The organism is Micromonospora sp. NPDC051300 (assembly GCF_044455315.1).
Classification (GTDB): Bacteria; Actinomycetota; Actinomycetes; order Mycobacteriales; family Micromonosporaceae; genus Micromonospora; species Micromonospora robiginosa.
In genome coordinates this window covers 1-112606 of the sequence record NZ_JBITEP010000003.1, presented here as the reverse complement: position 1 = coordinate 112606, position 112606 = coordinate 1, and the positions used below count along the sequence as shown (strand labels likewise).

At 73.3% G+C, this 112606-nt stretch carries 105 protein-coding genes and 2 pseudogenes (1 of these 107 cut by a window edge); 46 read left to right on the top strand and 61 right to left on the bottom strand.

Translation table 11 applies throughout. The features are described from left to right. A protein-coding gene (locus ACIA5A_RS05445; protein WP_396756711.1) for a fumarylacetoacetate hydrolase family protein crosses the window boundary here: on the bottom strand, positions 1 to 451 show its 5' portion. Its footprint begins 353 nt before the window's first position; the window shows 451 of its 804 coding nt (coding positions 1-451); the start codon lies at positions 449 to 451; its stop codon lies off the left edge, out of view. Positions 452 to 621: 170 nt separating this feature from the next. On the opposite strand from ACIA5A_RS05445, the gene ACIA5A_RS05440 reads away from it, so the two are divergent. Next, entirely contained in the window at positions 622 to 2067 is a 1446-nt protein-coding gene (locus tag ACIA5A_RS05440) for a hypothetical protein (RefSeq protein WP_396756709.1), read from the top strand. A gap of 34 nt (positions 2068 to 2101) precedes the next feature. Continuing rightward, positions 2102 to 2983 (top strand): 3-methyladenine DNA glycosylase, encoded by an 882-nt coding sequence (locus ACIA5A_RS05435; protein ID WP_396756707.1) that lies wholly within the window; start codon positions 2102 to 2104, stop codon positions 2981 to 2983. Between the two features lie 260 nt (positions 2984 to 3243). Here the strand turns inward: ACIA5A_RS05435 and ACIA5A_RS05430 are convergent, their stop codons facing one another. The 9 genes from ACIA5A_RS05430 to ACIA5A_RS05390 form a co-directional block, all read right to left on the bottom strand. Further along, entirely contained in the window at positions 3244 to 4404 is a 1161-nt protein-coding gene (locus ACIA5A_RS05430; RefSeq protein WP_396756705.1) for a cellulose binding domain-containing protein, read from the bottom strand. An 85-nt stretch (positions 4405 to 4489) separates the two neighbouring features. Beyond that, positions 4490 to 5065, bottom strand: a complete 576-nt coding sequence (locus ACIA5A_RS05425) for a GNAT family N-acetyltransferase (RefSeq protein WP_396756703.1) — start codon at positions 5063 to 5065, stop codon at positions 4490 to 4492. A gap of 49 nt (positions 5066 to 5114) precedes the next feature. Then, positions 5115 to 5540, bottom strand: coding sequence for an alternative ribosome rescue aminoacyl-tRNA hydrolase ArfB (gene arfB, locus ACIA5A_RS05420; RefSeq protein WP_396756701.1), 426 nt, complete (start codon positions 5538 to 5540; stop codon positions 5115 to 5117). 9 nt (positions 5541 to 5549) lie between these two features. After that, the gene (locus ACIA5A_RS05415; RefSeq protein WP_396756699.1) at positions 5550 to 5846 is read right to left on the bottom strand and encodes a hypothetical protein; all 297 of its coding nucleotides are present in this window, start codon (positions 5844 to 5846) and stop codon (positions 5550 to 5552) included. A gap of 88 nt (positions 5847 to 5934) precedes the next feature. Next, the gene (locus ACIA5A_RS05410; protein ID WP_396756697.1) at positions 5935 to 6795 is read right to left on the bottom strand and encodes a S1C family serine protease; all 861 of its coding nucleotides are present in this window, start codon (positions 6793 to 6795) and stop codon (positions 5935 to 5937) included. Between the two features lie 46 nt (positions 6796 to 6841). Continuing rightward, positions 6842 to 7801, bottom strand: coding sequence for a VWA domain-containing protein (locus ACIA5A_RS05405; RefSeq protein WP_396756695.1), 960 nt, complete (start codon positions 7799 to 7801; stop codon positions 6842 to 6844). Then, positions 7798 to 8808, bottom strand: coding sequence for a DUF58 domain-containing protein (locus ACIA5A_RS05400; RefSeq protein ID WP_396757072.1), 1011 nt, complete (start codon positions 8806 to 8808; stop codon positions 7798 to 7800). Before ACIA5A_RS05400 ends, ACIA5A_RS05405 begins: the two co-directional genes overlap by 4 nt. 65 nt (positions 8809 to 8873) lie before the next feature. Beyond that, complete coding sequence (locus tag ACIA5A_RS05395) at positions 8874 to 9923, bottom strand: MoxR family ATPase (RefSeq protein WP_181572105.1); 1050 nt, start codon at positions 9921 to 9923, stop codon at positions 8874 to 8876. Positions 9924 to 10115: 192 nt separating this feature from the next. Then, entirely contained in the window at positions 10116 to 10640 is a 525-nt protein-coding gene (locus ACIA5A_RS05390; protein ID WP_396756693.1) for a hypothetical protein, read from the bottom strand. A gap of 278 nt (positions 10641 to 10918) precedes the next feature. On the opposite strand from ACIA5A_RS05390, the gene ACIA5A_RS05385 reads away from it, so the two are divergent. Further along, positions 10919 to 11902 (top strand): endonuclease/exonuclease/phosphatase family protein, encoded by a 984-nt coding sequence (locus ACIA5A_RS05385; RefSeq protein ID WP_396757070.1) that lies wholly within the window; start codon positions 10919 to 10921, stop codon positions 11900 to 11902. 7 nt (positions 11903 to 11909) lie between these two features. Here ACIA5A_RS05385 and cimA read toward each other — a convergent pair whose 3' ends face one another. Beyond that, positions 11910 to 13511 (bottom strand): citramalate synthase, encoded by a 1602-nt coding sequence (gene cimA / locus ACIA5A_RS05380; RefSeq protein WP_396756691.1) that lies wholly within the window; start codon positions 13509 to 13511, stop codon positions 11910 to 11912. A 285-nt stretch (positions 13512 to 13796) separates the two neighbouring features. Between cimA and ACIA5A_RS05375 the strand changes: the two genes are divergently transcribed. Together ACIA5A_RS05375 and ACIA5A_RS05370 are read left to right on the top strand one after the other, a co-directional pair. Continuing rightward, positions 13797 to 14261, top strand: coding sequence for a PRC-barrel domain-containing protein (locus ACIA5A_RS05375; protein ID WP_396756689.1), 465 nt, complete (start codon positions 13797 to 13799; stop codon positions 14259 to 14261). 56 nt (positions 14262 to 14317) lie between these two features. After that, complete coding sequence (locus ACIA5A_RS05370; protein WP_396756687.1) at positions 14318 to 15058, top strand: tyrosine-protein phosphatase; 741 nt, start codon at positions 14318 to 14320, stop codon at positions 15056 to 15058. A gap of 47 nt (positions 15059 to 15105) precedes the next feature. Here ACIA5A_RS05370 and ACIA5A_RS05365 read toward each other — a convergent pair whose 3' ends face one another. Next, positions 15106 to 16203, bottom strand: a complete 1098-nt coding sequence (locus ACIA5A_RS05365; RefSeq protein ID WP_396756685.1) for a branched-chain amino acid aminotransferase — start codon at positions 16201 to 16203, stop codon at positions 15106 to 15108. Positions 16204 to 16376: 173 nt separating this feature from the next. Continuing rightward, complete coding sequence (locus ACIA5A_RS05360) at positions 16377 to 17408, bottom strand: 3-isopropylmalate dehydrogenase (RefSeq protein WP_396756683.1); 1032 nt, start codon at positions 17406 to 17408, stop codon at positions 16377 to 16379. Positions 17409 to 17627: 219 nt separating this feature from the next. Between ACIA5A_RS05360 and ACIA5A_RS05355 the strand changes: the two genes are divergently transcribed. Continuing rightward, on the top strand, positions 17628 to 18500 hold the full coding sequence (locus ACIA5A_RS05355; RefSeq protein ID WP_396756681.1) for an FAD:protein FMN transferase: 873 nt from the start codon (positions 17628 to 17630) through the stop codon (positions 18498 to 18500). Positions 18501 to 18831: 331 nt separating this feature from the next. Continuing rightward, a complete protein-coding gene (locus ACIA5A_RS05350; protein ID WP_396756679.1) occupies positions 18832 to 19188 on the top strand; it encodes a hypothetical protein in 357 nt (118 codons plus the stop codon). 58 nt (positions 19189 to 19246) lie between these two features. On the opposite strand, the gene serA is transcribed toward ACIA5A_RS05350, so the two are convergent. From serA to ACIA5A_RS05325, 5 genes are all read right to left on the bottom strand, one after another. Continuing rightward, positions 19247 to 20845 (bottom strand): phosphoglycerate dehydrogenase, encoded by a 1599-nt coding sequence (gene serA / locus ACIA5A_RS05345; protein WP_396756677.1) that lies wholly within the window; start codon positions 20843 to 20845, stop codon positions 19247 to 19249. 268 nt (positions 20846 to 21113) lie between these two features. After that, positions 21114 to 22127, bottom strand: coding sequence for a ketol-acid reductoisomerase (ilvC, locus tag ACIA5A_RS05340; RefSeq protein WP_396756675.1), 1014 nt, complete (start codon positions 22125 to 22127; stop codon positions 21114 to 21116). A gap of 58 nt (positions 22128 to 22185) precedes the next feature. Continuing rightward, positions 22186 to 22701 (bottom strand): acetolactate synthase small subunit, encoded by a 516-nt coding sequence (ilvN, locus tag ACIA5A_RS05335; protein ID WP_099162192.1) that lies wholly within the window; start codon positions 22699 to 22701, stop codon positions 22186 to 22188. After that, positions 22702 to 24615, bottom strand: a complete 1914-nt coding sequence (locus ACIA5A_RS05330; protein ID WP_396756673.1) for an acetolactate synthase large subunit — start codon at positions 24613 to 24615, stop codon at positions 22702 to 22704. Between the two features lie 145 nt (positions 24616 to 24760). Continuing rightward, on the bottom strand, positions 24761 to 27178 hold the full coding sequence (locus ACIA5A_RS05325; RefSeq protein WP_396757068.1) for a putative bifunctional diguanylate cyclase/phosphodiesterase: 2418 nt from the start codon (positions 27176 to 27178) through the stop codon (positions 24761 to 24763). Between the two features lie 128 nt (positions 27179 to 27306). Between ACIA5A_RS05325 and ilvD the strand changes: the two genes are divergently transcribed. Continuing rightward, entirely contained in the window at positions 27307 to 29154 is a 1848-nt protein-coding gene (gene ilvD, locus ACIA5A_RS05320; protein WP_396756671.1) for a dihydroxy-acid dehydratase, read from the top strand. 75 nt (positions 29155 to 29229) lie between these two features. Next, the gene (locus ACIA5A_RS05315; protein WP_396756669.1) at positions 29230 to 29952 is read left to right on the top strand and encodes a hypothetical protein; all 723 of its coding nucleotides are present in this window, start codon (positions 29230 to 29232) and stop codon (positions 29950 to 29952) included. Here the strand turns inward: ACIA5A_RS05315 and ACIA5A_RS05310 are convergent. From ACIA5A_RS05310 to ACIA5A_RS05290, 5 genes are all read right to left on the bottom strand, one after another. Next, complete coding sequence (locus ACIA5A_RS05310) at positions 29949 to 30092, bottom strand: hypothetical protein (RefSeq protein ID WP_396756667.1); 144 nt, start codon at positions 30090 to 30092, stop codon at positions 29949 to 29951. The genes ACIA5A_RS05315 and ACIA5A_RS05310 overlap by 4 nt on opposite strands. 90 nt (positions 30093 to 30182) lie before the next feature. After that, the gene (locus ACIA5A_RS05305) at positions 30183 to 32627 is read right to left on the bottom strand and encodes a glycoside hydrolase family 2 protein (RefSeq protein ID WP_396756665.1); all 2445 of its coding nucleotides are present in this window, start codon (positions 32625 to 32627) and stop codon (positions 30183 to 30185) included. Further along, complete coding sequence (locus ACIA5A_RS05300) at positions 32624 to 33466, bottom strand: carbohydrate ABC transporter permease (protein WP_220138775.1); 843 nt, start codon at positions 33464 to 33466, stop codon at positions 32624 to 32626. The genes ACIA5A_RS05305 and ACIA5A_RS05300 overlap by 4 nt, the downstream gene beginning before the upstream one ends. A gap of 41 nt (positions 33467 to 33507) precedes the next feature. Next, a complete protein-coding gene (locus ACIA5A_RS05295; protein WP_396756663.1) occupies positions 33508 to 34521 on the bottom strand; it encodes a carbohydrate ABC transporter permease in 1014 nt (337 codons plus the stop codon). Between the two features lie 82 nt (positions 34522 to 34603). Continuing rightward, positions 34604 to 35887 (bottom strand): extracellular solute-binding protein, encoded by a 1284-nt coding sequence (locus ACIA5A_RS05290; protein WP_396756661.1) that lies wholly within the window; start codon positions 35885 to 35887, stop codon positions 34604 to 34606. Positions 35888 to 36258: 371 nt separating this feature from the next. Here ACIA5A_RS05290 and ACIA5A_RS05285 point away from each other — a divergent pair, with 371 nt between their 5' ends. Next, positions 36259 to 37278 (top strand): LacI family DNA-binding transcriptional regulator, encoded by a 1020-nt coding sequence (locus ACIA5A_RS05285; RefSeq protein WP_396756659.1) that lies wholly within the window; start codon positions 36259 to 36261, stop codon positions 37276 to 37278. Between the two features lie 18 nt (positions 37279 to 37296). On the opposite strand, the gene ACIA5A_RS05280 is transcribed toward ACIA5A_RS05285, so the two are convergent. Further along, the gene (locus tag ACIA5A_RS05280; protein WP_396756657.1) at positions 37297 to 39684 is read right to left on the bottom strand and encodes a putative bifunctional diguanylate cyclase/phosphodiesterase; all 2388 of its coding nucleotides are present in this window, start codon (positions 39682 to 39684) and stop codon (positions 37297 to 37299) included. A gap of 213 nt (positions 39685 to 39897) precedes the next feature. On the opposite strand from ACIA5A_RS05280, the gene ACIA5A_RS05275 reads away from it, so the two are divergent. Next, a complete protein-coding gene (locus tag ACIA5A_RS05275) occupies positions 39898 to 40302 on the top strand; it encodes a PH domain-containing protein (protein ID WP_396756655.1) in 405 nt (134 codons plus the stop codon). Here the strand turns inward: ACIA5A_RS05275 and ACIA5A_RS05270 are convergent. After that, positions 40296 to 41222, bottom strand: coding sequence for a 2-hydroxyacid dehydrogenase (locus ACIA5A_RS05270; RefSeq protein ID WP_396756653.1), 927 nt, complete (start codon positions 41220 to 41222; stop codon positions 40296 to 40298). The genes ACIA5A_RS05275 and ACIA5A_RS05270 overlap by 7 nt on opposite strands. A gap of 140 nt (positions 41223 to 41362) precedes the next feature. On the opposite strand from ACIA5A_RS05270, the gene ACIA5A_RS05265 reads away from it, so the two are divergent. The 3 genes from ACIA5A_RS05265 (at position 41363) to ACIA5A_RS05255 (ending at position 46092) form a co-directional block, all read left to right on the top strand. Further along, positions 41363 to 43171 (top strand): SpoIIE family protein phosphatase, encoded by a 1809-nt coding sequence (locus ACIA5A_RS05265; protein WP_396756651.1) that lies wholly within the window; start codon positions 41363 to 41365, stop codon positions 43169 to 43171. Positions 43172 to 43242: 71 nt separating this feature from the next. Continuing rightward, complete coding sequence (locus ACIA5A_RS05260) at positions 43243 to 44418, top strand: PQQ-dependent sugar dehydrogenase (protein ID WP_396756649.1); 1176 nt, start codon at positions 43243 to 43245, stop codon at positions 44416 to 44418. A gap of 54 nt (positions 44419 to 44472) precedes the next feature. After that, a complete protein-coding gene (locus ACIA5A_RS05255; RefSeq protein ID WP_396756647.1) occupies positions 44473 to 46092 on the top strand; it encodes a metallophosphoesterase in 1620 nt (539 codons plus the stop codon). 40 nt (positions 46093 to 46132) lie between these two features. On the opposite strand, the gene ACIA5A_RS05250 is transcribed toward ACIA5A_RS05255, so the two are convergent. After that, positions 46133 to 48481 carry a transketolase-like TK C-terminal-containing protein gene (locus tag ACIA5A_RS05250; protein WP_396756645.1) on the bottom strand — a complete coding sequence of 783 codons (2349 nt, stop codon included), beginning with the start codon at positions 48479 to 48481 and terminating at the stop codon, positions 46133 to 46135. A 108-nt stretch (positions 48482 to 48589) separates the two neighbouring features. Continuing rightward, positions 48590 to 50086, bottom strand: coding sequence for an Asp-tRNA(Asn)/Glu-tRNA(Gln) amidotransferase subunit GatB (gene gatB / locus ACIA5A_RS05245; RefSeq protein ID WP_396756643.1), 1497 nt, complete (start codon positions 50084 to 50086; stop codon positions 48590 to 48592). A gap of 209 nt (positions 50087 to 50295) precedes the next feature. Between gatB and ACIA5A_RS05240 the strand changes: the two genes are divergently transcribed. Next, a complete protein-coding gene (locus ACIA5A_RS05240; RefSeq protein WP_396756641.1) occupies positions 50296 to 50514 on the top strand; it encodes a hypothetical protein in 219 nt (72 codons plus the stop codon). 11 nt (positions 50515 to 50525) lie between these two features. Next, complete coding sequence (locus ACIA5A_RS05235) at positions 50526 to 51092, top strand: hypothetical protein (protein WP_396756639.1); 567 nt, start codon at positions 50526 to 50528, stop codon at positions 51090 to 51092. Here the strand turns inward: ACIA5A_RS05235 and gatA are convergent. From gatA to ligA, 4 genes are all read right to left on the bottom strand, one after another. Continuing rightward, the gene (gatA, locus tag ACIA5A_RS05230) at positions 51073 to 52548 is read right to left on the bottom strand and encodes an Asp-tRNA(Asn)/Glu-tRNA(Gln) amidotransferase subunit GatA (RefSeq protein ID WP_396756637.1); all 1476 of its coding nucleotides are present in this window, start codon (positions 52546 to 52548) and stop codon (positions 51073 to 51075) included. The genes ACIA5A_RS05235 and gatA overlap by 20 nt on opposite strands. After that, positions 52545 to 52850, bottom strand: coding sequence for an Asp-tRNA(Asn)/Glu-tRNA(Gln) amidotransferase subunit GatC (gene gatC / locus ACIA5A_RS05225; protein WP_091580658.1), 306 nt, complete (start codon positions 52848 to 52850; stop codon positions 52545 to 52547). Before gatC ends, gatA begins: the two co-directional genes overlap by 4 nt. Positions 52851 to 52954: 104 nt before the next feature. Further along, positions 52955 to 55615, bottom strand: a complete 2661-nt coding sequence (locus tag ACIA5A_RS05220) for a putative bifunctional diguanylate cyclase/phosphodiesterase (RefSeq protein WP_396756635.1) — start codon at positions 55613 to 55615, stop codon at positions 52955 to 52957. 139 nt (positions 55616 to 55754) lie between these two features. Next, a complete protein-coding gene (ligA, locus tag ACIA5A_RS05215; RefSeq protein WP_396756633.1) occupies positions 55755 to 57890 on the bottom strand; it encodes an NAD-dependent DNA ligase LigA in 2136 nt (711 codons plus the stop codon). Positions 57891 to 58098: 208 nt separating this feature from the next. On the opposite strand from ligA, the gene ACIA5A_RS05210 reads away from it, so the two are divergent. After that, on the top strand, positions 58099 to 58647 hold the full coding sequence (locus ACIA5A_RS05210; protein ID WP_396756631.1) for a type II toxin-antitoxin system PemK/MazF family toxin: 549 nt from the start codon (positions 58099 to 58101) through the stop codon (positions 58645 to 58647). A 12-nt stretch (positions 58648 to 58659) separates the two neighbouring features. Here ACIA5A_RS05210 and ACIA5A_RS05205 read toward each other — a convergent pair whose 3' ends face one another. The 8 genes from ACIA5A_RS05205 to ACIA5A_RS05170 form a co-directional block, all read right to left on the bottom strand. After that, positions 58660 to 59673 carry an ADP-ribosylglycohydrolase family protein gene (locus tag ACIA5A_RS05205; RefSeq protein ID WP_396756629.1) on the bottom strand — a complete coding sequence of 338 codons (1014 nt, stop codon included), beginning with the start codon at positions 59671 to 59673 and terminating at the stop codon, positions 58660 to 58662. Positions 59674 to 59699: 26 nt separating this feature from the next. Further along, positions 59700 to 60068 carry a VOC family protein gene (locus ACIA5A_RS05200; protein WP_396756627.1) on the bottom strand — a complete coding sequence of 123 codons (369 nt, stop codon included), beginning with the start codon at positions 60066 to 60068 and terminating at the stop codon, positions 59700 to 59702. 37 nt (positions 60069 to 60105) lie between these two features. Then, positions 60106 to 61110: a methionine synthase gene (locus ACIA5A_RS05195; protein WP_396756625.1), complete on the bottom strand. Its 1005-nt coding sequence runs from the start codon at positions 61108 to 61110 to the stop codon at positions 60106 to 60108. Then, on the bottom strand, positions 61103 to 61342 hold the full coding sequence (locus tag ACIA5A_RS05190; RefSeq protein WP_396756623.1) for a hypothetical protein: 240 nt from the start codon (positions 61340 to 61342) through the stop codon (positions 61103 to 61105). Before ACIA5A_RS05190 ends, ACIA5A_RS05195 begins: the two co-directional genes overlap by 8 nt. 185 nt (positions 61343 to 61527) lie before the next feature. Next, complete coding sequence (mnmA, locus tag ACIA5A_RS05185; RefSeq protein ID WP_396756621.1) at positions 61528 to 62601, bottom strand: tRNA 2-thiouridine(34) synthase MnmA; 1074 nt, start codon at positions 62599 to 62601, stop codon at positions 61528 to 61530. Positions 62602 to 62641: 40 nt separating this feature from the next. Continuing rightward, a complete protein-coding gene (locus ACIA5A_RS05180; protein ID WP_396756620.1) occupies positions 62642 to 63817 on the bottom strand; it encodes a cysteine desulfurase family protein in 1176 nt (391 codons plus the stop codon). Between the two features lie 86 nt (positions 63818 to 63903). Continuing rightward, positions 63904 to 64575 (bottom strand): class F sortase, encoded by a 672-nt coding sequence (locus ACIA5A_RS05175; RefSeq protein WP_396756618.1) that lies wholly within the window; start codon positions 64573 to 64575, stop codon positions 63904 to 63906. After that, positions 64572 to 65402 carry a DUF4397 domain-containing protein gene (locus ACIA5A_RS05170; RefSeq protein WP_396756616.1) on the bottom strand — a complete coding sequence of 277 codons (831 nt, stop codon included), beginning with the start codon at positions 65400 to 65402 and terminating at the stop codon, positions 64572 to 64574. The genes ACIA5A_RS05175 and ACIA5A_RS05170 overlap by 4 nt, the downstream gene beginning before the upstream one ends. A 240-nt stretch (positions 65403 to 65642) precedes the next feature. On the opposite strand from ACIA5A_RS05170, the gene ACIA5A_RS05165 reads away from it, so the two are divergent. Together ACIA5A_RS05165 and ACIA5A_RS05160 are read left to right on the top strand one after the other, a co-directional pair. Beyond that, complete coding sequence (locus ACIA5A_RS05165; protein ID WP_396756614.1) at positions 65643 to 66248, top strand: RNA polymerase sigma factor; 606 nt, start codon at positions 65643 to 65645, stop codon at positions 66246 to 66248. Continuing rightward, positions 66202 to 66975, top strand: a complete 774-nt coding sequence (locus tag ACIA5A_RS05160) for an anti-sigma factor (protein ID WP_396756612.1) — start codon at positions 66202 to 66204, stop codon at positions 66973 to 66975. The genes ACIA5A_RS05165 and ACIA5A_RS05160 overlap by 47 nt, the downstream gene beginning before the upstream one ends. Before the next feature lie 100 nt (positions 66976 to 67075). Here the strand turns inward: ACIA5A_RS05160 and ACIA5A_RS05155 are convergent, their stop codons facing one another. From ACIA5A_RS05155 to ACIA5A_RS05140, 4 genes are all read right to left on the bottom strand, one after another. Next, positions 67076 to 68035, bottom strand: coding sequence for an electron transfer flavoprotein subunit alpha/FixB family protein (locus tag ACIA5A_RS05155; RefSeq protein ID WP_396756610.1), 960 nt, complete (start codon positions 68033 to 68035; stop codon positions 67076 to 67078). 11 nt (positions 68036 to 68046) lie between these two features. Next, positions 68047 to 68826 (bottom strand): electron transfer flavoprotein subunit beta/FixA family protein, encoded by a 780-nt coding sequence (locus tag ACIA5A_RS05150; RefSeq protein ID WP_396756609.1) that lies wholly within the window; start codon positions 68824 to 68826, stop codon positions 68047 to 68049. Between the two features lie 188 nt (positions 68827 to 69014). Beyond that, the gene (locus tag ACIA5A_RS05145; RefSeq protein WP_396756607.1) at positions 69015 to 69419 is read right to left on the bottom strand and encodes a hypothetical protein; all 405 of its coding nucleotides are present in this window, start codon (positions 69417 to 69419) and stop codon (positions 69015 to 69017) included. A gap of 2 nt (positions 69420 to 69421) precedes the next feature. After that, positions 69422 to 70219 carry a GNAT family N-acetyltransferase gene (locus ACIA5A_RS05140; protein WP_396756605.1) on the bottom strand — a complete coding sequence of 266 codons (798 nt, stop codon included), beginning with the start codon at positions 70217 to 70219 and terminating at the stop codon, positions 69422 to 69424. Between the two features lie 41 nt (positions 70220 to 70260). On the opposite strand from ACIA5A_RS05140, the gene ACIA5A_RS05135 reads away from it, so the two are divergent. From ACIA5A_RS05135 to ACIA5A_RS05125, 3 genes are read left to right on the top strand one after another with little or no spacing between them, the layout of a single operon-like run. Continuing rightward, the gene (locus ACIA5A_RS05135) at positions 70261 to 70647 is read left to right on the top strand and encodes a YidH family protein (protein ID WP_396756603.1); all 387 of its coding nucleotides are present in this window, start codon (positions 70261 to 70263) and stop codon (positions 70645 to 70647) included. Between the two features lie 25 nt (positions 70648 to 70672). Then, positions 70673 to 70972, top strand: coding sequence for a DUF202 domain-containing protein (locus tag ACIA5A_RS05130; RefSeq protein WP_396756601.1), 300 nt, complete (start codon positions 70673 to 70675; stop codon positions 70970 to 70972). A gap of 26 nt (positions 70973 to 70998) precedes the next feature. Further along, positions 70999 to 71397 carry a PLD nuclease N-terminal domain-containing protein gene (locus ACIA5A_RS05125; RefSeq protein ID WP_396756599.1) on the top strand — a complete coding sequence of 133 codons (399 nt, stop codon included), beginning with the start codon at positions 70999 to 71001 and terminating at the stop codon, positions 71395 to 71397. Positions 71398 to 71440: 43 nt separating this feature from the next. Here the strand turns inward: ACIA5A_RS05125 and ACIA5A_RS05120 are convergent, their stop codons facing one another. Together ACIA5A_RS05120 and ACIA5A_RS05115 are read right to left on the bottom strand one after the other, a co-directional pair. Next, on the bottom strand, positions 71441 to 73063 hold the full coding sequence (locus ACIA5A_RS05120) for an acetolactate synthase (protein WP_396756597.1): 1623 nt from the start codon (positions 73061 to 73063) through the stop codon (positions 71441 to 71443). Between the two features lie 72 nt (positions 73064 to 73135). Beyond that, on the bottom strand, positions 73136 to 73909 hold the full coding sequence (locus tag ACIA5A_RS05115; protein WP_396756595.1) for an enoyl-CoA hydratase-related protein: 774 nt from the start codon (positions 73907 to 73909) through the stop codon (positions 73136 to 73138). 97 nt (positions 73910 to 74006) lie between these two features. Between ACIA5A_RS05115 and ACIA5A_RS05110 the strand changes: the two genes are divergently transcribed. After that, a complete protein-coding gene (locus ACIA5A_RS05110; RefSeq protein ID WP_396756593.1) occupies positions 74007 to 74528 on the top strand; it encodes a DUF6232 family protein in 522 nt (173 codons plus the stop codon). Here ACIA5A_RS05110 and ACIA5A_RS05105 read toward each other — a convergent pair. After that, complete coding sequence (locus ACIA5A_RS05105; protein ID WP_396757102.1) at positions 74474 to 74599, bottom strand: hypothetical protein; 126 nt, start codon at positions 74597 to 74599, stop codon at positions 74474 to 74476. The two genes, ACIA5A_RS05110 and ACIA5A_RS05105, sit on opposite strands and share 55 nt — an antisense overlap. A 59-nt stretch (positions 74600 to 74658) precedes the next feature. Then, positions 74659 to 74883 (bottom strand): annotated as a pseudogene (locus ACIA5A_RS05100) (nuclear transport factor 2 family protein); the annotation flags it as partial. A gap of 56 nt (positions 74884 to 74939) precedes the next feature. On the opposite strand from ACIA5A_RS05100, the gene ACIA5A_RS05095 reads away from it, so the two are divergent. Beyond that, a complete protein-coding gene (locus tag ACIA5A_RS05095; protein ID WP_396756591.1) occupies positions 74940 to 75422 on the top strand; it encodes a DUF6232 family protein in 483 nt (160 codons plus the stop codon). After that, positions 75419 to 75790, top strand: a complete 372-nt coding sequence (locus tag ACIA5A_RS05090; protein ID WP_396756589.1) for a hypothetical protein — start codon at positions 75419 to 75421, stop codon at positions 75788 to 75790. The genes ACIA5A_RS05095 and ACIA5A_RS05090 overlap by 4 nt, the downstream gene beginning before the upstream one ends. An 8-nt stretch (positions 75791 to 75798) precedes the next feature. Here ACIA5A_RS05090 and ACIA5A_RS05085 read toward each other — a convergent pair whose 3' ends face one another. Then, positions 75799 to 77289 carry a dienelactone hydrolase family protein gene (locus tag ACIA5A_RS05085; protein WP_396756588.1) on the bottom strand — a complete coding sequence of 497 codons (1491 nt, stop codon included), beginning with the start codon at positions 77287 to 77289 and terminating at the stop codon, positions 75799 to 75801. A gap of 105 nt (positions 77290 to 77394) precedes the next feature. Here ACIA5A_RS05085 and ACIA5A_RS05080 point away from each other — a divergent pair, with 105 nt between their 5' ends. Then, on the top strand, positions 77395 to 78153 hold the full coding sequence (locus ACIA5A_RS05080) for a hypothetical protein (protein ID WP_396756587.1): 759 nt from the start codon (positions 77395 to 77397) through the stop codon (positions 78151 to 78153). A gap of 68 nt (positions 78154 to 78221) precedes the next feature. Here the strand turns inward: ACIA5A_RS05080 and ACIA5A_RS05075 are convergent, their stop codons facing one another. Both ACIA5A_RS05075 and ACIA5A_RS05070 read right to left on the bottom strand, forming a co-directional pair. Beyond that, entirely contained in the window at positions 78222 to 79118 is an 897-nt protein-coding gene (locus ACIA5A_RS05075; protein WP_396756585.1) for a ribokinase, read from the bottom strand. A gap of 17 nt (positions 79119 to 79135) precedes the next feature. Then, complete coding sequence (locus tag ACIA5A_RS05070) at positions 79136 to 79975, bottom strand: ABC transporter ATP-binding protein (RefSeq protein WP_396756583.1); 840 nt, start codon at positions 79973 to 79975, stop codon at positions 79136 to 79138. A gap of 131 nt (positions 79976 to 80106) precedes the next feature. On the opposite strand from ACIA5A_RS05070, the gene ACIA5A_RS05065 reads away from it, so the two are divergent. Both ACIA5A_RS05065 and ACIA5A_RS05060 read left to right on the top strand, forming a co-directional pair. Next, on the top strand, positions 80107 to 81111 hold the full coding sequence (locus ACIA5A_RS05065; RefSeq protein ID WP_396756581.1) for an ABC transporter ATP-binding protein: 1005 nt from the start codon (positions 80107 to 80109) through the stop codon (positions 81109 to 81111). Further along, a complete protein-coding gene (locus tag ACIA5A_RS05060) occupies positions 81108 to 82118 on the top strand; it encodes an ABC transporter permease subunit (RefSeq protein ID WP_396756579.1) in 1011 nt (336 codons plus the stop codon). The genes ACIA5A_RS05065 and ACIA5A_RS05060 overlap by 4 nt, the downstream gene beginning before the upstream one ends. A 103-nt stretch (positions 82119 to 82221) precedes the next feature. Here ACIA5A_RS05060 and ACIA5A_RS05055 read toward each other — a convergent pair whose 3' ends face one another. Beyond that, entirely contained in the window at positions 82222 to 83427 is a 1206-nt protein-coding gene (locus ACIA5A_RS05055; RefSeq protein ID WP_396756577.1) for an ROK family protein, read from the bottom strand. A 123-nt stretch (positions 83428 to 83550) separates the two neighbouring features. Between ACIA5A_RS05055 and ACIA5A_RS05050 the strand changes: the two genes are divergently transcribed. The 4 genes from ACIA5A_RS05050 to ACIA5A_RS05035 all read left to right on the top strand — a co-directional run bounded on the left by ACIA5A_RS05050 (position 83551) and on the right by ACIA5A_RS05035 (position 86747). Beyond that, a complete protein-coding gene (locus tag ACIA5A_RS05050; protein ID WP_396756575.1) occupies positions 83551 to 85005 on the top strand; it encodes a glycoside hydrolase family 3 N-terminal domain-containing protein in 1455 nt (484 codons plus the stop codon). A gap of 140 nt (positions 85006 to 85145) precedes the next feature. After that, positions 85146 to 85622, top strand: coding sequence for a hypothetical protein (locus ACIA5A_RS05045; protein ID WP_396756573.1), 477 nt, complete (start codon positions 85146 to 85148; stop codon positions 85620 to 85622). After that, on the top strand, positions 85619 to 86107 hold the full coding sequence (locus ACIA5A_RS05040) for a thiol-disulfide oxidoreductase DCC family protein (protein ID WP_396756571.1): 489 nt from the start codon (positions 85619 to 85621) through the stop codon (positions 86105 to 86107). The genes ACIA5A_RS05045 and ACIA5A_RS05040 overlap by 4 nt, the downstream gene beginning before the upstream one ends. After that, positions 86040 to 86747, top strand: coding sequence for a TetR family transcriptional regulator (locus tag ACIA5A_RS05035; protein ID WP_396756569.1), 708 nt, complete (start codon positions 86040 to 86042; stop codon positions 86745 to 86747). Before ACIA5A_RS05040 ends, ACIA5A_RS05035 begins: the two co-directional genes overlap by 68 nt. A 171-nt stretch (positions 86748 to 86918) precedes the next feature. Here ACIA5A_RS05035 and ACIA5A_RS05030 read toward each other — a convergent pair whose 3' ends face one another. After that, positions 86919 to 87581: a GNAT family N-acetyltransferase gene (locus ACIA5A_RS05030; protein ID WP_396756567.1), complete on the bottom strand. Its 663-nt coding sequence runs from the start codon at positions 87579 to 87581 to the stop codon at positions 86919 to 86921. A gap of 106 nt (positions 87582 to 87687) precedes the next feature. Here ACIA5A_RS05030 and ACIA5A_RS05025 point away from each other — a divergent pair, with 106 nt between their 5' ends. The 4 genes from ACIA5A_RS05025 to ACIA5A_RS05010 all read left to right on the top strand — a co-directional run bounded on the left by ACIA5A_RS05025 (position 87688) and on the right by ACIA5A_RS05010 (position 90289). Next, positions 87688 to 88383, top strand: a complete 696-nt coding sequence (locus ACIA5A_RS05025; protein ID WP_396756565.1) for a response regulator transcription factor — start codon at positions 87688 to 87690, stop codon at positions 88381 to 88383. Beyond that, positions 88376 to 89398, top strand: a complete 1023-nt coding sequence (locus ACIA5A_RS05020) for a sensor histidine kinase (RefSeq protein ID WP_396756563.1) — start codon at positions 88376 to 88378, stop codon at positions 89396 to 89398. Before ACIA5A_RS05025 ends, ACIA5A_RS05020 begins: the two co-directional genes overlap by 8 nt. A gap of 82 nt (positions 89399 to 89480) precedes the next feature. After that, positions 89481 to 89666, top strand: a complete 186-nt coding sequence (locus ACIA5A_RS05015; protein ID WP_396756561.1) for a DNA repair protein — start codon at positions 89481 to 89483, stop codon at positions 89664 to 89666. A gap of 104 nt (positions 89667 to 89770) precedes the next feature. Then, positions 89771 to 90289: a hypothetical protein gene (locus tag ACIA5A_RS05010; RefSeq protein ID WP_396756559.1), complete on the top strand. Its 519-nt coding sequence runs from the start codon at positions 89771 to 89773 to the stop codon at positions 90287 to 90289. A gap of 49 nt (positions 90290 to 90338) precedes the next feature. Here ACIA5A_RS05010 and ACIA5A_RS05005 read toward each other — a convergent pair whose 3' ends face one another. From ACIA5A_RS05005 to ACIA5A_RS04990, 4 genes are all read right to left on the bottom strand, one after another. Further along, positions 90339 to 91076: a Clp protease N-terminal domain-containing protein gene (locus tag ACIA5A_RS05005; RefSeq protein WP_396756557.1), complete on the bottom strand. Its 738-nt coding sequence runs from the start codon at positions 91074 to 91076 to the stop codon at positions 90339 to 90341. Between the two features lie 70 nt (positions 91077 to 91146). Then, positions 91147 to 91746: a hypothetical protein gene (locus ACIA5A_RS05000; RefSeq protein ID WP_396756555.1), complete on the bottom strand. Its 600-nt coding sequence runs from the start codon at positions 91744 to 91746 to the stop codon at positions 91147 to 91149. Positions 91747 to 91828: 82 nt separating this feature from the next. After that, positions 91829 to 94234: a ricin-type beta-trefoil lectin domain protein gene (locus ACIA5A_RS04995; protein WP_396756553.1), complete on the bottom strand. Its 2406-nt coding sequence runs from the start codon at positions 94232 to 94234 to the stop codon at positions 91829 to 91831. A gap of 80 nt (positions 94235 to 94314) precedes the next feature. Then, a complete protein-coding gene (locus ACIA5A_RS04990) occupies positions 94315 to 95658 on the bottom strand; it encodes a ricin-type beta-trefoil lectin domain protein (RefSeq protein WP_396756551.1) in 1344 nt (447 codons plus the stop codon). Positions 95659 to 95975: 317 nt separating this feature from the next. On the opposite strand from ACIA5A_RS04990, the gene ACIA5A_RS04985 reads away from it, so the two are divergent. After that, entirely contained in the window at positions 95976 to 98153 is a 2178-nt protein-coding gene (locus ACIA5A_RS04985; protein ID WP_396756550.1) for a HelD family protein, read from the top strand. Here the strand turns inward: ACIA5A_RS04985 and ACIA5A_RS04980 are convergent. The 3 genes from ACIA5A_RS04980 to ACIA5A_RS04970 all read right to left on the bottom strand — a co-directional run bounded on the left by ACIA5A_RS04980 (position 98125) and on the right by ACIA5A_RS04970 (position 100092). Beyond that, the gene (locus tag ACIA5A_RS04980; protein ID WP_396756548.1) at positions 98125 to 98532 is read right to left on the bottom strand and encodes a hypothetical protein; all 408 of its coding nucleotides are present in this window, start codon (positions 98530 to 98532) and stop codon (positions 98125 to 98127) included. The genes ACIA5A_RS04985 and ACIA5A_RS04980 overlap by 29 nt on opposite strands. Positions 98533 to 98546: 14 nt before the next feature. Continuing rightward, on the bottom strand, positions 98547 to 99449 hold the full coding sequence (locus ACIA5A_RS04975) for a ParA family protein (protein WP_396756546.1): 903 nt from the start codon (positions 99447 to 99449) through the stop codon (positions 98547 to 98549). A gap of 79 nt (positions 99450 to 99528) precedes the next feature. Then, the gene (locus tag ACIA5A_RS04970) at positions 99529 to 100092 is read right to left on the bottom strand and encodes a TetR/AcrR family transcriptional regulator (protein WP_396756544.1); all 564 of its coding nucleotides are present in this window, start codon (positions 100090 to 100092) and stop codon (positions 99529 to 99531) included. A gap of 57 nt (positions 100093 to 100149) precedes the next feature. Between ACIA5A_RS04970 and ACIA5A_RS04965 the strand changes: the two genes are divergently transcribed. Genes ACIA5A_RS04965 through ACIA5A_RS04955 form a run of 3 tightly spaced genes read left to right on the top strand, consistent with a single transcriptional unit; the run spans position 100150 to position 101745 of the window. Further along, complete coding sequence (locus tag ACIA5A_RS04965) at positions 100150 to 100890, top strand: SDR family oxidoreductase (RefSeq protein WP_396756542.1); 741 nt, start codon at positions 100150 to 100152, stop codon at positions 100888 to 100890. Positions 100891 to 100915: 25 nt separating this feature from the next. Beyond that, positions 100916 to 101353 carry a VOC family protein gene (locus ACIA5A_RS04960; RefSeq protein ID WP_396756540.1) on the top strand — a complete coding sequence of 146 codons (438 nt, stop codon included), beginning with the start codon at positions 100916 to 100918 and terminating at the stop codon, positions 101351 to 101353. A gap of 29 nt (positions 101354 to 101382) precedes the next feature. Then, positions 101383 to 101745, top strand: coding sequence for a VOC family protein (locus tag ACIA5A_RS04955; protein WP_396756538.1), 363 nt, complete (start codon positions 101383 to 101385; stop codon positions 101743 to 101745). A gap of 96 nt (positions 101746 to 101841) precedes the next feature. Here the strand turns inward: ACIA5A_RS04955 and ACIA5A_RS04950 are convergent, their stop codons facing one another. Continuing rightward, on the bottom strand, positions 101842 to 102348 hold the full coding sequence (locus tag ACIA5A_RS04950) for a tetratricopeptide repeat protein (RefSeq protein WP_396756536.1): 507 nt from the start codon (positions 102346 to 102348) through the stop codon (positions 101842 to 101844). 115 nt (positions 102349 to 102463) lie between these two features. On the opposite strand from ACIA5A_RS04950, the gene ACIA5A_RS04945 reads away from it, so the two are divergent. From ACIA5A_RS04945 to ACIA5A_RS04920, 6 genes are all read left to right on the top strand, one after another. Then, on the top strand, positions 102464 to 103432 hold the full coding sequence (locus tag ACIA5A_RS04945) for a DUF5937 family protein (RefSeq protein ID WP_396756534.1): 969 nt from the start codon (positions 102464 to 102466) through the stop codon (positions 103430 to 103432). 588 nt (positions 103433 to 104020) lie between these two features. Next, positions 104021 to 105991, top strand: coding sequence for an N-6 DNA methylase (locus ACIA5A_RS04940; RefSeq protein WP_396756532.1), 1971 nt, complete (start codon positions 104021 to 104023; stop codon positions 105989 to 105991). A 38-nt stretch (positions 105992 to 106029) separates the two neighbouring features. Continuing rightward, a complete protein-coding gene (locus ACIA5A_RS04935; RefSeq protein WP_396756530.1) occupies positions 106030 to 107178 on the top strand; it encodes a restriction endonuclease subunit S in 1149 nt (382 codons plus the stop codon). Continuing rightward, positions 107178 to 110714: a type I restriction endonuclease subunit R gene (locus ACIA5A_RS04930; protein ID WP_396756528.1), complete on the top strand. Its 3537-nt coding sequence runs from the start codon at positions 107178 to 107180 to the stop codon at positions 110712 to 110714. The genes ACIA5A_RS04935 and ACIA5A_RS04930 overlap by 1 nt, the downstream gene beginning before the upstream one ends. After that, a complete protein-coding gene (locus ACIA5A_RS04925; RefSeq protein WP_396756526.1) occupies positions 110711 to 111148 on the top strand; it encodes a hypothetical protein in 438 nt (145 codons plus the stop codon). Before ACIA5A_RS04930 ends, ACIA5A_RS04925 begins: the two co-directional genes overlap by 4 nt. Positions 111149 to 111347: 199 nt before the next feature. Then, positions 111348 to 111974 carry a hypothetical protein gene (locus tag ACIA5A_RS04920; protein WP_396756524.1) on the top strand — a complete coding sequence of 209 codons (627 nt, stop codon included), beginning with the start codon at positions 111348 to 111350 and terminating at the stop codon, positions 111972 to 111974. Between the two features lie 269 nt (positions 111975 to 112243). Here the strand turns inward: ACIA5A_RS04920 and ACIA5A_RS04915 are convergent. After that, positions 112244 to 112516: pseudogene (locus tag ACIA5A_RS04915) on the bottom strand (tyrosine-type recombinase/integrase); the annotation flags it as partial. Positions 112517 to 112606 lie beyond the last annotated feature (90 nt).

Genomic DNA, 112606 nt, shown 5'->3' with positions numbered 1-112606 from the left:
GCGCGGTGACGTCGTTGGCGCAGGTGTAGCCGAAGATGGCCCGCTCGGCGGCGGCCCGGTCGGCCCGCCGCGCCCCGGGCGCGCCGATGACCACGGCGAGTTCCGCCTCGTGCTCGACCTGCTTGGAGAAGATCGGCAGGCGGATGGCGTCGCGCGGGCCGATCACCGAGGTGGACGGCTTGAGGAAGAGCAGCGGCTCCTTCGGCACCTCGCTGCCGTGCTCGGCGGCGTGTTCGGCGTAGTTGCGGCCGACGCACACCACCTTGCTGGGCAGGATCGGCGACAGCAGCCGCACGTCGGAGAGCGCCCAGCGGGCGCCGGAGAACTGGATCTGCCCGAACGGGTGGCCCTCGATCTCGGCGATGGTCAGACCCTGCGGCCCGGCCTCCGGCTCGCCCTCGACGACCCCGAACGACATTCCCTTGGCATGAGCGAAACGAGCGATACGCACCCGGACAATCTATCCCGGCCGGCCGGGACGCCCGCCGGACACGGCAGGTGACGCCGGCCTCGCCGGACGCGCCAGGGTACGCCGGATCCCGCCGGCCGGGGCGGGAATGCCGGCTTCGTACCCGCCCGGCGGCCCCCGGACCATAGCTTCGGTTCCGGAGGTTCGTTGGTATGCCTGCATCGAGACGACACCACAGGACCCTGGCAGTGCTCGTGAACTGCCTCGGCGTCATCGCCGCCGTGCCGGCGCTGCCCCCGGCGGCGCCCCGGGCGGCGGCCGCACCCGCCCGACCCGCCCCGGCAGCGGCCGTGGTCGCCGCGGCGGCCACCCCGATCCCGACCGGCGTGCCGGCGGCGCCCCCGGCGGTGCCGACCACCGGCCCGGCGCCGGTCCAGCCGACGACGCCACCGGTGAGCGTGGCCGTGGGCGCGGCCGGCACCCCGGCGCCGGGCTACCGGATCGAGGTCCGCAACGCGGGCACGACGCCTGTCGAGACGATGGTCCGGCAGGAGCTGCCGAGCGGCTCCCGGGCCACCACGGTGACCGGCGGCGGGCAGGCCACCGGGCCGGTCGGGACCACCGCCGGGGAGGTCACCTGGCGGCTGCGCCTGCCGGCGCGGAGCACCACCGCATTGCACACCGCGCTCGCGGTGACCGGGCCGGGTCACTCGGTGACGGCCCCCACCTGCGTCTACGGCACCGACGGCACCCGGCCGTACGACTGCGCCACGGCGACCTGGGTGGGCACGGCCACCGCCCCGGCCGCGCAGGCGACCGCGGCCCCGCCCTGGCGCCGCCCGCCCGTGCTGCTGGCCGCCCTGGTCGCGGTGCTGGTGGTCGCCGGCGGGGTGCTCGGGTGGACGGCGTGGCGCCGCCGGCGGCGCGCCGGCAACGCGTCGACGGGCGTCGCCCGATCCGGTGCCGCCCAGCCCGGCCCGGCAGGCCCGGCGGGGACCGGACAGACCGGTCCGGCCGGCGCGGACGGGAGCGGACGGTACGCGCCGGTCCACCCCGGCGGGCCGGTCGACCGGGGCACCGTCTACCCGCGTCCGGCACAGCCCGCGCCGGCCTCCCGGCGTCGCCGGCCGCCGGTCTGGCTGACGGTCGGCGTGGCGGCGGCGGTGCTGGCCGGCGTGGTGGGCGCGGCCGCGTGGACCGCCACCCAGCGGGTCGCCGCGATGGACACCACCAAGCAGCCGACCAGCGGCGCGTGGGTGGGCAGCACCGTCGCCGGCGGGCTGGGGGTGCCGCTGCGGGAGACCGCGTTCGAGTTCACCGTCTACCGGATGAGCTGTGGCGCGGGCGTGGTGCCGGCGCCTCCGGGCGGCGGGCGGCCCTGCCTGGCCACGGTCGGCGTGCGCAACGTCACCGGGGAGCAGCAGACCTGGCACGGGCAGTTGCAGCGCGCGTACCTGCCCAGCGGCAACTGGGTGGCCGCCGACGAGGACGCCACCCGGGTGGCGAACCTGGGCCGGGACGTGTTCGCCCAACCGGTGGCCGCCGGGCGGCGGGTCCTGCTGCCGCTGGTGTTCACCGTGCACGGGGCGCAGCCGCCGAAGCAGTTGGAGCTGCGCAGCGGCGTGTTCTCCGCCGGCGTGCGGGTGGACGTGGACTGACGACGGTCCGGGCGGCGGTCGTACCCTGGGGTTCGTGACCGCCGCCCTCGCTCCCGCCGCCGTGCTCGACGCGGCCGACTGGCAGGCCCGCCGGCGCGACCACGAGGAGCGGGTCGACGCCTGGCTGGCGCCGCACCTGGCCCGCCGCCGCACCGGGGTGAAGCACCCGGTGGCGGACTTCCTCTTCACCTACTACTCGCACCGCCCCGCGCAGCTCCGCCGCTGGCATCCGGGCGCGGGGATGGTGCTGCGCGACGCCGACCCGGCCGGGTTCGGCCCGGACTACACCGCGGCCGCCGCCGGGCTCACCCTCGACACCGAGCGGGTACGCGCGCGCCGCGCCGAGTCGATCGCCTGGATCCGTACGCTGCTGGCCGCCACCGCCGGCCGCCCGGCGCAGTTCGGCTGCTTCGGCATGCACGAGTGGGCGATGGTCTACCGGCAGACCCAGGAGCAGGTGCGGCACAACGCCTGGCCGCTGCGGCTCAGCCCGGCGGCGACCGCGGCGGTGGTCGAGGAGCGGGGCGTGCGGTGCAGCCACTTCGACGCGTTCCGGTTCTTCACCGCGCCGGCCCGGCCGCTCAACGTGCTCCAGCCGGCTCGGGAGAGCCAGCACGCGCTGGAGCAGCCGGGCTGCCTGCACGCCAACATGGATCTCTACAAATGGTCCTACAAACTGTCCCCGCTGGTGCCGTCGGAGCTGGTGGCGGACGCGTTCGCGCTGGCCCGGGAGATCCGCGAGCTGGACATGCGGGCCAGCCCGTACGACCTGGCCGACCTGGGCCACCCGCCGGTGCGGGTGGAGACCCCGGAGGGCCGGGCCGAGTACGCCACCGCCCAGCGCGGGTTCGCCGAGCGGGCCGCCGGCCTGCGGGCCCGGCTGCTGGCCGCACTGGACCGCGCCGCGCCGGCCTGAGACCGCTCGTCCGACAGGCGCGGCGCCGACCTCGCCCCGAGCCGACGTCGAGGTGCGCGGCCGGGCGTGTCGAGTGGCCGGGACACTCGAGTTTCGACCGATATGCCTCCTGGTCATAATTATGACCAGGAGGCATACCCCGGAAAAGTAGTGCCTTTTCTCGTCGCCCGTCACGCTCGGTGACCAGCGGACGTGCCGCCTCCGCCCGCCGGGTCGGAGTCGCGATCGGCCGAGGGCGCGGGCCGGCAGCCGAGGCGTGGTCAGCCGAGGGCGCAGGCCGGCAGCGGGACCGGGTCCGGAACCGCGCCGTCGGCCAGGAACCCGAACGTGGCCTGCGCCCCCGGTGCCAGCGCGCCGTTCCAGGCGGCGCTCCGGGCCGTCACCGCGGTCCCGCCCTGCGCCACCTGGGCGCTCCACGCCTGGGTGATCCGCTGCCCGCCGGCGAGCGCGAACCGGGCCACCCAGGACGGGATCGGCACGGCCCCGGTGTTGCGGACCGTGATCTCGGCCTGGAAGCCGCCCGGCCACTGCCCGACCGTGCGCCAGGTGGCGGCGCAGCCGCCGACCGTGGGCGTCGGCGACGGGCTGTCGGTCGGGTGCGGGGGTCCCGTCGTCGTGCCGGTCGGCGTCGGCGTCGGCGCGGTGGTGGGCGACGGTGACGCGGTGGGCGACGGTGAGGTGGTGGGCGTCGGGGTGGTCCGGCCCAGCACGGCGGCCAGCGCCGGGTACCACCTGTCGGACATCTTCTGGTCGCCGGCGGCGTTCGGGTGCACGCCGTCGTAGGTGTCGGTGGCGGTGTCGAAGCCGGTCCACTGGTCGACCACCACGATGGGCGAGGCGGCGGTGGTCTTCCCCGCCGCCCAGCCGTCGACGGCGGCGTTGAGCGCGACGGTCCGCTGCCCGCACTCCGGACAGCTCGCCGGGTTCATCGGGATGATCTTCGCGACCAGCACGGTGGTGGCCGGGTTGGCGGCCCGCATCTGGTCCACCAGCTTCGAGTACGCGGCCAGGACGGTGGCCGGCGCGATGTTGCTCCACACGTCGTTGGTGCCGAGGTGCATCAGCACCACGTCGGGGTGGGTGGCGGCGAGCCAGCCGGGGAGCAGGTTCTGGTCGGCGATGTTCGTCGCCAGGTAGCCGCCGTGCCCCTCGTTGTCGCCGTCGTAGGTGACGCCGCAGCCCTGCGGGCCGAGCGTGCCGACGAAGTCGACGTCGGTGTGCCCGGTGGACTGGAGGCGATTCCAGAGCACGGCGCGCCAGCAGCCGGGCGACCCGGTGATGGAGTCGCCGAGCGGCATCACGCGGATCGGGGTGGCGGCCGCGGCGGCCGGTGGGCCGGAGACGAGGGCGAGGGCGAGGGCGAGGACGGGCAGCAGCGCGACGAGCGCGGTCAGCGCGGCGCGCCCGAGGTTTCGGGACATGCGGGAGGGACTCCTGTCACGTGACGGTCGGTCGGTGACGGCCCTGACGCTCCCGTACGCATTGAAGCGCTTCGAAGCCTTCGACTCAACCCTCCGGACGGCCCCGGTGCCGGGCCCACTCCGGCGCGAGGATCGACATGACTGTCGCGTCCACCCAGTCGTCGCCGTCGCGCAGCACCTGCCGCAGCGTGCCCTCGGCCACGAAACCGACCTTCTCGTAGGCGCGGCGGGCGCGCGGGTTGAACGCGAACACCTCCAACCCGACCCGGTGCAGGCCGAGCTGCGTGAAGCCGTACCCGACGACCAGCCGGACCGCCTCGGTGCCGAGGCCGCGGTCGCGCCCGCCGGGACCGATCAGGGTGCGGAAGTTGCAGCTCGCGTTGACCCGGTCCCACTCGTTGAGGACCACCTCGCCGACGCACGCCCCGGTGCCCCGGTCCACCACGGCCAGGTCGAGCCGGTCGGTCTGGCTGTTGCGGGTGCCGTACCAGGCGCGCAGCCGGGCCGGCTCGAAGCCCTCGCCGGGCGGGCTGCCGGTGAGCCGGGCGACCTCCGGGTCGGCCAGGATCGCCGCGAGCGCCGGCAGGTCGTCGTCGGAGAACGGCCGCAGCAGCACCCGCTCGCCGGTGAGCGTGGGCTTGACGGAGAAGTCGGTCGGCACGGGGCGGATTCTCCGGGCCCCGCGACCGGCGGCTCAACCGGATTTCGGCTCAGTCGCCGTCCACCCGGCGATCGCGTTTGCGCTGGGACTGCCGCTTCTTGTCGGCCAGCCGGCGCTCCTTCGCGCCGCGCGACGGGCGGGTCGGTCGGCGCGCCTTCGGCGGCGGGGCGACCGCCTCGCGCAGCAGCGCCGCCATCCGTTCCCGGGCCGCCTCCCGGTTGGCCAGTTGCGCCCGGTGCTCGCTGGCCGCCACGGTCAGCACCCCGTCGACGAGCCGGCCGGCGAGCCGGCCCAGGGCCCGTTCCCGCAGCGCCTCCGGCACACTCGGCGAGCCGGCCAGGTCGAAGCTCAGCTCCACCCGGGAGTCGGTGGTGTTGACGCCCTGACCACCCGGTCCGGACGACCGGGAGAACCGCTCCCGCAGCTCGGCGGCCGGCACCACGAGCCGGTCGGTCACCCGCAGTCCGTCGTCCACGCCCCGAGGCTAGCGCCCCGGGCGGTGGCTCGGGCTCGGGGTCACCGTCGGTGCGGGTCCGGCCCGTTCCTCGTCCGAGCCGGACGCGGCGTAGGCGGCGGCGCCGACAAGCAGCAGGGCGATGACGGCGGCCTTGACGGCCACCGCCCGGATCGCCGCCCAGGCGTTGCGCCGCGCGCCCGGGACGCTGGTCCGGACCGTTTGATAGTCCTTCCAGCCCCGTTTGGCACGGGCGTACGACGCGCCGACGCCGGCGCCGATGACCAGGCCCACCAGGAGGAGGGCCGCGATGACAGCTTGCTCCACCTCCGCCAGTATCCATACTCAGCGTAATATTTCCATCCTCCGATGCTCCCACGCCGGATATCCGACACTTCCGGGGCGTCTGCGCAGCTCAGCCACCCTTGCCGATGATCGTGTCGGCGGTCTGCTGCACCTGGTCGATCGGGATCGCGAAGCCGATGCCGATCGAACCGTTCCCGTCGATGGTGGCGATGGCGGTGTTCACCCCGACCACCTCGCCGCGCGCGTTCACCAGCGGACCGCCCGAGTTGCCCGGGTTGATGGAGGCGTCGGTCTGCACCGCGGTGTGCCGGCCGTTGCCGATCCGGACCTGCCGGTTGAGCGCGCTGACGATGCCGGCGGTGACCGTGCCGGCGAGCCCGAGCGGGGAGCCGACCGCGAGCACCGGCTCGCCCACCCGGGTCGCGTTCGGCCTGGCCAGCGGCAGCGGCGGCAGCCCGGCCGAGGCCGGCACCTTGAGCACGGCCAGGTCGCTGTCCGGCGCGCGACCCACCACCTCGGCGGCGAGGCGCCGCCCGTCCGACGTCTCCACCGTCACCGGACCGGAGCCGCCCCGGGCCAGGATGTGGTCGTTGGTGACGATGTGCTGCTCGTTGTCGATGGCGAAGCCGGAGCCGGACGCGCCCGTGCCGGACCGCCCGCCGACCATCACCGAGACCACCCCGGGCACCGTCTTGCCGGCGGCGGTGACCAGCTCGGCCGGCACCGGCGCGGCGGAGGCCGCCGACGGGCCCGGCACGTCCCGGTCGGCCGCCCAGGTGCCGGCCGCCGCCCCGGAGACGGTGGAGAGCGCCACCACCGCCGCCGCGCTCAGCAACCGGCCCCGCCAGCTCCGCCGTCCCGCCGGCCCGGCCGACCCGGGTACGTCGGACCAGCCGCGTCCGTCCGGGTCCAGCTCGGGCGAGACGAACCACGGGCCGCGCGGCTCGCCGAGTCCGGTCTGCACTGCCATGCCTGGCTCCTCACGTGTCGTGCGTCGTCCGCCTCGAAAAGTGCGGTCAGGGCAGTCGGGAGAACCACCGCAGCGAGCCGGCGGCGGCGCCCATGGCCAGGACCAGCCCGAAGCCGATGAAGCGGGCCGAGATGTCCTGCTGTTGCGTGCGGTAGCCGACCGAGGTGCCGATGTCCTCGTAGACGTCCTTCAGCTCGCGACTGGTCGACGCCTCGTGGAAGCCGCCGCCGGTCTCCTCGGCGACGGCCTTGAGCGTCTGCCCGTCCACCGGCACCTGGATCGCCCGACCACCCCTGTCGACCGAGCCGCCGGGCGTGCCGAAGGAGATGGTGTGCACCGGCACCTTGGCCGCCACCGCCTGGTCGGCCGCCTCCATCGGGTCCATCCCGGCCGTGTTCGCGCCGTCCGAGAGGATGATGATCCGGGCCGGCGGCGGGTCCTTGGCGGCGGTCGCGTCCAGGCTCTTCACCGCGCCCAGCGAGGTGCTGATCGCCTCGCCGATCGCGGTGCCCTGCACGCCGGTGATCCCCTCGGCGAGTCGCTCGATCCCCTCGTGCAGCGCCTCCCGGTCGGTGCTCGGCGGCACCAGCACCGCCGCGCTGCCGGCGAACGCGACCAGGCCGACGTTGAACTCGTCCGGCAGCCCGTCGACGAACTTCCGGCCGGCCTCCTTGGCCGCGGTCAGCCGGTCCGGGTCCACGTCACCGGCGAGCATCGAGGTGGAGACGTCCACCGCGACCATCACGGTGGCCCGCTCCCGGGGCACCCGCACCTCGGCCTCGGGCCGGGCGAACCCGACCACCAGCAGCGCCAGCATGGCCAGGAAGAGGCCCGCCGGCACGTGTCGGCGCCAGGCCGGTCGGCGCGGCGCGACCCGGTCGAGCAGGCGCAGGTTGGTGAAGCGGACCGCGTACCGGCTCTGCCGGCGCTGCAGCACCAGGTAGCCGGCGACCAGCGCGGCGACCGCCAGCAGCAGCCAGAGGCGGGCGGGCGACTGCCAGCTCATGCGGCACCTCCCCGGGCGGCGGCCGGCGCGGTGGCCAGCCGGCGCTGCTCGTGCACGTGCCGGACGACGTCCGCGCACCAGTCCCGGTCGGTGCGCAGCGCCAGGTGGGTGGCACCGGCCCGGTACAGGGCACGGCGCACCTGCTCACGTTGGGCGGCGGCGGCCCGGGCGTACCGCTCGCGCAGCGCCGGGTCCCCAGTCCACACCTCGCGGTGCCGGCCGCTCTCCGGGTCGACCAGGGTGACCAGCCCGACGTCCGGCAGCTCCAGCTCGCGCGGGTCGGTCACCTCCACGGCGAGCACCTGGTGCCGGACCGCCAGCCGGCGCAGCGCGGCGGCCCAGGGCGGCGGCTCGTCCGGGTCGTCGGGCAGCTCGTCGAGGAAGTCGGAGACCACCACCGCCAGCCCCCGTCGGGTGGCCACCCGCTGGAGGCCGGCCAGGCCGTCGGCGAGGCCCAGCACCGGGGTCGGGCCAGGTCCGTCGGCCCGGCCCGCCGCGCGCGGGTCCGGCGGATCGTCGGTACGCGGCGCGCCGAGCAACGCGCGCAGCAGCCCGAGCAGGTGGATCCGCCCGCTGCGGGCCGGGAACCGGCGCAGCCCGTCCCGGCTGAGCACCTGGGCGCCGAGGCGGTTGCCCACTCCGGCGGTGAGGAAGCCGACGCAGGCCACCGCCGCCACCGCGAGTTCCCGCTTGTCCAGCGTGGACGTTCCGTACTCCATGCTGGCGCTGGCGTCGACGAGCAGCCAGGTGGTCAGCTCCCGGTCGGCGTCGACCTCGCGTACGTGCGGCACGGTGGTCCGCGCGGTCACCGCCCAGTCCATCCGGCGCACCTCGTCCTCGCCGGGCCGGTACTCCCGGCTGCCGGCCGCCTCGCTGCCGGGCCCGGGCAGCAGGCCCCGGTAGCGGCCGTGCAGCAACCCGTCGAGCCGCCGGGTCACGGTCAGCTCCAGCCGCCGCAGGCGCTGGTCCGGAGCGAGGTCGGCGATCTGCGGGTCGGTGGCGCCCAGCCCGGCGCGGGCGGCGACGCCGGACCCGATCGGCCCGGCACCGGGCGCGGTGGCGGTCCGGCGGGTCACGCCGCCGCCAGGTCCGGCGCCGCCGGCGCGGGTCCGGTCACCAGTCGGGGCGGCGGCACCGCGTCGACCAGGCGACGCACCACGTCCTCGCCGGAGACCCCGTCGGCCACCGCGTCGAAGGAGAGCACCAACCGGTGGGCCAGCACGTCCACCGCCAGCTCGCGCACGTCCTCGGGGAGCACGTAGTCCCGGCCGTGGATCAGCGCGTGGGCGCGGGCGGCGGCCACCAGGCCGAGCGTGGCGCGGGGGCTGGCCCCGTACGCCAGCAGCGGCGCGATCTCGGGCAGGCCGAAGCGGCCCGGGTCCCGGGTGGCGAGGATGAGCCGGACCACGTACTCGGCCAGCGCGTGGTGGACGAAGACGTCGGCCGCTCGGCGTTGCAGTTCCCGCAGCCGCACCGGGTCGAGCACCGGGCGGGCGGTGGGTCGTTCGGTGCTCATCCGGTAGAGGATGGCCAGCTCGTCGGCGTCGCTCGGGTAGTCGACCACGACCTTCATCAGGAACCGGTCCCGCTGCGCCTCGGGGAGCTGGTAGACGCCCTCCGACTCGATCGGGTTCTGGGTGGCCAGCACCAGGAACGGGTCGGGCACCGGCCAGCTCCGTCCGGCGATGGAGACCTGCCGCTCGGCCATCGCCTCCAGCAGCGCCGACTGCACCTTGGCCGGAGCCCGGTTGATCTCGTCGGCGAGCACCAGGTTCGCCATGATCGGCCCCAGCTCCACGTCGAACGCCTCGGTGGACGCCCGGTAGATCCGGGTGCCCACGATGTCCGACGGGACCAGGTCGGGCGTGAACTGGATCCGGGAGAACGTGCCGCCGACCACTGTGGCGAGCGTCTGCGCGGCGAGTGTCTTGGCCACCCCCGGCACGCCCTCCAGCAGGCAGTGGCCGTCGGCGACCAACGCGGTGAGCAGGCGGTCGACGAGCCGGTCCTGCCCGACGATCACGCGTTTGACCTCGAAGAGGGTCTGGTCCAGCTCGACGCCGCTCGCGTCCGCATCGACCGGGGTGGGCACGCTGGCCAGGGTGTCCGAGATGTCCGTCACGGTGCTTGCTTCCCGGGCCGGAGCCGCGACAAACGTCGGATTATCGGCCGCATCCGGGGGCGGGGCGGGCCGGACCGGGAGGACCTCCCCGATCGGGCGGCAACCGCGCGAAGCGGCGCGGGAGACGCCGGACCGGGACGGAACACGACACCGGCCCCCGCCGAGGCGGGGGCCGGCGCGCGGCGGGGCGGGTCAGCTCGTGACCACGAGGTGGAACGGCCGGGGCGAGAAGATGCCGTCGGAGGTGCGGGTCTGCACGAACACCGCGTTCGGGGTGAGGGAGCGCGGCGCGACGGACACCTGGCCGCTGGGCGGCACGTTGTCCGAGTCGTTGGTGCCGACGGTCGCCACGTACGCCTTCTGGCTCACGTTGTAGTCGAGCAGCACCTGGAACTGCCCCGGGGACACGCCCACCCCGGGCGCGAACCGGAACGCGGACACCACGTTGCCGGAGTGCTGGAGCAGCACGCCGGTGGACGACACCACCGCCCAGGCGACCTGGCCGGCGGCCGGCGGCGCCAGGGTGGCGCGCATGGCCGACCGGGCGGCCCGCTGCTCGGCCGCGCCGACCGGCGGCTGCTGGCCGGTCCCCCGGGCGGCCGGCTGGCCCACCTTCGACTCGGGCTGGGCGGCGACCGCGATCCCGCCACCGGCCACGGTGAGCGACAGCGCGGCGAGCGCCACCACCGTCGCCTTTCGCTTGAAGAATGTAGCCATGACAGATCTCCCTCTTTTGACCGTGGTGATACGGCGGGCGCGAACAATTGCGGATCATCGGGGATCCGAGCCGGGCGCACCGCCGCTGAGCTGGTCTTACTACGGAGAGTTGAGTGCCTCAACCAGGTGGAACGTAACACCGTGGAATGGGGGGGTCAATAGCGCCTATCGCGTGTCCGTGACCATTTTCGAACGCGCCAGAAATTGTGAGAGGGAAGCGCTCGACCATTCACGAAAATGCTTCGTGGCGGCGTCGGTACGCTGACCTCGTGATCACCGTGGACACTCCCCCGCGCGCCCGCGCCCGGGGCGGCCGGTGGGCGACGGCGGCGTGCTGGTCGACAGTCGCGCCGGTGGCCGCCTGGGCGCTGCTGCGCCTGGCCGGACTGGAACGGGGCCCGCTGGTGCTGACAGCGGCCTTCACGCCGTACGTCGCCGCGGTGGCACCGGCCGTCGCGGCGCTGGCGCTCGCGCTGCGGCGCCGCGCGCCCGCGGTGGTCGCGGCGCTGGCCGCGCTGGCGCTTCTCGGCGCGGTGGCGCCCCGCGCGGTCGCCGACGACCGGCCGGCCGCGGACGGCCCGGTGCTGCGACTGCTCACCGCCAACCTGCGGCTCGGCTCGGCCGACGCGGCGGCGCTGGTGGCGTTGGTCCGGACGCAGCGGGTGGACGTGCTCACCGTGCAGGAACTGACCCCGCAGCTCGCCGCCGACCTGGACCGGTTCGGCCTGGCCACGCTGCTGCCGCACCGGTCGCTGAGCCCCGAGCCCGGCGCCACCGGCTCCGGGCTGTACGCCCGACATCCGCTGCGCGACCCCGGTCACCGCCGCCATCGCCGATACTTCCTCACCCAGGCGTACGGGACCGTGCTGGTGCCGGGAGCGCCGCCGCTGCGGGTGGAGTCGGCGCACCCGGGCGCGCCGTACACCATCGACGCGGTGCCGCAGTGGTGGACCGACCAGCGGGCCCAGCCGCCGGCCACGCCCGCCGGCGGGCTCAGCGTCCTCGCCGGCGACTTCAACGCCACCCTGGACCACGCCACGATGCGTCGCCTGATCGCGACCGGCTACACCGACGCCGCCGACGCGGTCGGGGCCGGGCTCGCCGGCACCTGGGGCCCGTACGACGGCGACCCGATCCCGCCGGTCACCATCGACCACGTGCTGGTGGACCGGCGCATCGCGGTCCGCGACGTCGACGTCCGGTCGGTGCCCCGCAGCGACCACCGGGCCCTGCTGGCCGAGCTGCGCCTGCCGGCGGCGTGAGCGCGGCTCAGGTGGTCGGCGCCCCGCCCGGCACCCGGGCCCGGTCGAGGCCGTAGGTGAGCGCGTCGACGAGCGCGTGCCAGCTCGCCTCCACCACGTTCGGGTGCACCCCGACCGTGGTCCAGTCCCGGCCGGCGCCGGCGGTCTCCACCAGCACCCGGGTCACCGCGCCGGTGCCGTGGCTGCCCTCCAGGATGCGGACCTTGTAGTCGGCCAGCTCGAACTCGCGCAGCTCCGGGTAGTGCCGGGCCAACCCGACCCGCAGCGCCTCGTCGAGCGCGTTGACCGGGCCGTTGCCCTCGGCGGTGGCGATCACCCGCTCGCCCCGTACCCGGATCTTGACGGTCGCCTCGGAGACCACCGCGCCGTCCTCGCGGTGCTCGACAAGCACCCGGTACGACTCCAGCGCGAACGGCCGGGCCGGCGCCGCGTCCGGCAGCTCCGAGCGGACCAGCAGCTCGAACGACGCGTCGGCCGCCTCGAACGACCAGCCGCCGGCCTCCAACTCCTTGACCCGCCCGGTGACCCGGGACAGCGCGTCCGGATGGCCGGCCAGGTCCAGACCCAGCTCGCGGCTCTTCAGCTCGATGCTGGCCCGGCCGGCCATCTCGGTCACCAGGATCCGCATGTCGTTGCCCACCACGGCGGGGTCCACGTGGTTGTAGAGCAACGGGTCGACCTTGATCGCGCTCGCGTGCAGCCCCGCCTTGTGGGCGAAGGAGGCGGCCCCGACGTAGGCCTGGTGGGTGTCGGGGGCGATGTTGGCGATCTCGGCGATGGCGTGCGAGACCCGCACCATCTGTTCCAGGCAGCCCTCCGGTAGGACGGGCATGCCGAGCTTGAGCTGGAGGTTGGCGACGACCGCGAACAGGTCGGCGTTGCCGGGGCGCTCCCCGTAGCCGTTCGCGGTGCCCTGCACGTGCCGGACGCCTGCCTCGACGGCGGCGAGGGTGTTGGCCACCGCGCAGGCGGTGTCGTTCTGGGCGTGCATGCCGAGCCGCTCCGGCGCGATCCCGGTGCGCGCCACCAGGGCCTCGATCGCGGCGGTGACCTGGGAGGGCAGCATGCCGCCGTTGGTGTCGCAGAGCACGAACCGCTCGGCGCCGGCGGCGAGCGCGGCCTGCGCCACGGCGGCCGTGTACCCGGGATCGTGGCGGAAGCCGTCGAACGTGTGCTCCCCGTCGACGAAGACCCGCCGCCCCTGCGCCACCAGGTAGGACACCGTGTCGGTGACCATCGCCAGGTTCTCCTCGGCGGTGGTGCGCAGCGCCCGCTCGACGTGCCGCAGGTCCGCCTTGGCGACCAGCGCCACGGCCGGGGTCCGCGCGTCCAGCAGGCCGCGCACCTGGGGGTCGTCCTCGACCGCCCGGCCGGCCTTGCGGGTGGCCCCGAACGCGACCAGGATCGCGTGCCGCAGCTCCAACTCGTCGTGGGCGCGGCGGAAGAACTCGGTGTCCTTGGGCACCGCGCCCGGCCAGCCGCCCTCGACGAAGCCGACCCCGAGGTCGTCGAGCAGGCGGGCCACCGCCAGCTTGTCGACCACCGAGTAGCTGAGCCCTTCACGCTGGGCGCCGTCGCGCAACGTCGTGTCGTACACCTGGAAGGTCATCGGAGTCCTCTTCTCGTGCCTGGGGAGAGCAACAAAAAGACCCCCCGCGAATGCGGGAGGTCTGCGCGCTCGGCGAGGGGGAAGGCCGGCGCGCTAGCTGCTAATGATCAGGACGAAGCTGGTCACGACCGGTACTCTGCCACCTTCGCCGCAGGTTGGGAGCCCCAATCCACATTCCGGGACGCGGACGCGCGATTGAGGAAGCCGGCCAAGGGGTATGAACCGGTGCAGCAACGACACATTCGCTCCCCACGACGGCCTCCGGCCGGGACAGGAGTCACCCCTATGGACAGGCTCGACCCGCACACCACGCACGGCACCACCGACCCGGTCGCCGACAGCGGCCAGGGCGCCTACCCGGGCGGCGTGCCCGCCGGCGCGTTCGACCCGTGGCGTTACCGCGACGAGGCCGGCGTGGCCAGCGCGGACCTCACCGGCTACAAGGTCGAGGCCACCGACGGCGGCATCGGCAAGATCGACAAGGCCAGCCACGAGGTCGACGACAGCTACCTGGTCGTCGACACCGGCCCGTGGATCTTCGGCAAGAAGGTCATGCTGCCGGCCGGCACCGTGAACCACGTCGACCACGACGAGCGCAAGGTCTTCGTGGACCGGGACAAGGACCAGATCAAGGCGGCCCCGGAGTACGACGAGACCAACCACGCCGACCCGGGCTACCGGGACAAGCTCGGCGGCTACTACGGCGAGAACCACTCCGCGCTGCCGCCGGACGGCCCGGCCCGGATCTGACACGCGTACCGGCCTCGGCCGGCGGGGGCACACCGTTGCCGCCGCCGGCCGTTACCGTGTCAGCTGTGGACGCCCCGGAGACACCCTTCCCCGCGTTGTTCAACTTCCGCGACGTCGGCGGCTACCGCGCCCTTGACGGGCGCACCGTGCGCCGCCGCCGGCTCTACCGCTCCGACTCCCTGCACCGCATCGACGAGACCGACCGGGCAGCGTTCACCGCGCTCGGCATCCGCACGGTGATCGACCTGCGTCGCCCCACCGAGGTGGAACGCGACGGCCGGGTGCCGGACTACGACGGGCTGGCCTACCGGCACATCCACCCCGAGCACGAGGACTGGGCCGCCCGCCAGTACGAGTCCTCCGGGGTCAGCCTGGCCCGCTACCTCGCCGACCGCTACGCGGACCTGGCCCGCACCGGCACCGCCGGCCTGACCGAGGCCGTCGGCCTGATCGCGGACAGCGCCAACGCCCCGGTGGTGGTGCACTGCGTCGCCGGCAAGGACCGCACCGGCATCGTCTGCGCGCTCACGCTCGCCGTGCTCGGGGTGCCCGACGACGACATCGTCGCCGACTACGCGTTGAGCACCGCCGCCTCCGAGCGGTTCAGCGCCTGGGTCCGGGCCACGCTGCCGGACGCCCAGGAGCCGCCACCGCCGTTCCTGGCCTCCCCGGCCGAGGCGATGGAGCTGTTCCTCGCCGAGCTGCGCGCCGGCCACGGCTCGGTCGAGGGCTACCTGACCGATGCCGGCGTCACCGCCGAGCAGCTCGACGCCCTCCGCGCCCACCTGCTCGAATGAGCGCCGCGACCGGCCCCCTCCACGACGGAGGGGGCCGGTCGCGCCGGTCAGAGAACGTGCGTGACCCAGCCGTGGCGGTCCTCGGCCCGGCCGCGCTGGATGTCGACGAGCTTCTGTCGCAGGGCCATGGTGGTGCGGCCCGGCTCGCCGCCCCCGACGAGGAACTCGCCGTCCGGGAACTTCACGCCACCGATCGGGGTGACCACGGCGGCGGTGCCGCAGGCGAAGACCTCGCGCAGCCGCCCGCTGGCCGCGTCCGCCTGCCAGTCGGCGAAGCTGACCGGCTGCTCCCGCACCTCGTGCCCGGCCTCGGCGGCAAGCGTCAGCACCGCGTCGCGCGTGATGCCCGGCAGGATCGTGCCGCCCAGCGGCGGCGTGACGAGCGTGCCGTCGTCGTAGACGAAGAAGACGTTCATGCCGCCCAGCTCGTCGACGTAGCGCCGCTCCACCGCGTCCAGGAAGACCACCTGGTCGCAGCCCGCCTCGATCGCCTCGGCCTGGGCGGCCAGCGAGGCGGCGTAGTTGCCGCCGCACTTGGCCGCGCCCGTGCCGCCGGGCGCCGCCCGGGTGTAGTCCGGGGAGACCCAGACCGTCACCGGCTTCACGCCGCCGGCGAAGTAGGCGCCCGCCGGCGACGCGATGACGCAGTAGAGGTATTCGTTGGCCGGGCGCACGCCGAGGAAGACCTCGCTGGCGAACATGAACGGACGCAGGTAGAGGCTGGCGTCCTCGTGCTCCGGGATCCACTCCCGGTCGATCTCGACCAGCCTGCGCAGCGACTCCACGAACGTCTCCGGCGGCAGCTCCGGCATGGCCAGCCGCCGGGCGGACGCGACGAACCGCGCCGCGTTGGCCTCCGGCCGGAACATGGTGACCGACCCGTCGCCGGTGCGGTATGCCTTCAGACCCTCGAAGATCTCCTGCGCGTAGTGCAGCACCGCCGCGGCCGGGTCCATCGGGATCGGCGCGCGCGCCTCGATCCGGGCGTCGTACCAGCCCTTGCCCTCGGCGTAACGGACGGTGACCATGTGGTCGGTGAACACCCGGCCGAAGCCCGGGTTCGCCAGCAGCGCGGCCCGGTCGGCGGCGGATACCGGCGCGGGATTCGGACGGATCTCGAAATCGAGCTTGTCACCACCGCTCATCGCGCTGACCTCCCTGCGGTCCCACGGCATGCGGGATCGCACGCCGACGTCACTGGTGCCAGAAACTTACCCCGAACGGTCGTTCAGCGGATAGCTCCGCCCCCGCGCCGGCGGAGAGACGGACCCGGGACGGGTCTGGCGGCCCGTGACCGGGCCAGGGAAGCCGGCCCGGGTCAGGCTACGGCGTGCGCGGCGAGGCGGTCGCCGACCTCCTCGGTGCGCAACGACGCCCCGGGCGTACGGCCGGCCAGCTCGGCGGCCACCGCGGCGGTGACCCGGCCGGCGGCCTCGGCGTGGCCGAGCTGGTCGAGCAGCAGCGCCGCGGAGAGCACCGCGGCCACCGGGTCGGCGACGCCCTTGCCGGCGATGTCCGGCGCGGAGCCGTGCACCGGCTCGAACATCGACGGGTAGCGCCCCTCCGGGTTGATGCACCCGCTGGCGGCCAGCCCGATGCCCCCGGTCACCGCGGCGGCGATGTCGGTGAGGATGTCGCCGAAGAGGTTGTCGGTGACCACCACGTCGTAGCGGGACGGGTTGGTCACCAGGAACATCGCCGCGGCGTCGACGTGCTGGTATTCCGTGGTCACGTCCGGGTGCTCGGCGGCCACCTCGGCGAAGGCCCGGGACCAGAGCGAGCCGGCGTGGGTGAGCACGTTCGTCTTGTGCACGAGCGTCACCTTGCGCCGCTCCCGGCGACCGGCCCGGGCGAACGCGTCGCGGATCACCCGCTCCACGCCGTGCCGGGTGTTCAGGCTCTCCTCGGTGGCCACCTCGGCGGGGGTGCCCCGGTGCAGGCTGCCGCCGGCGCCCGCGTACAGCCCCTCGGTGCCCTCCCGGACCACCACGAGGTCCACCTCGCCGGGCTTCACGGCGGCCAGCGGGCCGGTCACGCCGGGCCAGAGCCGCGACGGGCGGAGGTTGACGTACTGGTCGAAGGCGAACCGGAGCTTGAGCAGCAGGCCCCGCTCCAGCACGCCCGGCGGCACGGTCGGGTCGCCGACGGCGCCGAGCAGGATGGCGTCGTGGCCGGCCAGCTCGTCGAGGACGGAGTCGGGCAGCACCTCGCCGGTGCGGTGCCAGCGCGCGGCGCCCAGGTCGTACTCGGTGGCCTCGATTCCGGGCAGCACCGCGTCGAGGACCTTGCGGGCCTGCCCGACCACCTCGGGACCGATGCCGTCGCCGGCCACCACCGCGATGCGTGCCACCTGGCGCTCCTCACCTCGTCGTTCTGCGCAACGCTACGTCGCCGTCCCGCCTCCCGGTACGAGTCTTCCACCATCCGGGACGGGCGATGCACAGGAGGCTCCCAGCCGGCATTCATGGTGCGGTCATCTCCACTGCCTAGGGTCGAGACGACCGGGTCGACGGGGGTCCGGGACCGGCATCGCCGCGACGCGGCGGCGGCCAGCGAGGGGGCGGGTGTCATGCGGATCGACCAGCGGCGGACGCACTGGGCGGACGAGCAACCCCGGACCCGCTGGGTCGACCAGGCCGCGTTCCGCCAGCCCCGCCCCGACCTGCGCCTCGGCGCCCGCAGTCACCGCGTCGAGCGGGACGGGTCCGCCGCCGGAGACCGGATCAGCGTCCGGCACACGGTGAGCACCACCACTGCCGAGTACACGCTGCTGCTCAACGCGCCCGACTGGTTCGGCCACCGGGGCGTCGGCGAGGCGCTCCGCGACGCCGTGGCCGAGCTGCGCGCCGTCGATCTCACCTACGGCCCCAACCGGCCGGACAGCCTGGTGTCGCGACTGCGCCGCGACGAGATCAGCCCCGACTCGTACCCGCCGCTGGCCGACCTGGTCGACCGCTGCGCCGCGATGCGTGCCGCGACCGACGGATGGTTCGACGCGTGGGCGGTGCCGGGCGGCTTCGACCCGGGCGGCCTGCTCGGCGGCTGGGCGGTGGAGCGGGCCGCGGCCCGGTTGCGCGCCGCCGGCATCCACGACTACGCCGTGCTCAGCGGCGCCGACCTGACGGTACGCGGACACGCCGCGCACGGCGGCCCGTGGCGGGTCGCGGTGCACCACCCGACCGAGGCGCGCCGGACCCCGCTGGTGCTGGAGATGACCGCGGGCGCGGTCGGCACCTCAGGTGTCACCGGCCGGCGTGGACACGTCGTCGACCCGCACACCGGCGAGCCCACCGACCGGCTGGTGGCCGCCACCGTGGTCGGCCCGGACCTGGCGATCGCCGACGCCTACGCCACCGCCCTGTACGCCGCCGGCCCGGCCGGCCTGGCCTGGTTCCGCGACGGTTCGGACTATCGCGCGCTCTTCGCGCACCACCGCCGCTGACGCGGCGCCGCCCCGCTCTCGCATCCGGGGTGTGGCCGCGATCGGCCCCCGCGGTCTCGGCAACGACCGTGGGGGCCGGTCAGCGACGAGTGCGCGTGGCTCGCGCAATCGAGGGGTGCGGGGCCGACAGGCCGTACGCCCGACCACGCCACCCGAAGACGGGCCGGGAATCGACTCAGCCGTGCACCGCACCGGTACGCTAGCGAATCGACGCAACTCGACGCAAGAGTCTCCACAGCGGACCCAATGGTGCGGTGTCAACAATCGGCAGGTGAATCCCCGGGGTGGGGCAGAAGTGACGCGGGCCGCCGCAGATGGCACGCTGTCCGCCGTGAGTTTCGATCTGAGCGTGTGGGCCCTGCCGAACGGGGCGACACCGGAGCAGGTGCGGGCGGCGGTACGGCAGTGCCGCGAGGGGTGGCACGGCGAGCAGCACCCCGACCCACGGGTGGTCGGCTTCTACCGGGCGATCACGGCGAGCTACCCCGACCGGCCGGCCCGGCCGGGCACGCCGTGGGAGGTGTCGCCGCTGCACGCGGCGTCCGACCACGTCGAGATGAACCTGCACCCGACCTGCCCGGACCAGGTGCTCCTGGACATCGAGCGGCTGGCCGCCGAGCACGACCTGATGCTCTTCGACGCGCAGGACGGCTCGGTCTACCCGCCGCCGGCCCGCGTCCACACCTGACCCCGGCACGACGAAGGGCCCGGCCGCCTCGGCCGGGCCCCGAACCGTCCTGTCCGGACTACTCGTCGCGCAGGTCCGCCGCGCTGGCCGCGACGGCGCCGATCGAGTCGGCCGCCGAGGTCAGCAGGTCGGCGCCGAGCGCCTGGTCGACGGTGAGCGTCATCAGCGTCTCACCGCCGGCCTCCCGCCGGGCCACCTGCATGGCGGCGATGTTGACGCCGGCCTCGCCGAGCAGCGTGCCGACCGTGCCGACCACGCCGGGCCGGTCCACGTAGCGCAGGAAGACCAGGATGCCCTCCGCGCCGATCTCCACGTCGAAGCCGTCCACCTCGGTCAGCTTGAGCACGTCACGGGCGCCGGCGTGGGCCACCGTGCCGGAGACCCGGACGGTACGCCCGTCCGGCAGCGCGCCGCGCACGGTCACCAGGTTGGGGTGGTCGACGGTCTCGGCCGGCGTGGCAAGCGTGACCTCGACGCCCCGCTCGGCGGCCAGGTGCGGCGCGTTGACGTAGGTGACCTGTTCCTCCACCACGGAGCTGAACAGGCCCTTGGTCGCGGCGAGCTTCAGCACCGACACGTCGTGGGTGGCGATCTCGCCGCGCACCTCGACCGTGACGCTGGCGGCCACCCCGCCGGCCAGGGCGGTGAACGCCCGGCCCAGCTTCTCGGCCAGCGGCAGCAGCGGCCGCACGTCCTCGGCGACCACGCCGCCGGCCTGCACGTTCACCGCGTCCGGCACGAACTCGCCCTGGAGCGCCAGCTTGACGCTCTTCGCCACCGCGAGGCCGGCCTTGTCCTGCGCCTCGTTCGTGGAGGCGCCCAGGTGCGGGGTGGCCACCACGTTGTCGAACGCGAACAGCGGCGACGACGTGCACGGCTCCTTCGCGTAGACGTCGACGCCGGCGCCGGCGACCCGGCCCTCGGCGATCGCGTCCGCGAGCGCCTGCTCGTCGACCAGGCCACCGCGGGCGGCGTTGACGATCCGGACGCCCGGCTTGACGACCGCCAGCTCCTTCTCGCCGATCAGGCCCACCGTCTCCGGCGTCTTCGGCAGGTGGATGGAGATGAAGTCGGCCTCCCGCAGCAACTCCTCCAGGCCGACCAGGCGCACGCCGAGCTGCGCGGCGCGGGCCGGCTGGATGTACGGGTCGTACGCGATCAGCCGGGTGCCGAACGCGGCGATGCGCTGCGCGAACAGCACGCCGATGCGGCCGAGGCCGACCACGCCGACGGTCTTGCCCTGCAACTCGACGCCGGTGTACTTGGACCGCTTCCACTCGCCGGCCTTGAGCGCGGCGCTGGCGCTGGCGGTGTTGCGGGCCACCGCGAGCAGCAGCGCGACGGCCTGCTCGGCGGCGGAGACGATGTTGGAGGTGGGAGCGTTGACCACCATGACGCCCCGGGCGGTGGCGGCGGGCACCTCGACGTTGTCCAGACCGACGCCGGCCCGGGCGACCACCTTCAGCCGGGGCGCCGCGGCGATCGCCTCGGCGTCGATCTGGGTGGCGCTGCGTACGATCACCGCGTCGGCCTCGGAGAGGGCGGAGAGCAGAGCCGGGCGGTCGGTGCCGTCCACGTGGCGCACGTCGAAGTCGTGGGCGAGCACCTCGATGGCGGCGGGGGCGAGTTCTTCGGCGATCAGTACGACAGGATTCATCGGTCCTCGTAGACGCTCGGTATCGGTTGGCCTGGGGCGTCGGGGCGCCGCGCTGCGCCCTGCGCCGAGCCGTGCCATGGCCGTCGGGTGCGCCGGGGCACCACACCAAGGATGGTAGGGGGCGGTCCGCTCTCCCGGTCCCGGACCGCGGGGTGAGGGCCCTCACACAGGCCCGTCGCACGCCCGTCATCCCCCGTTCACGTGCGCGCGACGGCCCGCGGCCCGACGCCGGGAGAGCGTCGGGTCGCGGGCCGCGCGGTACGCCGGGTCAGGCGGTCTCGGTGATCGGCCGGTCCACCCAGCTCATCATGGCGCGCAGCTTCTGCCCGGTCTCCTCGATCGGGTGCGCCGCGCCCTCGGCCCGCCACTTGGCGAAGTTGGGCCGGCCGGCCTCGTCCTCGGCCACCCACTCGCGGGCGAACTCGCCGGACTGGATCTCGCCGAGGATCTTGCGCATCTCGTCCTTGACCCGGCTGTCCACGACGCGCGGGCCACGGGACAGGTCGCCGTACTCGGCGGTGTCGGAGATGCTGTACCGCATCCGGGCGATGCCGCCCTCGTACATCAGGTCGACGATCAGCTTCAGCTCGTGCAGGCACTCGAAGTAGGCCACCTCGGGCGCGTAGCCGGCCTCGGTGAGCACCTCGAAGCCGGTCTGCACCAGCGCCGCCGCGCCGCCGCAGAGCACCGCCTGCTCGCCGAAGAGGTCGGTCTCGGTCTCCTCGGTGAACGTGGTCCTGATCGCGCCGGCCCGGGTGCCGCCGATCGCCTTGGCGTACGCCAGGGCGAGGCCGAACGCGTTGCCGCTGGCGTCCTGCTCCACGGCGACCAGGCAGGGCACGCCCTTGCCGTCGACGTACTGGCGGCGCACCAGGTGACCGGGGCCCTTCGGGGCGACCATCGCCACGTCCACCTCGGCCGGCGGCTTGATCAGGCCGTACCGGATGTTGAAGCCGTGGCCGAAGAAGAGCGCCTTGCCCGGCGCCAGGTTCGGCGCGATGGCGTCGGTGTACAGGGCGCGCTGCGCGGTGTCTGGCGCCAGGATCATGATCACGTCGGCCTCGGCCGCCGCCTCCGCCGGGCTGAGCACCCGCAGGCCCTGCTCCTCGGCCTTGGGCCGGCTCTTCGAGCCGGCGGGCAGACCGATCACCACGTCGACGCCGGAGTCGCGCAGCGACAGCGCGTGCGCGTGACCCTGGCTGCCGTAACCGATCACGGCGACCCTGCGCCCCTGGATCAGGCCCAGGTCGGCGTCGTCGTCGTAGAAAACCTCAACGCTCATTGACTTCCCTTTCCTACGGCGGTGCCCGTCGGCCCGTCGAAAAACTGGTGGGTACGGATCAGGCGGCGCGCAGCGCCGGGCCGGCGGTGATGGCGCGGGAGCCGCGCCCGATCGCCACGGTGCCGGACTGGACCATCTCCTTGATGCCGAACGGCTCCAGGTCCCGCAGCAACGCGTCGAGCTTGTCCGGCGTGCCGGTGGCCTCGATGGTCAACGTGTCCGGCGCGACGTCGACCACCCGAGCCCGGAACAGGCCGACCGTCTCCAGCACCTGCGCGCGGGCGCTGCGGTCCGCGCGCACCTTGACCAGCAGCAGCTCCCGGGCCACCGAGACCTGCGGGTCCAGCTCCACGATCTTGAGTACGTTGACCAGCTTGTTGAGCTGCTTGGTCACCTGCTCCAGCGGCGAGGACTCGGCGTTGACCACGATGGTGATCCGGGAGACGTCGGGGTTCTCGGTCTCGCCCACGGCGAGACTGTCGATGTTGAACCCGCGCCGGGAGAACAGCCCGGAGACCCGGGCCAGCACGCCCGGCTTGTTCTCCACCAGCACGGACAGCGTGTGCATAGTCATTTAGAGTTCGTCCTCGTCGAAGGCGGGGCGGACGCCCCGGGCGAACATGATCTCGTCGTTGCTGGTGCCGGCGGCCACCATCGGCCAGACCATCGCGTCCTTGCCGACCACGAAGTCGATGACCACCGGGGCGTCGGTGATCGCCATCGCCGCCTCGATCGTCTTGTCCACGTCGGCGGCGTTCTCGCAGCGCAGCCCGACGCAGCCGAGCGCCTCGGCGAGCTTCACGAAGTCGGGGATGCGGTGCTTGTGCGTGCCCAGCTCGGTGTTGGAGTAGCGCTCCCCGTAGAACAGGGTCTGCCACTGCCGGACCATGCCCAGGTTGCCGTTGTTGATCACGGCAACCTTGATCGGGATGCCCTCCAACGCGCAGGTGGCCAACTCCTGGTTGGTCATCTGGAAGCAGCCGTCACCGTCGACCGCCCACACCGTGGTGTCCGGCTTGCCGACCTTCGCGCCCATCGCGGCCGGCACGGCGTAGCCCATGGTGCCCAGGCCGCCGGAGTTGAGCCAGGTGTTCGGCTTCTCGTACGAGATGAACTGGCTGGCCCACATCTGGTGCTGGCCGACGCCGGCCACGTAGATCGCGTCCGGCCCGGCGATCTCGCCCAGCCGCTTGATCACGTGCTGCGGAGAGAGCGTGCCGTCGGCCGGCTCCTCGAAGCCGAGCGGGTACCGCTCCCGCAGGTCGTCGAGCTGGTGCCACCAGTCGGCCAGGTCGGTGGCCGGGTGGGTGGCCTGCTCGGCGGTGACCGCCGCGATCAGCTCGTCGATCACGTGCCGCGCGTCGCCCACGATCGGGACGTCCGCGTGCCGGTTCTTGCCGATCTCGGCCGGGTCGACGTCGGCGTGCACCACCGCCGCGTCCGGCGCGAACGAGTCCAGCTTGCCGGTCACCCGGTCGTCGAAGCGGGCGCCGAGCGCCACGATCAGGTCGGCCTTCTGCAGGCCGTAGACCGCGGCCACGGTGCCGTGCATGCCGGGCATGCCCAGGTGCTGGCGGTGCGAGTCGGGGAACGCGCCGAGCGCCATCAGCGTGGTGACCACCGGAATCCCGGTCTGCTCGGCCAGCCGGCGCAGCCCCTCGGTGGCGCCGGCCTTGAGCACACCGCCGCCGACGTAGAGCACCGGCCGGCGGGCCGCGGTCATCAGCCGGGCCGCCTCGCGGATCTGCTTGCCGTGCGGGTGCAGGGTCGGCCGGTAGCCGGGCAGGTCAAGCGTGGGCGGCCAGGCGAAGGTGGCAGGCGCCTGCAGGACGTCCTTCGGGATGTCGACGAGCACCGGGCCGGGCCGGCCGGTCGAGGCCAGGTGGAACGCCTCGGCCAGCACCCGGGGGATCTCGTCGGCGGTCTGCACCAGGAAGTTGTGCTTGGTGATCGGCAGCGTGATGCCCTGGATGTCGGCCTCCTGGAAGGCGTCCGTGCCGATCGACGGCCGGGCCACCTGACCGGTGATCGCCACCACCGGGACCGAGTCCATGTAGGCGTCCGCGATCGGCGTGACCAGGTTCGTCGCGCCCGGACCGGAGGTGGCGATGCAGACGCCGACCCGACCGGTGGCCTGGGCGTAGCCGGTGGCCGCGTGCCCCGCGCCCTGCTCGTGGCGGACCAGGATGTGCCGGACGGCGGAGTCGTAGAGCGGGTCGTACGCGGGCAGGATCGCGCCGCCCGGGATGCCGAAGACCACGTCGACGCCGAGCGCCTCCAGCGACCGCACCAGCGAACCGGCGCCGGAGACCTGCGCGGTGGCGGGCTGCCGTACGGGCGCGACGGTGGGCTCCGCGGCGGGCGGGGCGGTGCGGCTGGTGGCGGCGCCGGCGCGGGCCGCGGCCTGGTCCGGGTCGCCGGCCGCGCCGGCGCCCGGACGGGCCCGCCGGGCGGAGTGGGCGAGGGTCTCTGGCGTGGGTCTCGTCATGGCGGTTCAGGCCTTCGGCTGTGAGTGGGTGACGCGGGCGACGGCAACAAAAAAGCCCACGTGCAGGATGCACGGGGCCAGCGCACTCTCAGGGGGAGAGTGCGCTCAGGTAAGTACTCGCAGCGACCGGTTCGACGACATGTGGCTAAGCCTGACGCATCTCACGCGATGAGTCAACTGATCCCACATTCTGGTTCACGGACGTGGGCGTGTCGGTTGCCGGCACCCCGTCCACACCCGGCGCGAGCTGCGGTGACGCGTCGATCGGGGGCCGCGGGGCGGGCGGGTTGTTGCGCAGCCGGGGCAGCAGCGGCGACGGGGCGCGCACCGGCGGGGGCGGCGGCGCGGGCGGGAGCGGCGCGGGCCGGTTGCCCGGCGCGGTGGCGGCCTCCAGCATCGCCTCCAGGTGCTCGGCCGGCACGCCCCAGCCGAAGAGCGCGCCCTGGCCGAACCGGCAACCGGCGGCCACCACGGCGGCCAGCTCGGTGGGGTTGGTGACGCCCTCGGCGATCACCTCCAGCCCGAGCTGGTGACCCAGACGCATGACGATGTCGACCATCGGCGCGAACGCGGGGCCGTCCCGGCCCACCGGCCGCACCGGCTCGTGCTCGGCCACCAGGCCGTGGTCGATCTTCAGGATGTCGATCGGCAGCCGGCGCAACTGCCCCAGCGAGGAGTAGCCGGCGCCGAAGTCGTCCAGCGCGATCCGCACCCCGGTCAGCCGCAGCGCGGTCAGCCGCCGGATCAGCTCGTCCAGGTCGGTGGCGACGGCGTGCTCGGTCACCTCCAGCACCAGCCGCTGCGGCGGCACGTGGTGCGCGCGCAGCGCGTCGGCGACCTGGACGACGTATTCCGGGGCGTGCAGCTCGCGCGGCGACACGTTCACCGACACCCAGACGTCGTGCCCGTCGGCCAGCCACCGGGAGAGCTGGTAACAGGCCTGGTGCAGCACCCACGCGCCGAGCTTGGCGATCATCCCGCACTCCTCGGCGAGCGGGATGAACTCGTCCGGCCGGACGTTGCCCAGCTCCGGGTGGTGCCAGCGCAGCAGCGCCTCGGCGCCGACCGGGCGGACCGAGGGCAGCGAGGCCACCGGCTGGAAGACCAGCCGCAGCTCGTCCCGCTCGATCGCGCCGCGCAACTCGTGCTCCAGCCGGGTCCGCCGGCTCAGCAACTGGTCGTACGTGGCGTCATACCGCTCGATCCGGTTCTTGCCGCGCTGCTTGGCGTAGCGCAGCGCCAGGTCGGCGTTGCGCAGCAGCAGCTCGACGTCGTGGTTGCCGTGGCTGCCGGCCACCCCGATGCTGACCGAGAGGAAGACCGGCCCGTCCGCCTCCTCGTAGGGGCGGCCGAGCACCCCGAGCAGCCGGTCGGCCACCGGGCCGGGTTCGGCCGAGGAGTGCATCAGCACCGCGAACTCGTCGCCGCCCAGCCGCGCGGCGAGGTCACCCGGGCGCAGGTTGCCGCGCAGCCGCCGGCCCACCTCGGCCAGCACCGCGTCGCCGACGTCGTGGCCGCGCATGTCGTTGACGTTCTTGAAGCCGTCCAGGTCCAGCCCGAGCAGCACGCAGGGGATGCCGCTCTCGGCGCACCGTTGCAGCGCGCGCAGCAGGCCGCGCCGGTTGGCCAGGCCGGTGAGCGGGTCGGTGTGCGCCAGCTCCCGGAAGTGCGCCTCCCGCTCGGCCAGCTTGACGGCGTAGCCCCGGACGTCGTTGAGCGCCAGATATTGCCGGGCCACCAGCGCGAACCCCTCGACGCTGCCGGCCACGATGCCGTAGCCGTCGAACCGGCCGCCCTGGGTCAGGTGGTACATCGCGGAGGCGGCGATGGCGAACATCGGCACGAACGCGTACTCGCCGTCGCGGCGGATGAGGTCGACGTCGAAGCGCGTCGTGTCGGCCCGGCGCCCGGCGACGGCGACCGCCAGCAGGCCGGCGGCGGTCACCACCGCGCCGACCGCGAGCATGCCCGGGCCGCCCTGGCAGAGCCCGGCCGACACGCCCAGCCCGCCGACCGTCACCCCGATCGCCCCGGCGCCCAGCAGGGCCAGCCAGCCGCGCGGCGGGGCGGCCCGCAGCACCAGGATCAACGTCAGACCGGCGGTGAGCGCCGCCCCGACGGTGGCCAGCAGGATGGGCAGGCAGCCCACCGGCGTCGCGGCGCCGAGCAGGCGGGTCGGCGCGCTGAACGCCACCCAGCCGACGAACCAGAGCGCGGTGGCCATGATGACGCCGTCGAGCAGCAGCCGGGCGGTGGCGGCCCGGGTCGCGGCCGCACCCGGCAGCCGCAGCAGCGCGGCGCCGAGGCCCAGCCCGGCCACCGTGAACGACGCCGTGACAAGCGTGGCCCAGCCGGTGCGCTGGCCCTGCCGGTGCGCCCAGTGGTCCCCGGCGGCCAGTAGCCCCACCAGACCGAGGAGCAGGCCGAGCAGGGCGGCGGAGGCGGCGACGGCCAGCAGCACGTGGGCCTGCCGCCGGAGGCAGTCGCCCCGACGGGCCGACCGGGCGAGCAGCACGGCGGCGCCGGCCGCGGCGAGACCGCTCAGCGTCGCGACGGCGACCATCCCCGGGGACGACTGCACGCGTCAACTCTGCCGGATCCGGGGCCTCCGTGGGGCACCGGGTGTGCAACTGTTGGGACACAGGGAGTACGGCCGGGGGCGGTCGGCCCGGCGGTGTCAGACTGGTAGGCATGCCTGAGCTGCGGTCGAGGACATCCACCCACGGTCGGACGATGGCCGGCGCCCGGGCCCTCTGGCGGGCCACCGGGATGACCGACGACGACTTCGGCAAGCCGATCGTCGCCATCGCGAACAGTTTCACCCAGTTCGTACCCGGTCACGTCCACCTGAAGGACCTCGGCGGCCTGGTCGCCGACGCGGTGGCCGAGGCCGGCGGCGTCGGCCGGGAGTTCAACACCATCGCCGTGGACGACGGCATCGCCATGGGCCACGGCGGCATGCTCTACTCCCTGCCCAGCCGGGAGCTGATCGCCGACGCGGTGGAATACATGGTCAACGCGCACTGCGCGGACGCCCTGGTCTGCATCTCCAACTGCGACAAGATCACTCCGGGGATGCTGCTCGCCGCGCTGCGGCTGAACATCCCGACCGTCTTCGTCTCCGGCGGCCCGATGGAGGCCGGCAAGACGGTGGCGATCGAGGGCGTCGTCCACTCCAAGATCGACCTGATCGACGCCATGATCGCCTCCTCCAACGAGGCGGTCACCGACGACCAGCTCGGCGAGATCGAACGCTCCGCGTGCCCCACCTGCGGCTCCTGCTCCGGCATGTTCACCGCCAACTCGATGAACTGCCTCACCGAGGCGATCGGCCTGGCGCTGCCCGGCAACGGGTCCACGCTCGCCACCCACGCCGCGCGCCGGTCGCTCTTCGTCGAGGCCGGCCGCACCGCCGTGGAGATCGCCAAGCGCTGGTACGACGAGGACGACGCCTCGGTGCTGCCCCGCGCCATCGCCGGCCGGGCCGCGTTCGAGAACGCGGTCGCCCTCGACGTCGCCATGGGCGGCTCGACCAACACGATCCTGCACCTGCTCGCCGCCGCCCGCGAGGCCGAGCTGGACTTCGACGTGGCAGACATCGACGCCGTCTCCCGGCGGGTGCCCTGCCTGGCCAAGGTCGCGCCGAACTCACCGGACTACCACATGGAGGACGTGCACCGGGCCGGCGGCATCCCGGCCATCCTCGGCGAGCTGGACCGCGCCGGCCTGCTCCACCGCGACGTGCGCGCGGTGCACTCCCCCAGCCTGGACCGGTGGCTCGCCGACTGGGACGTCCGGGGCGGCAGGGCCACCCGAGAGGCCGTCGAGCTGTTCCACGCCGCGCCCGGCGGGGTACGCACCACCGAGCCGTTCTCCACCACCAACCGCTGGTCGACGCTGGACACCGACGCTTCCGGCGGCTGCATCCGGGACCGCGAGCACGCCTACAGCGCCGACGGCGGGCTGGCCATCCTGCACGGCAACCTGGCGCCGGACGGCTGCGTGGTGAAGACCGCCGGGGTGCCCGAGGAGTGCCTGACGTTCCGCGGCCCGGCCAAGGTCTACGAGTCGCAGGACGACGCGGTGACCGCCATCCTCGCCAAGCAGGTCGTCGCCGGGGACGTGGTGGTCATCCGCTACGAGGGCCCGAAGGGCGGCCCCGGCATGCAGGAGATGCTCTACCCCACCTCGTTCCTCAAGGGCCGGGGACTGGGCCGCGCCTGCGCGCTGCTCACCGACGGCCGGTTCTCCGGCGGCACCTCCGGCCTGTCCATCGGGCACGCCTCCCCGGAGGCGGCGTCCGGCGGGCTGATCGCGCTGGTCCGCGACGGCGACGAGATCGTCATCGACATCCCGGGCCGGTCCATCGAGCTGAACGTGCCGACCGACGAGCTGACCGCCCGCCGGGTGGCGGAGGAGAAGCGCGACCGCCCCTACACCCCGCTCGACCGCCAACGCCCGGTCTCGGCCGCGCTGCGCGCGTACGCCTCGATGGCCACCTCCGCCAGCGACGGCGCCTACCGCCGCGTCCCGGAGTAAGGAGGGGCCCCCGCTTAACGCCTCAGGTATAGGCGGGGCCCCCTTTTAACACCGCCGCCGGTAGGGTCCGGCGGCGTGGATACGACGGTGAGCTACGCGCGACTGGTCCGACCGGCGATCGACCGGGTCTACGTGGGCGCCCGCTGGGCGGCCCGGCCCCGGATGGAGGCGTTCTACGCCGAACGCGGCTGCGACCTCGGCGCCGAGAACAGCTTCTTCTCCGGCGTGCTGGCCCGGCCGATACCCGCCGAGGCGCTCGCCGACGGCCTGGCCTACACCGACGGCGACATGAGCCGGGAGCTGGAGCAGGGCATCTTCGTCCGCGACGACGAGGGCGCCTGGCACCTCACCGAGCTGGGCCGGGAGTTGACGTCGTTCGCGCAGCGGGCCACCGGCGAGGCCGCCGAGGAGAAGTGGGCGATGCTGCCCGGCGTGCTGCCCGGCCTGAGCATCGTGCCCCGGTTGACCGAGCTGGTCGGTCGGGTGCTGGAACACGGGCAGGCCACCGGCGGACCGGCGTTCCAGGCCATGTCCCCGCCGTACGAGCCGGACGACGCCTCGCCCGCGCTGCTGCTGGTCACCCGGCTGGGCTCGCTGCGGCACCACCGCGCGGACGCGCACCGGGCCGCGTGGCGGGCCGCCGGGCTGACCGCCGACGGGATCAAGACGCTGCCGGACGGGCCGGAGCGCGCCGCGATCGAGGCCGACACCGACCGGCGCGACGAGCCGGCGTACGCGGCGCTCACCGAGGCCGAGCGCTGGGAGCTGCTGTCCGGGCTGGCCGCCCTGCCCAACTAGTCCTCGGCCGGGTCCGTGCCGTCGGCGGGGAGGCCGGCCTCCGCCGGCCACGCCTGCGGGGCGTCCGGGTCCTCGGGCGTCGCGTGCTCGGGGTCGGCGCCCCCGGCGTGGTCCTCGGAAAGCTCCACCGGATCAGTCATGCCGTAGCTGATACCCGCCACGCTCCACCCGAACCGGAGTGTTAACAGGGGCCCCCTCCTATGCAGAATGCGTTAAGAGGGGGCCCCTCCTTACATGTTCACGCAGCGCAGCACCGGGCGGCGCGTGAGTGCCGCGGCGTCGAGCGGGGACGCGGCGTGCACCGTGAAGACGGTGCTCTCGCCCGGCAGCAACGTCACCAGCGCGGCGTCGACCTGCGCGGACGGGTCCAGCCGGTCGGGGAACAGCGTCAGGTCGCGCAGCACCGTCCGGGCGGTCACCCGCACCCGCTGGCCGCCGTCCGCCGGCTCGACCGTCGCGTCCCACTCCGCCGCCGGCCAGTCGACGTCCCGGTCCTCGGCGAAGAACCACAGCGCCCGCTCCGCGGTGTCGCCGGCCTCCGCGACCAGCAGTTCCCGGCGGGCCTCGTCCGGCCGCGCCAGCTCCGCCGGCAGCGCCAGCACCACCGAGGAGTACGCCGGGACGTCGAGGTCTACCGAGGTCTTCGCCCTCGGCTCCCCGGCGAGGGTGAGCCGGGTGACCGTGGCCGGCGCGGTCCACGCCTCGGCGGTCTCGTTCACCGCGACCAGCGCCAGCCCGCCGTCGCGCGGTTGCAGGGTGAGCAGGCGGTCGGCGTAGGCGCGGCGCAGCGCGTACCACAGGGGTTTGCGCCGGCCGTCGCCGTCGACGGCGGCCCAGGAGGTGACCGGCCAGCAGTCGTTGAGCTGCCAGACGATGGTGCCGGTGCAGACCGGCCGGTGGGAGCGGAAGTGCTCGACGCCGAGTTGGATGGCCCGGGCCTGGTTGAGCTGGGTGTAGTAGTGCCAGTCGTCGAAGTCGGCGGGCGGCGGCAGGTGGGCGTCGAGGCCGCGCTGGAGTTTGCGGTCCCCGTCGGCGGCCTTCTGGTGGTGGGCCATGCCCGGCGAGTCGTGCGCGAGTGGCTCGTCGGAGAGGGACCGGCGCAGCGTCGCGTACGCGGGCGGGGCCTGGTAGCCGAACTCGGCGACGAAGCGGGGCACGTACTCGCGGTACTTGGTGTAGTCGTCGTCGTTCCACACGTCCCAGATGTGCATGGTGCCGTGCGCCGGGTCGTTGGGGTGCAGGTCCTCGCGGCCGGACCACGGGCTGCCCGACCAGTAGGGGACGGTCGGGTCGAGTTCGCCGACGACCGCCGGCAGCAGCTCCAGGTAGTAGCCGCGGCCCCAGGTGCGGCCGGCGAGGGGCTCCTGCCAGTCCCAGTCGTGCCAGCCCCAGATGTTCTCGTTGTTGCCGGTCCAGAGCACCAGCGACGGGTGGCCGGCGAGTCGGGTGACCTGTTCCCGGGCCTCCGCCTCGACCTCGGTGCGGAACGGCTCCTCCTCCGGGTAGGCCGCGCAGGCGAACAGGAAGTCCTGCTGCACCAGCAGCCCCAGCTCGTCGGCCAGCTCGTAGAAGTCGTCCGACTCGTACCGGCCGCCGCCCCAGATCCGCAGCAGGTTGATGTTCGCCTCGACCGCCTGGCCGAACCGCTCGGCGAGGCGGGCCCGGGTGACGCGGGTGGGGAACGCGTCGTCGGGGATCCAGTTGACGCCCTTGACGAAGATCGGCACGTCGTTGACGTGCAGGGTGAACGGGGTGCCGTGGGCGTCGGGCGTGGTGTCCAGCCGGACCGAGCGGAACCCGATCCGGCGGGCGGCGGCGTCCAGTTCCCGTCCGTCGGCGGCGTGCAGGGTCACGTCGAGGTCGTGCAGCGGCTGGTCGCCGTACCCGACCGGCCACCACAGCGCCGGGTCGGGCACGGTGAGGGTGAGCACGGCGGTCCGCTCCCCCTCCGGCACGGTGACGTCGGCGGCGGCGCCGGCGACGGTGGCGCGGACGGTCAGCGGCTCGTCGCCGGCCCGTTCCACGTCGACGTGCAGCTCGACCCGGCCGGCGCCGTCGGCCACGGTGACCAGCGGGCGGACCGACGCGAGCCGGGCGGTGGACCAGGCGTGCAGGCCGATTTGCTGCCAGATTCCGGCGGTGACCACGGTGGGTCCCCAGTCCCAGCCGAAGTTGCAGGCGGTCTTGCGGATGAAGTGGAACGGCTCCGGGTACGCGTTGGGCCGGTCGCCGAGCCGGTCCCGGTGCGCCTCGGCGTAGCGGTAGGGCGAGTCGAAGCGGACGGCGAGCGTGTTGTCGGCGGGGCGCAGCAGCGACCGGACGTCGAAGCGGTAGCCGCGGTGCTGGTTCTCGGTGCGGCCCACCTCGACGCCGTTGAGCGTGACGGTGGCGACCGTGTCCAGGCCGGCGCAGACCAGGTCGACCCGGTCGGCGTCGTCGCCCGGCCGCCTGTCGAACGTGGTCTCGTAGACCCAGTCGGTGCGACCGATCCAGTGCAGCCGGTTCTCGTTGTCGTCCAGGTAGGGATCGGGGACGAGGCCGGCGGCGAGCAGGTCGGTGTGCACGCATCCGGGCACGGTCGCCGGCACCTCGACGCCGGCGATCTCCGCCGGCACCTGCGGGCCGGGCTCGGCCCGCAGCGTCCAACCCTCGTGCAGCAGCGTGGAACGGCTCACGACTTCACCGCGCCTTCCATGATTCCGCGGACGATCTGGCGTCCACCGATGAACAGCATGAGCAGCAGGGGGATGGTGGCGATGAACGCGCCGGCCAGCACCCGCCGGTAGATCACGTAGTTGCCGCTGGCCAGGTCGGAGATCGCGACCATGGAGGTCGGGAAGTCGGTGCCGCTCAGCGTGATCAGCGGCCACTGGAAGTCGTTCCAGGTGGCCACGAACGTGAGCAGGCCGAGCACCGCGAGGGCCGGGCGGATCGCGGGCAGCACGATGGTGGCGTACACCCGCATGGTCGTGGCGCCGTCGACCCGGGCCGACTCGATCAGCTCGTCCGGGACGGTGTTCACGATGAACTGCCGCATGTAGAACACGCCGAACGCGGTGACCAGGCCGGGCGCGATGACCGCGAGCAGGGTGCCGTTCCAGCCGAGCTTGCCCATCACGATGTAGAGCGCGACGATGCCGAGCTGGTTGGGCACGGTCAGGGTGAGCACCACGAAGAGCATCAGCGCGTTGCTGCCCTTGAAGCGCAGCTTGGCGAACGCGAAGCCGGCCAGCGAGCAGAAGAACAGCACCGACGCGGTCACCACCGTCGAGACGATGACGCTGTTGACGAGCGAGGCGGCGAAGTAGACGTCCTGGAGGGAGAAGACCTCGTCGACGTTGGTGAGGAAGCGGTCACCCGGGATGATCGCCGGTGGGAGCTTGGCCAGCGCCTCGTCGTTGCTGGTGGCGATGACGAACATCCAGTAGAGCGGGAACGCGGCGAACAGCATGCTGACCGCGAGCAGCAGGTAGGTCCAGAGGCCGGCGGGGGTGTCCTGCGGCGCCCGGGCCATGTCGCGCCGCTTGCGCCGCGCCGGCGGCGATGCCAGGGCGGTCATTTGCGTCCTCCGGAGAGTCGGTTCGTCAGCAGGTAGTTGACCCCGGCGACGACCAGGATGATCAGGAACAGCGCCCAGGACATCGCCGCGGCGTAGCCGAGGTTGAGGTCCTTCCAGCCGACCTTGTAGATGAGCTGGGCGATGGTCTGCCACTCGCCGTTCGGCCCGCCGGTGGCGGCCTGGGCGTTCGGGTCGAAGAGCATCGGCTCGGTGAAGAGCTGCAGCCCGCCGATGGTGGAGAGGATGACGGTGAACACGACCACCGGTTGGATCATCGGCACGGTGATCCGCCAGAGCTGCTTCCACTGGCCGGCGCCGTCGATCGCGGCGGCCTCGTAGACGTCGCGCGGGATGGACTGCATGGCGGCCAGGTAGAGCAGCGCGTTGTAGCCGATCCACTTCCAGTTGACCATGGTGGCGATGGCGATCCAGGCGTGCATCTTGTCGGCCCGCCAGTCGATCGGGTCGTCGGCGCCGCCGATGCCGAGCAGCCCGAGCACCCAGTTGGCCATGCCGAAGTCGCGGGAGAAGAAGACGCTGAACACCATCGTCGAGGCGACGATCGGCGTCACGTACGGCAGCAGCACGCCGACCCGCCACCAGGTCTGCGCCCGCAGCCGCCGGTTGAGCAGCGAGGCGACCAGCAGCGCGAGCAGCAGTTGCGGCACGGTGGAGAGCAGGAAGATGCCGAAGGTGTTGTAGAGCGCGTTCCAGAAGTCCTCGTCGGCGACGAGCCGGCTGAAGTTCTCGAAGCCCGCCCAGTAGGGCAGCGTCGGGTCGTCCAGCCGGTAGTTGCGCAGCGAGACCACCGCGTTGAACAGCAGCGGGAAGAGCCCGAACACGAGGAAGAGCAGGAAGAACGGCGCGATCATGAGGTACGGCATGTAGCGCATGTCGAAGCGGTACAGCCGGTTGCGCCAGGTCAGCCGCCGCTCGTCGGCCCCGGAACGGCCGCGCTCCGGCGCGGGTCGGCGGCTCGGTGGCGCGGGCGCGGCACGGGTGCTGGACATCGGTTCTCTCCAGGGCCGAGGAGGGTGGGCGGGTACGGCGGCGCCGGAGCGGGTCGGGTCCCGCTCCGGCACCTGTGGTGCGTCAGGACTTGGCGGCCTTGTCGGCCTCCTTGACCGCCTCGCTCCAGGCGGCGTCCGGCTTCAGCGACTTGTTCTCGACCCGCCGGATGACGTTCTCCACGGCGACCCGGGTCGGGCCGTTCTTCTTGCCCAGGTACTGCGGGGTGAGGCCCTGCGCCATCTTGGGGAAGATCTGGCCGACCGGGGCGTTGTTGAAGAACGGGTTCTTGAAGTCGGCGATCGCCGGGTCGGCGTAGAGCGCCGGCTGCGACGGCAGGTTGCCGACCTTCTTGAAGATCTCGATCTGCTGCTCCGGCGCGACCAGCCACTCCAGCAGCTTGTACGCCTCGTCGACGTTCTTGCCCTGCTTGGGGATGGTCAGGAACGAGCCGCCCCAGTTACCGCCGCCGCCGGGCACCGCGGCGATGTCCCACTTGCCCTGGGTGCCGGGCGCGGTGTCCTTGATGTGGCCGAGCATCCAGGCCGGGCAGGCGAGCACCGCGAACGCGCCGCTGGTGAAGCCCTTGTCCCAGTCGGCCTGGAAGCTGACCAGGTTGGCCGACAGCCCGGACTGGACGGCCTTCACCGTGTAGTCGAAGGCGACCTTGGGGCCCTGCTCCATCTGGAGCTGGTCCTGGTCGTTGTAGAAGCCGACCTGCTGCTGGCCGAGGATCGGGTTGAACAGGTTGGTGCCGGCGTCGATGAACTTCTTCTTGGTCTTGCCGGTGTACTGCTGGCCGACCTCCAGGAACTTGTCCCAGGTGGGCCAGAGCGCGGAGACCTGGTCGCGCTCGGTGGGCAGGCCGGCGGCCTTGAACAGGTCGGTGCGGTAGCACATGGCCAGGCCGCCGACGTCGGTGCCGAGGCCGATCTGGGTCTTGCCGTCGGCCGACAGCGACTGCTTCCACTTCCAGGGCAGGTACTTGCTCTCGTAGGAGCCGGCGCCCTTGTCGAGCAGGTTGACGAACTTGTCGGACTGGCTGCGGAACTGGACCATGAAGCCCTCGTCGATCGCCGCGATGTCCGGCGCGCCGTTGCCGGCGACGAGCTTCTTCTGCAGGTCCTCGTGCTGGGCGTTGTACTCGCCCGAGTTGAGCTGGATCTTGACGTTGGGGTGCTCGGCCTCGTACTTGGTCTTGAGGTCCTGCAGACCGAAGTCGCCCCAGAAATTGATCTTCAACGTGACCTGACCGCCGGCCGCGTCCGAGTCGCCGGTGGTGCTCCTGCCGCTACAGGCGGCGACCATGGCCAGGCTGACAGCACCGACGGCGGCCGTGCGCGCCCAGTGCGTCCAGGACCGTTTCATGTCATCCTCCGCGCCGAATGGGAACGCTCCCGAGATCGAGAGACGTTGACTGAACCGGATAAGTGAAGCCACCGTACGGTCCGCCCCCAGCACTGTCAACGGCCGGTTAACAGCGAGGCCGACCCGTAACCTCCGGGGCCCTCTGGGAGCGCGACCATGCGTGGTGGAGCGCTTTCCGAAGCAGAATTGGGAGCGGACCGGGCCTGGACAGGAGCCGCGTTCCCCGTACGCTGAACCGCACAAGTGACGAACTGTGCGGTTCAGTTGTGCCCGCCCCGCCGCGCCCGCCGGCGTCGGGGGCGGGTGCAGTAGCGTCACCCGCGCCCGTCGACAAGCGCCCGCGAGGGCCGGACACAGGGGAGGAACGCTCGGTGAAGCGGCCGACCATCGCCGACGTCGCCCGGCGCGCCGGGGTCTCCAAGGGCGCGGTGTCCTACGCGCTGAACGGGCAGCCCGGCGTCTCCGAGGCGACCCGCCAACGCATCCTGGCGATCGCCGCCGAGATCGGGTTCAGTCCGAGCAGCGCCGCCCGCGCGCTCTCCGGCGCCACCGCCAAGGCGGTCGGGCTGGCACTGTGCCGGCCCGCCCGGATACTGGGCATCGAGCCGTTCTTCATGGAGCTGATCAGCGGCGTCGAGTCGGAGCTGTCGGCCCGCTCGTACGCGCTGACCCTCCAGGTGGTCACCGACCAGGAGGCGGAGATCGCGGTCTACCGCAGGTGGTGGGCCGAGCGGCGGGTGGACGGCGTCTTCGTCTGCGACCTGCGCACCGACGACCGGCGGGTGCCCGCGCTGGAGGAACTCCAACTGCCGGCGGTGGTCATCGGCGGCCCCGGGCACACCGGCACCCTGGCAAGCGTCTGGTCCGACGACGCGGCGGCCCTGGTCGAGACGGTGGAATACCTGGTCGCGCTCGGGCACCGGCGGATCGCCCGGGTCGGCGGCCTGCCCTCGCTGCTGCACACCGAGATCCGCACCGACGCGTTCACCGACGTGTGCCGGCGACTCGGGCTGGACGAGGCGAGGACGGTCTGGTCCGACTACACAGGCGAGGAGGGGGCACGCGCCACCCGCCGGCTGCTCAGCTCCGCGAAGCGCCCCACCGCGGTGATCTACGACAACGACGTGATGGCGATCGCCGGCCTCTCCGTGGCCCAGGAGATGGGGCTCGCCGTGCCCGGCGACCTGTCCATCGTGGCCTGGGACGACTCGCCGCTCTGCCAGCTCGTGCACCCGCCGTTGACCGCGCTGGGCCGGGACATCCCGGCGTACGGCGCGCACGCCGCCCGCCAGCTCCTCGCCGTGATCGCCGGCGAGGCGGTGACCGGTGTGCAGGACGAGACCGCGCACCTCACCCCGCGCGGCAGCACCGCGCCGCCGCGCGCCAACTGAACCGGTTAAGAAACCCGTTCAGCGCGACGCCGAGGGGAACTCCTCGAACCACGCCTCGACCCGTTCCGCGGTCGCCGGCCGGGCCAGCGCGAAGCCCTGCCCGTACCGGCAGCCGGCCCGCCGCGCCCCGGCCACCTGACCGTCCGACTCCAGCCCCTCCACCACCACCTCCACGCCCAGCCGGTCACCCAGGTTCGCCACCACGTCGATCAGCGGGCGCTGCCCGTCGGCGCCCGGCGCGACCAGGTGCGGGCCGACCTTGAGCAGGTCGATCGGCAGCCGGCGGAGCTGGGCCAGCGACGCGTGCTCGGCCCGGAAGTCGTCGAGCGCGGTGCGCACGCCGAGCGACCGCAGGCCGGCGAGCCGGGCCACCACCGTCGACAGCTCCGCCCCCACCGCCGGCTCGGCCACCTCCACCACCAGCCGCTCCGGCGGCACGTCGTACGCCGCCAGCGCGGTCGCGGTCCGCGCCACGAAGTCCTTCGCGGCCAGCTCGCGCGGCGTGACGTTGACCGCCATCCACAGCTCGCGGCCCCCCTCCGACCAGGCGGCGAGCTGCCGGCAGGCCCGGTCCACCACCCACCACCCGACCTCCCCCAGCAGGTCGAGGTCGGTCGCCACCGGCAACAGCTCAGCCGGCAGCACCGTGCCGAGCACCGGGCTGCGCCAGCGCAGCAACGCCTCGGTGCCGGCCGGCGTCCGGTCGGCCAACGCCACCACCGGCTGGTAGACCAGGTCCAGCTCGCCGCGGGCCACCGCACCGGGCAGCTCCCGCTCCAGGTCGAGCCGGCGGACCAGTTGCTCCTCCAGGTAGGCGTCGTACCACTCGACCCGGTCCCGGCCGAGCTGCACCGCCCGCCGCCGGGCCAGGTCGGCCTGGCGCAGCACGTCCTCCGGGTCGCCACCGGTGGTCTCGGCCAGCCCGATGCTCACCCGGACCCGGGACACGCCGCCCGGCCTGGGGTACGGCTCGGCGAGCGCCGCGAGCAGCCGGATGCCCAACGCGTACGCGGGCACCGGCCCGAGGTCGGTGAGCACGGCGAACCCGGTCTCGCCGATCCGGGCGACCAGGTCGTGCCGGCCGCAGCCGGCGCGCAGCCGCCGCCCGACCTCGGTGAGCAGCGACCCGTCCGGCGCCGCCGCGTCGTCGCCGTGCAGGTCCACCACGAGCAGCGCGCCGCCACTGCGCAGCGGCAGCGCCCGGACCAGCTCGGCCCGGGTCAGCGGCACCGGCTCACCGTCGCCGACCAGACGCCGCAGCGACGCCTCGCGGGCGACCAGGCGCTCGACCCGGCGGCGCTGGTCGGCGGCGGCGAGCAGCTCACCCACCATGATCGGCGGGATGACCGACAGCCCGAGGGCCATCGCCGCCGGGCTGAACTCCCCCGCCGCGCCCAGGTGCACCCCGGCGGCCACGGCGGCGATGCCGGCGGGCGCGGTGAGCCGCGGCCAGGCGGCCGGCGCGGCGCCCCGCTGCGGTCGCTCGCCGGCCGAGATCCGTCGCGCGCCGGCCGCGGTGAGCAGCGCGCCGGCCAGCACCGGCGGCGCGACTGCCGACAGCGTCCGGTCCGGCGCGTCGTACGCCAGCAGCACCACCAGCAGCGCCAGCCCGACAAGCGTGAGACCGGCCCCGGCGTGACAGCGCGCGGCGCCCGGCCGGCGGTGGCGCTCGGCGAGCGCCGCCATGGCGAGCACGGCGAGCGTCACCGCCCCGCCCACGCTGGCGGCCAACGCGGCCGGCGGCACCGGGCCGACCGGCAGCAGCATCCAGCCGGCGAAGACCAGGCTGACCCCGAGGGCGAGCACGTCGACGGTGCGGCGCAGGCGTTCCCGGGCCGGCAACCGGGAACGGCCGGGCAGCCGGAGCAGCGCCGCGACGTGCAGCGAGGCGGCCAGGCCGAGCCCGGCAAGCGCGACCGGCAGCCGGTGCGCCGGATCGCTCAGCGGCAGCACCGCGACGGTGAGGCCGGCGACCAGGACGGCGGCGTCCAGGATCGCGGCGACCCGGCGGGACAGCGCGACCCGGCGGGCCTGGCGTCCGGTCGTGGCGACCGGCCCCGCTCCGGCGGTCGGCTCCGACGGGTCGACGGGTGAGCTGTCGGCCCGCCACCTGAGCACCCGGCCCGGTGGGCTCGGCCGGACGTGCGGCGTCGGCCGGACGTGCCCGGGCCGGTCCGCTGCCGGGGTGCCGGCAGGGGTCGCGGACGGCGCGGGTGGCACGCCGGCCAGCCAGGCGAGCCGGACGCAGGCGAGGGCGCAGCCTCCGGCGACGACGAGCGCCGCGGCGGCGGGGCCGGGCACGATCCCGGCGACGCCGGTCAGCAGGAAGAGGGCGCCGACGAGCGAGACGGCGAGGTCGGGCGGTGCGAGCCACCGGTGGGGACCGGCGGGAGGGGTGACGGGCACGGCGGTCGCCTTCGTGAGGGGGCACGGGGCGGTGCGGTTGCGGCGCAGGGTCGACGGGGCGTCACGGCCGCATCGGCGGGGATCGCTGCGGCCATGCCCAAGAACGATCCCGGAAGCAACCGGTTACGCAACATGACTAGTGACGTGCGTCACAGAGAACCGCCGCCGTCGCCCGGAGGGGAGGGTGAGCTGGTCGGATGCGATCATTCGAGGGTGAGCCGCGCCGAGACCGTCCGTTTCCGCCACAACCAGGCCATCCTGGCCGCCGCGATCGTCGCCTTCATCGGCGCGCTGCCGCTGGCCACCGCCCGCTGGTGGCTGCTCTGGGTGCTGCTGGTCCCGCTCGCGACCGGGCTCTGGGCGTGGCGGGCCGGCACCGACGCCGACCCCCGGGAGCTGCGGCTGCGGGCCCTCGTCGGGCAGCGGCGGGTGCCCTGGGCCCGGGTGGTCGAGCTGGCCGGCGACCCGCGCGGCCGGGCGGTCGCCCGGCTCGACGACGGTCAGGTGCTGGCACTGCCCGCGGTACGCGCCACCGACCTCCCCCGGCTGGTCTCCGCCACCGGCCAGCACCTGCCCGGGGAGCGCGCCGAGGCCGGCCCGTCCGACGAAGGTCAGTAGCCGTCCGTCACCCGGTTCACCAGCTCCTCGCCGGCCACGTAACGGCGCAACTGCTCCCCCACCAGCCGGTACGCGCGCGGCAGCAGGCCACGCACCGAACCGGCGACGTGCGGGGTGAGCAGCACGTTCGGCAGCTCCCACAGGGGATGGCCGGCCGGCAGCGGCTCCGGGTCGGTGACGTCAAGCGCGGCCCGCAGCCGCCCGGACGCCAGCTCGGCGACAAGCGCCTCGGTGCGGGCGACCGGACCCCGCGCGGCGTTCACCAGCAGCGCCCCGTCCGGCATCGCGGCGAGGAAGCGCTCGTCGACCAGACCCCGGGTCTGCTCGGTCAGCGGCACCAGCAGCACCACCACGTCGGCGTCGGGCAGCAGCGCCGGCAGCTCCGCCACCGGGTGCACCCCCTCGTCCGGGCGCGCCGTGCGGGCGACCAGGGTGAAGTCGACCTCGAACGGGGCGAGCCGGGCGCGTACCGCCGCGCCGATCGAGCCGGCACCGACGATCAGCACCCGCTTGCCGGCCAGCTCGTCGGTCGGCGCGACCTCGTCGTACGCCCACTCGTGGCGGGCCTGGGCGCGGGCCAGCGGCGCGAAGCCGCGCAGCGCCGACAGGATCGCGGCGACCACCCACTCCGCGGTCGCCGAGTCGTGCACGCCCCGGGCGTCGCAGAGCGTCACGCCCGCCGGGACCCGCCCCACCCACGCGTCCGCGCCGGCGGAGAGGAGCTGCACCACCTCGACGTCCGGCAGCTCGGTCAGGAGCGCGCCGGCATCCGGGCCGGACAGGAACGGCGGCACCCAGAACCGCACCCCGGCCGGGGACGACGGGAGCCGAGCCGGGCCGTCCAGCAGCTCCACGGTGACGTCGGGGGGCAGCGCGCCGAGCAGCCGGCGACCGGCGGGGTGCGGGATCCATGCCTTCACGAGCGCCGACGATATCCGTACCCGCAGGTCAACGCGGCGTCGACCGTGACGAACGCCCCGCCGCGGGTCGGACACACGTGCGACAGGGTTTAATCGAGGGCGGGGCGCCGGCCGGCGGCCCGTGCGAAGGACGGGTGGCGATGAGCGAGGACCGCCGGGAGCGGAAGGCGGCGCCGATTCCGGCGCTGTCCGATCCCGACCGGCTGCGGTCGCTCGACGAGACCCGCCTCGACGCGGTGCCGGACGAGGCGTTCGACAGGTTCGCCCGGCTGGTCGGCGACCTGCTCGACGTGCCGGTGGCGCTGGTCTCCCTGGTCGACGCGCACCGCCAGTTCTTCCCCGGTGAGACCGGGCTGCCGCAGCCCTGGGCGGACCGCCGGGAGACCCCGCTCAGCCACTCGTTCTGCCAGCACGTCGTCGACACCGAGGCGCCGATGGTGCTGCCCGACGCCCGGCTCTACCCCCGGGTACGGCGGAACCTCGCCATCGAGGACCTGGCCGTGGTGGCGTACGCCGGGATGCCGCTGACCGACCTGGACGGGCGGGTCCTCGGCTCGCTCTGCGCGATCGACAGCAAACCCCGGGCCTGGACGAAGGAACAACTGCGCACCCTCGCCGACCTGGCCGCCGCCTGCTCGTCGGAGCTGCGGCTGCGGATCGCGGTGCGCGGCGCCGAGCAGGCCCGCCGCCGCGCCGAGGAGGCGCACGACCGGCTCGCCATGCTGGCCGGGATGAGCGAGATGCTCGGCGGCACGCTGGACGTGGCCACCGCCGTCGACCGCCTCGCCCACGCCATGGTGCCGCTGCTCGCCGACTGGTGCGTGATCACGCTCGTCGACCCCGCCGGCCGGCCGCGCGGCGTCACCGGGGCGCACCGGGACCCCGACCGGCAAGCCGACCTGGCCCGCTTCGCCGAGCTGCTGGTCACCGGACTCGGCCCGGAGTCGCTGATCCGGTCGGTGCTGCGCACCGGCCGGCCGGTGATGCGCGGCGCCGCCGGCATCGAGGACGTGGCCCGCGGCACCACCCGCCCGGAGCTGGTGCCGCTGGCCGACCGGCTCGGCGTCGGCTCCCACCTCACCGTGCCGGTCACCGCCGCCGTCAGCGACCGGGTGATCGGCGCGGTCACCCTCGTCAACCGCCCCGGTCGGCGCGGTTTCGACGCGAGCGACCTGCGGACCGCGCAGGACATCGGGGTACGGGCCGGCCAGGCGGTCGGCAACAGCCGGCTCTACGGCGAGCAGCGGCACGTCGCGGAGGTGCTCCAGCACAGCATGTTGCCGGTGCTGCCGACGGTGCCCGGGATCGAGTTGGCCGCCCGCTACCTGCCGGCGGCGGACCGGGTCGAGGTCGGCGGCGACTGGTACGACGCGTTCGTCCAGCCCGACGGCGAACTGGTCGCCGCGATCGGTGACGTCGCCGGTCACGACATCGAGGCCGCGGCCACCATGGGCCAGTTGCGCAACCTGGTGCGGGGCAACGCGTACGGGCGGGACGACCCGGCCGAGGCGTTGGTGGCCAACCTCGACCGCGCCATCGGCGGCCTGCGGGTGCCCACCGTCGCGACGGCCGTGCTGGCCCGGATCCGTCCGGACGACGGCGGGCTGCGGGTGCGCTGGTGCAACGCCGGACATCCGCCGCCGCTGCTGATCCGCGCCGACGGCACGGTGTCGGTGGCGGCGGGACGGGGCCCGCTGCTCGGCCTGGCCCGTCCACCCCGGCGCACCGGCCGGACGCTGGTCCTCGCCCCGGGCGACACGCTGCTGCTCTACACCGACGGGCTGATCGAGCGCCGGGACCGGCCGATCGACGAGGGGCAGGCGGAGCTGCTCGAACGGCTCGCCGCGGACGGCCCGGCCGTACCGCTGGAGGCCCTTTGCGACCGCCTGCTCGGCGCCGCCGACCGCCGCGAGGACGACGTCGCCGTGCTCGCCCTGCGCGCCGGCTGAGCACACCCCGTCGGCACACCGGCACCGCCGAGCCGCCCGGTTCGCCGCGTCGTCCGGCTAGGCTGGGGCGGGTGAGCCCGCGTCTGTCGTACCCCCGCGTCCGCCGCCTCCGGACGGCGCTGGCGGTGTCCTGCGCGGCGCTGCTGCTGGGCACCGCCGGCTGCGCCCTCGGCGAGCCCGAGCCGGATCCGGCCGGCGAGCCGCCCAACCTGCCGACGCCGTCGACCACGGCCAGCCCCGGCGGAGCCGGCCAGCAGGTGGTGGCCACCGTGCTGGCCAAGGGTCTGGAGGTGCCGTGGGCGATCGCCTTCCTGCCCGACGGCGCGGCGCTGGTCACCGAGCGCGACAACGGGCGGATCCTCCAGGTCGGCCCGGAGTCCGGGCCGGACGGGCTCGAGGTGCGGCCGGTGCAGACGGTGCCGGGCGTGGTGCCCGGCGGTGAGGGCGGCCTGCTCGGCATCGCCGTCTCCCCGGCCTACGCGCGCGACCGCACGGTCTTCGTCTACTACACCGCCCAGGACGACAACCGGGTCGCGAAGCTACGGCTGGGTCAGACGCCCACGCCGATCCTCACCGGCATCCCCAAGGCCGGCAACCACGACGGCGGCGGGCTGGGCTTCGGCCCCGACGGCTTCCTCTACGTGAGCACCGGCGACGCCGGGCGCACCGCGAACGCGCAGGACCCGAAGAGCCTCGGCGGCAAGATCCTGCGGATCACCCCGGACGGCAAGCCGGCGCCGGGCAACCCGACCGCCGGTTCCCCGGTGTGGTCGTCGGGTCACCGCAACGTGCAGGGCATCGCCTGGATGCCGGACAAGCGGATGTACGCCGTGGAGTTCGGCCAGAACACCTGGGACGAGATCAACCAGATCAACCAGGGCGGAAACTACGGCTGGCCGCAGGTCGAGGGGCGCGTCGACGACAAGCGCTACGTCAACCCGATCGTGCAGTGGCGGACCGCCGACGCGTCCTGCTCCGGCCTGGCCGCGGTGGACCGGCTGCTGGTCACCGTCTGCCTGCGCGGGCAGCGGCTCTGGCTGGTCGAGCTGGCCGGCAACGGGACCGTCCTCGGCCAGCCGCGCGAGCTGCTCACCGGCCGCTACGGCCGGCTGCGCGCCGCCGCGGTGGCGCCGGACGGCTCGATCTGGGTGAGCACGTCGAACCGGGACGGCCGGGGCAAACCGGCCGCCGAGGACGACCGGATCCTGCGGCTGGTCTTCGCGGACGGCGGCGCCGGCCGGAGCTGATCCACTTCCGGCGGGTTTGCCAAGATCACACACGGGGCAGGTCAGAATCTCATCATGGACGGCCAGGAGAACGAAGAGCAGCGCGCCGGGGACCCGACGTCCCCGGGGACCGGGCGTGCCCGCCGCCTCGCCGCCTGGCGGCCCGGCCACCGGCTGCGCCGCCTGGGTGTGGTGCTGGCCCTGCTCGCGGTCGCGCTCGGCGGCATCGTGGTCGGCACGTACGCCGGCGGCCACGTCGGCACCGACATCGGGCCGTTCCGGGCGGAACTCAAACTCAGCCCGTCGCTGGACGGCGGCACCACCGTCGACATCCCGCCGCTGGGTGCGCTGCTGCTGGACAGCCACGACGGGCCGGCATATCTGACCGTCGAGGTGGGCTCGCTCGACCAGGGACGCACCGAGGCGCTGATCGACGACCCGGCGAGCATCAGCCGGGCCAGCCAGTCGGCCGTGCAGGACGTCCGCGACGGCGTGATGCGGCTCGGCCTGAAGACGCTGGCCTCGTCGGTGCTGGCCACCCTGCTCCTGGCCGGGCTCGTCTTCCGCGACGTCCGCCGCACCGCCTGGGCGGGCGGGCTGGCGCTGGCCATCACCGCCGGCAGCCTCGGCCTGGCCGCCGCCACCGTGCGCCCGCAGGCGATCGAGGAACCGAGGTACGAGGGCCTGCTGGTCAACGCGCCCGCGATCGTGGGTGACGCGCGGCGGATCGCCAACGACTACACCAAGTACGCCGAGCAGTTGCAGCGGCTGGTCGGCAACGTCAGCAAGCTGTACACCACGGTCTCCGCGCTGCCGGTGGTGCAGCCCTCCCCCGGCACCACCCGGGTGCTGCACGTCTCCGACATGCACCTCAACCCGACCGGGTGGCAGTTGATCCGCACGGTGGTCGAGCAGTTCGGCATCGACGTGGTGATCGACACCGGCGACATGACCGACTGGGGCAGCGAGCCGGAGGCGTCCTTCGTCGGCTCGGTCGGCCTGCTCAAGAAGCCCTACGTGTTCATCCGGGGCAACCACGACTCGCCGCGCACCGCCGCGGCGGTGGCCCAGCAGCCGAACGCGATCGTGCTGAACAACTCCACCACGACGGTGGCCGGCTTGACCATCGCCGGCATCGGGGACCCCCGGTTCACCCCGGACAAGGAGACCTCACCGGCCGGCAGCGGCCTCACCTCGGCCGTCGCCGACCAGGTGATCGGCACCGGTGAGCAGCTCGCCCGCACGGTCGAGAAGTCGCCGCGCAAGGTGGACGTCGCGCTGGTGCACGACCCGGCGTCGGCCGGGCCGCTCTCCGGCACCTGCCCGCTGGTGCTCTCCGGGCACACCCACGCCCGGCAGGTGTCGAAGCTGCCGCAGGCGCCGGGCAAGCAGCCGACGACGCTGATGGTGGAGGGCTCGACCGGCGGCGCCGGGCTGCGCGGCCTGGAGGGTGAGAAGCCCACCCCGCTGACCATGACCGTGCTCTACTTCGACCAGCAGAAACTGCTCCAGGCGTACGACGAGATCACCGTCGGCGGCACCGGTCAGTCGCAGGTCAACCTGGAGCGGCACGTGATCCGGGACCCGGCCCGCGGCGACGAGGTGCCGGTCACCCCCACGCCCACCCGCGGCCCGTCGGAGTCGCCCGCGCCGTCGTCGAGCGCCACCTCGCCGAGCCCGACCACCACCGGCTGAGCGGTCCTCCCGGCGCTCGGGGCGTCGTCGGGGCGTCGGGTCAGCGCAGGGCGAGTGCGGCCAGCGCGGCGTTGACGATGCTGCCGGGCAGCAGGTCGTGCAGCTCGTACAGCTCCCGGACGGTGCCGGACTGGCCGAACTCGTCCACCCCGAGCGGCACCGCAGGCGCCCCGACCGCCGAACCCAACCAGGCCATCGCGTGTGAGGCCGCGTCGTGCACGGTGACCACCGGCACCCGGTCGGCGAACGCCGACCGCAGCGCGCCGGGCACGCTCGGCACGGTGGCGGTCCGCACGCCCTGGCGCAGCGTCCGCTGCCACGCCCGGTAGAGGCGGTCCAGGCTGGTCACGTCCACCACGTGCGCGGCGACGCCCTCCTCCGCCAGCTCCGCGGCGGCGGCCAGGACCTCCGGCAGCACCGCGCCGGACGCGGCGAGCTGCACGACCGGGGCGTCCGCCAGTTCGGGGTACGCCTGGTGCGCGTCGACCAGCCGGTAGGCGCCGGCCACCACCTGCCGGCGCAGCACCGCGTCACCGAGCCGGGCCCGGGCCGCCTCGAACGGCGCCTGGTCGACCGGCCGGGTGCTGAGCCGGAAGTAGTACGCCCCGTCCTCGGCCGGCGCGGCGGTGGCGGCCGGCGCACCGCCACCGGCGATCTGCCCGAGCGCGTCGCAGAGCAGCCAGTCGAGGCTGCCGGCGTACGCGGGCTCCAGGAACGTCACGCCCGGCAGCTCCAGGCCCACCGAGGCGGTGATGGTGGACTGGTGCGCGCCACCCTCGGGCGCCAGCGTGATGCCGGACGGGGTGCCGGCGACGACGAACCGGGAACCCGAGTAGGTGCCGTAGAGGAACGCGTCCAGCCCGCGCAGCACGAACGGGTCGTAGACCGTGCCGACCGGCAGCAGCGGCTGCCCGGACAGGTCCCACGACAGGCCGAGCTGGCCCAGCAGCAGGAACAGGTTCATCTCCGAGATGCCCAGTTCGATGTGCTGCCCGGCGGGGCTCTCCGTCCAGCGCAGCATCCGGTCCTCGGTCCAGGAACGCTGCTCGGTCGGCGCGAACACGCCCGTCTTGTTGATGAACCCGGCCAGGTTGGTCGAGGTGGCCACGTCCGGCGCGGTGGTCACCAGATAGGGCGCCACCTGCGGATCGCGGGCCAGGTCGACGAGCACCCGGCCGAAGACCTCCTGGGTAGAGACCGGCTTGTTGACGCGTACCCTCGTGGTTTCCGGGACGGTGACGCCCAGCGCCCGCTCGCGCGGCGCGCGGGACAGCGCCTCCCGGCGCTCGCCGGCCCGGACGCCGGCCGGGGACGCCGGGTCGAGGCGGTCCCACTCGGTGTCGCGGGTCAGGCCGTGCGCGGCGCGCAGCGCGTCGACCTGCTCGGTGCTCAGCAGCGCCGAGTGGTTGCGCGGATTGCCGGCGATCGGCAGGCCCCAGCCCTTGACCGTGTAGGCGAAGACCACGCTGGGCCGGTCGGTGACCGCGTCGCACTGGGCGTACGCGTCGAGCATCGCCTGCGCGTCGTGCCCGCCCAGGTCGGTGACGAGCGGGCCCAGCTCGTCGTCGGCGATGTCGGCGACGAACGCGGCCACCTCGGCCGGCGCGCCGTCCAGGAACTGCTTGCGCAGGGCCGGCCCGGCCAGCCCGAACAGCGACTGGTACTGCTCGTTCGGCATCCGGTCGATCCAGTCGCGCAGCGCCGACCCGCCCGGCCGGGCGTACGCCTCGGCCAGCTTGCGGCCGTACTTGACCTCCACGACGTGCCAGCCGGCGGCCTCGAACTGGCCGCGCCACTGGTTGATCCGGATGCCGGGCACGACCCGGTCCAGCGACTGCCGGTTGAAGTCGACGAGCCACATCACGTTGCCCAGTCCGGTGGTGGCCGGGTCGGCGACCGCCTCCCAGATGTTGCCCTCGTCCAGCTCGGCGTCGCCGATCAGCGCGACGAACCGGGAGTGCGGGCGCTCGCCGAAGTGCGCGTCGACGTAGCGGCGGGTGACGGCGGCGAACAGCGGCGCGGCCGCGCCCAGGCCGACCGAACCGGTGGAGAAGTCCACCTCGTCCGGGTCCTTGGTGCGCGACGGGTAGGACTGGAGGCCGCCCCGGGCCCGCAGCTTCGGCAGGTAGGAGCGGTCCAGGTTGCCGAGCAGGTACTGGATGGCGTGGAAGACCGGGGACGCGTGCGGCTTGACCGCCACCCGGTCCTCGGCGTCGAGGTGCTGGAACCAGAGCGCGGTCATCGCGGTGACCAGCGAGGCGCTGGACGCCTGGTGGCCGCCGACCTTCACCCCGTCGCCGGTGTCCCGGTCGTGGTTGGCCGCGTCGACGATGCGGGTGGCGAGCCAGAGCACCCGGCGCTGGATCTCGTCGAGGACGTCATCGTTCACGGTGTCTCCATCCGGGCGTCGCCGTTGACGCCCTCGGTGTGGGGGTGAGGTGTTAGGAAGGGCCCCCTCTTATGCACCAGGCGTTAAGAAGGGGCCCTTCCTTGCACGTCAGGCGGCGGAGAGGCGCTCCAGGATCAGGTCGCGGACGGTCTTCGCGTCCGCCTGGCCGCGGGTGGTCTTCATGACCGCGCCGACAAGCGCGCCGGCCGCCGCGACCTTGCCGCTGCGGATCTTGTCGGCGATGGCCGGGTTGGCGGCGATCGCCTCGTCCACCGCGGCGGTGAGCGCGCCGGTGTCGGAGACGACCTCCAGGTTGCGGTTGGTCATGATCTCGGTCGGCGAGCCCTCGCCGGCCACCACGCCCTCCAGCACGGCGCGGGCCAGCTTGTCGTTGAGCTTGCCGGCGTCGACCAGGCCCTGCAGCTCGGCCACCTGCGCCGGGGTGGCGCCCACGTCGGCCAGCTCCACGCCTGTCTCGTTGGCCCGGCGGGACAGCTCGCCCAGCCACCACTTGCGGGCCGCGGCCGGGGTGGTCCCGGCGGCCACGGTCGCCTCGATCAGTTCGACCGCGCCGGCGTTGACCACCGACTCCATGTCCAGGTCGGACAGGCCCCAGTCCTGCTGGATCCGCTTACGGCGCAGGCGCGGCAGCTCCGGCAGGGCGGCCTTCAGCTCGGCCACCCAGGCGGTGTCCGGCGCCAGCGGCACCAAGTCCGGCTCCGGGAAGTAGCGGTAGTCGGTGGCAGTCTCCTTGGACCGGCCCGACGTGGTGTCGCCGGTGTCCTCGTGGAAGTGCCGGGTCTCCTGCACGATCCGGCCGCCCGCGTCGAGCACCGACGCCTGGCGCAGCATCTCCGAGCGGACCGCCCGCTCGACCGAGCGCAGCGAGTTGACGTTCTTGGTCTCGGTGCGCGTGCCCCACTCCGCGCCGGGCAGGTTCAGCGACGTGTTGACGTCGCAGCGCAGCGAGCCCTCCTCCATCCGGACGTCCGAGACGCCCAGCGAGCGGATCACGTCGCGCAGCTCCGCGACGTACGCCCGGGCGATCTCCGGGGCGAGCGCGCCGGTGCCCGGGATCGGCTTGGTGACGATCTCCACCAGCGGGATGCCGGCCCGGTTGTAGTCGACGAGCGACTCGGTGGCGCCGTGGATGCGACCGGTGGCGCCGCCGACGTGCAGCGTCTTGCCGGTGTCCTCCTCCAGGTGCACCCGCTCGATGCCGATGCGCACCAGCTCGCCGTCGACCTCGACGTCCAGGTAGCCGTCGAAGCAGAGCGGCTCGTCGTACTGGCTGATCTGGAAGTTCTTCGGCATGTCCGGGTAGAAGTAGTTCTTCCGGGCGAACCGGCACCACTGCGCGATCGAGCAGTTCAGCGCCAGGCCGATCCGGATCGTCGCCTCGATCGCCGCCTTGTTGGCCACCGGCAGCGAACCGGGCAGGCCCAGGCAGACCGGGCAGACCCGGGTGTTCGGCTCGCCGCCGAAGTCGGTCGGGCAGCCGCACCACATCTTGGTGTTCGTGCCCAGCTCGACGTGGGTCTCCAGGCCGATCACCGGTTCGTAGCGCGCGACGACCTCGTCGTACGCGGGCAGTGTCGTCGTCATCTGAGCTCCAGGCGCGATCCGGACAGAACCGTTCCAGCCTAATCGGCTGGCCCGGCCACCCCGCTGCCGGGCTTCGAGATCGCCGCGCGAGGGCCCGCCGCGCCGGCATGCGAGGAACGACCCGGGGGTACGTGTCGAGGATGACGAATACGGGGGACGACTCGACGGTACGCGACGAACACGGCGGATCACCGGCGCCGCCTCGCTCCATGAACGTGCGGCAGGTGCTGGTGGGCGTGGCCGCCGTTTTCGTCGTGGCGGTGGCGATCAGCGCGACCCGCTGGTACTTCTCCGACGACAGGTCACCGGAGAGTTTCGGTGCCCTGCTGCTCGTCAGCGTGCTGCCCGGCGTCGTCGGTGCGCTGCTCGGGCTGCTCGTGGCGCGGTGGGTGACGGGTTCCCGGCGGCGCGGGCGGGGGAACCCGTGAGCAGGGGTCGCGTGACGACCGGCTCGGTGCTGGTGGCCGGGGCGGTGGCGCTCGGCCTGCCCGCGCTGCTGACCGGGATCTGGGTGGCGGACGGCGACTACGACTTCCAGGACGTGGTGGGCATGGTCGCCATCACGACGATACCCGCCGTCGTCGGCGCCGGGGCGGCGCTGCTGCTCGGCAGGTGGCTGGCGCCGCGGATGCGTACCGCCGAGGCGAGCCCGACCGCGGCGGCGCGGGACGCGTTGCGCACGGGCCGGACCACCGACGCGGCCGTCGACGCCGCCGCCCGCCGGGAGGCCCGCCGTCGGCTCGGCCAGCGCTGGTACGTGTGGTTCTGTGTCGTGCTGGCGGCGTTCCAGGCGGTGGTGCTCGTCGGCGCCACCCGGTGGTCCACCCGGCTGGTCGCCTCCGCGCTCGTGGTGGGCTGGTCGGGCGCGGCGTGGTGGCGTCGGCGCGGCATCCGGGAGGCCCGGCGTTACCTCGACTCGGCGCCGGTCCCCTCGGAAGAGCCGATCGGCGCCGACGGAGGTCCGTCGACGCCGATCGGTGGTGGACTCAGAGAGCCGGCGGGGTGAACGTGCCGACGCTGGACTCCAGCGCGGCGGCGACCCGGTACATCCGGTCGTCCGCCATGGTCGGGGCCATGATCTGCAGGCCGACCGGCAGCCCCTCGGACAGCCCGCACGGCACCGAGATGGCCGGGCCGCCGTAGAGGTTGGTCGGAATGGTGAACAGGTCCGCCAGGTACATCTGGTAGGGGTCCGAGGTGCGCGCGCCGATCGGGAACGCCACGAACGGCGTGGTCGGCGAGATGAGCGCGTCCACCTGCTCGAACGCGCTGGTGAAGTCGCGGGTGATCAGCGTGCGGACCTTCTGCGCCTGGCCGTAGTAGGCGTCGTAGTAGCCCGAGGAGAGCGCGTACGTGCCGATCATGATGCGGCGCTTCACCTCGGGGCCGAAGCCGGCCTCGCGGGTCAGCGACATGACCTCCTCCAGCGACCGGTTGCCGTCGTCGCCGACCCGCAGGCCGAACCGGACGCCGTCGAACCGGGCCAGGTTGGAGGAGCACTCGCTCGGCGCGATCAGGTAGTAGGCCGGCAGCGCGTACCTGAAGTGCGGGCAGGAAATCTCCACGATCTCCGCGCCCAGCTTGGCCAGCGCCTCCACCGACTCGCGGAACGCGGCCATCACGCCCGGCTCCGCGCCCTCACCGGTGAACTCGGTGACCACACCGAGCTTCACCCCGGTCAGGTCGCCGCTCGCGCCGAGCTTCGCGGCGCCCACCACGTCCGGCACCGGGGCCGGGATCGAGGTGGAGTCGCGCGGGTCGTGGCCGCCGATCACCCGGTGCAGCAGCGCGGCGTCCAGCACGGTACGCGCACACGGGCCGGGCGTGTCCAGCGACGACGAGAACGCCACCAGGCCGTACCGGGAGGTGCCGCCGTAGGTGGGCTTCGCGCCGACGGTGCCGGTGACCGCGCCGGGCTGGCGGATCGAGCCGCCGGTGTCCGAGCCGATCGACAGCGGCGCCTCGTACGCGGCCAGCGCCGCCGCGCTGCCGCCGCCGGAGCCGCCCGGGATGCGCCCGGTGTCCCACGGGTTGCGGGTCGGCCCGTACGCCGAGTATTCGGTGGAGGAGCCCATCGCGAACTCGTCCATGTTCGTCTTGCCGAGCATCACCGTGCCGGCGGCGCGCAGCCGCTCCACGATCGTCGAGTCGTACGGCGGACGCCAGCCTTCGAGGATCTTCGACCCGACGGTGGTCGGCACGCCCTTCGTGGTGAGCACGTCCTTGACCGCGACCGGCACGCCGGCCAGCGGGCCCAGCTCCTCGCCGGCGGCCCGGCGCTCGTCCACCGCCTTCGCGGCGGCCAGCGCCCCGTCGGTGTCGACGTGCAGGAACGCGTGCACCCGGTCGTCCACGGCGCCGATCCGGTCGAGGTGGGCGCGGGTGACCTCGACGGCGGAGGCGTCACCGTTGGCGACGAGCCCGGCGATCTCGACGGCGCTGAGCTTGGTCACGTCGGTCATGAGGCCACATCCTCGTCCAGGATCCGCGGGACGCGGAACCGCTGCTCCTCGGCGTCGGGCGCACCCGACAGCACCTCCTGCGGGGTCAGGCTCGGCGTCACCACGTCCTCGCGGAGCACGTTTGTCAACGGCACCGAGTGGGACGTCGGCGGAATGTCCGCCGCGGCGACCTCGCCGACCTGCGCGACCGACTGGAGGATCACGTCCAGCTGACCGGCGAAGGTGTCCAACTCCTCCTCGGTGACGGCGAGCCGCGACAGTCGCGCGAGGTGCGCGACCTCCTCGCGGGAGATGGCGGCCATCGGGTGCCCCCTTCGTGGCTGTCCTGAGACGTCTTCGGTGTGCGGGCCGCGCGCGACGGCGAACGATGACGCGCGGTGACCGGAGCGAGTCTATTGTCCCGCCGTCACGACGACGCCTTCGACTCCCCCTCAGCCGCCGCGCCCCGACCGGCCGCCTCCGCCGGGGCCGGTCGCACCGGGCGGTACCGCGACAGCCAGGTGACGAGGTCCTCCGCCGGCATCGGCCGGGCGTGGAACCAGCCCTGTGCCACGTCGCAGCCGGCGGCGTGCAGCAGCCGCCAGGTGCGCTCGTCCTCCACGCCCTCGGCCACCACCCGCAGCCCGAGCGCGCCGGCCAGCTCGATCATCGAGCGGACGATCGCCGCGTCGTCCGGGTCGTCCGCCATGCCCAGCACGAACGACCGGTCCACCTTCACCTCGGACAGCGGCAGCCGGCGCAGGTGCTGCAGGGAGGAGTAACCGGTGCCGAAGTCGTCGAGCGCGATGCCCACCCCGATCCGGTGCAACTGGGTGATGCTGGCCAGCACCCGCCGGGGGTCGGCCATCAGCGCGCCCTCGGTGATCTCCACCTGGAGCCGTTCCGGTGGGACGCCGTAGCGGGTCAGCCGGTCGGCGATCTGCTCGGCGATCTCGCCGGTGTGCAGGTCCCGCACGCTGACGTTGAGCGCGGCGCGCAACGTCAGCCCGGCCGCGGACCACTTGGCGACCTGCTCCACCACGTCGTCCACCACCCGGCGGGTGAGCAGCCGCATGACCGCGCTCTGCTCGGCGACCTGGATCAGCTCCCCCGGGTCGACCATGCCCCGGCGCGGATGCCGCCAGCGCAGCAGCGCCTCCACGCCGACCACCTCGCCGGTCGCGATGGCGATCTGCGGCTGGTAGTACATGGTGATCTCGCCCGGGTCGCCGGCCGGATCGTCCGGGTCGGGCGCCCCGTGCCGGCCGCCGGACCCGGCGCTCTCGCCACCGGACACGCCGGGCACGCCTGCGGACGCGGCCGGCTCGGCGCCGGAGGCGGTCGGCTCGCCGCCCGGACGCTCGACTGTCGTCGCGGCCCCGGCGACCGCACCGGGCGTCCGCACCTCGACGGCCGACGCGCCCGGCGTGACCTCGGCGGACGCCACCGGGTCGGCCGGTGCCGCCGGGGCGGCCGGTGCGGTGTCCACGCTTCCGGCGCCGACCGGACCGGCGGGCGCGCCGCCGCGGGAGGCCCGGCGTCGGATCGGGTCGGCGCCGGTGAGGATCCGGTCGATCAGCTCGTCGTCGGCGCGCGCCTCGACGAGGTCCCGGCGGCGCCGCAGCCGCCAGCGGGACGGCCCCGCGCCGGGTCGCACCCCGCCGGGCCCGTCGTCGTGGGACCGCCGCTCGTCGCGAGCCGGTCGGGCGGCGGGCAGGCTCGGCGTCAGCGCCGCGCCGTCACCGCCGCGTACACCCACGGGCTCCTCCGGCGGCCCGGACGCCGGGGACTCCAGCACCCGACGCAGGTCGGCCAGGAGACTCAACCGCTCGGCCGAGTTGTGGTCGGACTCCGGCGCGTAGACCGCGACGGTGTCGTTGCGGTGCTTGGCGTCGTACATGGCGACGTCGGCGTGCCGCATCAGGGTGGCGAAGTCCTCGCCGTGGTCGGGGAAGAGCGCGACGCCGATGGAACCGCCGACGTCCAGCGGCAGCCCGTCCAGCGGTACCGGCTCGGCGAGCGCGGCAACCACCCGGTCGGCCCGCTCGCGGGCCTCCTCGACACCGGCCAACCGGGGTACGACGATGGCGAACTCGTCGCCGCCGAGCCGCGCCACCAGCTCACCCTCGTCGGCGACGTCGATCAGCCGGGCGCTCACCTCGACCAGCAGCCGGTCGCCCACCGCGTGCCCGAGCGCGTCGTTGACGTGCTTGAACCGGTCGAGGTCGAGCAGCAGCAGGGCCAGGTGGGCGTCCGGCTCGCCCCGGGCGGCCCGCTCGGCGTGCACGTGCACCTGCTCGGCGACCTCGGTGAGCAACGCCTTGCGGTTGGGCAGCCCGGTGAGCGGGTCCACGTCGGCGAGCTGTTCCCGTTCGGCGGAGAGCCGGGCCATCCGGTAGACCGCGAAGAGCGGCACCAGCACCAGCGGGATCAGCGCCGCGCTGGCCCGCGCGGCGGCCACCAGCACCGGCGCGAGCAGCAGCAGCGAACCGGTGGAGAGCAGTTCGTAGGCCAGCCCGAGCCGGACGCTGGGCCACCACCGGTCACCGAAGCGCAGCCGGATCGCGGTATTGACCAGGCCGTAGTTGACCGCGAACCAGGCCACCGTGGCACCGCCGAGCGCCGCCACGTCGGTCCAGTGCAGCCGGCCGCCGTCGAACAGCTCGCCCACGCCGAAGCGGCTGACCGCGTACGCGGCGGCGAGCGCGCACGCGTACTGGGCGGCGTTGAAGCCGGTGCGCCAGGCGGCGTAGCCGAGGCGCCAGCCGGACACCGCGACCGCGACCGCCTGCACCGCCACCGCCGGACCCAGCCCCCAGCCGAGCAGGATGGCGAAGGTGAAGCAGGTCGACGGGAACAACGCCGAGGTCTGCCGGCGCCCCGGCGGGACGAACGGACGGGCGTCGCAGACGACGGCGAGCGCCGCCATGGTCCAGAACGCGACAGGCAGCTCGGCCAGCCGGCCGGAAAGCGCGGCCAGCGGGCCGGCCGAGACGAGCACGGCGGCGGCGCCGACCGCGCCGACGAAGCCGAAGAACGGCCGGGCCCGCCCGGGCGGGACGGAGTTGCGCGGGTCGCCCGTCGCCATCACACCTCCCGGGAGCGGTCACGGCGAGCGCCGTCACACGCCGTACGCCAATGAAACGCCCTCCGGGCCACTTTCCCCGACACGACAGCCACGAATCGGTCGTAGTCGTAATTAAGTTGGTATACGCCGCGGGCGGCCCTCAGCCCTCCACCCGGGCCACCGCCCGGGCCGCCTCCGGGCCGGAGTCCAGCAGCACCCGGAACCCGTCCTCGTCGAGGATCGGCAGCTTCAGCGTGGCCGCCTTGTCGGCCTTGGAGCCGGGGTTGTCGCCGACCACCACGAAGCCGGTCTTCTTGGAGACCGACCCGGTGACCTTCCCGCCCCGGTTCTGGATCTCCTCGGCGGCCCGGTCGCGGCTGAACCCGGCAAGCGTGCCGGTGACCACGACGGTCACCCCGTCGAGCGGCCGAGGCCCCTCGTCACCGGCCTCTTCGGCCATCCGGACGCCGGCCTCGGCCCACTTGCGCACCACGTCGCGGTGCCAGTCGACGGCGAACCACTCCTTGAGGCTGGCGGCGATTGTCGGACCGACGCCGTCCACCGAGGACAGCTCCTCCTCGGCGGCCGCCTCGATCGCGGTGATCGACCGGAAGTGCCGGGCGAGCGCCTGGGCCGCGGTCGGGCCGACGTGCCGGATGGAGAGCGCCACCAGCACCCGCCACAGGTCGCGCTCCTTGGCCACGGCGAGGTTGTCGAGCAGCTTGGTGGCGTTGGTGCCGAGCGTGCCGTCCTTGTTGACGAAGAACGGCGAGCGGCCGAGCTGCTCGGCGTCGAGGCCGAACAGGTCACCCTCGTCGGTGATGACGCCGGCGTCGAGCAGCGCGGCGGCGCCCTTGTAGCCGAGCACCTCGATGTCGAAGGCGCCGCGCCCGGCCAGGTGGAAGACCCGCTCCCGCAGTTGCGCCGGGCAACTGCGGGAGTTGGGGCAGCGGATGTCGACGTCGCTCTCCTTGGCCGGCGCGAGCGGGGTGCCGCAGGCCGGGCAGGTGGTCGGCATGACGAACGCCCGGGCGTCGGGCGGGCGCAGCTCGACCACCGGGCCGAGCACCTCGGGGATGACGTCGCCGGCCTTGCGCAGCACCACCGTGTCGCCGATCAGCACGCCCTTGCGCTCCACCTCGCGGGCGTTGTGCAGGGTGGCGAGCGCGACCGTGGAGCCGGCCACCCGGACCGGCTCCAGCACCGCGAACGGGGTGACCCGGCCGGTGCGCCCGACGTTGACGTCGATGTCGAGCAGCGTGGTGTTGACCTCCTCCGGCGGGTATTTGAAGGCGATCGCCCAGCGGGGCGCGCGGCTGGTCGAGCCGAGCCGGCCCTGGATGGAGACCGGGTCGACCTTGACCACCACGCCGTCGATCTCGTGCTCGACGTCGTGGCGGTGCGTGCCGTAGTAGGCGATGTACTCCGCCACCCCGGCCAGGTCGTCCACCACCTTCCAGCGGTCGCTGGTGGGCAGCCCCCACGCCTTGAGCGCGGCGTAGGCCGCCGACTGGGCCTCCGGCCGGTAGCCCCTGCGGGCGCCGATGCCGTGCACGACCAGGCGCAGCGGCCGGGACGCGGTGATCCTCGGGTCCTTCTGCCGGAGGCTGCCGGCGGCGGCGTTGCGGGGGTTGGCGAACGGCGCCTTGCCCTGCTCGACCAGGCTGGCGTTGAGGTCGGCGAACCCGGCCACCGGGAAGTAGATCTCGCCGCGCACCTCGAGCAGCTCCGGCACGTCGGGGAAGTCGTCGGCCGGGGTGAGCCGGGCCGGCACGCCTCGGATGCTGCGCACGTTGGCGGTGACGTCCTCGCCGGTGCGGCCGTCGCCCCGGGTGGCGGCCCGCACCAGCCGGCCCTTCTCGTAGGTCAGGTTGATCGCCAGCCCGTCGACCTTCAGCTCGCACAGGTAGGGCACCGGGCCGCCGGCGTCGCGCTCGACCCGCTCGGCCCAGGCGGCCAGCTCCTCGTCGGCGAACGCGTTGTCGAGCGAGAGCATCCGCTCGGCGTGGGTGACCGCGGTGAAGTCGGTGGAGAACGTGCCGCCGACCCGCTGGGTGGGCGAGTCAGGGGTGCGCAGCGCGGGGTATTCCGCCTCCAACGCCTCCAGCTCGCGCAACTGCCTGTCGAACTCCGCGTCGGTGACGGTCGGCGCGTCCAGCACGTAGTAGCGGTATTGGTGCTCGGTGAGCTCCTGGCTCAACGTGGCGTGCCGCTCCCGGGCCGCCGGGGTCGGCTCGGCGCCGGCCGCCGCCTCCTGGGCGGCGTCGACCGTCTGGGGAACCGCTTCTTCGGACACGCCGCCTTCGGACACCGCTGTCGACCTCCCGTGCTCGTGCTACCCCCGAACCGTAACGGTCAGCTGTGACACCCGTCCGGCCACCCGGTCTGAGCAGGCACACCGGGGGCGGGACGGCGCGCGCCGCGCCGGCCGGGCGGACCGGCCGCGACCGTGCGACGATCGCGGCGGCGGCGGTGGGCCGAAACGGACGGAAGGCGGGGTACGGATGCGCGACGGGCTGCTCTGGGGGCTGACGATCGTGGCCTGTGTAGTGGCGGGATGGCTGTGGAGCGAGTGGCGCCGCCGGTCCGCCGACCGATCGTCCGGGGCCGGCCGGTCCGGGGATCGCCGGCGACCGGGGGCCGGCGGTGGCGGCCGGCCGGGCGGTGGCCGGACCGGCGGCGGCCGGACCAGCGCCCCGCCCCGGCCGCGCGACGCGGGGCGGCCGGACCGGGACCGCCCGCGACCGGGCGAGATCTGGTGGGCCGACGTGCCCTACGCCGACGGCACCGGTTCGAAGGTGCGCCCCTGCCTGGTGCTGCGCGTCGACGGCGCCGACGCCGAGGTTCTGAAGATCACCAGCCAGGACAAGTCGGACCGGGACGACCACGTGCCCGTCCCCACCCGGGGTTGGGACGCCGACGCCGAGCACGACAGCTGGCTGGACGTCAGCGCGCCAATCCCGGTGCCGTTGACGGCGTTCGAGGACAAGGCCGGCGACTGCGACGCCGGCGTCTGGCGGGGCGTGCGCCGCCTGCCCCACCTCACCGCGTGACGGTGCGGGCGCTCAGCCGAACGCGTCGGCCAGGGCGGTGAGCTGGTCGGCGTACTCGATCCGGGAGGACCAGGCCGCCGGCCAGGCGTCCATGCCATGTGCGGCGCCGACGAACGCGCCGGCCAACGCGGCGATGGAGTCGGAGTCACCGGCGGTGGTGGCGCCCCGGGCCAGCGCGCCTACCGGGTCGTCCGGGTGCCGCAGCGCGCAGAGCAGCGCGGTCGCGAGCGCCTCCTCGGCGATCCACCCCTCGCCGGTGAGCCGGCACGGGTCGCCCCCGTCGTCCGGGCGGGCCAGCGCCGCGTCGAGCCGGCCGAGCACCCGCAGGCAGTCGTCCCAGCCCCGGGCGACGAACTCGGCGGCGGTGGTGGCGCCGGGCCGCTGCCACAGGTCGCCGAGCCAGTCGCCCCGGTAGACCACGCGCTGCTCGTGGGCCCGCGCGGTGAGCAGGCCGGGCAGGTCCGGCAGCGCCGCGCCGTCGCGCAACAGCCGGACCGCGTACGCGGTCAGCTCGCTCGCCGCCAGCCCGGTCGGGTGGCCGTGGGTGAGACCGGCCTGGAGCTGGGCCAGCCCGGCCATCGTGTCGAGGTCGACGTCGAGCAGCCCGACCGGGGTGACGCGCATGTTCGCGCCGCACCCCTTCGAGCCGGCGACCGTGGCCTCCTGCCACCGGGTTCCTCGGCTCAGCTCGGCGCAGGCCCGCAGGCAGGTCATGCCCGGCGCGCGGTTGTTCTCGGGGCTCGCCGCCCAGTCGAGGAAGCGCTGCCGTAGCAGCGGCTCGACCGCTTCCGCGGTGAGCACGGGCGCGTCGTGCAGCGCCCACGCCACCGCCAGCGCCATCTGGGTGTCGTCGGTGACCAGCGCCGGGTCGCCCGCCAGCTCGCGCGGGCCGGCCGGCCCGTAGCGCCGGACGATCTCGGTGACGGTGAGGAACTCGGTCGGCTTGCCCAGGGCGTCGCCGTAGGCGAGGCCGAAGAGCGACCCGGCGGCGCGACGGTCGGTGGAGGCGGTCACGGTGGTGATCATGCACCCGCCGCGCAAGCCCCGCCCGGTCAGTCCCAGCAGAGGCAGAACGGGTGGCCGGCCGGGTCGGCGTAGACCCGCCAGCCGTCGCCCTCACCCGGCAGCCGCCGGGCGCCGAGAGCCAGCGCCGCCTTCTCCGCCGCCTCGATGTCGTCCACCGTCACGTCCAGGTGGAACTGCTGCGGCCGTTCCGGGTCGGGCCAGGCGGGGGCGAGCAGGTCGAGCGCCTTCTGGAAGGCCAGCCGGGGCTGCTCCCCCGGCGGGCCGCCGAGCACCACCCAGTCGTCGCCGTCCGAGTTCTCCTCGATCAGCGGCAGCCCGAGCAGCTCGGCGTAGAAGCCGGCGAGCGCGCGCGGATCGGGGCAGTCGATCACGGTGGAACGCAGTCGTCCGATCATGCGGTCCATCCTGCCCCCGGCGTACGACAGGAAAACGTCACTGCTCGGCGAGCCGCCGGCCGGCGTCGCGGCAGGCGGCCAGCACCGCCCGGGCGTACGCCGGGGTGGCGCCGGCCAGGCCGCAGGCGGGCGTCACCACGACCTGCTCGGCCAGCCGGCGGCGCGGGAACCCGAGCTGGTCCCAGACCCGGCGGACCCGGTCGGCGACCTCGGCGGACGTCGGCGCCCGGCCGGACGAGGGCGGCCGGGTGGGCGCGGCGCCGGCCAGCAGGCCGAGCCCGGCGTCGATCGCCTCGCCGAGCGGGTCCAGCGCCGTGACCAGGGAAAGGTCGAGGGCGACGCCGGTCGCGCCGGCGGAGCGGATCAGCTCCAGCGGTACGTCCGGCGCGCAGCAGTGCACCAGGGTGGGGACCCCGGCCGCGTCGAGCACGTCGCGCAGCAGCGCCCGCGCCACCTCGGTCTCCACCGCCCGATGGGTCCCGAAGCCGCTCTCGGTGGGCACCCGGCCGGCCAGCACCGCCGGCAGCGACGGCTCGTCGAGTTGGAGCAGCACCTCGGCGCGGGGCAGCCGCCGGGCCACCGCCGCCACGTGCCCGCGCAGCCCTTCTCCGAGCGAGCCGGCGAGGTCACGCACCGCGCCCGGGTCGCGCAGCACCCGGCCGCCGAGCGGCAGTTCCAGCGCGGCGGCCAGGGTGAACGGGCCGGCGACCTGGACCTTGACCGGACCGGCGTACTCCTCGGCCTGCTCGGCGAGCTGGTCGAGATCGCGTTCCATCAGGTCACGGGCGCGGCGCAGGTCCCGCCCGGGACGTGCGGCGATCCGCCAGCGGGCCGCGTACAGCTCGACCGGCAGTTCGACGAGCAGGCCGGCGGTGCGACCGACGAGGTCCGCGCCCGGCCCCCGGGCGGGCAGCTCCGGCAGGTGCGGCAGCGCGGGCAGCTCACCGAGCACGATCCGCTGCGCCTCGGCGATGTCGGTGCCGGGCAGCGAGCCGATTCCGGTCGCCGCCCCGGCCGGCCAGGGCCACTGCTGGTCAGTCACCGCCGCAGCCTATCCGCCGCGCCGACCCGCACACCCGGCACGGCAGCGCGGGCAGCGCGGGCAGCGCGGGCAGCGCGGGCAGCGCGGGCAGCGCGGGCAGCGCGGGCAGCGCGGGCAGCGCGGGCAGCGCGGGCAGCGCGAGGTCAGGGCGGATGACCGGCGCCTGGAGAACACCACCGAGCGGCCTACAAACTTGATGGCGTGGATGATTCAGCGAGAAACAGACAAGCATGTGTTCACGCCGACGAAGGTGCGACCGTCGTTCGTCGCAGTGACTCATCCACGCCATCAAGTTTGTAGGCGCTCGCGGGCGGCCCTGGGAGCCTCCGGCGGCGGAACCGTCAGCGCGGGACGAATCGGCGCAGACGCGAAGGGGGCGGGCGACGCGCGGGGACGGTGCGGGGGCGCGGCGGAGCGTCAGGCGGCGATGGTGGCGGAGCCGAGGACGACGTCTCCGGCCGGGTCCGGGCGGTAGGCCACGATCGCCTGGCCGGCGGCGACGCCGCGCAGCGGGCGGCGCAGCTCGGCGTGCAGCCCGTCCGCGTCCACCGAGACGGCGGCGGGCACCACGTCACCGTGGGCGCGCAGCTGCACCTCGCACTCGATCGGCCCGTCCGGGCGCGGCCCGCCGGTCCATACCGGGCGGGTGGCCCGCACGGCGGAGACCTCCAGTGCCTCGGCCGGGCCGACCGTGACGGTGTTGGTCGTGGGCGTGATGGAGAGCACGTAGCGGGGCCGGCCGTCCGGCGCGGGACGGTCCAGGTGCAGCCCGCGCCGCTGGCCCACGGTGTACTGGTAGGCGCCGCTGTGGTTACCCACCACCGCGCCGGTGAGCGCGTCCACCACCTGACCCGGCGCCTCGCCGAGCCGCTGGGCCAGGAAACCCCGGGTGTCGCCGTCGGCGATGAAGCAGATGTCGTGCGAGTCCGGCTTGTCGGCCACGGCCAGCCCGCGCCGGGCGGCCTCCGCGCGCACCTCGGCCTTGGTGGAGTCGCCGAGCGGGAAGATCGACCGGTCGAGCTGCGCGCGGGTCAGCACCGCCAGCACGTACGACTGGTCCTTGGCCGCGTCGACGCTGCGCCGCAGCAGGCCGTCCGGGCCGAGCCGGGCGTGGTGGCCGGTCACCACCGCGTCGAAGCCCAGGGCCACCGCGCGGTCCAGCACCGCGGCGAACTTGATCTTCTCGTTGCAGCGCAGGCACGGGTTGGGGGTACGGCCGGCGGCGTACTCGGCGACGAAGTCGTCGACCACGTCGTCGTGGAACCGGTCCGCCATGTCCCACACGTAGAACGGGATGCCCAGCACGTCCGCGGCGCGCCGGGCGTCCCGGGAGTCCTCAAGCGTGCAGCAGCCCCGGGCGCCGGTGCGGTAGGTCTGCGGGTTGCGGGCCAGCGCCAGGTGTACCCCGGTCACGTCGTGCCCGGCCTCCACCGCCCGCGCCGCCGCGACGGCGGAGTCCACCCCGCCCGACATCGCCGCCAGAACCCTCACCAGCCGACTCCCCTCGTCCTCATCACCGAGGGTATCCGGCTCAGCGGGGCGTGCGGAGGGCGGCCGCGCGCCGGGCCCGCTCCACGGCGGCCGGCAGCGCCGCGATGAGCGCGTCGACGTCCGCGCCGGTGCTGGTGTGTCCGAGCGTGAAACGCAGCGACGAACGGGCCCGGTCGTCGTCGGCGCCCATCGCCATCAGCACGTGCGACGGCTGCGCCACGCCCGCCGAGCAGGCCGACCCGGTCGAGCAGGCGATGCCCTGGGCGTCCAGGAGCAGCAACAGCGCGTCCCCCTCGCAGCCGGGGAAGGAGAAGTGCGCGTTACCGGGGAGCCGGTCGTCCGGGTCGCCGTTGAAGACCACCTCGGGCACCGCCCGCCGGACGCGCCCGACCAGCTCGTCGCGGAGCGCGGCGACGCGGGCCGCGTACTCCTGCTGGCCCTTCACCGCGGCCTCGACGGCGACCGCGAACGCGACGATGCCGGCGGTGTCCAACGTCCCGGAGCGGACGTCGCGCTCCTGGCCGCCGCCGTGCAGCAGCGGCGTCGCGGCGACGTCGCGGGCCAGCAGCAAGGCGCCGACGCCGGTCGGGCCGCCGAGCTTGTGCCCGGTCACGGTGAGCGCGGACACCCCGCTCGCGGCGAAGTCGACGGGCACCTGGCCGACCGCCTGGATAGCGTCGGTGTGGAACGGCACCCCGTGCTCGGCCGCGACCGCGGCCAGCTCGGCGACCGGCTGCACGGTGCCGACCTCGTTGTTGGCCCACATCGCGGTGACCACCGCCACCGAGTCGCCGTGCCCGGCCAGCTCGGCGCGGAGCCGCTCCGGGTCGAGCCGGCCGGTCGCGTCCACCGGCAGCCGGCCGACCCGGGCGCCCTCGTGCTCGACCAGCCAGTCCACCGCGTCCAGCACGGCGTGGTGCTCGACCGCGCTGGAGACCACCCGGACCCGCTCGGCCCGGGCGTCGCGGCGGGCCCAGAAGATGCCCTTGACGGCGAGGTTGTCGCTCTCCGTGCCACCGCCGGTGAAGATCACCTCGGACGGGCGGGCGCCGAGCGCGGCGGCCACCCGCTCGCGGGACTCCTCCACCCGCCGCCGGGCACGACGGCCCGCCGCGTGCAGCGACGACGCGTTGCCCACCTCGCGGGCGGTGACGACGTACGCCTCGAGTGCCTCGTCGAGCATCGGGGTCGTCGCCGCGTGATCCAGGTATGCCATCACCGTTCAGCCTAACGGCCCCAGGACTGCCGACCGCTGGCCGGACCGCCCGTCCCGCGCCGGGGCGGGACGGGCGGTCACGTGCCTCATGCGGGAACCGCGGTGACCACGATGTTGTCCCGGTAGTGCCGGGTCTTCGGGTCGAACGGCCCGCCGCAGGTGATCAACGTCAGGCGCGGCTTGCCGTCGCGGGCGAAGTACCGCTCCAGCGGGATCTTCGTCTTGGTGTACTCCTCGCGGGCCACCACCCGGTAGCGGCGTTCCTTGCCGTCCGAGCCGGTGGCGGTCAGGGTGTCCCCCCGGTCCAGTTCCCGGAGCCGGAAGAACGCTCCCTTGCCCTGCTCGGCGCTGTCCACGTGCCCGGCGATCACCACCGAGCCCGCCGCGGCCTCCAGGCCCGGCCCGTAGCGGTACCAGCCGACCTGGTCCACGCTCGGCGGCACCTCGAACTCGTTGGTGCGGTCGTTGATGCCGACCGGGTCGACCGAGGCGGTGACCTTGATCGGCGGGATGCTCAGCCGTACCGGTGGCACGGTCTTCCCGTCCGCCGGCAGCGTGCCGGCGTTCACCGGCACCGACGGGTCCCCGGTCGACGCCGCGCTCGGCGTCGCCGCAGGGGTGGTGCTGGCCAACGCCGCCGCCTCGTCGGCGCCGACGTCCTCGGCGGGCCGGGACCCGCACGCGACGAGCGCCGCCAGGGTGAGCGCGGTGGCGCCGGCGGCCATCGCCGCCAGCGCCCCGCGGTTGCGCACCGTCACCGGCGAGCGGCCCGGGTGGTGGCCACCCGCGCCCCGCCGCCGACCAGGAGCAGCACGCCGGCGCCGGCCAGCACGTACCACCAGGTGTCCACGCCGGTGCCGGCCTGGCCGCCGGTGCCGCTGGGCACGCCGCCCGGGGTGGAGTGCAGGCCGCTGATGGTCTGCGCGACGAGGTCCAGGTTCTTGGCGTCGGCGGAGCCGATCGCGTAGACGATGGTGGCGGTGCCCTCCTTCAGGTTCAGGTCGGCCGGGCCGATCGCGACGGTGTCGGTGCCGGCGAGCACGACGTCCGCCTTCACGGTGCCGGCGGCGACGTCGGCCTTGGCCTCCTTCGGGTTGGTCAGGCCCTCGAAGACCGGCTTGCCACCGGCCCGCACGTCGACGGCCGGGGCGGCGGCGGTGTGCCGGACGATCAGCCGGGCCTTGCCGGCGCCCACCTTGGACACGTCGTTGACGAACGGGGTGATCTGCGGCTTGCCGTCGGCGCTCAGGTGGGCGGCGAGGCTGATGTTCGCCCCACCCGGCACCTCGGCGTCGTCGACCTTGAGGATCGCCTTGTCGATCGCCTCGCCGGGCTTGGTCAGCGCGATGTCGTACTCGCCCTCGGGGAGGGTGAGCGGTCCGGCCACGTCGCCGGGCTTGAAGTTGTTCAGCGTCTTCTTGCCGTTGACGTAAACGTCGACCGGGGTGTCCGGGATGCCGTGGACCACGGAGACCTTCGACGAGGCGGCGTAGGCCGGGCTCATGGTCGCGGCGCCGACGCCGGCGAAGGTCAGGGCGGCCACCGCGCCGCCCGCGGCGACCCGACGGAACATGGCGAACTGCATTGTCTGCCTCCTGGTGGTTGGTGCTGATTCGTCAGGCCTGGCTTGCAGAACGGGTTACGCCGGCCCGGACGCCGCCGGATGCGCCCCGGATCCGTTTTCTTTTTTCGGCCGTGGACGCATCCGGCGGGGCCCTCGGCGACGAAGAGGAGGTGACGGGCGTTGCACGCGACACACCGGGAGAGTGGGGCGGGGGCGGTGGGAGTTACAGTTCGGCATGCCCCACGGATGGCGAGCCGCCCGGTGACGGCGGCGAGGCAGGGACCCGAGCCGCCGAAGGACGACGATCTCGCGGCGCGGTTCCGCGCCGGCGACGAGGTCGCCCTGCGGGAGGCGTACGACCGGTTCGGCCGAGCGGTGCTGCACCTGGCCGCCTCGACGCTGGCGAACCGGAGCGACGCCGAGGACGTGACCCAGGCGACGTTCGTCGCCGCCTGGCTCGGTCGGGAGACGTTCGACCCGACGAAGGGATCACTGATCGGCTGGCTGCTCGGCATCGGGCGGCGCAAGGTGGTCGACCGGATCCGGGCCTCGGCCCGGGAGACCCGGGTGGTCGAGACGGTCAAGCAACTGCCCGAGCCGGTGGACACCGGCCCCGACCCCGACACGGTGGTCGACCGACTGGTGGTCGCCGACGAGCTGGCCCGGCTCCCCGACGAGCAACGTCGGATGCTCGAGTTGGCGTTCTACGACGACCTGACACACCAGCAGATCTCGGCCGTGACCGGAGTGCCGCTGGGCACGGTCAAGAGCCACATCCGGCGCGGCATGCAGAGCCTGAAACGCAGATGGGAGGTGGACGGTGCAGCACCTGGACCACGACCGGCTGGTCTTTCTGGCGCTCGGTGAGAGCGAGGCGGCCGACGGAGAATCCACCCACCTCGCCACCTGCGCACACTGCCGCGGCGAGTTGGAGACGCTTCAGCACGTGGCCGGCCTGGGCGCCGGCACCCAGGGCCTGACCGAGTTGCCCGACCCGCCGGAGCACCTCTGGCAGGGCATCGTCGCCGAGATCCGGGCCGCCGAGGAACTGCCCACGTTGAACGGTCGCCGTCCGGCGGCGGGCGTCGACGTGGCAGGTGACCCGACCGGCCGGCCGGCCACCGTGAGCCGGCCACGTCGCGGCCGTCGGTGGCCCCGCTGGGCGAGCACCGCGGTCACCGCCACCGCCGCCGCGGTCATCGGTGTGGTGGGCACCGCGGTGGTGCTCGGCGCCGGTGGCGACGAGCCCGCGCCGCAGCCGACGGTGCTGGCCAGCGCGCCGCTGGCCGCGTTCGGCTCGACCCCGAAGGACGCCTCGGGCGACGCCCGGGTGCTCGGCGACAACCAACTGCACCTGCATGTGGCGAATCTCCCGAGCGTTCCGGGGTACTACGAGGTCTGGCTTATCGACCCGAAGACGATGGAGATGTTCTCGGTGGGCACGTTGAGCAACGGATCGGGGGACGCGTTGCTGCCCATCCCCCGCAACGTGGACCTGCGCACCTTCACCGTCGTCGACGTCAGCGCCGAGCAGTACGACAACAAGCCCGCCCACTCCGGCGACAGTTTGCTGAGGGGCACCCTGACGGGCTGATCGGCGGGCCGGCTCAGCTCCCCGGCCCGCCGATCAGCTCCCTGCGAGAAAAGGCCGCCGCCCGGATCACCGGGCGGCGGCCTTCGTTCGTGACCGGGGGTCACTTACGCTTGCGGATCTCCTCCGCGGCCTGCGGGACGATCTTGAACAGGTCGCCGACCACGCCGTAGTCGGCCAGCTCGAAGATCGGCGCCTCGCCGTCCTTGTTCACCGCGACGATGGTCTTCGAGGTCTGCATGCCGGCCCGGTGCTGGATCGCGCCGGAGATCCCGAGCGCGACGTAGAGCTGCGGGGAGACCGTCTTGCCGGTCTGGCCGACCTGGAACTGGTGCGGGTAGAAGCCGGAGTCGACCGCCGCGCGGGACGCGCCGACCGCGCCGCCGAGCAGGTCGGCCAGCTCCTCCACCAGCTTGAAGTTGTCGGCGTTGCCGACACCGCGACCGCCGGAGACGACGATCGACGCCTCGGTCAGCTCGGGGCGGGAGCCCTTCTGCTCGGCGACCCGCTCGACGACCTTGGCCAGCTTGTCCGCGTCGGTGACCGACACGGTGAGCTGCTCGACGGCCGGGCTGGCCGCGGCCGGGGTCGGGTTGAGCGAGTTCGGCCGGACGGTGACCAGCGGCAGGCCCTTGGTGACCTTGGACTTGACGATGGTGGAGCCGGCGAACGCGACCTGGGTGGCGGTGCCGTCGGCGTCCAGCCCGACCACGTCGGTCAGGATGCCGTTGTCCAGCTTGACCGCCAGGCGGGCGGCGATCTCCTTGCCCTCCTGCGAGGAGGCGAGCAGCACGGCGGCCGGCTTCACCCGCTTGACCAGCTCGGCGACCACGGTGGCCTTGGGCGCCACCAGGTAGCCGTCGATCTCCTCGCCCTCGGCGGCGTAGATCTTCTCCGCGCCGTACTCGCCCAGCTTGGCACCGAGCGCCTCGGCGGCGCCGGCGCCGCCGAGCACGACCGCGCTGGGGGTGCCCAGCTCGCGGGCGAGGGTGAGCATCTCCAGGGTGACCTTCTTGACGCCGAATTCCCGGGTGGCTTCGACGACGACGAGAACCTCAGACATGTCCAGACCTCTCACACGAACTTCTCGGTGGCGAGGAACTCGACCAGCTTGACGCCGCCCTCGCCCTCGTCGGTGATCTTCTCGCCGCCGGAGCGCGGCGGGCGCTTGGTGTGCTCCAGCACCGCGCTGGTGGCGCCGTCGGCGCCCACCTCGGTCGGCGCCACGCCCAGGTCACCCAGGGAAAGCGTCTGCACCGGCTTCTTCTTGGCGGCCATGATGCCCTTGAAGGACGGGTAGCGCGGCTCGTTGATGGTGTCCCAGACCGAGACCACGGCCGGGGTCGAGGCGGTGACCACCTCGTAGCCCTCCTCGGTCTGCCGCTCGGCGGTGAGGGTGGCGCCGTCGACGGTGAGCTTGCGCGCGCCGGTCAGCGCGGCCACGCCCAGTCGCTCGGCGATCATGTGCGGCATGACCTGCACCCGGCCGTCGGTGGACTCGGCGCCGCAGATGACCAGGTCGGCGTTGAGCTGCCCGAGGGCGGCGGCGAGCACCTTCGAGGTGGCCACCGCGCAGGAGCCGTGCAGCGCGTCGTCGACGACGTGGACGGCCTTGTCCGGCCCCATGGAGAGCGCCTTGCGGATCGACTCGGTCGCCCGGTCCGGACCCATGGTCAGGATGGTGACCTCGCCGCCGTGCGCCTCCTTGATTTTCAACGCCTCTTCGATGGCGTACTCGTCCATCTCGTTGATGACGTTGTTCGCCGAGCCGCGGTCGACGGTGTTGTCGTCAGGACGCAGGTTGCGGTCCGCGCCCGAATCGGGCACCTGCTTGACGAGTACGACGATGTTCATCGCGCTTCGACGACCCTCCTGTTTGGTGTAGCGATCACTCGCCCGGTCACGGGCGCAGCCTCCCGCGTGACTTAACGCTCGGTCAACCGCGGGGCGCTGTGCACTTGCCCACGGGCCAATGTTACCCGCAAGTAGCATCGACTCCCCGTGGGCCCGGAGTGACGCAACTCACCGTAGCCCGGCGGCGCTCAGGCCGCCTCGGCGAGGGCCATCCGGATCTTGTCGATCGCCGCCGCCTCGGCCGGCTCCATCCCCCGGTGCGCCTGCGCCACCCGGTCCGCCGCCGCCAGCACCACCGACCGGTACGCCTCGACGTCCCCCGGCGACTTGGCCCGCAGGATCTCCACCGCCCGGCCCAGCGCCGGCAGCACCACCGACTCGATCTCCAGCGCGGAGTCGCGCGGCAACTGCGGCAGCGGCCCGGTGGTGAGCGCCTCCTTGACCACGCCGCCGACGTCGGCCAGCGCCCCGGACGCGGCGATGCTCTCCCGCACCATGCCCAGCACCCCCGGCACCGCGTTGGAGACCAGGAACACCGCCCCGAACGCGCCGGTCTTCAGGGTGAGCTGCTCGTCCGCCGTCAACCGGTCCATGATCACGGAGTGTAGACGTACGGCGTGGTGGTGGTGACCGCAACGAGACCGAGCCGCTCCAGGATGGGCCGGCTGTCCGGCGAGCAGTCGACCTGCACCAACGTCTTGCCGCGCTGCTGCGCCAGCCGCGCCCGGTGACCCACCAACGCCCGGTAGATCCCCTTCTTCCGCCACTGCGGCAGCGTCGACCCGCCCCAGAGGCTGACGAAGCCGGTGTCGCCCTCGAAGCGGACCCAGCCGGCGCTGACCACCGTCCCACCGGCCTCGGCCACCACGATCACGATGGACTGGGGATCCGCCTCGATCTCGCGGGCCAGCCCGGTCACCAGGTGACTCCGGTCGTCGTGCCAGACCTCCTCCTCCATGGCGGCGATCCGCTCCAGGTCGGCCCGGCTGGTGACCTCACGCAGGCGTACCCCCTCGGGGAGGACCGGGACGGCGGCGGCGAGCGGCGCCACCGGGCCGACCACGACGGTCTCCTGGTCCTCCGGCACGAAACCGGCGGCGCGCAGCCGGTCGGCCAGGTCGGCCGGCTCGTCGTGCCCGGCCAGCTTCCACTCGACCGCCTCGCCGCGCGCCCGGAAGACGTCGACCTGGCGGGCGATCAGCGCGTCCAGCTCGGCGCCGGCCAGGCCGCCCAGCGTCCGGTAGGTGAGGAAGCCCCGCTGGTCCAGGCCGAGCACGCGGAACAGCGGGCCGTCCCGCTCGATGGTCACCCCGGCGGGCACCGGGTTCGGCAGCTCCGGTCGGATCTGGCTGTCATAGGCCTCGCGCAGGGCGCGCGCGTCAAGATCGGTCATCCCCCAAGGCTAGGCCGGGAGCCAAGCGGATAATCGGTGCCGTGTGGGAGTCGATCAGGCGCTGGTTCGACCCGCGGGAGCTGCGCTCGGTCGGCACCCCGCCGGACTACCGTTTCTCGCTGGCCAACGAGCGGACGTTCCTGGCCTGGCTGCGGACCGGGCTGGCGCTGGTCGCGGGCGGGCTGGCCGCCGCGCAGTTCCTGCCCCCGCTCCCGCTGGCCCACCTACGCGAAGGGCTCGCCGTCGGGCTGCTGCTGCTCGGCGCCACCGTGTCGATCCGGGCGGTGGACCACTGGGCCCGCACCGAACGCGCGATCCGGCTCGGCGAGGAACTGCCCGCGTCCCGCTTCCCGGCCGTGCTGGCGCTGATCGTCGCGGTCGGCGCGCTGCTGCTGGTGGCCGCCGTGCTGCTGCGGGGCGCCGGGTGACCGCGCTGCTCCGGAAAGGAACCCGGTGAGCGCCGACCCCGGGCTGCCCGGCGAGCGCACCCGGCTGTCCTGGCGGCGCACCCTGCTCACCCTGACCGCGGTGCTGCTGCTCCAGCTCCGGCCCGCGTTCACCGGTCGCGTCCTGGACGCGGTGCTGGCCGGGGTCGCGGTCGCGGTCTGGCTGGTCGTGCTCGCCGCCGCCTGGCGGCGGGCCACCGGGGCCGGACCGCACCGGCTCGGCCGGGTCGCGATGCCGCTGACCGCGCTCGGCGCCACCGCCCTGGCCCTGCTCGGCGTGGCACACGTGCTCGGCAGGGTGCACTGACCGCGCCCGGTGCGCCATCATGGGGCATGGCCCGCCTCTACGTACTGCTGTTCCTGGTCCAGGTCGTGCTCGCCGTCTGCGCGCTGATCAGTTGCCTCTCCGCCGAGGACGAGCAGGTCAAGGTGCTGCCCCGGCTGGTCTGGGTGCTGGTCATCCTGTTCTTCCCGCTGGTCGGCTCGATCGCCTGGTTCGTGGCCGGCCGGGAGCGCCCGGACGGGCCGCTCGGCGCCACCGGAGCGACCGGCTCCGCCGCCCCGGCCCGCCGGCCGGTCGCGCCGGACGACGACCCGGACTTCCTCGCCTCGCTCGACAAGCGTTCCCGCGACGAGGACCGGGATCGCCTCCAGCGCTGGGAGGACGACCTGCGTCGGCGCGAGGAGCAGCTACGCGACCGCCCCGACGACCGGGACCGCCCGGAGGTCTGACCGCCGCGACGGCCGCCCGGTGAGCGGCCGTGCGGCGTCGCGGTCAGGCCAGGTTCGACGACCGGGGGTACGCGTCGGTCGGGTCGGTCAGCACGTTGACCAGGTACGGCACGCCGGCGTCGAACGCGCGGCCGAGCGCCGGGCCGAGGTCGGCGGCCTTCTCCACCGTCTCGCCCGCCCCGCCCAGCGCCTCGACCACCTTGTCGTAGCGCAGCCCCGGCTGAAGGTCGGCGGCGACGTCGTAGCCGTACATGGCGCGCATCGGGTGCTTCTCCAGCCCCCAGATGCCGTTGTTGCCGACCACGATCACCACCGGCAGCTTCTGCCGGGCCAGCGACTCCACGTCCATCAGCGAGAAGCCGGCCGCACCGTCGCCCATCAGCACGCAGATCTGCCGGTCCGGGTGGCTGACCCGGGCGCCCATCGCGTAGCCCATGCCGGTGCCGAGGCAGCCGTACGGGCCGGGGTCGAGCCAGGTGCCGGGCTGGGCGGGTTCCAGGTATCTCCCCGCGTACGAGACGAAGTCGCCGCCGTCGCCGATGGTGATGGCGTCCGGGGCGAGCACCCGACGCAGCTCGCCGTAGACCCGGGCCGGCCGGATCGGGTCGGTCTCGGCGCCCATCTCCTCGGCGTCGCGGGCCTTCGCCGCGTCCTCGGCGGTGCGCAGCTCGGCGATCCAGTCGGCGTGGTCGGCCCGGTCGCCGGCGTGCTCGGCGAACGCGCCGAGGATCAGCCGCAGATCGCCGGCGGGCGCGGCGGCCGGCTGCACGTGCCCGGCGCGCTGGCTGGGCGCGTCCACCACGTGCACCACCTCGGCGTCGCCGAAGTCGCCGAAGGAGAGCCGGAAGTCGAGCGGCGTGCCGACCACCACCACCACGTCGGCGCCCTTGAGCGCGACCCGGCGGGCCTTGGCGAAGGCGAGCGGGTGCGTCGGCGGCAGCGCGCCCCGGCCCATCCCGTTGGTGAACACCGGCACCTGGAGGGACTCGGCGGCGGCGCGGAGGGCGTCGACGGCGTCCCCGGCGTACACGTCGGAGCCGGCGATGATCACCGGCCGGGACGCGCCGGCGATCAGGCCGACCGCCTTCGCCACCTCGTCCGGGTCGGGTTCGATCGGCGCGGGCGGGGTGACCGCCGGCAGGTCGGCGTCGCCGATCGAGAAGACCGCCTCCAGCGGGAAGTCCAGGAAGACCGGACCCCGGTGCGGGGTGAGCGCGGTGGTCAGCGCCGCCGACACCGCGCGCGGGATGTCGTCGGCGCTGAACACCGTCTCGGCGTGCTTGGTCACCGGCGCGACCAGCGGGAGGTGGTCCATCTCCTGGAGGCTGCCGGAACCCCAGCGGAACTGCGGGGCCCGGCCGCCCATCACCAGCACCGGCGAGGCGTTGAAGAACGCGCTGGTCAGCCCGGAGACGCCGTTGGTGACGCCGGGGCCGGCGGTGAGCACGGCCAGGCCGGGGCGGCGCTGGAGCTTGGCCACCGCCTCGGCGGCGAACACGGCGGACTGCTCGTGCCGCACGTCGTAGAGCGGGAAGCCGGCCTTGTGCGCCGCGTCGTAGAGCGGGAACACGTGCCCGCCGGAGAGCGTGAACATCTCCCGTACGCCGTGCGCGCGCAGCGCCGCCAGCGCCAGCTCGCCGCCGTGCCCCTCGACGTGTTCCGTCATGCCACTCCCCTTCGTCGCGCGACCGGAGTCACACGCTACTGGCCGGTAGACGAGATGTGAACAGTCCTCGCGTCAGCGCCCGGTGAAGCCGGGCTTGCGCTTCTCCACGAACGCGGCCATGCCTTCGCGCCGGTCGTCGGTGGCGAACAACGCCGCGAAGAGCTGGCTCTCCCACGCCAGGCCGGAGGTGAGATCCATGTCCAAGCCGCCGTCGACCGCCGCCTTCGCCGCCCGCAGCGCCTGCACCGGCCCGGTCAGGAACGGCTTCACGTATGCCAGCGCGGCGTCGTAGACCTCGGCGGCCGGGACCACCCGGTCGGCCAGGCCGATGCGCAGCGCCTCCTCGGCGTCGACCATCCGGCCGGTCATGATCAGATCCTTGGCGCGCGCCGGGCCGACCAGCCGGGCCAGCCGCTGGGTGCCGCCCGCGCCCGGGATGATGCCCAGCTTGATCTCCGGCTGGCCGAGCTTGGCGTCGTCGGCCACGATCCGCCAGTCGCAGGCCAGCGCCAGCTCGCAGCCGCCGCCGAGCGCGTAGCCGGTGATCGCGGCGACGACCGGCTTCGGGATCCGGGCGATCGCGCCCAGCGCGCTGGACAGGTCGGCGGCCCGCTCCGCCATGTCCACGTAGGACATGTCGGCCATCTCCTTGATGTCCGCGCCGGCCGCGAAGACCTTCTCGCCGCCGTACACGACGACCGCGCGGACCCCGGCGTCGGCGGTGGCCGCCGTCGCGGCGGCGCGCAACTCCTCCTGCACCTGCGTGTTCAGCGCGTTCATCGGCGGCCGCTCCAGCCGGATGGTGCCGACGCCGTCCTTCACTTCCAGCCTGACGAACTCGCCCACGCTGCCCTCACTTCCTCGTCGAAGTCGCGTGCCAACCTTACGACCCGCCTCGTTGGGGTAGACAGTGCGGTAGACGCCGGACACCGGGAGTGAGGCCATGACCACCTACTACGACGACCGGTCGGTCCGGGTCACCTCCGCCGCCCTGCGGGTCGACGACCGCAGCTATCCGCTGGCCGAGCTGACCATGGTGTGGCACCGGCGGGGCAGCCGCTCCTGGCGGGTGCTCGCCGGCCGGGGCGCGATCGGCGCCGCGCTCGCCGGGCCGCTGGTGGCCGCGCTGCTGGGCGTCGCGCTCGCGGTCTGGCTGCACCGCTCGCTGACCGTCACCATCGCCATCGTCGGCGCGTCCGTGCTGGTCGGCCTCGCCGTCGGGCCGCTCGCCGACGTGCTCTTCGAGCACCTGGACCGTTCCTACGTGCGGGGCAGCCGGGAGCTGGAGATGTGGGCCACCTGGCGGGGCCGGCCGGTGCGGCTGCTCAGCACCGGCGACGCGCTGCGCTTCGGCCAGATCTACCGGGCGGTGCAGCGGGCCATCGAGCACGCGCCCGCCGCCGCGCCGGCTCAGGACGTGATCGGCTCGTCGGGCAGCAGGCCCAGCCCGCGCAGCAGGCCGTAGGTGTCCTGCTCGCCCCAGAACTGCACGATCCGGCCACCCGCCAGCCGGTACATCTTGCACGCGCTCTGCACCGTGGTCGCCCCGGTCGCGTCCGCCGGTAGGTCTGCGCCATCGACACCACCACCCGGTCGTCGGCCGCGAAGATCTCCCGGATCTCCTGGTCGAGCACGGTCAACCCGGGCGACGAGACGGCCGCCTCCGGATAGCGCCGGCCGCGTACCGCCGTGCCGGAGCCGTAGATCTCCACGTCCTCGGCGACCACCTCGGCCAACTCGGCCAGGTCCTTGGTGACGAAGGTCCGCAGGTAACGCCGGACCACCTCCACGTTGCGCGCCCGCTCGTCCCCGTCGGTCATGCCGACCACGCTACCGACAGCTTCCGCCCGCGCACCCGGCGTGGGTACGCTGATTTATGACCCTCTATTACCGGGATGACGCGGTACAGGTCACCTCCCGGGCCATCCACGCCGGCGGTCAGGTCGTGCCGCTCGCCGACGTCACCTTCGTCTGGCACGCCCGGGGACGGACCACGGCGGCGGTGCGGGGTCGGGTGCTGGGTCGGGGCGTGCTGGTCCTGCTGCTGTCGCTGCCGCCGCTTGTGGCGCTGGTCTGCGTGCTCTCGCTGGCCTGGGCGGCGCAGGACCGGGGCGACTGGAAGCTGGCCCTGGTCATCGTGGCCGCGTTCGTGGTGGTCGGCCTCGCGCTCACCCCGTTCCTGGAGGTGCCGCTCGGCTGGCTGGACCGCTCCTACGAGCGCGGCAACCGGGTGCACGAGCTGTGGGTGCAGGTCCACGGGCGGGAGACGATGCTGGTCCGCACGCCCGACGCGCTACGGTTCGGGCAGATCTACCGGGCCGTGCAACGCGCCGTCGAGCAACAGGGGGACCGACGATGACCCACCGTCGTGGCGAGGCCGTCGCGCTCGCCGGGCTGCTCGCCGCCGCGGGCGTCACCCACTTCGTCCGGCCCGGTTTCTACGACCCGATCGTGCCGCGCGTGCTGCCCGGGCCGGCTCGCTTCTGGACGTACGCCTCGGGGGTCGCGGAGCTGGCCGTGGCGGCGGCGGTGGCGAGTCCGGCGACCCGCCGGCGCGGCGGCCTGGCCGCGGCGGCCCTGTTCGTGGCGGTGCTGCCGGCGAACGCGCAGATGGCCTGGGACTGGCGGCGGCGCCGGCCGGCGAAGCGGGCGATCGCCTACGGCCGGGTGCCGATGCAGGCGCCGCTGATCTGGTGGGCGTTGCGGGTCGCCCGGCCGACCGACTGATCCCTGGCTCAGGCCAGCGGCAGCGTGGTGGCGATCGGCCAGGCGAGCAGCACCGCGCCGACCGCCGCCGGCAGCCACCACGCCGCGCCCCGCGGGCGCAGCACCCCGGCCCAGGCCGCCTGCCAGGCCACAAGCGCCGCGAACAGCGGCACCACCAGCAGCACGAACCCGGGCGCCAGGCCGGTCACCGCCGCACCGGCCAGGACCGCCACGGCGATCCCGCCGACCGCCGCGTACCGGCCGCCCCGGCCCCCGGCGACCAGTTCGGCGCCGAGCAGGAAGACCAGACAGCAGAGCGCCACCAGGGGCAGCAGCCACCAGCGCGCCCCGACCGGCGCGGCCGAGGTGAACCCGAGGTGCAGCGGCAGCGCGACGGCGAGCGCCGCGTACCCGAGGAGCACCACCGCCGGCACGACGGCGCGCGCCGGCCCGACGGTCGCCCCGGCCGGCGGCCGGTCGCGCCGGAACCACCTCTGCGCCACCCCCAGCAGCACGCCGGTGAGCAGCAGGAACACGGCGACGTGCCCGCCGACCGCGAGGGGCAGCCGGCCGGTCGGCAGCGGGGCGGCAAGCGCCACGCCGAGCCCGGACGCCGCCACCGCCGCCGCGAGCCACCAGGTGCGCGGCGCCCCGGGCGACGGCTCGGGTGTCACCGGTCCCGCGCGGAGCAGCAGCCCGGCCAGCGGCACGAAGCCGAGCCCCAGGGCGAGCAGGAGCAGCGCGGCGGCGGCCGGGCGGGTCAGCGGGGCGGGCGCCGGACCGCCGGGGCGGCCCGGGATCGCGGCCAGCACCGCGTCGTGGGTACGCGGCGCGAACAGCACCGAGATGTGCTCGGTGCCGGGCGCCACCACCCGCACCCGGGTGCCCGGCGGCGCCCCGCGCGTCGCCTCCTCGGCGGCGCGCCGGAAGTCAGGGAACTCCAGCCCGCCCACCACAAGCGTCAGGCGCCCCGGCCAGCCGGCCGGCACGTCGCCGGCGTCGGGCAGCGAGACGGCCACGGTGCGGGCGATCTCCGGGTGGGCAACCGCGTAGCGGGTGACCGCGCCGGCGCCCATCGAGTGCCCGACCAGCACGATCCGGTCCGGGTCGACGCCGGGGCGGCTCCGCAGCCAGGCCAGCGCCACGTCCAGGTCGTGCCGGAGGACCGCGCGGGCCCGCTCGTCGTCGCGGCCCGCGCCGGGCAGCCGGGACGGGTTCGCGCCGTGCCCGGCGAAGTCGAGCAGCACCGCCACCGCGCCGTGCCGGGCCACCGAGTCGGCGAGCGGCCGCATCAGCCGGGCCGAGCCGGCGAACCCGTGCGCGATCACCACCCCGGGGCGGCGGTCGTCGCCCGCCCCGGCCTGGCGGACCTCGGTGAGCGGCACCCCGGCGACCGTCGCCCGCCGGACGTCCAGCCCGGCGTCCGCGTGCACCAGCAGCAGGACGCCGAGCAGGGCGGCGACCAGGGCGGCCGCGCCGCACGCCAGGAGTCGCCGTCGGGCCGGGCCGGGGGCGGGCATGCCGGCACCCTACGCGGCCCGACCGCCTCGCGGGAGGGGCCGGCGTGACGCGCGCCGCCCCTCGTCGCCGGGCACCGCCGGCCGGCACGACGCACACTTGTCGGCATGGCGATCCCACTTCCCCGGCCCGGCGCCGTCGTCGGCCTCACCCGTTCCGCCCTCGACCAGGCGTTCGGTTCGGCGGCCGCGGTCGCGTCCGTGCCCGCCCGGGCGTTCGCCGTGCTCGACGAGGTGGAGGCGCTGGTCCGGCGGATCAACGGGGTGGTCGACCGGATCGAGGGCACGCTCGACCGCACCGACCGGGTGCTCACCGACGCGGAGGCGGCGGTGCGCGAGGTGGGCGTGATCAGCGCCGCCGCCACCACCGCGATCGACACCGCGACCGAGGTGGCCGCCGCGGCCGCGGTGGTGGTCGGCGAGGCGGAGCGGGTCTCCGCCGCCGCCGGCACGGTGGTCGGCGAGGCCGACCGGGTGGCCCGGGCGGCGGCCGGCGTGGTCGCCGAGGCGGACACGGTGGCGACCCGGGCCGCCGGCACGGTGGCCACCGCCGAGTCGGCGGCCGGCATCGCGACCGAACTGCTGGCGGCGTACGAGGCGACGCTGCGCCGGGCCGCGCCGATGGCGGCCCGCTTCGTCGAGCAGCTCAGCCCGGAGGAGGTGACCGCCGCGATCCGGCTGGTCGACGAGCTGCCGAAGCTGAAGGAGCACCTCACCTCGGACGTGCTGCCGATCCTGGCCACCCTGGACCGGGTCGGCCCGGACCTGCACGACCTGCTGGACGTCACCCGCGACCTCAAGCTCGCGGTGGCCGGCATCCCCGGCCTCGCGATGCTGCGCCGCCGCGGCGAACGCGCCGAGGGGTAAGGAGGGGCCCCCTCTTAACGTCTCCGGTAGAGAAGGGGCCCCCTCTCACACCGCGCGAAGGGCCGCGCTCAACCGGGGGCGACGAGCGCGTCGATCTCGGCGCGGTGCGGCAGCGCCACCGAGGCGCCGAGCTTGCGGACACAGGCCGCCCCGGCCGCCGCCCCCCAGCGCACCGCATCGGCCAGGTCCCGCCCCTCGCCCCAGGCCACCGCCAGCGCGGCGGTGAACGCGTCCCCGGCCGCGGTGGAGTCGACGACCTCCACCGGCACCGCCGGCACGTGCGTCGCCGGCCGGTCCCGGTCGACGTACCAGGCGCCGTCGCCGCCGAGCGTGAGCACCGCGCGGGGCACCAGGTCGAGCAGCGCCGCCGGCTCGTCCCGGCCCCGGCCGGTCAGCGCCTGCGCCTCCGGCTCGTTGACCACCAGCAGGTCGGTAGCGGCCAGCAGCTCGGCCGGCAACGGTCGGGCCGGCGCCGCGTTGAGCACCACCCGGGTGCCGGCCGACCGGGCCGCCAGCGCCGCCTCGGTCACCGTCTCGACGGGCACCTCCAACTGCGCGATCAGCACGTCCGCGTCGCGTACGGCGGCCAGTTCCGCCTCGGTCGGCGCGACGAACGCCTCGTTCGCGCCGGGGGTGACCAGGATGGCGTTCTCCCCCGCGCCGCCGACCATGACCAGGGCGACGCCGGACGGGCCGTACGCCACCCGGAGGTGGCCGGTGTCCACGCCGGCCGCGCTGATCCGGGCCCGGAGGGTGACACCGAACGCGTCGGAGCCGATCGCGCCGAGGAAGACGCAGGACGCGCCGGCGCGGACCGCGGCGACCGCCTGGTTGGCGCCCTTGCCGCCGGGGAGCATGACGAAGTCGGTGCCGAGCACCGTCTCACCGGGGCGGGGCAGCGCGGCGGCGGTCCCGACCAGGTCCATGTTGGCGCTGCCGACGACGGCGACTCGGGTCTGCGGCACGGTGGCGTCCCGTCGGCTCAGGCGGCGCGCGCGGTCCAGCGGTCGCCGGCGCGCGAGACGAGCAGCGGCAGGCCGAAGGTCTTGGACAGGTTGTCGGCGGTGAGCACCTCGGCCAGCAGGCCCTGCGCCACCACGCCGCCCTCGCGCAGCAGCAGCGCGTGGGTGAAGCCGGGCGGGATCTCCTCGACGTGGTGGGTGACCAGCACCATGGCCGGCGCGTCCGGGTCGTACGCCAGCTCGGCGAGCCGGGCGACCAGGTCCTCCCGACCGCCCAGGTCGAGCCCGGCGGCCGGCTCGTCGAGCAGCAGCAGCTCCGGGTCGGTCATCAGGGCGCGGGCGATCTGCACCCGCTTGCGCTCGCCCTCGGAGAGCGTGCCGTACGCCCGGTCGGCGAGGTGGCCGACGCCGAGCTGGCCGAGCAGCGCGGCGGCGCGCGCCTCGTCGGTGCGGTCGTAGCTCTCCCGCCACCTGCCGACCACCGACCAGGCGGCGGTCACCACCACGTCGGTGACGCGTTCCTCGGCGGGGATCCGCTCGGCGAGGGTGGCGGTGGAGAGGCCGATCCGGGTCCGCAGCTCGTTGACGTCGGTGCGGCCGATGCGCTCGCCGAGCACGTGCGCGACGCCGTGGGTCGGGTGCAGCCGGCCGGCGGCCAGGTTGAGCAGAGTGGTCTTGCCGGCGCCGTTCGGGCCGAGCAGCACCCACCGTTCGTCCAGCTCGACCCGCCAGTCGACGTCGCGCACCAGCGCGGTGCCGGCACGCGTGACGCCGACCCCGTCGAGGCTGACCACCAGATCCGCGTCCACGGTCGAGGGGGCGGGGGCGCCGGCGGCGCCGGGGATCAGGTCACCAGTCACCGCCCCATCCAACCACGCACCGGCCCGTCGCCCCCCACGGGCGGCGTCGCGGCCATAGGGTGGGGCGCCGTGTCGTTGGTCACCGCTCCGGAAGGACGTCCCATGCCCGACCGCTGCCGCCAGGCGGGCGGATGAGCGCGGTCATCGAGATCGCCGGTCTCCGCAAGTCGTTCCACACCCTGCGCCAGGGGCGCCGGGTCGCCGTCGACGGTTTCGACATGCTCGTCGAGTCGGGTCAGGTGCACGGCTTCCTGGGGCCGAACGGCTCCGGGAAGACGACGACGCTGCGGGCGCTGCTCGGGTTGGTGCGCCCGGACGCCGGCCGGATGAGCGTGCTCGGCGCGAGTTCCCCGGACCGGCTGCCGGAGGTGGCCGGGCGGGTCGGCGCGATCGTGGAGAGTCCGCAGTTCTTCGGCAACTTCACCGCCCGCCGGACGCTGCGCCTGCTGGCCGTGGCCGGTGGGGTCCCGACCGGCCGGGTGGACGAGGTGTTGGAGCAGGTCGGCCTGCGGGACCGGGGCGAGGAGCGGGTCAAGGGCTACTCGTTGGGCATGAAGCAGCGGCTGGCGGTGGCGTCGGCCCTGCTGAAGAGCCCGGAGCTGCTGATCCTCGACGAGCCGGCGAACGGGCTCGACCCGGCCGGCATCCGGGAGATGCGCGACCTCACCCGGTCGCTCGCCGCGGCCGGCGTGACGGTGCTGCTGTCCAGCCACATCCTCGCCGAGATCCAGCTGATCTGCGACCACGTGACGATCGTCAGTCGCGGCCGGCGGGTCGCGTACGGGCCGGTGGACGAGGTGCTGGCCGGCTTCGACCAGCACCAGTGGCGGGTCGGGGTGGCGGCGCCGGAGCGGGCCGCGCAGTTGCTGGGCCGGGCCGGCCTGTCGGTGACCGGGGACGCCGACCACCTGGTGGTGACCGGGGTGGAGGATCCCGAGGTGATCAGTCGGACGCTTGGCGAGCAGGGGTTGTGGGTGCGGGAGCTGGTGCCGTTGCGGCCCGACCTGGAGAGCGTCTTCCTGGAGCTGACCGGCGGTCACGAGCCGGTGGCGGTGCCGCGCCAGGTGGACGGCGCGCCGCCGCTCGACGGCGTGATCGACCTGGACGTCCGGGGTGGCCGGGAGGTGGACGCGTGAACCTGGTGCGGGCCGAGGCGGAGCGGCTGGCCGCGCGCCGCTTCGTGCAGCTCATGGTGGTGCTGCTGGTGGCCGCGTTCGCCATGACGGTGCTGACCACGTTGGGCGGTTCACACCGGCCGACCGGGGAGGAGTTGAGCCGGGCCCAGTCGCAGGCCGCGCAGGAGGTGCAGCGGCTGGAGTTGGCGTTCGACCGCTGCGTGCGGATCAAGGCGGGCACGGTCACCCCGGACGAGAACGACTACCTGCCGCGCGACTGCGCCCAGATCGACCCGGGCCAGTCGGAGCAGTTGCCGACCGCGTCCGACTACCTCAGCGGCGTCTTCGTCTTCGCGAAGGAGGCCCGGCCGCTGCTCTACTTCCTGGTCGCGTTCCTGGCGCTGTTCGGGTTCCTGGTCGGCGCCTCCTACATCGGGGCGGACCTGAACTCGGGCGGGGTGGTCAACCTGCTGCTGTGGCGGCCGCGCCGGCCGACCGTGTTCGCCGCGAAGCTCGGCACGCTGCTGGGCGGCGTGCTCGGGCTCTCCGTGCTGGCGTCGGTGGCCTACCTGGGCGCGTTCTGGTTGATCGGTCAGGCGTCCGGGTTGACCGGCCGGACGGGTGGCGAGTTCTGGGCGTCGCTCGGCGCGGTCTGGGTGCGCGGGCTGGTGCTCGTGCTGCTCGCCGCGGCGCTCGGCTTCGCCATGGCCACGCTGGGCCGGCACACGTCGGCGGCGTTGGGCACGGTGGCCGCGTACGTGGTGGTGTGGGAGTTGGGCGCGCGGCTGGTGTTCCAGATCCTGCAGGTCGCCCGCCCGGACCGGTTCATGCTCTCCAGCTATCTGGGCGCCTGGCTCGCCGGTGAGGTGCGGTTCTGGGACGGCAACGCCTGCGGCAGCGGGATCTCCGGGTTCTGCGACGGCTCCTACACCGTGGGTTGGCCGGCCGGGCTGGTGATCCTGCTCGGGCTGACCGGCGCGCTGGTGGCGGCCGCGTTCGCGGTGTTCCGGCGGCGTGACCTGATCTGAGTGCCGGCGCGGCCCGGACGAGCGGACCGCGCCGGCAACTCCTTGCAGTCCTGGTCGACAGGGTGAAGAATTCCTTCACATGGCGACCGGGCGGGTGGGGCACTCAGCCGACCGTCGAGTCGAACACCTCGTCGCGGACCGCGTCGAGCGCGGTGCGCAGCGCGCCGCGCAGGATCGGCTCCTCGGTCAACCCGGTGCTCAACACCCGCGGCCGGACCAGCGTGATCGCGGCGACCTCGCGCTGCACCCGCTCGGCCAGCGCGGCCCCGCCGGCCCGACCGACCGCGCCGGCGAGCACCACGAGCGGCGGGTCGAGCACCACGCAGGTGCTCGCCACGCCGAGGGCCAGCCGGCGGGCCAACTCGTCGAGTACCGGGGCGCCGGCGTCGCCCGCCGCGATGGCCGCCCCGACCGCGTCGGCCGCCCGGGCCGCCGCCACGCCCTGCTCGACCGCGTCCGGGGTGGCGAAGCCGTGCTCGGCGGCCACCGCGCGCACCGCGTCGGCGCCGGCGAGCTGCTGGAACGCCGGCTTGGCCCGCCGGGAGACGTCGCGCGGGATGGGCACCCCCGGCACCGGCAGGTAGCCGATCTCGCCGGCCGCGCCGCTGCTGCCGTGGTGCAACCGGCCGCCCAGCATGATCGCCAGACCGACGCCCGCGTCCACCCAGACCAGCACGAAGTCGGCGGTCTCCCGGGCCGCGCCCGACTGCGCCTCGGCGACGGCCGCCAGGTTCACGTCGTTCTCGAAGACGACCGGGGTGTCCAGGTCCTCGCGGAGCGCGGCGAGCAGGCCGCTGTGCCAGCGCGGCAGGTTGAAGGCGAACGTGATGTCGCCGGTCTGCGGGTCGACCAGGCCGGGCGTGCCCAGCACGACCCGCCGGACCGCGGACAGCTCCGCCCCGGCGCTGCTGGCCGCCCGGACCACCGCGTTGTGCACCACGCCCACCGGGTCGTCGGTGTCCCTGGTGGACTGTTCGACCCGGCCGAGGACCGCGCCGGTGATGTCCGCGCAGGCGGCCACCACCCGCTCCGCGCCGACGTCCACGCCGACCACGTACGCGCTGCCCGGACGCACCGCGTAGAGCTGGGCGTTCGGGCCCCGCCCGCCGGCCTGCTCGCCGACCCGGGCGACCAGGCCGCGTTCCTCCAGCCGCTCGACGAGCTGGGACGCGGTCACCTTGGACAGCCCGGTCAGCTCGCCGATCCGGGCCCGGGTCAGCGGCCCGCGTTCGAGCAGCAGTTCCAGCGCTGCGCGGTCGTTGAGCGCCCGCAGGAGTCGGGGGGTGCCGGGCAGCCGGGTCGCACTCATGCCAAGGTCCTCGATTTTTCAGTAAGGTTTCTAACCATAAAACGCCTGCCGAAGGGTGCCGTCAGCGTATCGGCCACCGCGATCCGAGCGAGGTCGGACGATCCGGCAGGGAAAGGGGCACAAGTGGGGCTGGATCCAGGACTCCGCCGACTCGCGTTGGGCACGCTGCTGGCCGCGTACGCCGGCCCGGTGCCGCCGGACTGGGCGGTCGACCTGCTCGCCGACGGGCTCGCCGGGCACACCCTGTTCGGCACCAACGTGCACGACCCGGCGCAACTGGCGGCGTCCACGGCGGCGCTGCGCGCCAGCCGCCCGGACGCGATCCTGGCGATCGACGAGGAGGGCGGCGACGTCACCCGGCTGGCCCACGCCACCGGCAGCCCGTACCCGGGCAACGCCGCGCTCGGCGCGGTCGACGACCCGGACCTCACCCGCGCGGTCTACGCGGCGATCGGCGCCGAACTGGCCGCGGTCGGCCTCACCCTCGACCTGGCGCCCACCGTCGACGTGAACACCGCCGACGAGAACCCGGTGATCGGCACCCGCTCGTTCGGCGCGGACCCGAAGCGGGTGGCGGTCCACTCGGCCGCCGCGGTCGCCGGCCTCCAGTCGGCCGGCGTGGCCGCCTGCGCCAAGCACTTCCCCGGCCACGGCGCCACGGTCGCCGACTCGCACCACGAGCTGCCCACGGTCGACGTGCCACCGGCCGTGCTGCGCGAGCGGGACCTGCCGCCGTTCGCCGCGGTGGTCGACGCCGGCGTCCGCGCGGTGATGACCGCGCACATCCGGGTGCCGGCGCTGACCGGCGACGGTCCGGCCACGTTCAGCCGGGCGGTCCTGCACGACCTGCTGCGCGTCGAGTACGGCTTCACCGGCACGGTGATCACCGACGCGCTGGAGATGAAGGGCGCCGCGCTCGCCGCCGGCGGGGTGGGCCCGGCGGCGGTCCGCGCGCTGGCCGCCGGCGCCGACCTGCTCTGCATCGGCGCCCAGGTCGACGCCGACCTGGTGGAGCTGGTCGCCGCGGAGATCGTCACCGCGCTCGGCGACGGCCGGCTGATGCGCGACCGGGTGGAGGAGGCCGCCGGCCGGACCGCCGCGCTGGCCGGCTGGACCGGGCCGGCCGACGCCCCGGCCCCGGCCGCCGCCGACCTCGGCTACGCCGCCGCGCTGCGGGCGGTGCACGTCGAGGGTGACCTGCCGGGCGCGACTCCCGCGCTCGTGGTGCAGGTGCACGCCACCTCCACCGTCGCCGAGGGTCGGGTGCCGTGGGGGCTGGGCCCACACCTGGCCGCCGGGTTCGAGCAGGCCCGCGCGGTGGCCGGCGAGACCGACCCGGCCGAGCTGCGCCGGCTCGCCGGGGAGCGGCCGGTGGTGCTGGTCGGGCGGCACCTGCATCGGTTGCCCGGGGCGCGGGAACTGGTCGAGGCGCTGGCCGCCACGCACCCGGTGACCGTGGTCGAGATGGGCTGGCCGGGTGGCTGGCGGCCGGCCGGAGCCCGCGCGTTCGTCGCCACCTACGGGGCCAGCCACGCCAACGGTCGTGCGGCGGCTCGGGTGCTCGGCCTCACCGACTGATCCGACCCGTTCCCACCGGCCCGCCGTCGGAGACGGCGGGCCGGCGGACGTTCGCCGCACCCGATCACTTGAACACGTTCAAGAAAGGTCGTACGCTCACCACGACGTCAATTTGAACGTGTTCAAGAAGGGCGACGGGGATGGACATGAAGGTCTGGATGTACCTGGCCTACCTCGCGGTCAGCATCGGCCTGACCGTCTGGGTGGCACGGACGCTGTCCCGCAACGGGCTCGTGTTCCTGCGGGACGTGTTTCCCGACGACCGGTTGGCCGAGGCGGTCAACAGCCTGCTGGTGGTCGGCTTCTACCTGCTCAACCTGGGCTACGTCACGGTGGCCATGCGGGAGTCCGACCCGATCGGAGACGCCAGCTCGGCGATGGAGCAGCTCTCGCTGAAGGTGGGCCTGGTGCTCCTGGTCCTGGGTGCGCTGCACTTCTTCAACGTGTTCGCGCTCGGCCGCTACCGCCGCGGCCGGTTGCGCCAGCAGTCGGCCCATCCGCCGATCCCGCCGGCCGGCATGCTCCCGCCGCAGGGCGCCGTGATCCCCGCCGCGCCTGCGCCGCAGGGCGGACCGCGACCCGTACCGCCGGCGGCCCCGAACCCGCCGGCCCGGTGACGTCCGCTCCCGGCGGACACCCGCCGGATCCCACCGGGCACGGGGCCGGTGGGATCCGCGGCTTCACCGTCCTCTACGACGCGGGCTGCCCGCTGTGCCGGTCCGCCCGGCGGTGGCTCGCGGCGCGCGACCAACTCGTACCACTGGAGTTCGTGCCGGCCGGGTCGGCGCGGGCCCGGCAGCGTTTCCCCGGGCTGGACCACGACGCGACGCTGCGCGACCTGACGGTGATCGCCGACACCGGCGCGGTCTACACCGGCGACGGCGCCTGGTTCGCCTGCCTCTGGGCCCTGGCCGGGCACCGCGCCACCGCCGAGCGGCTGGCCCACCCGCACCTGTTGCCGCTGGCCCGCCGGGTGGTGGCGGCGGCCTCGGCGGTCCGCCAACGCGTCCGGGAACCGGGATACGGTGACGACGATGACCGAGCAGAGTGCGCCGACGACCGCTGCGGACGGCCCGAGCACCGGGGCGACCGCCCGGGGTGAGCAGACCCGCCGGCTGATCCTGGACACCGCCATGCGGCTGTTCCGTGAGCGGGGATACGCCCGCACCACGATGCGGGCCGTCGCCGAGGAGGCCGGCGTGTCGGTGGGCAACGCCTACTACTACTTCGGCTCGAAGGAACACCTGATCCAGGAGTTCTACGCGGACACCCAGCGCGAGCACCGGGCCGCCGCCACGCCGGTGCTCGCCCGGGAGCGGGACTTCGGGGCGCGACTGGCCGGCGTGCTGCACGCGGGCGTGGACGTGCTGAGCCCGTACCACTCGTTCGCCGGGACGTTCTTCAAGACGGCGGCGGAGCCCACCTCGCCGCTGAGCCCGTTCTCCGCCGAGTCGTCGCCGGCCCGGGACGCGTCGGTGTCGCTGTTCCGCGAGGTGCTGGAGGGCTCGACGGCGAAGCTCGACGACGAGTTGCGGGAGGCGCTGCCGGAGCTGCTCTGGCTCGGCTACCTGGGCGTGGTGCTCTACTGGGTGCACGACCGCTCGCCGGGGCAGGCCCGGACCCGGCAGCTCGTCGACGGCGTGGTGCCGCTCGTCGACCGGCTGGTGGGGCTGTCCCGGCTACGGGTGCTGCGCCCGGTCACCAGGCAGGCACTCGCCCTGATCCACACGTTGCGTCACTGACCCGGGGGTCGACCAACACGAGTGTCGACCCAGGTCAAGTCCGCAACCGGACAAGCCCCGACTCTTGTCCGGCCGGCCTGATTTCACCTAGCGTTACCGGCGTCGGACCTGGGGAGCGGCCGCGGACCGTGGATCCGGCCCGGGATCCACGGTCCGCGCCCACGCCGCCGGTCAGTGCGGGAAGACGCCGAACGAGGTCCACCCCCGGTCGGGGAACCCGGCCGCCTCGGCCACCCGGGCGGACGCCCGGTTGTCCGGGTGGTGCACGTAGGTGGGGATCGCCCCCTCGGCCAGCACCCGCCGGGCCGCCTGCGCGACCAGCCGCCGGGCCAGGCCGCGCCCCTGGGCCGCCGGGGAGGTGCCCACCGCCAGCTCGTGCCCGTACACGTCGTGCCGCTTGATCCCCACCCCGGCCAGGTAGGCGCCGTCGGCGTCGCGGACCACCAGCACCTCGGGGAAGAGGCCGAGCCAGGGTGGGGCGCCGGGCATCGCCGGCGGCAGCCACTCCCCCGCGTCGGGCAGCGGCGCCGGGTCGGTGCACCAGCGGAAGACGCCGCGGTTGGTGGTGAGCTCCGGCACGCCGACCGCCGCCGGCAGCGCGGTCAGCCACGCGTCGAGCGGCCGTCCCCGGACCAGGGCCTGCACCTCCTCGACCCGCCGGGGTGGCACCGAGAGGACCGTGCTGCCACCCACCGAGACCGCGACCGCCGGGCGGGGTCGCCCGTCCCAGGCCGGGCGGGCGCGGCGCCAGGACCGGACCACGTGCAGCCCGGGACCCGCCGGCCACTGCCCCAACCAGGTCGCCAGGTGCAGGAAGAGCCGCCGGTCAAGCACATGATCATGGTACGCCGTACCGGCCCGTCCGCGCCGTAAGAACCTGGCAATGCATCGCCCGGCCGCCCGTGGCTACGCTGGCCCCTCGGTACGCGGGAGGTGCGGGGTGGCGCAACGGGTGCTGGTGGTCGACGACGACCGGACGGTCGCCGACGTGGTCTGCCGCTACCTGGCGCACGCCGGCTACGAGGTCGAGCACGTCGGCGACGGGGCGGCGGCGCTGGACACCGTGTCCCGCCGGCCGCCGCACCTGGTGGTGCTGGACCTGATGCTGCCCGTGCTCGACGGGTTGGAGGTGTGCCGGCGGCTGCGGGAGCGGCCGGACGGCGTACCCATCGTCATGCTCACCGCGCGCGGCGACGAGGCCGACCGGATCCTCGGCCTGCAACTGGGCGCGGACGACTACCTCAGCAAGCCGTTCTCCCCACGAGAGCTGGTGCTGCGGGTCCGGTCGGTGCTGCGGCGGGTCGGCGGCGAGCCGGCCGCCTCGCCGCCGGTGCGCCTCGCCGACGACGGCCTGGAGGTGGAGACCGGCCCCCGGGTGGCCCGCCTGCACGGGCGCGAGCTGACCCTGACGCTGCGCGAGTTCGACCTGCTGGCGCACCTGATGCGGCACCCGGCGCGGGCGTTCCGCCGCAGCGAGCTGCTGGAGCGGGTGTGGGGGTGGAGCTTCGGCGACCAGTCGACGGTGACCGTGCACGTGCGGCGGTTGCGGGAGAAGATCGAGGCCGACCCGGCCCGGCCCCGCCGCATCGTCACCGTGTGGGGCGTCGGCTACCGCTACGAGCCGGCCGATGCGTGACCTCGCGCTGATCTTCGGGGTGGCGCTGGCCGCCGCGCTCGCGGTGGGGCTGGCCGGCGCGGTCGCGCTGCGGTCGCTGCGCGGCCGGTCGATCACCGTGCACATCTCGGTGTTGCTGGTCATGACCGTGGCCGCGGTGGCCGCCGGCGTGGTCGGGGTCGCCCAGGCGATGTTCCTGTCCCCGCACGACCTCCAGGTGGTGCTGATCACGGTCGCCGCCGCCGCCGTGGTGAGCCTGGCGGTGGGCTGGCTGTTCGCTCGCCGGCTCGCCGCCGCCGCGGTCTGGGCGGACCAGGCGCGCGCCCGGGAACGGCGGATCGAGAAGGGCCGCCGCGATCTGGTCGCCTGGGTCTCGCACGACCTGCGGACGCCGCTGGCCGGGCTGCGGGCGATGGCCGAGGCGCTGGAGGACGGGGTGGTCGACGACCCGGCGACGGTGGCCGAGTACCACCGCCGGATCCGGGTGGAGACCGACCGGATGACCCGGCTGGTCGACGACCTGTTCGAGCTGTCCCGGATCAACGCCGGCGCGCTGCGGCTGTCGCTGTCCACGGTGGCGCTCGGCGACGTGGTCTCCGACGCGCTGGCCGGGGCCGCGCCGCTGGCCGCCGCCCGCCGGATCCGGCTGGTCGCGGCCGAGGCCGGCTGGCCGACGGTGACGGCGAGCGAGCGGGAGCTGGCGCGGGTGGTGGGCAACCTGCTGCTGAACGCGATCCGCTACACGCCGGCCGACGGCACGGTGTGGGTGGACGCCGGCCGGGACGCCGACACCGCCTGGCTGGCCGTCGCGGACACCTGCGGCGGCATCCCGGAGGGCGACCTGCCCCGGGTCTTCGACGTGGCGTTCCGGGGCGAGCCGGCCCGGACGCCGGCGGCGGCCGAGCCGGGCGGCTCCGGCGGACTCGGACTGGCGATCGTGCGTGGGTTGGTTGAGGCACACGGCGGGCGGGTAGAGGTCCAGAACGTCAGCGACGGATGCCGATTCGTGGTCCGCCTGCCGGCCGTCGGAATCTGACGCGTCGGGGGAACCGAACGCATCGATCCTGCGTCATATTCATTTCCATACATGGACAAGTTTCTCTGGGACGGTAGTGGTCATGCCTCAGAACCCGAATGACCGATTCCAGCAGGACCCGGCGCGGAGCTGGCGGGCCGCCGACTCCGCCGGGCGCTTCCCTGCCCAGCCGGAGTACCGCGAGGCCCGCCACCGGCGGGTGTCCTGGGCCGAGCTGGACGCCCAACCCGCCGGCACCTCCGCCTGGCGCGGCCTGACGACCGGATAGGGCGGGCGGCGACACACCGGCCGGCGGGGACACCGCGCTTCGTACGCCTGTGCGGTAGCGTCTTGTGGTCCGATTTCCGGCCTACGACAGGAGAAGCTCCGCGCATGGGCAAGAAGACGATCCACGTCTCCGACTTCACCGGCCAGGTGCTGAGCGCCGACGACGAGGTGGTCAAGGTCGTCGTGCTGGAGCACCCGGACCTGGTCGCCGGGCCCGTGCAACTGGACGCCACCCCGGTCGACGTGGAGAGCATCGACGACGCGGCGCTGGACGTGGCGGTGGTGGAGATCCACGACCGGCACGGCGGCGGCGAGCCGCGCCGGGTGGTGCTGACCGCCAGCGAGTTCGACGCGATGGCGACCGACGTGCCGATGGCGCAGTTGTTGCGTACCGCCGAGCGGGTCAAGCCGCCGAAGGCCCGCCGGACCGCCGAGAAGATCGACTACGGCACGATCGAGCACGCCGGCCGGCCGCACCGCGGCCGGGTGACCGAGGAGGAGGCCCGGCTGGTCCGGGACCGCCTCGACGAGGTGAACAAGCGCCTCGCGGACGCCGGCATCCGGCAGGTCGACCCCGCCGACCCGGAGCACGCCGCCCGCTACGGCTTCCCCGCCGCCGACTGACCACCGCAGGCGTCGGGCACGCGCCCCCGTGACGCGTGCCCGACGCCTGTCAGGCCCGCTTGCGATTGAGCTCGGCGAGCGCGCCCTCCACCGCGGCCTCCAGCGCCTCCTTGGTCAGGCCGAGCCCGCCGAGCACGCCGTCGCCGCCCTCCTCCTCCAGCAGGGCGAGCAGGATGTGCTCCGTACCGATGTAGTTGTGGCCCATCCGCAGCGCCTCCCGGAACGTCAGCTCCAGGACCTTCTTGGCCCGCGCGTCGTAGGGGATCAGGTCCGGGACCTGCTCGGCCTTCGCCGGCAGGGTCGCGGTGAGGGCCTCCCGGAACATCTCCAGGGGTACGCCCCGAGCCACGACCAGCGCGGCGGCCAGCCCTTCCGGCTCGGCGAGCAGTCCCAGCGCGACGTGCCCGGGGGTGATCTCGGTGTTGCCGGCCGCCCGCGCCTCCTCCTGCGAGGCCAGCACCACGTTGCGGGCGCGCGGTGTGAACCGGCCGAAGCCGGCGTTCGGATCGAGGGCGGCGGCGGTCTCCGCCTTGGCGGCGGAGCGCTTCTGGGCGGCCTGCTTGCTCACCCCCATGCTGCGGCCGATCTCCGTCCACGAGGCGCCGGAGCGGCGTGCCTGGTCGACGAAGTGGCCGATCAGGTGGTCGGCCACGTCACCGAGGTGGTCGGCGACGAGGACCGCGTCGGAGAGTTGGTCGAGCGCGTCCGTGCGCCCCTTCTTGATGCCCGCGATCAGGTCGTCGAGGCGTACCGGTTGGCTCATCTTGAGCGGCTCGATCTCAGTCATGCGTCAACCCTAGGTTGACGCACCTCCACCGTCAACCCCAGGTTGACGCCCCGCCCCGTCGATCATGAAGTTAGCGGCGGTGTCGATCTCCGATCGCGCCGCCAACCTCATGATCGACTTTCGGCGCGCCGGCCACCGGACCCACCTCCGCCGGATAGCGGCCGAACCGGCGCAGGCCCAGCCGGCGCACCGCCGTCGGCCACGGCGTCTCGGTCGCCAGCACCGCCAGATGCTCGAAGTTGGACAGGTACGACTCGCCCCGCGCCGCCCGCTCGGCGAGGATGTACGGCTCCAGCGTGGCCCACGCCTCTCGGGCGCGGTACCCGCCGGTGCCGAGCAGCAGCGCCGGTTCGACCACCTTGAAGGCAAGCATCTGGCCCAGCCCGTTGTAGTAGAGCGCGATCCGGTTTACGTGCTTGCGGGCGTCGGCCGGCAGTCGACTGACCGGCACACCCGGCGGGCAGGCGGTCCTCAGCTCGGTGAGCACGAACTGCTGGCTGTCCAGGAACGCGTCACTCATCCGGTCGCGGGTGAGCAGCTCGATCGCGACCAGGGTGTGGTTCGCGTGCTGCGACAGCCGGAGCTGCCGGAGCGCGAAGAACGCCGAGACGACGACGGTGATCACCGAGATCGCGGCCACGACCGCGTTGGTCACGACTGCGGCATCCATGACCGTCATTCTAGGAAGGGTGCGCCAACCCGGCCGCCGGAACCTCCGACGGCCGGGTCGGCGACGCGACGCCGGTGGCGGATCAGCCGCGTACCCACTGTTGGTTGCTGCCGCCGTTGCAGGTCCAGATCTGGACTGCGGTGCCGTTCGTGGTGCCCTGGCCGTTGACGTCCAGGCAGAGGCCCGAGCCGACGCCGACGATGGTGCCGTCGGCGTTGAGCCGCCACTGCTGGTTGGCGCCGCCGGTGCAGGTCATGATCCGGGCGCGGCTGCCGGACGCGGTGCCCGGCACGTCGAGGCACTTGTTGCCGTAGACGGTGAGCTGGTTGTTCGTGCCGGTCGTCCACTGCTGGTTGGCCCCGCCGTTGCAGTCCCAGATCTGCACGACCGCGCCGTCGGCCTGGCTGGCGCCGTTGACGTCCAGGCAGCGGTTGGCGCTCGCGCTGCGCAGCTCACCGGTCGGGCTGCTGGAGCCGTCGCCCGGCGTGATCGAGAGGTTGTCGAACTGGGCGGTGACGCCCTGCCCGGTGCCGTAGCCGATCTGCCCGGCGACCCAGGTGGAGTCGGACACCGTGCCGACAGTGGTGCCGTCGATCGCCGCGGTGAGCGTGCTGCCGTTGAGCTTCAGCGACAGGTTGTGCCAGCGTCCGGTGCCCAGCGCCGCGATGTTGCCGCTGGCCAGCGTGCGCCAGTTGCCGCTGGTGTTGTTGCTCCGGATCGACCAGGCGCCGCCGTCGGTGACCCGGAAGTAGTAGCCGTTGAGGTTCTGCGGCCCCTGGTGGTTGTAGGTGTTGCCACGCCCGATGAGCTGGACGTAGCCGGACTTCTCCAGCAGGACGTCCGAGGAGACGGTGTAGTTGCGCCAGGTCAGGTCGCCGAGCAGGGTGTACGGCTCGGCCTGGCCGGAGGTCCAGTAGATCGGGGCCTGGTCGGACATCTGCCGGACGCACTGCCCGGTCCGGCCGCCGCCGCACCCGGCGATCTCGAACGAGCCCTGCTGGTCCATCAGGTACCTGGCCTCGCGGCCGGTGGCGTAGCTGTCGAAGCTGTCGGCGTACGGCAGCTTCAGGTTGCCCTGCGCGGGGCTGACCGCCGTCCCCTTGCCCTGCCCGCTGGTGGTGGTGATGCTGTAGACGTAGCCGGGCTGGACGGTGAGCGAGAACCGGCCGCCGTTAGGCGTGATGTCGGCGCTCCGGACGAAGTGGTCGGCGGTGTTGTTGGACCGCAGGTTCGTCGCCCAGACCCGCACGGTTCCGGTGGACAGCCCACCGGTGACGCTGAAGTCGAGTTGCTGGGCCGAGCCGGCGTCCTGCGTCTCGATGACCGTGCTCCAGTCCGTGTTGTTCGTGGACTTGAGCGACACGTAGCTGCCGTTGTTGCGGTTGCCGCCGATATAGCCGCTGGACGCGTCGAGGTAGCGCCAGCCCGGTGCGGTGAACTGGGTGGTGTGCGCCATCACCCAGGTGCTCTTGCCGATCGAGTACGCGCCGGACCACGGCTGCTGGGCCACCGCGACGCCTGTGGTCGCCCAGGGGATGTTCGGGGTGATGGCGGCGATGGCCGGCCAGTTGATGTAGCCGGTCATCTTGCCGTCGAGGTAGCCGCGGTTGATGCCCCGGGCGAGCGCCGGCGCGCCGGCGTTGTAGTCGTCGGAGCCGTTCTCGCTGGCCCAGAGCTGCTTGCCGGTGGAGACCGCGTTGGCGGAGCTGGGGCAGCTCGTCTGGGCGCTGCGGTAGCCGCACACGTAGTGGCTGCCGAAGACCTGCACGGCGCTGGCGAACGCCGGGTCGCGCAGCGAGTCGTCGGCGGCGCCCCACCCGAAGTCGTCCGAGGCGACGATCTTGACGTTGCCGTAGCCACGGGAGTTCAGGGTGGACCGCAGGTTCTTGTACCAGGTGGTGTTGTAGCCCTTCTCGTTCCACCCGCCAAGGTAGTTGATGGTCAGCCCGTGCGTGGCGGCGCAGTCCAGCCAGCCCACCAGATAGTTGATCGAGTCGGTGGACCAGAAGTTGCCGTTGCCGATCCAGCCGGGCGCGCCCCAGGCCAGGCCGACCAGCGCGATGTTGGGGTTGCGCAGCCGGGCCTGCTCCATCAGCCACCACTCGTAGCCCCGGTTGCAGTTCACGCTGCCGCGGGTGTGCTCGTGGCTGGGCTCCGCGCCGGAGGTGGAGTTGGTGTCGCCGCCGATCTCCGCCTTGAGCAGTTGCATCGCCGCGCCGTAGCCCGGCTTGAACAGGTAGTCGAGGAGGTCGCTGCGCTGCGGCTCCGGGTAGTCGATCAGCAGTCTGCTGTTTCCACCGCCGCCGCTGACCGCCCCGACGCCGTCGAGCGTGCGCCCGCCGGACGAGCCGTTGACGGTGATGGCGGTGGCGGCCTGCGCCGGGGAGGCGGACGCGGTCAGTACGGCCGCCGCCGCCAGGATCGATGCTGCCGCCGCGGACATCACCGCCCGCCACGACCGTCGTGGACGACTCACTGTGCTGACCATGCGATCCGCCTCCCGCGCGTACTGAATTGAAGTTTGTCTATCTCAAGACATCACATGTTAACGTTCACACAACATGACCGTCAACGAGTCCACCGTTGGCTCGCCGACCCGGTGCAGTCCTGGATCTGGATCCGCGTGCCGTTGCCCGTGCCGCCGCCGACCACGTCCAGGCACCGGCCCGAGCCGACACCGGCGACGGTGCCGTCGGCGTTGAGCCGCCACCGTTGGTTGGCCTGGCCGTTGCAGTCCCAGATGATCACCGAGCTGCCGTTCGCGGTCGCCGCGCCGCTGACGTCGAGGCACTTGCCGCCGAAGACCCGCAGCTCCTGGGCCGCCGTCGCGGTCCAGGACTGATTGCTCTGACCGTGGCAGTCCCAGATGATCGTCGCGGTGCCGTTGGTCTGCGCGCCGCCGTTGACGTCCAGGCAGCGGCCGGAGGCGACGTTGCGCAGGGCCGAGGTGCCGCCCGGCGGCGGGGTGGTCGGGCCGGCCGTCGGGGTAGGCGTCGGGCCGGCGCCGTCGAACTGCGTGAAGAACCGCCACACCTCGGTTTTCGTCCAGGTCCGCACGCCGCTGTCCCCGCCGCCGTCCACCGGTCCGGGGGTGTGACCGCCGTCGAACGCGGCCCAGACGACCGGATAGCCGGCCCGGCAGCCGGCGTACGCGGTGGTGACGTGCGTGAGGCTGCCCGCCCTCGGCTCGGGCGGGCTCTGCGGGGTGCACCCGTTGTTACGCACGAAGGTGTCCCGCAGCGACCGTCCCGCGGAGATGTTCAGCACCGGGTCGCCGACGCCGTGGATGCCCAGGTAGGCGATGGGCTGCGTACCGCCGTTGCAGCCGCTGAGCTGGCCGCCGGAATAGACCGCGACGGCCCGGAAGACTGTCGCGCGGGCGCAGGCCAGGGCGTAGCTCATGCCGCCGCCGTAGCTGAAGCCGAGGGCGAAGCGCTGCGCCGTGTCCACGCACAGGTCCGCCTCGATCAGCCGGATCATGTCGTCGACGAAGGTGACGTCCTGACCGCCCGGGTTGGCCCAGCCGTTGCCGTTGCCCTGGGGCGCGACGAAGATGGCGCTGTTGTCGGCCTGCTGCCGCAGGCCGTAGTAGGACCAGGCCTCGCGGTCCGCGCCGCCGGAGTCGACGTCGTTGGCGGTGCCGCCGTTCCAGTGGAATCCGAAGATCAGCCGGTACCCGTGGTTCCGGTCGTAGTTGTCCGGGATCCGCAGGATGAAGCTGCGGTTCTGGCCGCCGCTCTGGATGGTCCGCGCGCCGCTGGTCAACGTGGGCGCCCTGCCGCACCCGGCGGTCACCGCGGCGGCGGCCGGCGCGGCGCCACCCGCGCCGCCGGCCACGGTGGCCCCGACCGCCGCCGCGACCAGGATCGCCGCGGCCGCGAGGGGCCCGAAGAGAGTTCTGCGTCGTGCCATGATGCGGCTCCTTCGCCATTCGGTGTCACACCGATTCGGGGTACGGGGGCGCTGCACCATGCCGCCGGCCGGCGACGGAGGAACGGGCACGACGGCGCGCGGCATGGTCGACTCGGATGCCCGGACTCGAACCGTCCGACGCCGTCGCTGGAACGCCACAGCACGGCGTCGAATCGATTCGGGCCGACCCTAGGCGCGCCAGTGAAGCCTGTCAATGCCAGGCGCGGCGGGCGGGCTGCCGACGCGGGGGCCGAGCCGGTACGGTGTCCCGACCGGGTCCCGCCGGCCGGACCGGGCCGGTGGGTAGGGAGGGCCGCGTGGCGTCCAGGGCAGCCGACATCGCCGCCGAGCAGGCATACTTCGACGCGGCGGCCGAGCACCGCGACAGACGCCGCGCCAGCCTCGCCCGACTGCCGTCCGCCGCCGCCCACACCGCGGCCGCCGCCCACCTGCGCCGGTACGCCGACGCCGCCGGGCGGGCGCTCGGCGCGGCCGACGAGGCGGTGGCGTTCGGCCGGATCGACGACGAGACGGGCGGGACCCGCTACATCGGACGACACCTGATCCGCGACGCCGACGGCGAGGTGCTGGTGGTCAACTGGCACGCCCCGGCCGCCGCCGGCTGGTTCGAGGCCACCGCCGAGAACCCCGCCGGCGTGCACCGCAAGCGCGCCTTCACCTGCACCGGCAACACCATCGACGACCTCACCGACACCATCCTCGCCGACATCGCCGAGGCGGTGGACGCGCACCTGCTGAGCGAGCTGAGCCGCGGTCGTACCGGCACCATGCGGGACATCGTGGCCACCATCCAGGCCGCCCAGTTCGCGCTCATCCGCTCCCCCCGCGACCAGGTGCTGGTGATCGAGGGCGGTCCCGGCACCGGCAAGACCGCCGTGGCGCTGCACCGGGTGTCCTGGCTGCTGTTCCAGCACCGCGCCGACCTCTCGGCCGGGGACGTGCTGGTGGTCGGGCCGCACCCGACCTTCCTGCGCTACATCGGCCAGATCCTGCCCGCGCTCGGCGACGACGGGGTGGAGCTGCGCGACGTCGACCGGCTCGCCCCGGACGTGCCGCGCGGTCGTGTCGAGCCGGACGGGGTGGCCCGACTCAAGGGCGAGGCCCGGATGCCCGGCCTGCTGGCCCGCGCGCTGGACGCCCGGATCGGCGTGCCCGACCCGGCCGAACGGCTGCTGGTCGGCGGCCGGTTCGTCACGCTGCCCGGCGCCGAGGTCGCCGCGGCGCTCGCCGAGGCGCGGGCCGCCACCCTGCCGTACGCGGACCGCCGCCGGCTGCTGCGCGACCGGATCGCCGCCCTGGTGGTGGCCCGCACCGGCGTCGAACCGGGCCGGGCCGAGGCGGTCGGCAACCTCGCCGAACGGCTCTGGCCGCAGCAGACCCCGACCGGCCTGCTGCGCGACCTGCTCGGCTCGACCGCGCGGCTGCGCGCCGCCGCCGGGGACGCGTTCACCCCGGCGGAGGTGACGGCGCTGCACCGGCGCGGCGCGGACCGGCTGTCCCGGGAGACCTGGTCGGCGGCGGACCTGCCGCTGCTGGACGAGCTGGCGCACCTGATCGACGGGCCCGGCCGGCGCTACGCGCACGTGGTCGTCGACGAGGCGCAGGACCTCTCCCCGATGCAGTTGCGCGCGGTGGCCCGGCGCAGCGCCACCGGCTCCCTGACCGTGGTCGGTGACCTCGCCCAGTCGACCGGCCGGTGGGCCCGCGACTCGTGGGACGAGGTGCTCGCCCACCTGCCGGCCGTGCACCCGGCGCGGATCACCCCGCTGCGGTACGGCTACCGCGTACCCCGGCAGGCCTACGCGACGGCGGCGGCGCTGCTGCCGGTGGCCGCGCCCGGGGTGATGCCTGTGGAGGTGGTCCGGGACGGGCCGGCGGACACCGGCGTGCACCGGGTCGGCCTGGCCGAGCTGGCCGCCCGGGCGGTCGCGGTGGCGCGGGAGCACGCCGAGGCCGGCCGGTTCGTCGGCGTGGTCTGCCCGCCCCGGCAGCGGCGCCCGGTCGAGGCGGCGCTGGCGGCGAACGGGATGGCCTGGAGCAGCGCCGACCGGGGCGAGTTGGGCGGTTCGGTCAACCTGATCAGCCCGCAGGAGGCCAAGGGCCTGGAGTTCGACGCGGTGGTGGTGGTCGAGCCGGAGGAGATCGTGGCCAGCGACGAGCGCGGTCACCGGCTGCTCTACGTGGCGTTGACCCGCACCACCGGGCACCTCGACATCGTCTGCACCGGCGACCCGGTGCCGCTGGACGCGCCGACGCGGCCCCGGCCGCCGGTGGGCGGCGACGGGGGCGCGGCGTTCACCCGGCGGGAGGCGCACCGGCTGGCCGAACACCTCGCCGGCCAGCTACGCAGCGCCGCGCCGCAGGCGTTCTGGGCCGACGTGCTCGCCGAGGTGCGGGCGCTCCTGCCCGGGACCGGCGGCGGCTCCCCGGGGCCGGACACCGCGGTCAGCTCCGCGACGCCGGCGGACGACTGACGGCGGCCGAGTCCAGCCGCCGGCCCACCGTCCACTGCACGATGTCGTGCTCGATGTCGGCCTTGCGGGCCTTGCCGGGCACCGTGATGCCCAGCTCGCCGGCCAGCGCCCGCAGCTTCGCCACGGTGAGCTTCAGGTCGGCGAGGTAGCGCGCGCCGGCCGCCCGGTCCCCGATCGCGGCGAGGTCCGCGCGGACCCGGTCGGTGTCGACGCCGGCCGAGGCCGGGGCAGCCCGGCGGGCGGCGGTCCGGGCCTTGTCGACCACGGCCAGCTTCGCGGTGCCGTCGGCGAGCGCGCCGAGCTGGTCGGCGGGCAGCGCGCGGACGAACTCCGCCACCCGCAGCAGGACGGCGTGGGCCAGGTCGGCGGGGTCGGACACCGGAAGTCTCCTCACTACAGGCGGGTACGGGCCAGGAACTCGCTGGCCAACTGCCGCAGCTCGTGCTGCACCGTCTCGTTGGCGTTCGGCACCAGCACGGCGGGCAGCCGCCGTTCGCCGGCCGTGCCGAACAGGGTCTTGTTCTCCCGGACGGTCTGGCGGAACACCGGGACCTCCAGGCTGTCGGTGTGCTTCATGTAGTTGCGGGACGCGTTGATCGGCCCGCCCGCGGCGTACTGGATCATAGTGAACACCACGCCCAGGTACTGCGGGTCGATGGTCGGGCCCGGGGCGGCCACCCGGTTGAAGTCGCGGACCAGCTCGGAGACCTTGCTGCGCAGGTAGTCGATGCCCAGCGTGGAGAGGTAGTCCGGTCGGGCCGGGGTGAGGATGTGCTCGCTGGCCACGATCCCGGTCCGGGTGACCATGGTGAAGTTGGGCGCGCAGTCGATGAGGACGTCGTCGTACCCGGCGAACTCGTCGGCGGCGAGCGCGTCGGCGAGCGCCCGGTGCAGCGGCAGGAAGTGCGGGCTGCCGTGCTGGAAGCGCGACCCGCCGAGCGCCGCGGCGATGTCCAGGTCCACGTCGACAAGCCCCAGGTGGGAGGCGACGAGGTCGAGCCGGCCGCCCTCGGGCAGCAGCGCGTTCGCCGGCCCCGGCGTGACCACGTACGGGTGCAGCGGGCCGGTCGGCTCCTCGGCCAGCACCGACCCGTACCACTGCAGGATGGTCTTCTCGTAGGCCAGGTCCCGCTCCCACTCGTCGGCCGGATAGAACGAGAAGGTGAGGCTGGCCTGCGGGTCGAGGTCGATCAGCAGGACCCGGCGGCCACGGGTGGCGAGCTCGGCGCCGAGGTTCGCGGTGATGGTGGTCTTGCCGACCCCACCCTTGTAGTTGATCACCGAGGTGATGCTCATGCCGCTCCCCGCATCGCACGATGATCGCAGGCGTGGGCAGGGTCGGTCGAGCGGGCCTTTCCCGGCGGGGGCCGGACCCTCAGGATCGGGGTGCGCGAAGCCCGTCGATCAGGATGGCGAGCAACCGTGGCCCGCGGGCGTCCAGCTCGGCGTCGTCCAGGCGCGACATCCAGCTGATCAGCACGATGACGTCGCGCACCTCCGCGTCGGCACGGATCGCGCCGGCCTCGCGGCCGGCGGCCAGCAGCAGCTCGACCGCCTCACCGATCGGGCCGAGGCTGTGTGCGGCCAGGTCGCGCCAGGTGGCCGCCTCCACCGCGGCGAACACGTCGCGCTTCACCCGGGCGTACGCGGCCACCCGGTCGAACCAGGCGGCGAGCGCGTCCACCGGCTGGTGCCGCGCCAGCAGTCGCGGGGCCGCGGCGACCAGTTCGTCGACCTCCTGGCGGTAGACCTCGGCCAGCAGGTCCTCGCGGGTCGGGAAGTGCCGGTAGAGCGTGCCCTGCCCGATGCCGCACGCCTTGGCGACCGCGTTGAGCTTCAGTTCGCCCGGCTCGCCGACCAGGGCGCGGGCCGCCTCCAGGATCCGCTCCCGGTTCAGCCGCGCGTCGGCCCGTCGGGGACCGCTGGTCGAAGCGGACACGTGTCCGCTATGCTCGTCGGGGTAACCGGACATGTGTCCACTCTAAGGGAGATCACCATGACCGTCCACGGAAAGGTCGTCGCCGTCACCGGCGCCAGCAGCGGCATCGGCGAGGCGACCGCCCGACACCTCGCCGCGCTCGGCGCCACGGTCGTGCTGGGCGCCCGCCGCACCGAGCGGCTGGAACGGGTGGTCGACGAGATCACCGCCGCCGGCGGCACCGCCGCGGCGGTCCGGGTGGACGTCACCGACCCGGACGACCTGACCGCGCTCGTCGACACCGCCGTCGACCGGTACGGCCGGCTGGACGTCCTGGTGGGCAACGCCGGAATCGCCCGGCTCGGGCCCATGGCCGACCTCGACGTGGCGGGCTGGTCGGAGATGATCGAGGTAAACGTCAGGGGCGTCCTGCACGGGATCGCCGCCGCGCTGCCGACGTTCCGCCGCCAGGGCAGCGGTCACCTGGTCACCGTCGTGTCCACCTCGGGGCTCAAGATCACCCCGACCCAGGCGGTGTACGCCGGTACGAAGAACGCGGTCCGCACCCTGATCGAAGGGCTGCGGCAGGAGAACACCGACGGCGTCCTGCGCACCACGTCGATCTCCCCCGGCTACGTGCGCACCGAGTTGATCGACAACGCCGTGACCGACCCGGTCGCCACCGAACAGGCCCAGCGGCACATGGCCGACCTCGGCGTCGACCCGACGGCGGTCGCCCGGGCGATCGCGTTCGCCATCGACCAGCCCGAGGACGTCGAGATCGGCGACCTGACCATCCGGCCCACCCGGCAGGGCTGACGGTTCGGCGGTCTATGGTCGGGCGATGTCCGAACGTTGGTCGTTGACAGTCGACTGTGCCCGCCCCCGCGAACTGGCCGCGTTCTGGTGCCTCGCGCTGGGCTACGTCCCGGGCGCCCCGCCGGAGGGGTTCGCCACCTGGGAGGCGTGGCTGACCCACTTCCGGGTTCCCGAGGACGAGTGGGACGACGGCGCGCACATCGAGGACCCGGACGGGGTCCGGCCCGGCATCTCGTTCCTGAAGGTGCCGGAGCCGAAGACGGTCAAGAACCGGATGCACGTCGACATCCACGTCGGCGGCGGCCGGCACGAGCCGGTCGAGGCGCGCTGGCCCCGGGTCCAGGCCACCGTCGACAGGCTGGTGGCGGCCGGCGGTTCGGTGTTACGGGTGGACGAGATGGACGGCACGCCGGACCACGTGACGATGGCCGACCCGGAGGGCAACGAGTTCGACGTCCTCTAGACCCGGCGGCCGTCTGCCAGGATCGACGGATGGCGAACGTCTGGTCCGGTGTCACCGTCGACTGCGTCGACCCGCAACGGGTCGCCCGGTTCTGGAGCGCCCTGCTCGGCCGCGAGCCCGGCCCGTCCGAGGAGGGCTGGGTCTACCTGGGCGAGCGCGGCGACACCCAGCCCCGGCTGGTGTTCCAGCCGGTCGCCGAGCCCCGGTCCGGCAAGGTGCGGATCCACCTCGACGTCACTGTCGACGACCTCGCCGAGGCGATGTCCACCGTCGTCCGCCTGGGCGGCGGTTTCACCGGCGAGCGGCACGACCACCCCGGGGGCACCGTCGTGGTCATGACCGACCCGGAGAACCACGAGTTCTGCCTCGTCGAGTACGCCCCGACCCCCTGACCCTCGCCGATCTTGCACTTTCGGCCCGCGAACCGCGACTTCTGCCCCGTTTCGTCCGGGCGGAAACTGCAAGATCGGCGCCGAGGGGGCGGGGGGTCACTCGGGGTCGGTCAGGAGGCGGGCGTAGTTGGCCATCGATCGTTGGTAGCGGGGTAGGTGGCGGGCGAGCGCCCCGACGGCGATCGAGACCGCCTCCCGCTCCCGGCCGACGCTCGTCAACGCCAGCGCGAGCGTCGCGCTGACCGCGTCGTCGAGTTCGTCGGACCCGCGCTCGCGCTCCTCGATCAGCAGTCGGACGCTCTCCTCGGGCTGCCCCATGTTCCGCAGCGAGCTGGACATCTGGATCACCGAGCGCCGTCGGCGGATGCCGTCGACCCCCCGCTCCAGCGCGATCCGGTAGAGCGGGATCGCCCGGTCGGAATGGCCCGTCGAGTCCCAGGCGCAGGCCCGCTCGAAGGCCGCCACCGGGTGATCGGGGCCCAGTTCGTCGGCGAGCGCGCCGACCCGTTCGCGGAACTCCGCCGCGTCCCAGTCGTCGGGCGCCGCGTTGAAGGCCGCCCACAGGTCCGCGCTGCGCTGTTCCCAGTCGGCGCTCGGGTTCATCCCGTCCTCCTCATGATCGTCGCTCGGGTCGGGAGACACTCTGCGAGCGCTGGTACCGTGCCCGCCAGTGATTCGGCGAGGGCCGAATCTCCGCTCGGCGAGGAGGTGGTCGCGGATGGCGGTCACGTTACGGTTCAGCGCCGCCGACCTGCGGCGCTGCCGGTTCGCCGTGTCCCCGGTGCTCGAGACGCTGTCCGCGGTCCGCCTGCTCTCCCCGCGCGAGGGCGTCGGCCCCCACCGCCGCTGGTTCGACGCCCTCGACACCCGAGAACTCGACCTGCGGCCGATCGCCGCGCTGCAACCGCGTCGCGGCTACACCCCCGACTTTCTCTCCCCGCCTCCGACCGGCCCGCACGCCCGGTTCGAGGACGAGCTCGCGGCCGTGGCGGCCAGCGACCACGCCCGGGTACGCGCGGAGGTTCGACGAGCGCTGGCGGACACCCCTGGTGCGGCCGAGTCGGCGACCGGACGGCTCCTGCTGGGCGACCCGGCCCGAGTGCTCCGGACGCTCGTCGCCACCGTGCGGCAGGCGTGGGAGGTCCTGGTCGAACCGGTCTGGCCGCAGGTGCGCGGCCTGCTCGACGCCGACGTGGGATTCCAGACCCGGCGTCTCGCCGAAGGTGGCCTCGACCGCCTGTTCGCCGAGCTGCACCCGCTTCTGCGCTGGAACAACGGCGTGCTGACCCGCGAGTACGGCGACGACGAACACCGCGACATGCGCGGCGAGGGACTCGCCCTGGTGCCGAGCGCCTTCAAGTGGGACCAGGTCGTCGTCATCGTGGACCGGCCGTGGCAGCCGACGGTGATCTATCCGGCCCGAGGGCTCGGAACACTCTGGCAACCCCTGTCCACCGACCGGCACGCGGCACTGGGCCGGCTGATCGGACGAACGCGGGCGGCGCTGCTGCTCGACCTCGACGAGCCGGCCAGCACGACGACGCTGGCCCACCGTCACGCCCTGGCCGCCGGCACGGTGTCCGGGCACCTGTCGGTGCTGCGCGACGCCGGGTTCGTCACCGGGCAACGCCACCGCCACGAGATCCGCTATCGACGGACTCCGCTGGGCGAGGCCGCGCTCCGCTAGCGCGGTGTCCCGCCCCGGCCACCGGGAAACGAGAAAGCTCCGACCGGCGTGACCGCCGATCGGAGCTGTGGTTCTCGTGCGCCGCCAGGGACTCGAACCCCGAACCCGCGGATTAAGAGTTCAATTGAGGCCATCCCATAGGCACAGTCTCCGTAACATACGTCCAGACAGGTGGGCTGCCGTCCAAGGTCATCGCAGTGTGGCGCCGCATGCGGCCCCGCGACGGCGTGATTGTCTATGCCGCGCGAGCACCCGGCGAGCACCCGAACCGCACCTCACGGCCGTCGTCCACGCCGCTTCTAGATCGCTTCCGGCCGACCCACAGGAAGCATGGGCTCTGCACCCCTAGGACAGGCGACGGACGCTGCGGCATCCTTCGCCATACCGCTTGACCTAGGAAGGCGCCTCAAGGACGTAGATAACAACACCCTCCTGACCACAGGCCGGCCTCACACGTGACAATGAAGCATCGACGCCCGAGCGGGCGCAACACTCTTCGCACGGCATCGGAAAAGTCCGATATGCGAGGGATGCCGATGACCGAGTGACTGTTACTCTCTTGCGCGTGATGAAGTCTGGCGGACACCAGTGAGCAGGCTCAGCAGCTTCGTGTGGTCGATCGCGGACCATCTGCGTGGTCCCTACCAGCAGCACGAGTACGGATCGGTGATCCTGCCGATGACGATCCTTCGCCGGCTCGACGCGATCCTCGAGCCGCACCGGGAGCAGATCGCGGGCCTGATCGCCGGGGTGGACTCCGAGATACGCCAGGCCTCGCTGGTTCGCCAGGCCACCGGGCTGCGCTTCTACAACACCTCGAAGTTCACGCTGACAAGCCTCCTCCAGGACCCCGACGGCCTGCAGGCCAATCTCATCGAGTACGTGCACTCATTCTCATCGGCGATCGATGTTTTTGACCGGTTCAAGTTCGACGAGGTCGTCGCCAAACTCGCCGAGAAAGACCGGCTCTACCTAGTGATCGAGCGCTTTACGAAGGTCGACCTACACCCGGACGCCATCTCGAACTCCGACATGGGCGACCTGTTCGAAGACCTGATCCGCCGCTTCGCCGAGGCGTCGAACGCGACCGCCGGTGACCACTTTACCCCGCGTGATGCCGTCCGCCTCGTCGTCGATCTCATGTTCGCCGAAGACGACGAAGCTCTGCTCGAGAAGGGCGCGGTGCGCACGGTCTACGACCCGACGGCGGGGACCGGCGGCATGCTCTCCTTGGCCGACGAGCACCTGCGCGGCCAGAACCCCGATGCCCGCCTGACGCTGTACGGGCAGGAGATCAACGACCAATCGTACGCGATCTGCAAGTCCGACCTGCTCGCCAAAGGCCAGAACCCCGACAACATCAAGCTCGGCGACACCTTGGCCGACGACAAGTTCCCTGGGTTCACATTCGACTACTGCCTGGCCAACCCGCCCTACGGTGTCGACTGGAAGGCGTCGGAGAAGGCCGTCAAGGCTGAGCACAAGCGCGGCTTCGCCGGCCGGTTCGGCCCAGGACTGCCGGGCGTCGGCGACGGGCAGATGCTCTTCCTCCTACACCTCGCATCGAAAATGCGCCCGGCCTCGCAGGGCGGCGGACGCGTCGGAATCGTCATGAACGGCTCGCCGCTGTTCAACGGCGGCGCGGGATCGGGTCAGTCTGAGATCCGCCGCTGGTTGCTCGAAAAGAACCTGGTCGAGGCGATCGTCGCCCTGCCGACCGACATGTTCTTCAACACCGGCATCTCGACCTACGTGTGGGTGCTCGACAACACAAAGGCACCCGAGCGCGCCGGCAAGGTGCAGCTCATCGACGGCTCGCAACGCTTCGCTAAGATGCGCAAGTCGCTGGGCTCCAAGCGCGTCGAGATCAGCGACGTCGACCGCAAGGCGATCCTCGACGACTACGCCGCTTTCGAGACGCGCGAAACGTCCAAGATTTTGGATACCGAGGACTTCGGCTACTGGACGATTACCGTCGAGCGACCGCTGCGGCTGCGCTTCACGTGCACCCCGGAGCGCGTCGCGCTGGTACGCGACGAGCCCAAGCTCAGGGGTGTTGACCGCAAACGCCTGGCCGACGCGCTCGCCACGTTCGGTGAGCACCCCTACCTCAACCGCGAAGCCTTCCTGAAGGACCTCGGCAAGCACCTCGGCTCGAACGGCGTCACGCTCACGACGCCCCAGCGCCGGACGCTGTGGCTGACGATCGGTGAACGTGACGAGGCCGCCGACGAGATCCGCGACGCCAAGGGCAACCCCGAGCCCGACCCGAAGCTGCGCGACACCGAGAACATCCCCTTCGGCTGGAACGGCACCCCAAAAACCGCCGAGGCCGACGGAACCGCGCACAACGTCATCAACGCGTACATGCATGCCGAGGTTCTGCCGCACGTGTCCGACGCCTGGGTCGACCACACCAAGACCAAGGTCGGTTACGAAATCCCCTTCACGCGGCACTTCTACACCTATGTACCGCCCCGCCCGCTCGACGAGATCGACGCCGACCTGAACAAGATCGTCGCCGAGATCCTTGACCTGCTGCGGGAGATCGAGGCGTGACCTCCCCAACCAGTGACTCGCTCCCTAGGGGATGGTCCATGAAATCCCTTCGGCGGCTAGCGGTCTGCCGCGATGATCTACGCGCACCAGTCAACGCCGAAGAGCGGGCCGGGAGACCGGGCGACGTGCCTTACTGGGGGGCCAACTCCATTCAGGGAACGATCGACGAGGCGCTGGTGCACGTCCCCGCAGTGCTCTTGGGAGAGGACGGTGCTCCGTTCTTCGACGCCGATCGCCCGGTTGCGTTTTACATCGACGAGCCCGTCTGGCCTAACAACCATATTCACGTCTTGGTGCCGCGCACCGATGTACACGGTCCGTGGCTGGCCCATGCGTTAAACGCCGTGGACTATTCGCTCGTGATCACCGGGTCAACGCGCGACAAACTCACGCAGGCGGCCATGCTCGGGATTACTCTGGCCGTTCCGCCAACGGACGAGCAGCGAGCGATTGCGCACTTCCTGGACGAGCAGACGTCGCGGATTGACACACTGATCGACAAGCAGACCCAACTGATTACCACCCTGCGTGAACGCATGAGCGCCCAGTTGTCGTTGCACTTCGGCGCTATCGACCAACTGCGACTTACCTCGGTACGGCGTGTCTTGCGGCCCCTCGTTCGACCTGCACGCGCCGGGCTTGGCGTGATCACTGCGTATCGGGACGGCGTGGTGACGCTGCGCTCCACACGGCGGGAAGACGGATATACGATCTCGGAATCGGAGGCCGGGTACCAGGAGATTCGCCCTGGCGATCTTGTCTTCCATGCTCTCGACGGATTCGCGGGTGCTTGCGGCGTGTCAGATAGCCACGGGGTGGGGTCGCCCGTCTATCACGTCTGCGAGCCCGTCGGTGACGACAATGTCGAGTACCTTGCCTTGCTTCTGCGGTTCCTCGGCACCTCTGGCTACCTAGCCACACAAGCACCCAACGTGCGGCAGCGCAGCGTGGACTTTCGCAACTGGACAACCTTTGCGCGGGTGCCGCTGTACATTCCCTCGCCCGCCGACCAGCGCTCCTTCGTCACCCACTACAGGGCACAGGAATCGCAGGCGCGGGCGGTTATTTCGAAGACCGAGCAGCACATCATGCTCGCGAAGGAGCGGCGCGCCGCGCTTATCAGGGCGGCAGTCACCGGACAGATCGACGTACGAACGTCCGGCCAGGCACTGCTGGAGGTGGCGTGATGGCGGACTACAACGAGAATCTCTTCGAATCCGAGCTCTGCGCGTACCTGAGTGCGCACGGATGGCTTTACTCCCCGACGGACCACGAGCCGGGCGCCGAGTACGACCGGGAGCGGGCGATCGTCTCGGAGGACGTGCTCGGCTGGTTGCAGGACACGCAGCCGGAGGAGTTCGCCAAGGCGGTCAAGGCCGGAACCTCTCAGGAGCCCACCGCGACGAGCACGCTGCTCGACCGGCTGTGCAAGGTGCTCGACAACCCGGTCGACCAGGGCGGCGGCACGCTCAACGTATTGCGACGCGGGTTCAAGCACGTGTCGTCGCCGTTTCGGATGTGCCAATTCAAGCCGGCGACCTCGCTCAACCCGACGACCCTGGCGGACTACGCCAAGGTCCGTGTGCGGGTCATGCGACAGGTGCGTTTCTCGACGAAGGACAACCGGTCGCTGGACCTCGTGCTGTTCGTCAATGGACTGCCGGTGGCGACGCTGGAGCTCAAGACGGACTTCACGCAGTCGGTCGCCGAGGCGATCGACCAGTACAAGAAGGCCCGCCAGCCCAAGGACCCCGGTGGGCACGTGCAGCCGCTGTTCGGGTTCGGCAACCGCGCGCTCGTGCACTTCGCAGTATCGAACGAGGAGGTGTGGATGACGACCCGCCTCGCCGGGGACAAGACGCACTTCCTGCCCTTCAACGCCGGCGATGGGCACGGCGGCAAGGGCAATGCCCCTAACCCGAACGGCTCGGCCACGTCGTACTTGTGGGAGAAGGTCTTCGACCGCGACAACTGGCTGACGATCTTGGGCAAGTTCTGCCACGTCGAGACTCGCCAGTCTCGTGACCCGATCAGCGGCGCGGTCTCGAGGTCGGCCACCCTGCTGTTCCCGCGCTACCACCAGTGGGAGGCCGTCACCGCCATGGTGGCGCATGCCCGCGAGCACGGACCCGGGCAGAAGTACCTGATCCAGCACTCGGCCGGCTCCGGGAAGACCAACTCGATCGCATGGACGGCTCACCGACTGGCCCGCCTGTTCGACGAGCACGACCACAAGGTGTTCGACACCGTCATCGTCGTCACTGACCGCACCGTCCTCGACGACCAACTGCAGGTCGCGGTCCGCCAGATCGACTCTGCAGACACCGGATCGGCGGGCGGCGAGGGCATCATCACGACCGTCGACGAGGTCGAAGCACGCAGGGCCGGGTCGAAGTCCAAGGCCTTGGCCCAAGCATTGACGGGCGGCAAGCTCATCGTCGTCGTAACGCTGCAGACGTTTCCATTCGCGATGGAGGCTATCGCCGATAACCAGGGGCTTGCCGGCAGGAAATTCGCCGTGATCGCCGACGAGGCCCACTCGTCTCAGTCGGGCGCCATGGCGGGCAGGATCCGGGAGATCCTGTCCGACACCGAGCGCGCCGAGCTCGACGACGGCGGTGAAATCTCCATCGAGGACGAGCTCGCGGCACAAATGACCGCCCGCGCGACCACGCCGAACGTCTCGTTCTTCGCGTTCACCGCGACCCCGAAGGCCAAAACCCTCGAGCTGTTCGGAACCCCGGACACCGACGGCGTCCCACAGCCGTTCCACACCTACACGATGAAGCAGGCCATCGAGGAAGAGTTCATCCTCGACGTGCTGCGCGGCTACCAGACCTACAACACCGCCTTCCAGATCGCCCGCAACGTCGCCACTAGCCGCATACCAAAGCCAGACGACGGCAACGACAGCCCGGCCGAGCGGGCAATCGAGGAAGAGCTCGTCGACAAGGCTGCAGCCACGAAGGGGCTAATGCGTTGGGTAAAGCTGCACCCGACGAACATCAGCCAGAAGTGTGCGATCATCGTTGAGCACTTCCGCGAGAATGTCGCGCACCTGCTGGACGGGCACGCGAAGGCGATGGTCGTCACTGACTCACGTAAGGCTGCCGTACGGTACAAGACGCAGATCGACACGTATATCGCCAAGCGTGGTTACACCGACATCGGCACGCTCGTTGCCTTCTCTGGGTCAATCGAGGACGCCGAGACCGGCCCAGGATTGTTTACCGAGACCTCGATGAACCCGACCAAAATCGGCTCACAGATCGCCTCGGCGTTCGCCGGACCCGAGTACAAAGTGCTGCTGGTCGCGAACAAGTTCCAGACCGGCTTTGACCAGCCGCTGCTCAGCGCGATGTACGTCGACAAGCGCCTCTCCGGCGTACTTGCGGTACAGACTCTCTCGCGCCTTAACCGCACCTACCGGACTCCGTCGGGCGAGCGGAAGGACGTCACGTTCGTCCTCGACTTCGTTAACGACCCCGAGGAGATCCGCAAGTCGTTCGAGCCCTACTACACCGACGCTCGGCTGGAAACTACGACCGACCCGAACCTCGTCCACGACATCTCGACCAAGCTCGATCAGGCGTCCGTCTTCACCGAGGCGCAGGTGGACGCGTGTGTCACCGCGTGGGTCGAGCGGGCGGGCAACAACGCCCTGGCCGCAGCTATCAAGCCGGCCCGCGACGAGTTCGCCAAGCGGTACACCGACGCGCTGCGCCGCGACGACACCGGCGAAATTGAGGCGCTCGACCATTTTCGCAAGGACGTTGCCACGTTCGTCCGGCTCTACGACTTCATGAGTCAGGTAGTCGACTACGCCGACACCCAACTTGAGAAGCGCGCAATCTTCCTGCGGTTGCTCGAGCGCTACATCCGCCCGACCACCGTCACCGCCGACATCGACGTCTCCGATGTCATCCTCAAGAAGATCAAGCACACCCCGGGCGAGCGGCTGGATATCAGCCTCGGTGACGGCACAGGCCTACGGGGAGTCGTTGCCGCCGGCTCGGGCAAGACCCCCGACCCCGTGCTCGTCGCGTTCCAGACCATCATCGACCGGCTCAATGACCTGTTCGGAGCCGAGTTCTCCCGCAGCCAGGTCGAAGGCTTCGTCGACACCCTTGGGGCGGTGCTGCTCGAGAATGAGGCGCTCGTCGAGCAGGCCCGCGTCAACTCACGCGTCCAGTTCCTCGCATCGCCCGATCTTCCAGACGCGGTCGTCGACGCGGTTTTCGCTAACCAGCACTCGCACAACGCGATTGCCGACTATATCGCAGCCGGCAACGCCGACTCGAACCGCCTCATCACTGAAATCGGCGCGATGATCCACGCTGCCGTCACCACTTCACCTGCACCATCGTCGCTGCCGTCGTCCCTGCCCCCAGGGTTTGCGCGGCTAGCTGAACTGGAAGCTCTGACGCCAGGCTGGCTCGACGGCGAAGGTGCCCCCATATACGGTCCGGCCCTTCAAGCCGCCCGTTCCCTCCTGGCAGCGCTCACCGAGTTCCACGTGCCGCTACCGCGCATCTACCCCACGCCCGCTGGCTGCGTGCAGTTCGAATGGCACGGGCCAGGCCCACGCCTCGAGGTCACCCTGAAGGGTCATGATCACGAAGTCTTCGTGCTCTACATTGACGGCAACGAAAACACCATCAACGAGCCCGACACGTATACCACGGCGCGGGTGGTATCCGAACTGCTTGGACGGACGGCGTGACCGACTCGAACCCCTACATCGAGCTCGAGCCCGATGAGATCGAGCTTGATCAAAACGATGAGTTTTACTGGCGGCAGTGTCATCCCACCTACTTGGACGGCGGCGTACCTTCAGTCCAGATGTTCTGCGAGTCCACCGGGGACAAGGGCAAGATCTCCGGCGCGCGGTCGCTAAAAGCCACCGCCCAACTCGCCTACGAGGAGCGTAGGCAGCGAGGTGCGCAGACTGCAGGGACCTGGGGAGTCACTGTCGCTGAGATCACCAACGCCGGGACACGAGCGGTCGATGACTCCGCCGCCGACGGCTCGCTGCCCACTGGGCATACATATGTCGACTATCGCCATCTGGACACCAAGCCATCGTTACGTGCCGTCCGGTCAATGCTCCACCAAGCAGCCGTCGCGCGCCCGCGCCAGTGGCCGCCTATCGAGTGACGGTCCCGGCTGCCTTGTTTCATTGGCGGTAGCGTGGGTGGCGGTAGAGCGGGTCATGTGGCTGAATAGGGCGTTGGCGGCGGTCGCGCGGTGACTGAGCTAGCCCCGGGTAGGCGACGGCGCGTATGAGGCCCGATGCAGCCACGGCGCGCAGCTTTCATGAGCCGCATAGCTTGAGTGCGACCGTTACCGTGCTCGCATGGCACCTGATCGCGACCGTTGGATCCGCCCTCTGGCCATCGCTGCCATTGTCCTCGGCCTCGGCGCCTCGGGCCTGTTCGTGGCAGTGGTGATCGTATGGGCGAAGTCCTTCGGGCCTGCGGACGAGGCGCCCAAGGTCACGGATTGGCTGCAGGCGTGGGCCAGCGTCGGGGCGTTGGTTGCTGGCCTGCTTGCGGCAATCTTCACCGGTGGGTTGCTGCGCTACGAGATCAGCGAAGGTCGGCGAGCCCGCCGCGAGCAGGAGTTGGTCGGTCCGCGAGCGGTGATCTCGGGCATCCCTGATTTTGAGTATGGGGACGGCGGGCTCATCAAGAGAGTGTCACTCTGCGTCTATAACTACGGCCCGGCACCAATCCGGCGAGTCCTGGCCGTGATCGAGTCTTCGGGTACGCGGATCACGTTATTCGCTCCCGTGCTGGGCCCGGGCGACTCGGAGGATTTGACGTGGCTGATCGAACGGGACGCCGCCGAGGCGCTTGAGGAGAGCCTGCCCGCTTACACAGTGGCCTTGATGTTCATCGACTCGACAGCGCTGTGGAGTCGAGTCGACAACGGCGAGCCCAAGAAGCTGACTATTCTTCCCGAGGAGGTCGGGCCTCGCTGAAACAGACAGGCGGCGCGCTGTCGAACCACGAAGAGTGCATTCTGCCGGCACCAGCCGGCGATCGACCGCCGAAGGGTAGCCCTCAGCACGTGGCGAACGCACTGTCGGACGGGATCGCCTGGTTCGACGGCCAGTCAGCGCGAGCCTTGGGGTCTACAGAACGAACCGATCTCCTTCACACTCAACTCGTACAGATTACTGACATGGCGTAGGGCCAGCGACGATGTCGTCGGCTGACCCAGCACCCAGTAGGCCGTGAACCTGGCCAACTATGCCGGCCTTGCGGTGTCACCGCGACGTGGGACGACGGCGGCCGCCGCTTCGGCGGCGGCGTGTGATAAGTCGGGGAGAACGTCGCCGTAAAACTTGGCGGTGAAGTGTGGGCTGGAGTGACGGAGCCGGTTGGAGATGACCTTCATCTGGACGCCAGCGGCAAGGCCCATGGTCGCAGCGCCGTGGCGGAGGTCGTGGAGCCGGATGGGTGGTAGCCCGGCTTGGGTGGCGAGGTGGTGGAAGTGGTCGGTGACGTCCGCAGGGGGGTCTGCTGCACCGGCAGGTGACAGGTGTAGTCACGCGGCCTGACTGGCCGGTGGGTGCATGATGGTCTCGAATTCCACGGGGGTCAACCGGGA

What these genes read in the sequence shown, in the direction of transcription:
- ACIA5A_RS05005 (WP_396756557.1), bottom strand. Translation starts at nt 91,076, where the DNA reads ATGACTGAGATCGAGCCGCTCAAGATGAGCCAACCGGTACGCCTCGAC.
- ACIA5A_RS05035 (WP_396756569.1), top strand. Translation starts at nt 86,040, where the DNA reads ATGACCGAGCAGAGTGCGCCGACGACCGCTGCGGACGGCCCGAGCACC.
- ACIA5A_RS05430 (WP_396756705.1), bottom strand. Translation starts at nt 4,404, where the DNA reads ATGTCCCGAAACCTCGGGCGCGCCGCGCTGACCGCGCTCGTCGCGCTG.
- ACIA5A_RS05410 (WP_396756697.1), bottom strand. Translation starts at nt 6,795, where the DNA reads ATGGCAGTGCAGACCGGACTCGGCGAGCCGCGCGGCCCGTGGTTCGTC.
- ACIA5A_RS05295 (WP_396756663.1), bottom strand. Translation starts at nt 34,521, where the DNA reads ATGTCCAGCACCCGTGCCGCGCCCGCGCCACCGAGCCGCCGACCCGCG.
- ACIA5A_RS05085 (WP_396756588.1), bottom strand. Translation starts at nt 77,289, where the DNA reads ATGCCCGCCCCCGGCCCGGCCCGACGGCGACTCCTGGCGTGCGGCGCG.
- ACIA5A_RS04995 (WP_396756553.1), bottom strand. Translation starts at nt 94,234, where the DNA reads ATGGTCAGCACAGTGAGTCGTCCACGACGGTCGTGGCGGGCGGTGATG.
- ACIA5A_RS04975 (WP_396756546.1), bottom strand. Translation starts at nt 99,449, where the DNA reads ATGAGCATCACCTCGGTGATCAACTACAAGGGTGGGGTCGGCAAGACC.
- ACIA5A_RS04935 (WP_396756530.1), top strand. Translation starts at nt 106,030, where the DNA reads ATGAAATCCCTTCGGCGGCTAGCGGTCTGCCGCGATGATCTACGCGCA.
- ACIA5A_RS05300 (WP_220138775.1), bottom strand. Translation starts at nt 33,466, where the DNA reads ATGGCCCGGGCGCCGCAGGACACCCCCGCCGGCCTCTGGACCTACCTG.
- ACIA5A_RS05000 (WP_396756555.1), bottom strand. Translation starts at nt 91,746, where the DNA reads ATGGATGCCGCAGTCGTGACCAACGCGGTCGTGGCCGCGATCTCGGTG.
- serA (WP_396756677.1), bottom strand. Translation starts at nt 20,845, where the DNA reads ATGAATCCTGTCGTACTGATCGCCGAAGAACTCGCCCCCGCCGCCATC.
- ACIA5A_RS05405 (WP_396756695.1), bottom strand. Translation starts at nt 7,801, where the DNA reads ATGAGCTGGCAGTCGCCCGCCCGCCTCTGGCTGCTGCTGGCGGTCGCC.
- gatC (WP_091580658.1), bottom strand. Translation starts at nt 52,850, where the DNA reads ATGGCCGCCATCTCCCGCGAGGAGGTCGCGCACCTCGCGCGACTGTCG.
- ACIA5A_RS05355 (WP_396756681.1), top strand. Translation starts at nt 17,628, where the DNA reads ATGCGGATCGACCAGCGGCGGACGCACTGGGCGGACGAGCAACCCCGG.
- ilvD (WP_396756671.1), top strand. Translation starts at nt 27,307, where the DNA reads ATGCCTGAGCTGCGGTCGAGGACATCCACCCACGGTCGGACGATGGCC.
- ACIA5A_RS04955 (WP_396756538.1), top strand. Translation starts at nt 101,383, where the DNA reads ATGGCGAACGTCTGGTCCGGTGTCACCGTCGACTGCGTCGACCCGCAA.
- ACIA5A_RS04950 (WP_396756536.1), bottom strand. Translation starts at nt 102,348, where the DNA reads ATGAACCCGAGCGCCGACTGGGAACAGCGCAGCGCGGACCTGTGGGCG.
- ACIA5A_RS05080 (WP_396756587.1), top strand. Translation starts at nt 77,395, where the DNA reads ATGGCGATCCCACTTCCCCGGCCCGGCGCCGTCGTCGGCCTCACCCGT.
- ACIA5A_RS05190 (WP_396756623.1), bottom strand. Translation starts at nt 61,342, where the DNA reads ATGCTTGTCTGTTTCTCGCTGAATCATCCACGCCATCAAGTTTGTAGG.
- ilvN (WP_099162192.1), bottom strand. Translation starts at nt 22,701, where the DNA reads ATGACTATGCACACGCTGTCCGTGCTGGTGGAGAACAAGCCGGGCGTG.
- ACIA5A_RS04990 (WP_396756551.1), bottom strand. Translation starts at nt 95,658, where the DNA reads ATGGCACGACGCAGAACTCTCTTCGGGCCCCTCGCGGCCGCGGCGATC.
- gatA (WP_396756637.1), bottom strand. Translation starts at nt 52,548, where the DNA reads ATGACCGACGTGACCAAGCTCAGCGCCGTCGAGATCGCCGGGCTCGTC.
- ACIA5A_RS05010 (WP_396756559.1), top strand. Translation starts at nt 89,771, where the DNA reads ATGGGCAAGAAGACGATCCACGTCTCCGACTTCACCGGCCAGGTGCTG.
- ACIA5A_RS05200 (WP_396756627.1), bottom strand. Translation starts at nt 60,068, where the DNA reads ATGATCGGACGACTGCGTTCCACCGTGATCGACTGCCCCGATCCGCGC.
- ACIA5A_RS05210 (WP_396756631.1), top strand. Translation starts at nt 58,099, where the DNA reads ATGCGCGACGGGCTGCTCTGGGGGCTGACGATCGTGGCCTGTGTAGTG.
- ACIA5A_RS05155 (WP_396756610.1), bottom strand. Translation starts at nt 68,035, where the DNA reads ATGTCTGAGGTTCTCGTCGTCGTCGAAGCCACCCGGGAATTCGGCGTC.
- ACIA5A_RS04945 (WP_396756534.1), top strand. Translation starts at nt 102,464, where the DNA reads ATGGCGGTCACGTTACGGTTCAGCGCCGCCGACCTGCGGCGCTGCCGG.
- ACIA5A_RS05090 (WP_396756589.1), top strand. Translation starts at nt 75,419, where the DNA reads ATGACCCACCGTCGTGGCGAGGCCGTCGCGCTCGCCGGGCTGCTCGCC.
- ACIA5A_RS05065 (WP_396756581.1), top strand. Translation starts at nt 80,107, where the DNA reads ATGAGCGCGGTCATCGAGATCGCCGGTCTCCGCAAGTCGTTCCACACC.
- ACIA5A_RS05325 (WP_396757068.1), bottom strand. Translation starts at nt 27,178, where the DNA reads ATGGTCGCCGTCGCGACGCTGAGCGGTCTCGCCGCGGCCGGCGCCGCC.
- ACIA5A_RS05440 (WP_396756709.1), top strand. Translation starts at nt 622, where the DNA reads ATGCCTGCATCGAGACGACACCACAGGACCCTGGCAGTGCTCGTGAAC.
- ACIA5A_RS04965 (WP_396756542.1), top strand. Translation starts at nt 100,150, where the DNA reads ATGACCGTCCACGGAAAGGTCGTCGCCGTCACCGGCGCCAGCAGCGGC.
- ACIA5A_RS05265 (WP_396756651.1), top strand. Translation starts at nt 41,363, where the DNA reads ATGAGCGAGGACCGCCGGGAGCGGAAGGCGGCGCCGATTCCGGCGCTG.
- ACIA5A_RS05120 (WP_396756597.1), bottom strand. Translation starts at nt 73,063, where the DNA reads ATGACGGAACACGTCGAGGGGCACGGCGGCGAGCTGGCGCTGGCGGCG.
- ACIA5A_RS05095 (WP_396756591.1), top strand. Translation starts at nt 74,940, where the DNA reads ATGACCCTCTATTACCGGGATGACGCGGTACAGGTCACCTCCCGGGCC.
- ACIA5A_RS05390 (WP_396756693.1), bottom strand. Translation starts at nt 10,640, where the DNA reads ATGGCTACATTCTTCAAGCGAAAGGCGACGGTGGTGGCGCTCGCCGCG.
- ACIA5A_RS05255 (WP_396756647.1), top strand. Translation starts at nt 44,473, where the DNA reads ATGGACGGCCAGGAGAACGAAGAGCAGCGCGCCGGGGACCCGACGTCC.
- ilvC (WP_396756675.1), bottom strand. Translation starts at nt 22,127, where the DNA reads ATGAGCGTTGAGGTTTTCTACGACGACGACGCCGACCTGGGCCTGATC.
- ACIA5A_RS05110 (WP_396756593.1), top strand. Translation starts at nt 74,007, where the DNA reads ATGACCACCTACTACGACGACCGGTCGGTCCGGGTCACCTCCGCCGCC.
- ACIA5A_RS05240 (WP_396756641.1), top strand. Translation starts at nt 50,296, where the DNA reads ATGAACGTGCGGCAGGTGCTGGTGGGCGTGGCCGCCGTTTTCGTCGTG.
- ACIA5A_RS05220 (WP_396756635.1), bottom strand. Translation starts at nt 55,615, where the DNA reads ATGGCGACGGGCGACCCGCGCAACTCCGTCCCGCCCGGGCGGGCCCGG.
- ACIA5A_RS04920 (WP_396756524.1), top strand. Translation starts at nt 111,348, where the DNA reads ATGGCACCTGATCGCGACCGTTGGATCCGCCCTCTGGCCATCGCTGCC.
- ACIA5A_RS05375 (WP_396756689.1), top strand. Translation starts at nt 13,797, where the DNA reads ATGGACAGGCTCGACCCGCACACCACGCACGGCACCACCGACCCGGTC.
- ACIA5A_RS05180 (WP_396756620.1), bottom strand. Translation starts at nt 63,817, where the DNA reads ATGGCATACCTGGATCACGCGGCGACGACCCCGATGCTCGACGAGGCA.
- ACIA5A_RS05310 (WP_396756667.1), bottom strand. Translation starts at nt 30,092, where the DNA reads ATGACTGATCCGGTGGAGCTTTCCGAGGACCACGCCGGGGGCGCCGAC.
- ACIA5A_RS05055 (WP_396756577.1), bottom strand. Translation starts at nt 83,427, where the DNA reads ATGAGTGCGACCCGGCTGCCCGGCACCCCCCGACTCCTGCGGGCGCTC.
- cimA (WP_396756691.1), bottom strand. Translation starts at nt 13,511, where the DNA reads ATGACCTTCCAGGTGTACGACACGACGTTGCGCGACGGCGCCCAGCGT.
- ACIA5A_RS05140 (WP_396756605.1), bottom strand. Translation starts at nt 70,219, where the DNA reads ATGACCGATCTTGACGCGCGCGCCCTGCGCGAGGCCTATGACAGCCAG.
- ACIA5A_RS05015 (WP_396756561.1), top strand. Translation starts at nt 89,481, where the DNA reads ATGCCTCAGAACCCGAATGACCGATTCCAGCAGGACCCGGCGCGGAGC.
- ACIA5A_RS05020 (WP_396756563.1), top strand. Translation starts at nt 88,376, where the DNA reads ATGCGTGACCTCGCGCTGATCTTCGGGGTGGCGCTGGCCGCCGCGCTC.
- ACIA5A_RS05045 (WP_396756573.1), top strand. Translation starts at nt 85,146, where the DNA reads ATGGACATGAAGGTCTGGATGTACCTGGCCTACCTCGCGGTCAGCATC.
- ACIA5A_RS04930 (WP_396756528.1), top strand. Translation starts at nt 107,178, where the DNA reads ATGGCGGACTACAACGAGAATCTCTTCGAATCCGAGCTCTGCGCGTAC.
- ACIA5A_RS05365 (WP_396756685.1), bottom strand. Translation starts at nt 16,203, where the DNA reads ATGAGCGGTGGTGACAAGCTCGATTTCGAGATCCGTCCGAATCCCGCG.
- ACIA5A_RS05330 (WP_396756673.1), bottom strand. Translation starts at nt 24,615, where the DNA reads ATGACGAGACCCACGCCAGAGACCCTCGCCCACTCCGCCCGGCGGGCC.
- ACIA5A_RS05150 (WP_396756609.1), bottom strand. Translation starts at nt 68,826, where the DNA reads ATGAACATCGTCGTACTCGTCAAGCAGGTGCCCGATTCGGGCGCGGAC.
- ACIA5A_RS04960 (WP_396756540.1), top strand. Translation starts at nt 100,916, where the DNA reads ATGTCCGAACGTTGGTCGTTGACAGTCGACTGTGCCCGCCCCCGCGAA.
- ACIA5A_RS05145 (WP_396756607.1), bottom strand. Translation starts at nt 69,419, where the DNA reads ATGGACCGGTTGACGGCGGACGAGCAGCTCACCCTGAAGACCGGCGCG.
- ACIA5A_RS05170 (WP_396756616.1), bottom strand. Translation starts at nt 65,402, where the DNA reads ATGCAGTTCGCCATGTTCCGTCGGGTCGCCGCGGGCGGCGCGGTGGCC.
- ACIA5A_RS05125 (WP_396756599.1), top strand. Translation starts at nt 70,999, where the DNA reads ATGGCCCGCCTCTACGTACTGCTGTTCCTGGTCCAGGTCGTGCTCGCC.
- ACIA5A_RS05205 (WP_396756629.1), bottom strand. Translation starts at nt 59,673, where the DNA reads ATGATCACCACCGTGACCGCCTCCACCGACCGTCGCGCCGCCGGGTCG.
- gatB (WP_396756643.1), bottom strand. Translation starts at nt 50,086, where the DNA reads ATGACGACGACACTGCCCGCGTACGACGAGGTCGTCGCGCGCTACGAA.
- ACIA5A_RS05290 (WP_396756661.1), bottom strand. Translation starts at nt 35,887, where the DNA reads ATGAAACGGTCCTGGACGCACTGGGCGCGCACGGCCGCCGTCGGTGCT.